General features: G+C 59.1%; 106 protein-coding genes, 4 tRNA genes and 2 pseudogenes (2 of these 112 running past the window's edge). 54 read left to right on the top strand and 58 right to left on the bottom strand.

Going from position 1 to position 115343, the window contains the following annotated elements; all coding sequences use genetic code 11:
• From msrQ to AK821_RS25095, 6 genes are all read right to left on the bottom strand, one after another.
• On the bottom strand, positions 1–319 hold the 5' portion of the coding sequence (gene msrQ / locus AK821_RS25120) for a protein-methionine-sulfoxide reductase heme-binding subunit MsrQ (protein WP_064392519.1). The gene continues 305 nt to the left of window position 1, outside the view; 319 of the gene's 624 nt are visible here — the first part of the coding sequence; it begins with the start codon at positions 317–319; its stop codon lies off the left edge, out of view.
• A complete protein-coding gene (gene msrP / locus AK821_RS25115) occupies positions 319–1332 on the bottom strand; it encodes a protein-methionine-sulfoxide reductase catalytic subunit MsrP (protein ID WP_064392516.1) in 1014 nt (337 codons plus the stop codon). The genes msrQ and msrP overlap by 1 nt, the downstream gene beginning before the upstream one ends.
• Before the next feature lie 63 nt (positions 1333–1395).
• Positions 1396–2253: a CDP-diacylglycerol--serine O-phosphatidyltransferase gene (gene pssA, locus AK821_RS25110; RefSeq protein ID WP_016983477.1), complete on the bottom strand. Its 858-nt coding sequence runs from the start codon at positions 2251–2253 to the stop codon at positions 1396–1398.
• 147 nt (positions 2254–2400) lie between these two features.
• The gene (gene ilvC, locus AK821_RS25105; protein ID WP_007909969.1) at positions 2401–3417 is read right to left on the bottom strand and encodes a ketol-acid reductoisomerase; all 1017 of its coding nucleotides are present in this window, start codon (positions 3415–3417) and stop codon (positions 2401–2403) included.
• Positions 3418–3465: 48 nt separating this feature from the next.
• The gene (gene ilvN, locus AK821_RS25100) at positions 3466–3957 is read right to left on the bottom strand and encodes an acetolactate synthase small subunit (RefSeq protein WP_003176102.1); all 492 of its coding nucleotides are present in this window, start codon (positions 3955–3957) and stop codon (positions 3466–3468) included.
• Between the two features lie 2 nt (positions 3958–3959).
• On the bottom strand, positions 3960–5684 hold the full coding sequence (locus tag AK821_RS25095) for an acetolactate synthase 3 large subunit (protein WP_064392524.1): 1725 nt from the start codon (positions 5682–5684) through the stop codon (positions 3960–3962).
• Positions 5685–6082: 398 nt separating this feature from the next.
• Here AK821_RS25095 and AK821_RS25090 point away from each other — a divergent pair, with 398 nt between their 5' ends.
• Positions 6083–6499, top strand: a complete 417-nt coding sequence (locus tag AK821_RS25090) for a DUF4124 domain-containing protein (protein ID WP_064392515.1) — start codon at positions 6083–6085, stop codon at positions 6497–6499.
• A 146-nt stretch (positions 6500–6645) separates the two neighbouring features.
• On the opposite strand, the gene AK821_RS25085 is transcribed toward AK821_RS25090, so the two are convergent.
• The 3 genes from AK821_RS25085 to mrcB are packed head-to-tail and all read right to left on the bottom strand — an operon-like array spanning position 6646 to position 10071.
• Entirely contained in the window at positions 6646–6981 is a 336-nt protein-coding gene (locus tag AK821_RS25085; protein ID WP_064392513.1) for a YqcC family protein, read from the bottom strand.
• Complete coding sequence (locus tag AK821_RS25080) at positions 6981–7730, bottom strand: tetratricopeptide repeat protein (RefSeq protein WP_064392511.1); 750 nt, start codon at positions 7728–7730, stop codon at positions 6981–6983. Before AK821_RS25080 ends, AK821_RS25085 begins: the two co-directional genes overlap by 1 nt.
• A gap of 16 nt (positions 7731–7746) precedes the next feature.
• On the bottom strand, positions 7747–10071 hold the full coding sequence (mrcB, locus tag AK821_RS25075; RefSeq protein ID WP_064392509.1) for a penicillin-binding protein 1B: 2325 nt from the start codon (positions 10069–10071) through the stop codon (positions 7747–7749).
• A 119-nt stretch (positions 10072–10190) separates the two neighbouring features.
• On the opposite strand from mrcB, the gene AK821_RS25070 reads away from it, so the two are divergent.
• The 4 genes from AK821_RS25070 to AK821_RS25055 all read left to right on the top strand — a co-directional run bounded on the left by AK821_RS25070 (position 10191) and on the right by AK821_RS25055 (position 13543).
• Positions 10191–11747 (top strand): bifunctional aminoglycoside phosphotransferase/ATP-binding protein, encoded by a 1557-nt coding sequence (locus AK821_RS25070; RefSeq protein WP_064392507.1) that lies wholly within the window; start codon positions 10191–10193, stop codon positions 11745–11747.
• A gap of 90 nt (positions 11748–11837) precedes the next feature.
• Positions 11838–12182, top strand: coding sequence for a pentapeptide repeat-containing protein (locus AK821_RS25065; RefSeq protein WP_007909940.1), 345 nt, complete (start codon positions 11838–11840; stop codon positions 12180–12182).
• A 277-nt stretch (positions 12183–12459) separates the two neighbouring features.
• Complete coding sequence (locus tag AK821_RS25060; RefSeq protein WP_064392505.1) at positions 12460–12732, top strand: TfoX/Sxy family protein; 273 nt, start codon at positions 12460–12462, stop codon at positions 12730–12732.
• Between the two features lie 16 nt (positions 12733–12748).
• Positions 12749–13543 carry a Crp/Fnr family transcriptional regulator gene (locus AK821_RS25055; protein ID WP_064392503.1) on the top strand — a complete coding sequence of 265 codons (795 nt, stop codon included), beginning with the start codon at positions 12749–12751 and terminating at the stop codon, positions 13541–13543.
• Between the two features lie 231 nt (positions 13544–13774).
• Here AK821_RS25055 and AK821_RS25050 read toward each other — a convergent pair whose 3' ends face one another.
• From AK821_RS25050 to AK821_RS25035, 4 genes are read right to left on the bottom strand one after another with little or no spacing between them, the layout of a single operon-like run.
• Complete coding sequence (locus AK821_RS25050) at positions 13775–14626, bottom strand: ChaN family lipoprotein (protein WP_064392502.1); 852 nt, start codon at positions 14624–14626, stop codon at positions 13775–13777.
• Between the two features lie 21 nt (positions 14627–14647).
• Positions 14648–15415, bottom strand: coding sequence for a heme ABC transporter ATP-binding protein (locus AK821_RS25045; protein ID WP_064392499.1), 768 nt, complete (start codon positions 15413–15415; stop codon positions 14648–14650).
• Positions 15415–16398, bottom strand: coding sequence for a FecCD family ABC transporter permease (locus tag AK821_RS25040; RefSeq protein ID WP_163024085.1), 984 nt, complete (start codon positions 16396–16398; stop codon positions 15415–15417). Before AK821_RS25040 ends, AK821_RS25045 begins: the two co-directional genes overlap by 1 nt.
• 50 nt (positions 16399–16448) lie before the next feature.
• Entirely contained in the window at positions 16449–17321 is an 873-nt protein-coding gene (locus AK821_RS25035; RefSeq protein WP_064392495.1) for a heme/hemin ABC transporter substrate-binding protein, read from the bottom strand.
• A 165-nt stretch (positions 17322–17486) separates the two neighbouring features.
• Between AK821_RS25035 and AK821_RS25030 the strand changes: the two genes are divergently transcribed.
• Positions 17487–17804 carry a Rieske (2Fe-2S) protein gene (locus tag AK821_RS25030; RefSeq protein ID WP_064392493.1) on the top strand — a complete coding sequence of 106 codons (318 nt, stop codon included), beginning with the start codon at positions 17487–17489 and terminating at the stop codon, positions 17802–17804.
• Here AK821_RS25030 and sfsA read toward each other — a convergent pair.
• Together sfsA and AK821_RS25020 are read right to left on the bottom strand one after the other, a co-directional pair.
• Positions 17801–18514 carry a DNA/RNA nuclease SfsA gene (gene sfsA, locus AK821_RS25025; RefSeq protein ID WP_064392491.1) on the bottom strand — a complete coding sequence of 238 codons (714 nt, stop codon included), beginning with the start codon at positions 18512–18514 and terminating at the stop codon, positions 17801–17803. The two genes, AK821_RS25030 and sfsA, sit on opposite strands and share 4 nt — an antisense overlap.
• Entirely contained in the window at positions 18514–19686 is a 1173-nt protein-coding gene (locus AK821_RS25020; protein ID WP_064392490.1) for a pyridoxal phosphate-dependent aminotransferase, read from the bottom strand. Before AK821_RS25020 ends, sfsA begins: the two co-directional genes overlap by 1 nt.
• A 334-nt stretch (positions 19687–20020) precedes the next feature.
• Here AK821_RS25020 and dksA point away from each other — a divergent pair, with 334 nt between their 5' ends.
• From dksA to AK821_RS24940, 16 genes are all read left to right on the top strand, one after another.
• Positions 20021–20464 carry an RNA polymerase-binding protein DksA gene (dksA, locus tag AK821_RS25015; RefSeq protein ID WP_007909922.1) on the top strand — a complete coding sequence of 148 codons (444 nt, stop codon included), beginning with the start codon at positions 20021–20023 and terminating at the stop codon, positions 20462–20464.
• A 204-nt stretch (positions 20465–20668) separates the two neighbouring features.
• Positions 20669–21565 (top strand): tRNA glutamyl-Q(34) synthetase GluQRS, encoded by an 897-nt coding sequence (gene gluQRS, locus AK821_RS25010; protein ID WP_064392487.1) that lies wholly within the window; start codon positions 20669–20671, stop codon positions 21563–21565.
• Between the two features lie 77 nt (positions 21566–21642).
• A complete protein-coding gene (locus AK821_RS30630; RefSeq protein WP_003176118.1) occupies positions 21643–21819 on the top strand; it encodes a hypothetical protein in 177 nt (58 codons plus the stop codon).
• Positions 21803–24757: a sensor histidine kinase gene (locus tag AK821_RS25000; RefSeq protein ID WP_161806676.1), complete on the top strand. Its 2955-nt coding sequence runs from the start codon at positions 21803–21805 to the stop codon at positions 24755–24757. Before AK821_RS30630 ends, AK821_RS25000 begins: the two co-directional genes overlap by 17 nt.
• A 22-nt stretch (positions 24758–24779) precedes the next feature.
• Entirely contained in the window at positions 24780–26216 is a 1437-nt protein-coding gene (locus AK821_RS24995) for a sigma-54-dependent transcriptional regulator (RefSeq protein WP_064392482.1), read from the top strand.
• Between the two features lie 734 nt (positions 26217–26950).
• Entirely contained in the window at positions 26951–28351 is a 1401-nt protein-coding gene (locus AK821_RS24990) for a polynucleotide adenylyltransferase PcnB (RefSeq protein WP_064392480.1), read from the top strand.
• Between the two features lie 3 nt (positions 28352–28354).
• Positions 28355–28840, top strand: a complete 486-nt coding sequence (gene folK / locus AK821_RS24985; protein WP_064392478.1) for a 2-amino-4-hydroxy-6-hydroxymethyldihydropteridine diphosphokinase — start codon at positions 28355–28357, stop codon at positions 28838–28840.
• Positions 28841–29232: 392 nt separating this feature from the next.
• Positions 29233–30033 (top strand): 3-methyl-2-oxobutanoate hydroxymethyltransferase, encoded by an 801-nt coding sequence (gene panB / locus AK821_RS24980; RefSeq protein WP_016983495.1) that lies wholly within the window; start codon positions 29233–29235, stop codon positions 30031–30033.
• Positions 30030–30890, top strand: coding sequence for a pantoate--beta-alanine ligase (panC, locus tag AK821_RS24975; protein ID WP_064392476.1), 861 nt, complete (start codon positions 30030–30032; stop codon positions 30888–30890). The genes panB and panC overlap by 4 nt, the downstream gene beginning before the upstream one ends.
• Positions 30891–31099: 209 nt before the next feature.
• A complete protein-coding gene (gene panD / locus AK821_RS24970) occupies positions 31100–31480 on the top strand; it encodes an aspartate 1-decarboxylase (RefSeq protein ID WP_064392475.1) in 381 nt (126 codons plus the stop codon).
• Between the two features lie 224 nt (positions 31481–31704).
• Positions 31705–33369 (top strand): glucose-6-phosphate isomerase, encoded by a 1665-nt coding sequence (pgi, locus tag AK821_RS24965; protein WP_064392473.1) that lies wholly within the window; start codon positions 31705–31707, stop codon positions 33367–33369.
• Positions 33370–33712: 343 nt separating this feature from the next.
• Positions 33713–35650, top strand: a complete 1938-nt coding sequence (acs, locus tag AK821_RS24960) for an acetate--CoA ligase (RefSeq protein ID WP_064392471.1) — start codon at positions 33713–33715, stop codon at positions 35648–35650.
• 51 nt (positions 35651–35701) lie between these two features.
• Entirely contained in the window at positions 35702–36574 is an 873-nt protein-coding gene (locus tag AK821_RS24955) for an oxygenase MpaB family protein (protein ID WP_064392470.1), read from the top strand.
• Positions 36575–36735: 161 nt separating this feature from the next.
• On the top strand, positions 36736–37752 hold the full coding sequence (locus tag AK821_RS24950) for a class I SAM-dependent rRNA methyltransferase (RefSeq protein ID WP_064392468.1): 1017 nt from the start codon (positions 36736–36738) through the stop codon (positions 37750–37752).
• Between the two features lie 220 nt (positions 37753–37972).
• Positions 37973–40924, top strand: a complete 2952-nt coding sequence (locus AK821_RS24945; RefSeq protein WP_064392467.1) for a DUF748 domain-containing protein — start codon at positions 37973–37975, stop codon at positions 40922–40924.
• Positions 40924–41220 (top strand): DUF2845 domain-containing protein, encoded by a 297-nt coding sequence (locus AK821_RS24940; protein WP_007909909.1) that lies wholly within the window; start codon positions 40924–40926, stop codon positions 41218–41220. The genes AK821_RS24945 and AK821_RS24940 overlap by 1 nt, the downstream gene beginning before the upstream one ends.
• Positions 41221–41489: 269 nt before the next feature.
• Here AK821_RS24940 and AK821_RS24935 read toward each other — a convergent pair whose 3' ends face one another.
• Both AK821_RS24935 and AK821_RS24930 read right to left on the bottom strand, forming a co-directional pair.
• Complete coding sequence (locus AK821_RS24935) at positions 41490–41843, bottom strand: BON domain-containing protein (protein ID WP_064392464.1); 354 nt, start codon at positions 41841–41843, stop codon at positions 41490–41492.
• 298 nt (positions 41844–42141) lie between these two features.
• Entirely contained in the window at positions 42142–42564 is a 423-nt protein-coding gene (locus AK821_RS24930; protein WP_064392462.1) for a pilin, read from the bottom strand.
• Between the two features lie 226 nt (positions 42565–42790).
• Between AK821_RS24930 and pilB the strand changes: the two genes are divergently transcribed.
• The 5 genes and pseudogenes from pilB (at position 42791) to yacG (ending at position 47402) form a co-directional block, all read left to right on the top strand.
• On the top strand, positions 42791–44491 hold the full coding sequence (gene pilB / locus AK821_RS24925; protein ID WP_064392461.1) for a type IV-A pilus assembly ATPase PilB: 1701 nt from the start codon (positions 42791–42793) through the stop codon (positions 44489–44491).
• A 2-nt stretch (positions 44492–44493) separates the two neighbouring features.
• Positions 44494–45711: pseudogene (locus AK821_RS24920) on the top strand (type II secretion system F family protein).
• Position 45712: 1 nt separating this feature from the next.
• Positions 45713–46585 carry a prepilin peptidase gene (locus AK821_RS24915; protein ID WP_064392459.1) on the top strand — a complete coding sequence of 291 codons (873 nt, stop codon included), beginning with the start codon at positions 45713–45715 and terminating at the stop codon, positions 46583–46585.
• Positions 46582–47205 carry a dephospho-CoA kinase gene (gene coaE, locus AK821_RS24910; protein ID WP_064392457.1) on the top strand — a complete coding sequence of 208 codons (624 nt, stop codon included), beginning with the start codon at positions 46582–46584 and terminating at the stop codon, positions 47203–47205. The genes AK821_RS24915 and coaE overlap by 4 nt, the downstream gene beginning before the upstream one ends.
• Entirely contained in the window at positions 47202–47402 is a 201-nt protein-coding gene (gene yacG, locus AK821_RS24905; RefSeq protein ID WP_064392456.1) for a DNA gyrase inhibitor YacG, read from the top strand. Before coaE ends, yacG begins: the two co-directional genes overlap by 4 nt.
• Positions 47403–47408: 6 nt before the next feature.
• Here yacG and AK821_RS24900 read toward each other — a convergent pair whose 3' ends face one another.
• Both AK821_RS24900 and AK821_RS24895 read right to left on the bottom strand, forming a co-directional pair.
• Complete coding sequence (locus AK821_RS24900; RefSeq protein WP_007959584.1) at positions 47409–47624, bottom strand: hypothetical protein; 216 nt, start codon at positions 47622–47624, stop codon at positions 47409–47411.
• A 65-nt stretch (positions 47625–47689) separates the two neighbouring features.
• Complete coding sequence (locus AK821_RS24895) at positions 47690–48379, bottom strand: energy-coupling factor ABC transporter permease (protein WP_064392454.1); 690 nt, start codon at positions 48377–48379, stop codon at positions 47690–47692.
• A 192-nt stretch (positions 48380–48571) separates the two neighbouring features.
• Between AK821_RS24895 and AK821_RS24890 the strand changes: the two genes are divergently transcribed.
• The 5 genes from AK821_RS24890 to AK821_RS24870 all read left to right on the top strand — a co-directional run bounded on the left by AK821_RS24890 (position 48572) and on the right by AK821_RS24870 (position 52000).
• On the top strand, positions 48572–49198 hold the full coding sequence (locus tag AK821_RS24890) for a DUF1780 domain-containing protein (protein ID WP_064392452.1): 627 nt from the start codon (positions 48572–48574) through the stop codon (positions 49196–49198).
• Positions 49195–49722 (top strand): MOSC domain-containing protein, encoded by a 528-nt coding sequence (locus AK821_RS24885; protein ID WP_064392450.1) that lies wholly within the window; start codon positions 49195–49197, stop codon positions 49720–49722. Before AK821_RS24890 ends, AK821_RS24885 begins: the two co-directional genes overlap by 4 nt.
• Before the next feature lie 51 nt (positions 49723–49773).
• Positions 49774–49947 (top strand): DUF3094 domain-containing protein, encoded by a 174-nt coding sequence (locus tag AK821_RS24880; RefSeq protein ID WP_007909875.1) that lies wholly within the window; start codon positions 49774–49776, stop codon positions 49945–49947.
• 63 nt (positions 49948–50010) lie between these two features.
• Positions 50011–51309, top strand: a complete 1299-nt coding sequence (locus tag AK821_RS24875) for an NAD(P)/FAD-dependent oxidoreductase (protein WP_064392448.1) — start codon at positions 50011–50013, stop codon at positions 51307–51309.
• Positions 51310–51592: 283 nt separating this feature from the next.
• Positions 51593–52000 carry an HvfA family oxazolone/thioamide-modified RiPP metallophore gene (locus AK821_RS24870; protein WP_064392445.1) on the top strand — a complete coding sequence of 136 codons (408 nt, stop codon included), beginning with the start codon at positions 51593–51595 and terminating at the stop codon, positions 51998–52000.
• Between the two features lie 62 nt (positions 52001–52062).
• Here AK821_RS24870 and AK821_RS31475 read toward each other — a convergent pair whose 3' ends face one another.
• The 9 genes and pseudogenes from AK821_RS31475 to rluD form a co-directional block, all read right to left on the bottom strand.
• Positions 52063–52926: a methyl-accepting chemotaxis protein gene (locus tag AK821_RS31475; RefSeq protein ID WP_371920188.1), complete on the bottom strand. Its 864-nt coding sequence runs from the start codon at positions 52924–52926 to the stop codon at positions 52063–52065.
• Positions 52918–53688: pseudogene (locus tag AK821_RS31470) on the bottom strand (MCP four helix bundle domain-containing protein); the annotation flags it as partial. The gene AK821_RS31475 and the pseudogene AK821_RS31470, both read right to left, overlap by 9 nt.
• Positions 53689–53851: 163 nt before the next feature.
• Positions 53852–53928: transfer RNA gene (locus AK821_RS24860), tRNA-Pro, on the bottom strand.
• Positions 53929–54022: 94 nt separating this feature from the next.
• Positions 54023–54098: transfer RNA gene (locus AK821_RS24855), tRNA-Lys, on the bottom strand.
• Positions 54099–54103: 5 nt separating this feature from the next.
• A tRNA-Pro gene (locus AK821_RS24850) sits at positions 54104–54180 on the bottom strand.
• Positions 54181–54189: 9 nt separating this feature from the next.
• Positions 54190–54265: transfer RNA gene (locus AK821_RS24845), tRNA-Asn, on the bottom strand.
• Between the two features lie 297 nt (positions 54266–54562).
• Positions 54563–57127, bottom strand: a complete 2565-nt coding sequence (gene clpB, locus AK821_RS24840; protein ID WP_064392441.1) for an ATP-dependent chaperone ClpB — start codon at positions 57125–57127, stop codon at positions 54563–54565.
• 129 nt (positions 57128–57256) lie between these two features.
• Positions 57257–57979 (bottom strand): peptidoglycan editing factor PgeF, encoded by a 723-nt coding sequence (gene pgeF, locus AK821_RS24835; protein WP_064392440.1) that lies wholly within the window; start codon positions 57977–57979, stop codon positions 57257–57259.
• Entirely contained in the window at positions 57976–58938 is a 963-nt protein-coding gene (gene rluD / locus AK821_RS24830; RefSeq protein ID WP_008078515.1) for a 23S rRNA pseudouridine(1911/1915/1917) synthase RluD, read from the bottom strand. Before rluD ends, pgeF begins: the two co-directional genes overlap by 4 nt.
• 151 nt (positions 58939–59089) lie before the next feature.
• On the opposite strand from rluD, the gene AK821_RS24825 reads away from it, so the two are divergent.
• The 4 genes from AK821_RS24825 (at position 59090) to AK821_RS24810 (ending at position 63397) form a co-directional block, all read left to right on the top strand.
• The gene (locus AK821_RS24825; RefSeq protein ID WP_064392438.1) at positions 59090–60106 is read left to right on the top strand and encodes an outer membrane protein assembly factor BamD; all 1017 of its coding nucleotides are present in this window, start codon (positions 59090–59092) and stop codon (positions 60104–60106) included.
• A 126-nt stretch (positions 60107–60232) separates the two neighbouring features.
• Positions 60233–60475: a PP0621 family protein gene (locus AK821_RS24820; protein ID WP_064392436.1), complete on the top strand. Its 243-nt coding sequence runs from the start codon at positions 60233–60235 to the stop codon at positions 60473–60475.
• Positions 60465–62054: an ATP-binding protein gene (locus AK821_RS24815; protein WP_064392523.1), complete on the top strand. Its 1590-nt coding sequence runs from the start codon at positions 60465–60467 to the stop codon at positions 62052–62054. The genes AK821_RS24820 and AK821_RS24815 overlap by 11 nt, the downstream gene beginning before the upstream one ends.
• Entirely contained in the window at positions 62051–63397 is a 1347-nt protein-coding gene (locus AK821_RS24810; protein WP_064392435.1) for a sigma-54-dependent transcriptional regulator, read from the top strand. The genes AK821_RS24815 and AK821_RS24810 overlap by 4 nt, the downstream gene beginning before the upstream one ends.
• An 89-nt stretch (positions 63398–63486) precedes the next feature.
• Here the strand turns inward: AK821_RS24810 and thiO are convergent, their stop codons facing one another.
• Genes thiO through AK821_RS24775 form a run of 7 tightly spaced genes read right to left on the bottom strand, consistent with a single transcriptional unit; the run spans position 63487 to position 70252 of the window.
• Positions 63487–64587, bottom strand: a complete 1101-nt coding sequence (thiO, locus tag AK821_RS24805) for a glycine oxidase ThiO (protein WP_064392433.1) — start codon at positions 64585–64587, stop codon at positions 63487–63489.
• Between the two features lie 57 nt (positions 64588–64644).
• A complete protein-coding gene (locus AK821_RS24800; protein ID WP_064392431.1) occupies positions 64645–65046 on the bottom strand; it encodes a type IV pilin protein in 402 nt (133 codons plus the stop codon).
• A 15-nt stretch (positions 65047–65061) separates the two neighbouring features.
• Positions 65062–68145: a pilus assembly protein gene (locus tag AK821_RS24795; protein WP_064392428.1), complete on the bottom strand. Its 3084-nt coding sequence runs from the start codon at positions 68143–68145 to the stop codon at positions 65062–65064.
• Complete coding sequence (locus AK821_RS24790; RefSeq protein ID WP_064392426.1) at positions 68132–68611, bottom strand: pilus assembly PilX family protein; 480 nt, start codon at positions 68609–68611, stop codon at positions 68132–68134. The genes AK821_RS24795 and AK821_RS24790 overlap by 14 nt, the downstream gene beginning before the upstream one ends.
• Before the next feature lie 11 nt (positions 68612–68622).
• Positions 68623–69336 (bottom strand): PilW family protein, encoded by a 714-nt coding sequence (locus AK821_RS24785; RefSeq protein ID WP_064392424.1) that lies wholly within the window; start codon positions 69334–69336, stop codon positions 68623–68625.
• Complete coding sequence (gene pilV / locus AK821_RS24780; protein WP_064392422.1) at positions 69333–69782, bottom strand: type IV pilus modification protein PilV; 450 nt, start codon at positions 69780–69782, stop codon at positions 69333–69335. Before pilV ends, AK821_RS24785 begins: the two co-directional genes overlap by 4 nt.
• Positions 69779–70252, bottom strand: a complete 474-nt coding sequence (locus AK821_RS24775) for a GspH/FimT family pseudopilin (protein WP_064392419.1) — start codon at positions 70250–70252, stop codon at positions 69779–69781. Before AK821_RS24775 ends, pilV begins: the two co-directional genes overlap by 4 nt.
• Positions 70253–70381: 129 nt before the next feature.
• Here AK821_RS24775 and AK821_RS24770 point away from each other — a divergent pair, with 129 nt between their 5' ends.
• Positions 70382–70936 carry a GspH/FimT family pseudopilin gene (locus AK821_RS24770; RefSeq protein WP_064392418.1) on the top strand — a complete coding sequence of 185 codons (555 nt, stop codon included), beginning with the start codon at positions 70382–70384 and terminating at the stop codon, positions 70934–70936.
• On the opposite strand, the gene ispH is transcribed toward AK821_RS24770, so the two are convergent.
• From ispH to murJ, 6 genes are all read right to left on the bottom strand, one after another.
• On the bottom strand, positions 70908–71852 hold the full coding sequence (gene ispH / locus AK821_RS24765; RefSeq protein ID WP_034153853.1) for a 4-hydroxy-3-methylbut-2-enyl diphosphate reductase: 945 nt from the start codon (positions 71850–71852) through the stop codon (positions 70908–70910). The genes AK821_RS24770 and ispH overlap by 29 nt on opposite strands.
• Before the next feature lie 160 nt (positions 71853–72012).
• Positions 72013–72450, bottom strand: a complete 438-nt coding sequence (fkpB, locus tag AK821_RS24760) for an FKBP-type peptidyl-prolyl cis-trans isomerase (protein WP_175555644.1) — start codon at positions 72448–72450, stop codon at positions 72013–72015.
• Between the two features lie 7 nt (positions 72451–72457).
• Entirely contained in the window at positions 72458–72970 is a 513-nt protein-coding gene (lspA, locus tag AK821_RS24755) for a signal peptidase II (protein WP_064392414.1), read from the bottom strand.
• Positions 72963–75794: an isoleucine--tRNA ligase gene (ileS, locus tag AK821_RS24750; RefSeq protein WP_064392412.1), complete on the bottom strand. Its 2832-nt coding sequence runs from the start codon at positions 75792–75794 to the stop codon at positions 72963–72965. The genes lspA and ileS overlap by 8 nt, the downstream gene beginning before the upstream one ends.
• Before the next feature lie 13 nt (positions 75795–75807).
• Positions 75808–76746 (bottom strand): bifunctional riboflavin kinase/FAD synthetase, encoded by a 939-nt coding sequence (ribF, locus tag AK821_RS24745; protein WP_064392410.1) that lies wholly within the window; start codon positions 76744–76746, stop codon positions 75808–75810.
• A gap of 129 nt (positions 76747–76875) precedes the next feature.
• The gene (gene murJ, locus AK821_RS24740; protein WP_064392408.1) at positions 76876–78414 is read right to left on the bottom strand and encodes a murein biosynthesis integral membrane protein MurJ; all 1539 of its coding nucleotides are present in this window, start codon (positions 78412–78414) and stop codon (positions 76876–76878) included.
• A gap of 252 nt (positions 78415–78666) precedes the next feature.
• Between murJ and rpsT the strand changes: the two genes are divergently transcribed.
• A complete protein-coding gene (rpsT, locus tag AK821_RS24735) occupies positions 78667–78939 on the top strand; it encodes a 30S ribosomal protein S20 (RefSeq protein ID WP_003228351.1) in 273 nt (90 codons plus the stop codon).
• 181 nt (positions 78940–79120) lie between these two features.
• On the opposite strand, the gene AK821_RS24730 is transcribed toward rpsT, so the two are convergent.
• From AK821_RS24730 to rplU, 5 genes are all read right to left on the bottom strand, one after another.
• Positions 79121–79588 (bottom strand): CreA family protein, encoded by a 468-nt coding sequence (locus tag AK821_RS24730; RefSeq protein WP_064392406.1) that lies wholly within the window; start codon positions 79586–79588, stop codon positions 79121–79123.
• Between the two features lie 10 nt (positions 79589–79598).
• Positions 79599–80717 (bottom strand): glutamate 5-kinase, encoded by a 1119-nt coding sequence (gene proB / locus AK821_RS24725; RefSeq protein WP_064392404.1) that lies wholly within the window; start codon positions 80715–80717, stop codon positions 79599–79601.
• A 137-nt stretch (positions 80718–80854) separates the two neighbouring features.
• Positions 80855–82078 (bottom strand): Obg family GTPase CgtA, encoded by a 1224-nt coding sequence (gene cgtA / locus AK821_RS24720; protein ID WP_064392401.1) that lies wholly within the window; start codon positions 82076–82078, stop codon positions 80855–80857.
• 192 nt (positions 82079–82270) lie between these two features.
• Entirely contained in the window at positions 82271–82528 is a 258-nt protein-coding gene (gene rpmA / locus AK821_RS24715) for a 50S ribosomal protein L27 (protein WP_003176049.1), read from the bottom strand.
• Between the two features lie 35 nt (positions 82529–82563).
• Positions 82564–82878 (bottom strand): 50S ribosomal protein L21, encoded by a 315-nt coding sequence (gene rplU / locus AK821_RS24710; RefSeq protein ID WP_003176051.1) that lies wholly within the window; start codon positions 82876–82878, stop codon positions 82564–82566.
• A 240-nt stretch (positions 82879–83118) separates the two neighbouring features.
• Between rplU and AK821_RS24705 the strand changes: the two genes are divergently transcribed.
• The 3 genes from AK821_RS24705 (at position 83119) to AK821_RS24695 (ending at position 85039) form a co-directional block, all read left to right on the top strand.
• A complete protein-coding gene (locus AK821_RS24705; RefSeq protein WP_064392399.1) occupies positions 83119–84087 on the top strand; it encodes a polyprenyl synthetase family protein in 969 nt (322 codons plus the stop codon).
• 146 nt (positions 84088–84233) lie between these two features.
• Positions 84234–84575 carry a zinc ribbon domain-containing protein YjdM gene (locus tag AK821_RS24700; RefSeq protein ID WP_064392397.1) on the top strand — a complete coding sequence of 114 codons (342 nt, stop codon included), beginning with the start codon at positions 84234–84236 and terminating at the stop codon, positions 84573–84575.
• Between the two features lie 206 nt (positions 84576–84781).
• Complete coding sequence (locus AK821_RS24695) at positions 84782–85039, top strand: PA4570 family protein (RefSeq protein WP_034153845.1); 258 nt, start codon at positions 84782–84784, stop codon at positions 85037–85039.
• Between the two features lie 146 nt (positions 85040–85185).
• Here the strand turns inward: AK821_RS24695 and AK821_RS24690 are convergent, their stop codons facing one another.
• From AK821_RS24690 to AK821_RS24680, 3 genes are all read right to left on the bottom strand, one after another.
• Entirely contained in the window at positions 85186–85803 is a 618-nt protein-coding gene (locus AK821_RS24690) for an FKBP-type peptidyl-prolyl cis-trans isomerase (protein WP_008078561.1), read from the bottom strand.
• Positions 85804–85925: 122 nt separating this feature from the next.
• Positions 85926–86231 (bottom strand): DUF6482 family protein, encoded by a 306-nt coding sequence (locus AK821_RS24685; protein WP_064392395.1) that lies wholly within the window; start codon positions 86229–86231, stop codon positions 85926–85928.
• Between the two features lie 135 nt (positions 86232–86366).
• The gene (locus tag AK821_RS24680) at positions 86367–86855 is read right to left on the bottom strand and encodes a TIGR00645 family protein (RefSeq protein ID WP_064392393.1); all 489 of its coding nucleotides are present in this window, start codon (positions 86853–86855) and stop codon (positions 86367–86369) included.
• Between the two features lie 160 nt (positions 86856–87015).
• Between AK821_RS24680 and AK821_RS24675 the strand changes: the two genes are divergently transcribed.
• Entirely contained in the window at positions 87016–88845 is a 1830-nt protein-coding gene (locus tag AK821_RS24675; protein WP_064392391.1) for a hypothetical protein, read from the top strand.
• 50 nt (positions 88846–88895) lie between these two features.
• Here the strand turns inward: AK821_RS24675 and AK821_RS24670 are convergent, their stop codons facing one another.
• Positions 88896–89213 carry a PA4575 family protein gene (locus AK821_RS24670; RefSeq protein WP_064392388.1) on the bottom strand — a complete coding sequence of 106 codons (318 nt, stop codon included), beginning with the start codon at positions 89211–89213 and terminating at the stop codon, positions 88896–88898.
• 309 nt (positions 89214–89522) lie between these two features.
• Entirely contained in the window at positions 89523–91961 is a 2439-nt protein-coding gene (locus AK821_RS24665) for a Lon protease family protein (protein ID WP_064392387.1), read from the bottom strand.
• Positions 91962–92262: 301 nt separating this feature from the next.
• Here AK821_RS24665 and AK821_RS24660 point away from each other — a divergent pair, with 301 nt between their 5' ends.
• The 4 genes from AK821_RS24660 to AK821_RS24645 all read left to right on the top strand — a co-directional run bounded on the left by AK821_RS24660 (position 92263) and on the right by AK821_RS24645 (position 95833).
• Entirely contained in the window at positions 92263–92751 is a 489-nt protein-coding gene (locus tag AK821_RS24660) for a DUF3015 domain-containing protein (protein WP_007909797.1), read from the top strand.
• Between the two features lie 94 nt (positions 92752–92845).
• Complete coding sequence (locus tag AK821_RS24655) at positions 92846–94699, top strand: Lnb N-terminal periplasmic domain-containing protein (RefSeq protein WP_064392385.1); 1854 nt, start codon at positions 92846–92848, stop codon at positions 94697–94699.
• Between the two features lie 212 nt (positions 94700–94911).
• Complete coding sequence (locus AK821_RS24650) at positions 94912–95268, top strand: hypothetical protein (RefSeq protein WP_064392383.1); 357 nt, start codon at positions 94912–94914, stop codon at positions 95266–95268.
• A gap of 70 nt (positions 95269–95338) precedes the next feature.
• Positions 95339–95833, top strand: a complete 495-nt coding sequence (locus AK821_RS24645) for a GreA/GreB family elongation factor (protein WP_064392381.1) — start codon at positions 95339–95341, stop codon at positions 95831–95833.
• On the opposite strand, the gene gdhA is transcribed toward AK821_RS24645, so the two are convergent.
• Positions 95830–97167: an NADP-specific glutamate dehydrogenase gene (gene gdhA / locus AK821_RS24640; RefSeq protein ID WP_064392380.1), complete on the bottom strand. Its 1338-nt coding sequence runs from the start codon at positions 97165–97167 to the stop codon at positions 95830–95832. The genes AK821_RS24645 and gdhA overlap by 4 nt on opposite strands.
• Before the next feature lie 375 nt (positions 97168–97542).
• Positions 97543–99207: an energy-dependent translational throttle protein EttA gene (gene ettA / locus AK821_RS24635; RefSeq protein ID WP_064118743.1), complete on the bottom strand. Its 1665-nt coding sequence runs from the start codon at positions 99205–99207 to the stop codon at positions 97543–97545.
• Positions 99208–99492: 285 nt separating this feature from the next.
• Here ettA and morA point away from each other — a divergent pair, with 285 nt between their 5' ends.
• From morA to AK821_RS24600, 7 genes are all read left to right on the top strand, one after another.
• Positions 99493–103341 (top strand): cyclic di-GMP receptor MorA, encoded by a 3849-nt coding sequence (gene morA, locus AK821_RS24630; protein ID WP_064392378.1) that lies wholly within the window; start codon positions 99493–99495, stop codon positions 103339–103341.
• 239 nt (positions 103342–103580) lie between these two features.
• Positions 103581–104834: a serine hydroxymethyltransferase gene (gene glyA, locus AK821_RS24625; protein WP_007909785.1), complete on the top strand. Its 1254-nt coding sequence runs from the start codon at positions 103581–103583 to the stop codon at positions 104832–104834.
• Between the two features lie 278 nt (positions 104835–105112).
• Positions 105113–105685 (top strand): hypothetical protein, encoded by a 573-nt coding sequence (locus AK821_RS24620; RefSeq protein WP_064392376.1) that lies wholly within the window; start codon positions 105113–105115, stop codon positions 105683–105685.
• Positions 105686–105761: 76 nt separating this feature from the next.
• Positions 105762–106316 (top strand): hypothetical protein, encoded by a 555-nt coding sequence (locus tag AK821_RS24615; protein WP_064392374.1) that lies wholly within the window; start codon positions 105762–105764, stop codon positions 106314–106316.
• A 248-nt stretch (positions 106317–106564) separates the two neighbouring features.
• A complete protein-coding gene (locus tag AK821_RS24610; RefSeq protein WP_064392372.1) occupies positions 106565–107878 on the top strand; it encodes a C4-dicarboxylate transporter DctA in 1314 nt (437 codons plus the stop codon).
• A gap of 76 nt (positions 107879–107954) precedes the next feature.
• Positions 107955–108659, top strand: coding sequence for a FadR/GntR family transcriptional regulator (locus AK821_RS24605; RefSeq protein WP_064392370.1), 705 nt, complete (start codon positions 107955–107957; stop codon positions 108657–108659).
• Between the two features lie 19 nt (positions 108660–108678).
• Positions 108679–109389 carry a GntR family transcriptional regulator gene (locus AK821_RS24600; protein WP_064392368.1) on the top strand — a complete coding sequence of 237 codons (711 nt, stop codon included), beginning with the start codon at positions 108679–108681 and terminating at the stop codon, positions 109387–109389.
• A gap of 98 nt (positions 109390–109487) precedes the next feature.
• Here the strand turns inward: AK821_RS24600 and yjiA are convergent, their stop codons facing one another.
• The 3 genes from yjiA to AK821_RS24585 form a co-directional block, all read right to left on the bottom strand.
• On the bottom strand, positions 109488–110459 hold the full coding sequence (yjiA, locus tag AK821_RS24595) for a GTPase (RefSeq protein ID WP_064392366.1): 972 nt from the start codon (positions 110457–110459) through the stop codon (positions 109488–109490).
• A gap of 154 nt (positions 110460–110613) precedes the next feature.
• A complete protein-coding gene (locus tag AK821_RS24590) occupies positions 110614–110811 on the bottom strand; it encodes a YbdD/YjiX family protein (protein WP_003228401.1) in 198 nt (65 codons plus the stop codon).
• 15 nt (positions 110812–110826) lie between these two features.
• Positions 110827–112893: a carbon starvation CstA family protein gene (locus AK821_RS24585; RefSeq protein WP_064392364.1), complete on the bottom strand. Its 2067-nt coding sequence runs from the start codon at positions 112891–112893 to the stop codon at positions 110827–110829.
• Positions 112894–113053: 160 nt separating this feature from the next.
• Between AK821_RS24585 and AK821_RS24580 the strand changes: the two genes are divergently transcribed.
• Complete coding sequence (locus AK821_RS24580; RefSeq protein ID WP_064392362.1) at positions 113054–113422, top strand: PilZ domain-containing protein; 369 nt, start codon at positions 113054–113056, stop codon at positions 113420–113422.
• Between the two features lie 100 nt (positions 113423–113522).
• Here the strand turns inward: AK821_RS24580 and radA are convergent, their stop codons facing one another.
• Together radA and AK821_RS24570 are read right to left on the bottom strand one after the other, a co-directional pair.
• Positions 113523–114890: a DNA repair protein RadA gene (radA, locus tag AK821_RS24575; protein ID WP_007909773.1), complete on the bottom strand. Its 1368-nt coding sequence runs from the start codon at positions 114888–114890 to the stop codon at positions 113523–113525.
• Between the two features lie 46 nt (positions 114891–114936).
• A protein-coding gene (locus AK821_RS24570) for an ankyrin repeat domain-containing protein (protein WP_064392361.1) crosses the window boundary here: on the bottom strand, positions 114937–115343 show its 3' portion. It continues 130 nt past the right edge of the window; only the last 407 of its 537 coding nucleotides appear in the window; its start codon lies off the right edge, out of view; the stop codon is at positions 114937–114939.

Genomic DNA, 115343 nt, shown 5'->3' with positions numbered 1-115343 from the left:
GCAACTCGACCGCCAGTTGCGACCAGTCGAAACCCAGAATAAATGCCATATAGCTGCACAGATGCAGAACCACGTAGGCAAAACACCAAAGCCCCAATTGCCGGCGCACAGCAATCCACCCTGCCCACCCGGTAAGTTTTTGCACAGGCGTCATGCTCAGGGTGATCAACAGCAGTACCAGCGTCCCCAACCCCAGTCGATCCACCAACACCTTGCCGGGATCTGGTCCAAGCAAATCTTCAAGCGCCTGATACAACCACAGCATCGGCCAGACAGCCGCCGCAATGAAAACGCCTATACGCCAGAACGGAAAGCGCATCAGTAGTTCTTCCGCAGATCGAGCCCTGTATATAAAGAAGCGACCTCATCCGAATAGCCGTTGAACATTTGCGTATCACGCACGTTTGGCTTGAACAGACTGTTCGGCAGACGCCGCTCGCGCGCCTGCGTCCAGCGTGGGTGATCAACCGTCGGGTTCACATTCGCATAGAAGCCGTATTCATCTGCCGCGATGCTTTGCCAGGTTGTCTTCGGCTGCTCGCTGACCAGACTGATACGCACAATGGATTTGACGCTCTTGAAGCCATACTTCCACGGTACGACCAAGCGCAGCGGCGCGCCATTCTGATTCGGCAGCTCGCGGCCATACATGCCTACCGCCAGAATCGCCAAGGGATTCATTGCCTCATCCAGTCGCAGACCTTCTACATAAGGCCAATCGATCAAGGCAAAGCCAGAACGCTGGCCAGGCATGCTCTTGGGATCCTGCAAGGTTTCAAACCGGATGTATTTTGCATTGGACGTTGGCTCGACCTGCTTTAGCAACGCCGAAATCGGAAAGCCGATCCAGGGAATAACCATCGACCACGCCTCGACACAACGCAGGCGATAGATACGCTCCTCCAACTGGTACGGTTTCATGAAATCTTCCAGCGCATAACGCCCCGGCTTACCCACCTCCCCGTCGATCACTACGCTCCATGGTTCGGTTTTCAGCGAGCCAGCATTCGCCGCCGGATCACCCTTGTCGGTTCCGAACTCATAGAAGTTGTTGTAATGGGTGGCGTCTTTATAAGGCGTGATAGCCTCATCCTTGACGTTGACCGCCCCCCATTTAGTAGAGGACATCTTGTCGTTAAACCAGGCAGGTGCCTTGCCCGGCTCGACATCGGCATACCGAGCGGCATCGTCGGCACTGGCCCAGCGCGGCAGGCTACTGACGGCGATACCGGCAGCAGTGGCCCCCAATAATTGGCGGCGAGAGAGATAAATGGCTTCAGGCGTGACATCCGACTCATGGCAGTCGGACGCTTTGGGGACTTTGATCAACATGGCAACTCCGCAGCTTTGGAGGACTGATGCACCCATAGACTGCGGAGTATGCGGGAAATTACATCACTCGGCTTTTTTGTGCCGACGAAGATGCAACAGGTACTGCACCGGGCCAGAAGCCGCGTAAGCGAGGAACACCAGCAGCAGAATGCGCGGCGGATCGCTGAACACCACAGCGAACACCAACACCACCGCAAGAATCGCCACAAACGGCACGCGCCCCTTCAGGTCCAGCTCCTTGAAGCTGTTGTACTTGATGTTGCTGACCATCAGCATGCCGGCCGCCGCAACCATCAGTGCGACCAGGAACGACATCTTCGAACCCTGAATGCCGTAATCGCTGAACGCCCAGACAATACCCGCAACCACACCGGCTGCTGCCGGACTGGCCAGACCGATGAAATAGCGCTTGTCAGCCGTCCCCACCTGAGTATTGAAGCGCGCCAGACGCAACGCCGCGCCCGCTACATAGATGAAGGCGACCATCCAGCCAACCTTGCCCATGTCGCCCAACGCCCAGCCGAACGCCAGCAGCGCTGGGGCAACACCGAACGCGACCATGTCCGACAGCGAGTCGTACTCGGCGCCGAAGGCACTTTGCGTGTTGGTCATGCGCGCCACGCGACCGTCGAGACCGTCGAGCACCATGGCGACGAAGATCGCGATCGCGGCGAACGCGAAATACTTGCTCGCATTGGCCGAGTCGCCAGCGCTTAGAGCAGCCTGGGCGCTCATCGAGTTGATGATGGAGTAAAACCCTGCGAACAGGTTCGCAGTGGTGAACAGATTCGGCAGCAGATAGATACCACGATGCCGGACTTTACGACCTTCTGCGTCGTGCCCTTCTTCGATGTGTTCATCGATGGGCAGCAGGCTTTCGGCGTCAGAAGCCTTGTTCGGCTCTTCGGGACGTTCGCTCATGGACATTACCTTGCAACGGTTTGGAGAAATTTCGACAGGTGCTTGAGGACGACAGTTCGGCCACAAACGCTGCAGCTTTATACCAGAACCACCGGCTCAAACGAAAAAACGCGGCCGAGGCCGCGTTTTCCGTACAAGAATGACGACTTAGTTTTTGGCTTTGTCGACGATCTTGTTGGCACCGATCCACGGCATCATGGAGCGCAGTTGCTCACCGATGACTTCGATGCCGTGAGCGGCGTTGTTACGACGCTTGGCGGTCATCGAAGGGTAGCCGGTTGCGCCTTCGCTGATGAACATTTTGGCGTATTCGCCGTCCTGAATACGTTTCAGAGCGTTGCGCATGGCCTGACGGGACTCGGCGTTGATCACTTCCGGGCCAGTCACGTACTCGCCGTATTCGGCGTTGTTGGAGATCGAATAGTTCATGTTGGCGATACCGCCTTCGTACATGAGGTCAACGATCAGTTTCAGTTCGTGCAGGCATTCGAAGTAGGCCATTTCCGGCGCGTAGCCAGCTTCAACCAGGGTTTCGAAACCGGCTTTGACCAGTTCAACGGTACCGCCGCACAGAACGGCTTGTTCGCCGAACAGGTCGGTTTCGGTCTCGTCCTTGAAGGTGGTTTCGATGATGCCGGTACGACCGCCACCAACGCCAGCAGCGTAGGACAGTGCAACGTTTTTGGCGTTGCCCGAGGCGTCCTGGTAGATCGCGATCAGGTCAGGGATACCACCGCCCTTCACGAACTCGGAACGCACGGTGTGGCCCGGAGCTTTCGGCGCGATCATGATCACGTCGAGGTCGGCACGCGGAACAACCTGGTTGTAGTGGATCGCGAAGCCGTGGGAGAAGGCCAGGGTGGCGCCTTTCTTGATGTTCGGCTCGATTTCGTTCTTGTACAGCGAGGACTGGAACTCGTCCGGGGTCAGGATCATGACCAGGTCGGCAGCCGCAACAGCGGAAGCAACGTCGGTCACTTTCAGGCCGTGAGCTTCAGCTTTGGCAACAGTGGCCGAACCTTTACGCAGACCAACGGTAACGTCGACACCGGAATCTTTCAGGTTGCACGCTTGGGCGTGGCCCTGGGAACCGTAACCGATGATGGCAACTTTCTTGCCCTGGATGATCGACAGGTCGCAGTCTTTATCGTAGAAAACTTTCATGAATTTCCCCTATATATCCAGGCCGTTCAGGCCATTCGCTAATTTGGTTTAGATGCTGAGTACTTTGTCGCCGCGGGCAATGCCGGTCACGCCGCTACGGACGGTTTCCAGAATCGATGCGGTGCCGATGGACTGAATGAAGCTGTCGAGCTTGTCGCTGGTACCGGTCAATTGAACGGTATACACGCTGGCACTGACGTCGACGATCTGTCCACGGTAAATATCGGTGGTGCGTTTGATCTCGGCGCGCTGGGCGCCAGTGGCCTTGACCTTGACCAACATCAGTTCGCGCTCGATGTGAGCACTTTCCGACAGGTCCACCAGCTTGACCACTTCGATCAGCTTGTTCAGGTTTTTGGTGATCTGCTCGATGACTTCATCGTGGCCCACGGTGGTCAGCGTCAGACGCGACAGGGTCGGGTCTTCGGTCGGGGCCACGGTCAGGCTTTCGATGTTGTAGTTGCGCTGCGAGAACAGGCCGACTACGCGAGACAAAGCGCCGGGTTCGTTTTCCAGAAGCAAGGAAATAATGTGCCGCATGATTAAGTACGCTCCGTCTTGCTCAGCCACATATCGCGCATCGAGCCGTCTTTGATTTGCATCGGATAGACGTGCTCGCTGGTGTCGACCGAAACGTCGATGATCACCAGGCGATCCTTCATGGCGAACGCTTCTGCCATCTTCGACTTCAAATCTTTCGATTCGGTGATGCGTACGCCGACGTGGCCGTAGGCTTCAGCCAACTTGACGAAGTCAGGCAGCGATTCCATGTAGGAGTGCGAGTGACGGCTGCCGTAGCTCATGTCCTGCCACTGACGAACCATCCCCAGAACACCGTTGTTCAGGATGACGATTTTCACCGGCAAGCCATATTGCAGGCAGGTCGACAGTTCCTGGATGTTCATCTGGATGCTGCCTTCGCCGGTCACGCAGGCAACGTCGTCATCCGGGAAGCTCAACTTGATGCCCATGGCCGCCGGGAAACCGAAGCCCATGGTGCCCAGACCGCCGGAGTTGATCCAGCGATTCGGCTTGTTGAACGTGTAGTACTGCGCCGCGAACATCTGGTGCTGGCCCACGTCGGAGGTGATAAAGGCATCGCCCTTGGTCACTTCGCAGAGGGTTTCGATCACGGTTTGCGGCTTGATCAGGCTGCCGTCGCCCTTTTCGTAAGGGAACAGGCCGCGATCACCACGCCATTCATCAACCTGCTTCCACCAACTGGCCACGGACTCCTTGTTCGGGGTCTCGCCGATTTCCTTGAGGATCGCGACCATTTCGGTCAGGACGCTCTCCACCGGACCCACGATTGGCACGTCGGCCTTGATGGTCTTGGAAATCGAAGCCGGATCGATGTCGATATGGATGATCTTGGCATTCGGGCAGAACTTCGCCGGGCCGTTGATCACGCGATCGTCGAAACGCGCGCCGACCGCCAGGATCACGTCAGCGTGATGCATCGCCAGGTTGGCGGTGTAACTGCCGTGCATGCCGAGCATGCCGATGAACTGACGATCAGTGCCTGGGAAACCACCCAGGCCCATCAAGGTGTTGGTCACGGGCAGGTTGAGCATTTTTGCCAGTTCGGTCAGCGGTGCGGAACCGTTGCCGAGGATGACGCCGCCACCCGAATAGAGCACTGGGCGTTTGGCCGCCAGGAGCATTTCTGCCGCCTTGCGGATTTGCCCGGAGTGACCGCGAACGGCCGGGCTGTAGGAGCGCAGCTTGGCTTTTTTCGGGAAGACGTATTCGAACTTCTCAGCCGGGTTGGTCATGTCTTTCGGGATGTCGACCACGACCGGACCCGGACGACCGGATTGCGCCAGGTAGAAGGCCTTCTTCATGACTTCCGGGATTTCCGAAGCGTGCTTGATCATGAAGCTGTGCTTCACGATCGGCCGGGAGATACCGATCATGTCGGTTTCCTGGAACGCGTCGGTGCCGACCATGGTGCTTGGCACCTGACCGGAAATGATCACCATTGGAATCGAATCCATATAGGCCGTGGCGATACCGGTGATGGCGTTTGTGGCGCCTGGACCGGACGTCACCAATACCACGCCGGCTTTACCGGTGGCACGGGCGTAGCCGTCAGCCATATGGGTCGCCGCTTGTTCGTGACGAACCAGGATGTGATTCACTTCCGGTTCTTTGAACAGGGCATCGTAAACATGCAGGAGAGCACCACCCGGGTACCCGTAGATATATTTGACGCCTTCGTCACGCAAAAAGCGGACAAGCATCTCACCGCCAGATAAAAGCTCCACGTTGTTCACCTCTAAAACGCCAGAATACCGTCCACAAAAAAGGGGCGGGTCTTAATAGGTTTACTTCTCGGCAGAGCATGAGCGACGGTGGTCGCCGACTACGTCAGCACTGACTGAGCAAGTATTGGGATCGTCCCAGTGTTGCGGGCCTTTCCCACCCAGCGCGAGGTAACGCGTTGCGGGTGTAACAGGTCGGCGCGGATGTGCGCCTCATGATCTACCGAGTGGGTCTGCTTCTGGCAGTCCCTCTACAGCGGACTTTGGATTCTTCTGTTTCGCCCTCTCCAAGTCAAGTCGTCTGTGTGGTTAATTGTGGGTAAGCACATGAGAACGCAAGAAAAAACCTGAAAACCGCTACTCTGTTAGTGTCAATTGCGCACTTTTGCCAAGGATTCAGCATGCGAACGCTCCTCCTTACTCTGCTGATCGGCCTCAGCCCGTGGTGTATGGCCGCTCAAATCTACAAATGGGTCGACGCTCAAGGGGTGACCCATTTTGATGCGCAGCCGCCACCGGGTCAGCCGTCGACGACCTTGCAGACGCCCTCTTCGCCTCCACCGAAACCGGCGGCAATGCCGGGCAGTGGTGCACTCGGCGATCAAAAGGCTATCGACGACAAGGTGAAGAAACAGGTCGCCGATCAGCAGACGCAGCTCAAGCAGTTTTGCGAGCAGGCACGCACGAACCTCGCGCAATTGCAGAACAATCCGCGGTTAAGGGAGGAAGTGGAGGGACAGTTGCGCCGGCTGGACGATGCGCAGCGGCAGGAGCGCATCGTGGAAGCGCAGAAACAAATCGCACAGAATTGCGAGTAGACACCTGTAGGAGCTGCCGCAGGCTGCGATCTGTTGATCTTGCTTTAAAAACAGGATCAAAAGATCGCAGCCTGCGGCAGCTCCTACAGTTATCCGGTGTCCGCCGTAAAAAGGATTGAGGCGGTGCCAGCCCGGAAAGGATCGGTTCAGCGCGAGGCAGTGATCAGCAGGTCAAACTCTTTGAGCAGCACCTGCAACTGACGATCCTTGCCACCCAGATTACGCTGGGCGAAGACCATTTCGGCCATTTCCTGAATGCCTGAGGCATTCGGCAATGACAGATCCTGCTCAAGAATCATCTTCATGCGCGGCAGGAAGATCCATTGCAGCCACTGTTCGAAGTCCAGCGTGTCGACCGAAAACGGCTCGACACTGCTCAGCGCTTCCGCTGACGGCTGAACTTCGTCCCACCAGCCTTGAGTGCGCAGCTCTCGCTCGATCAGTAGCAACTGGTCGGCGATTTTCGGGAAACGAGCATCCATCACAGCGAGACCTTGGCCTTCTGTCGGGCCAAAGTGGCACCGGCGGAATCGCCTTGCTTCTCGCGGGCTTGGGCGATGACTTCCCACAGATTGGCCTGCAGGTCCGGACGACCGTTGGCCATGGTCAGCGCACGGCGAGCGAATTGCTCGGCTTGCGGCGCGTCACCTTGAGCCATGCGCACCTGCGCCAGACGATAAAGCACTTGCGGCTCACGCGGAGCGACACGCTGTGCACGCTCCAGGCTGGAAGACGCTCCATTGAGATCGCCTCCGGCCTGTTGCTGCTGAGCGGTGGTCAGCAAGGCGAGTACCGGACCGTCCAACTGCTCGTCCGCCGCCAAGCCACCGCCGCTGCTGGCGGATGGAATACCGCTCGGCGTCGAAGGCATGCTGTAGCTGCCGGAATTGACCGGCGCCGACTCAACCGGCGAAGGCGTGTAAGGCCCCGACGGGATACCACCGGACGCGGGGCCCGGCACGATTGGCGAAGAGCTGATCGGTGTCGACACCGCAGCGCCGCCGCCCGGCCCCATCACCCCCACCCCAGTATCGCCTTGGGGAATAGCCTGAGCCTGGCCCTGCACAGGACGCTTGACCGTCGTCTGACGGAAACCGCCATTGGCCGACATACGCTCGCTGTTGGACACCGCAGTACCGGAATCAACCACCGGGATCGAACCACGCTGTACGGAAGAGCAGCCGCTGAGCAAAACCACGGCAGTCACCGCTGGAATCAACCACTTGTTCACTTGAAACCCTCTTTGCTTAATTCATCCAGCCCTTGACCCAATCCATCACCGACTCGCCGGATGCAGGCGTTTCGCTCGCACACGCGGCGCCGGGTGGCGGTTCGCTGCCGCGAATATACGGCATCTGCACCGCCCCCGGGCAGTTGGCATCGGAGCCCTGCCCGGTACGCGAATCGACCCACGCCTGCACGACGTTGTCCGGCTGCGGCATGTCCAGCGGCAGCGGATCGGCCTTGCGCATGAAACTGGTCCAGACCTGCAGCGCACCGGTCGCACCGGTGAACGGTGTCTTGCCGTTATCGTCGCGCCCCAGCCAGACCACCGCCAGCACATCCTGACTGAAGCCGGCGAACCAGCTGTCGCGGGAATCGTTACTGGTACCGGTCTTGCCCGCCAGCGTCAGGGTCTTGGGCAGCACGTTATAAACGGAGCTGCCGGTACCTTCACGCATCACGCGCTGCATGGCGTTCTGGATCAGATAAATGGACGCCGGATCGAAACGCTGTTCGATCTGGAACGGATAACGCTTGAGCGGTTCGCCCTCGGCGGTCAGTACGCTGCGAATCCCGCGCATCGGCGTGTTGAAACCACCATTGGCGAGGGTCTGATACATGGTGGCGACTTCGATCGGGGTCATGCCGCCAGCACCGAGCAACATCGACGGGAACGCAGGAAATTCGCGTGTCACACCAAGGCGACCCAAGGTCTTGAGCACATTCGGCACGCCCACTTCCAGACCCAGGCGCGAAGTCGAGAGGTTGTAGGAATGCGCCAGGCCCTGATAGAGGAACACGGTGCCGTGGGATCGGCGATCATAGTTCTGCGGCTTCCACACCTGACCGTTCGCACCTTTGACCGACAACGGATCATCCGACAGCCAACTGGTCAGCGTGTACTGGCTCGGCTTTTCCAGCGCAGTCAGATAAACCGCCGGCTTGATCAACGAACCGATTGGGCGCACCGCATCCAGTGCGCGGTTGAACCCGGCATAACTGGCTTGTCGGCTGCCGATCATCGCCTGGACTTCGCCGGTTTCCGGGTTGGTCACGACCATCGCCGCTTCGACATCGTCGGAGCCCTTGCGCCCGGCCAGACGTTTAAAGGTGTCGTTGACCGAAGCCTCGGCTTTCATCTGCAGGATCGGGTCGAAACTGGTGAAGATGCGCAGGCCTTCCTCGGTCAAGTCTTCGTCGCGATAGTCTTCACGCAGCTGACGCTTGACCAGATCGATGAAGCCCGGGAACGAGCTGTCGGCAAGCTTGCCGCGCGTAGTCACGCCCAGCGGCATTTTCTTCGCCGCTTCGACCTGCTCGGCAGTCGCCACGCCCTGCTGCTCAAGCACGTCGAGCACCAGGTTACGTCGTTCCAGCGCACGCTCGGGATTACGACGCGGGTTGTAGTAGGACGGGCCTTTGACCATGCCGACCAGCAATGCAACCTGATGCAGCTTCAACTCGGACAGTGGCTGACCGAAGAAGAACTGGCTGGCCAGACCGAAACCGTGCACTGCACGCTGACCGTCCTGCCCGACGAAGACTTCGTTGAGGTAGGCCTCAAGGATTTCCTTCTTGTCGTAATGCAGCTCCAGCAGCATCGCCATCATTGCTTCGGTGAGCTTGCGGGTCAGGCTGCGTTCACTGGTCAGGTAGAAGTTTTTTACCAACTGCTGGGTCAGCGTACTGCCGCCCTGGGTCATCTTGCCGCCAGAGGTGTTGACCCAGATAGCACGGGCAATCGACTTCGGCGACACGCCCCAGTGGCTGTAGTAATCGCGGTCTTCCACGGCGACCAGTGTTTCGAGCAGATACGGCGGCACCTGATCGAGCTTGATCAGAATGCGGTCTTCGAGATTTTTTGGATAAATGCCGCCGATCATCAGCGGTTCAAGGCGCACCACGGAGAGTTTCGAACCGTTGATTGCCGACAGTTCAGCGACATAGTCCCCGGAGAAACGCACGCGCACTGGCTGCGGTTTTTCCAGGCCTTCATAGAACTGGAAGCCACGGGTGTTCAGATCGACTGTATTGCCATTGACCGCTGCGGCACCGGGACCGTTGCTCACGGCTTCGCGGCGATAGCCGAGGGCATCGAGTTCGGTCAGGAAATCGTCCTTGCTGAGCTTTTGTCCGACGAACAGCTCGAGCGGGCGCGCGTACACCTTGGCCGGGATGGTCCAGCGCTTGCCGGAGAACTTCTCCTGAACCACGGCATCGAGGTAAACGGCGAAGCCAGCCAGCACCACAAGGCCGACCAGACTGAGTTTAATGGCCCAGCTCAACCACGGGTTCAGGCCCTTGGAGGGTGGTTTTTTCTTGGTACGGGGAGATCGGGTTCGAGTCATGGCGGCGGATTATACGCACTTTATTCATCCTCAACAGGAGCGCTCCGAGGTTTGCGTCAGGCTGGCGAGCGGCCATAATGGCCGCATCGAATTTCCCCCCAGTCTCTGAAGGATCGCCCGTGAGCCAGTCACTGATCGCTGCCCTGCAAAACCCGGCCCTCTACCCGCACCCCGTCGAAGGGTTCCAGGTCATCGAAACCCATATCTCTTGGGTGATCCTCACCGGTCCCTTTGCCTATAAAGTGAAGAAGCCGGTCAATTTCGGCTTCCTCGACTTCACCGGCCTCGATTCACGCGCACATTTCTGCGCTGAAGAGCTGCGCCTGAACCAGCGCCTGACCGACGATTTGTATCTGGAAGTGTTGCCAGTGACCGGTAGCGTCGAAGCACCGCAACTGGGCGGCGACGGCCCGGCCATCGAATATGTGCTGAAAATGCGCCAATTCCCGCAGACCGGCATGCTCAGCACCCTGCAAGCCAACGGCGAGCTGACCACCCAGCACATCGATGAGATGGCCGAGCAGATCGCGCGTTTCCACCTGAGTGCGCCGAAAGTCCCGGCTGAGCACGACGCAGGCACCCCGGACAGCGTAATGGCGCCGGTGTCGCAAAACTTCGAGCAGATCCTGCCGTTCCTCAGCGACAAGAACGATCTGCTGCAGCTCGAGGCTTTGAAAGCCTGGGCCGAAAGCAGCTTCGAACGTCTCAAGCCGTTGTTCGCTCAGCGCAAGACCGAAGGTTTCACCCGTGAATGCCACGGCGATATCCACTTGGGTAACGCCACGGTCATCGACGGCAAAGTAGTGATCTTCGACTGCATCGAGTTCAACGAACCGTTCCGCTTCACCGACGTTTGGGCCGACACCGGTTTCCTCGCGATGGACCTGGAAGACCGCGGCCTGAAATCCCTGGCCCGCCGTTTCATCAGCCAGTACCTGGAGCTGACCGGCGACTATCAAGGTCTGGAAGTGCTGAACTTTTACAAAGCCTACCGTGCCCTGGTTCGCGCCAAGGTTGCCCTGTTCAGCATGCCGGCGGACGCGACCCCGGTGCAGCGCGCCACCACTCTGCGCCAGTACCGCAACTACGCCAACCTGGCCGAAAGCTACAGCACCATTCCTTCGCGCTTCATGGCAATCACCCACGGCGTATCCGCTGTCGGCAAGAGCCATGTAGCCATGCGTCTGGTCGAAGCGCTGGGCGCGATTCGCCTGCGCTCCGATGTTGAACGCAAGCGTTTGTTCGGTGAGCAAACCGTCGACAACAATGTACAGGCCGGCATTTACAGCGCTGACGCCAGCGCCGCGACCTACGCACGCTTGCATGAAATCGCTGAAGTGATCCTGCACGCCGGTTTCCCGGTAGTGATTGACGCCACTTACTTGAAGCGTGAGCAGCGCGACAACGCGGCGAAAATCGCTGAAGCCACCGGTACGCCGTTCCTGATCCTCGACTGCAACGCGCCGCAAGCGGTCATCGAGAGCTGGCTGGCGATTCGTCAGGCCGACCAGAAGGATCCGTCCGACGCCACCCTCGCGGTGATCGAAGCACAGCAAGCCAACCGCGAAGCGCTGACACCAGAAGAAATCCTGCGCAGCAAACGCGTGCAGACCAATGAATCCGGCACGCTGGACACCGTGGTCGCGCAGATCCGTCAGCGCCTGCCAGGCTTGTAAGAAACTATTTCGGTCGTGAAGCCCTCGCTTGCTTCACGGCCGTCAAATAGTGGCACTATACTGGCGTCATAAAACCAACGGTGATATGACATGAGCCAGCCGAAACTTCTCGACACCCCGCTATACGCCTTGCTGCACAAAGACGACATCACAGGTTTCAACAAGGAACGGCCGCAAGACGGCCCGATCGACATGGTCGGCGGCGACTTCCGTGGTCTTGATCTGCGTGAACTGAACGCCGATGGCGTGGATTTCCGGGACGCGTACTTCCGTTCCGCCGATTTGCGTGGCATCGATTTCCGTAATGCATCGCTGGAAGGTGCGAGCCTGGCCCACGCGCAGATTTCCGGGGCGTACTTTCCCCCTGAGCTGAGCGCCGACGAGATTCTGATGTCGATGAATTTCGGTACGCGTTTGCGTTATCGCACTCGCTGAAATAACCATCCAGCGCCTTCCCTGTAGGAGTGAGCCTGCTCGCGATAGCGGTTTAACATTCAACACATGTGTGCCTGCCAGTCCGCTATCGCGAGCAGGCTCACTCCTACATTGATATGTGTGTTTTCTCCGTCCTTTCTGCGCTCGCAGGCCTTTCAAACTTCTTTTCTTAGAAGCATTTGCGTCGAATCCGACCAAAGAACCACGCTTTTCCTACTGATGGCTACACTCCTGAGAAGCTCGCCCACGCACCATTCGGCCGTCGCAAGGAGGCTTGATGAATGATGAACTGCAACACCTGAAGAATCTTGGCAAGACGTCGGCGCAATGGCTGCATGCCGTGGGCATCCACAGCGCCTCGGACTTGCGTCGCCTGGGCGCGGTGGACGCCTACCGGGCCGTGCGTACCCGCGGGTTTCGCGCATCGAAGGTGTTGTTGTATGCGATCGAAGGCGCGCTGATGGATGTGCACTGGAACGACATTCCCGCCGAGCGCAAGGACGCCCTGAACAAGCAGCTCGATGCCATTTCCTCGCGTCACAAGAACTGAACGGGCGCTGACCGCCATGTATTTACTGGGGGACCAATCGGCACACGCCGACGCACTGATCAATCGCTTGCAGAGTTTGCCTGGGCAATGGCTCGAAGGCCTCGCCCCCTGTGGCGCGATTGTCGAACTGCAGGCAACGGATGATTTGCTCGCGCAGTTGCCAGATGATCAGCTTTTTCTGCTCAGCGAAGGCGTGATCAACGGCTGCATCGGCGCGCGCCCACTGTTTTACTGGCAGGAAGGTGATTTGATCGGCCTTCAGCAAGGTGAAGAGTGGGGCGACTGCCGCTTTTGCAGTGACGGGCCATTGCGCTTGCAACCCTATCATCGCCACGCGCTTTTTCAGCATCTGTATGCCGATGCTTCCCGAGCAGATCAATTTCTCGCATACCTGCTGGGGCAAATGGCAATCCTCGCTCACGCAGTGGCAGAGTTGAAGCCGCGAGAGTTTCGCAGCACCAACGGCTTCAAACGGGTCGAGGCAGGTGAAGTCCTGATCCATCAGGGCGACGCCGCCGATCACGTCTTTGTGATCATCGACGGACATGCCGAGGCATTCGTCGATGGGCAAAAGGTGGGCGATGTGCCCAAGGACGAAATTTTTGGCGCCATGGCAGTGTTCACTGGCGAACCGCGCAATGCTACGGTGATCACTCGCGATCCGAGCACCGTGATGCTGATTCCCGGCGACCAGTTTTTAAGCATGACTCGATCCAATCCGAAGATCGCGCATAGCTTGATCGAAAGCATGGCGCGGCGCATTGGCCAACTGAACACCCAGCTCACTCAATTGACGAGAGCCGAAGGTTAGCGCGAAGCCTTTGTTTTCGGGGTGTTCCGGCCATTTCGTCGACTAAATCAAATAAATGCAGAATCAGTTGTTGACTCCGTAATGAGAATCGCTATGATTATCACAACTGGTCGCGAGATCAGTCGATATTCTGAAAAGCCCTTGGTTCGGACTCTCAGATTATCTCCTCATCAGGCTAATCACGGTTATTTGACCCGGTTTTTACCGGGTCTTTTTTTGCCTGTGGAAAAGTCATTTGCCGAATTGTTTGCGCATCTGTTCGCAATAGTCCTGCTTTGGCGTGGCGGCTGTGTACCAAACGTAATCGGCCATCGCGGCTGTTACCTCGCCGCCCTGCTCTGCCAATATCAAAACCGCAGGGGCTTCAGTGGCGCCCAAATCCACAATATGCAACGGCACACCGACGTCCTTGCGCGCATGCCACGCCCCGGCCAGTAACAAAGAAGGTTTCGCTGCAGCCAACAGGCGCTCGGCCATACGCCGATCACGTTGTTGCTGAACGGCGAGCATCGCCGGCATCTGTGATTCTGGCAGCAAGCCACAGTGGGAATCACTGATCTGTTCCAGCAGCGTTTTTTTCACCGACGCCGCATTAGTGCGCGCACCGCTCAGAGCTGAAGCATTGCGATAGAAAGCGCGGATTTCGCTGTTTTCAAGATTGGCCGCCAGCAGCGGATAAGGCTGCGCGAGGGCGAAGCGCACAATCGGGCCATAAAGATTCCAGTCCCAGCCATCCTGCCAGGCCAATGCAACAGGAAGATCAGCGGGTGGCGAAGCAGGCTGGCGCAGGGCATCGACTTTGGGCTGCTGATCCGGCGTGAGCATTTCCAATAATAGACTCCCTTGCGGCCGTCGCTCACCAAGGGACTGCAACAACCACAGCTGCGCGGCGTGATGATCGGCATTGTCATGCTGCTCACCGATGATCACTTGCTCAGGCGCAGCAAGCCGATTGACCAGTTGCTGCGCCGTCAGCACCTCGCCATTGCGCAAATCGCGAATCTCGCCACTGATCGGCGGTGGCGCAACCACATGCTGACACCCCGCGAGCCACACCACTGCTAATAGCCACAAGCCACGCATGCAATCACCTCGATGACAGGATCAGCGGGCGATGATCAGCGGATGCCCACGCTCCGGGTGCGGTTGCACCAAGACTTCAAGACCGAACACAGCTTTCAGCGTATCCGGCCGCAGCACTTGCTCCGGCGTATCCAGAGCCACCGGACGCCCGCCTTCAAGCAGCAGAATGCGATCACAATAGCGCGCCGCCAGATTCAGATCATGCAGGATCACCAATACCGCTGCGCCACGGTCGGCAAACTCACGCACCGCTTGCAAGGTGGTGTGCTGATGCAGCGGATCGAGCATTGACGTTGGCTCATCGAGCAACAATGTCTGCCCCGCCTGCCCCGGCCAGAGTTGTGCCAGCACTCGCGCCAGATGCCCCCGCTGACGTTCACCGCCGGACAACGCCAGATAACTGCGACCGCTCAGATGCCCGGCATCCGCTGCCGCCAGCGCCGCCGCAATAATTTCGTCATCGCGCACCTGGCCGCTTTGATAGGGCAAGCGACCCATACCGACCACTTCCTCAACGCGAAAGGCAAAATCCAGAGTCGAGACCTGCGGCAGCACCGCCAGACGCTGGGCGCGTTGCGTGCCCGTCCAACGCGCCAACGCCTCACCATCGAGAGAAACCCCGCCTTCAATGGCGGTCAGTTCACCGCAGAGAGCGCCCAGCAATGTACTTTTGCCGGCACCGTTGGGCCCCAACACACCGAGCACTTCGCCCGGTTCAAGTTGCAGGGTCAATCCGCTGAGTACCGTTTTGCGGCCGCGCAGGATCTGTAGATTGTGCGCACGCAGCATCAGGCACGCCCTCGCAGCAGCAGATAGAGAAAGAACGGCGCGCCGATAAACGCCGTAACGATACCGATCGGCAACTCCGCTGGCGCCAGGGCCAATCGCGCCACCAGATCAGCCAGCAACAACAGGCTCGCGCCCGCCAGTACCGACGCCGGCAGTAACACTTTGTGATCCGGCCCTGCGAGCAGACGCACCAGGTGCGGCACCACCAACCCGACGAAACCGATCATGCCCGCCGCTGCCACCGCTGCGCCAACACCCAGCGCCGTACAGAACACCAGTTCACGTTTGAGCCGCTCGACATCAATGCCCAAATGCCCTGCCTCGGATTCCCCGAGCAGCAGCGCATTCAGCGCCTTGGCCCGACGCGGCAACCATAACGCAACCCCGGCGCTGATGATCAGCAACGGCCAAAGCCGCGAGTAACTGGCGCCATTGAGGCTGCCGAGGTTCCAGAACGTCAGCGTACGCAGGGTCGCGTCGTCGGCCAGATAAGTGAACAGGCCAACCGCCGAACTGGCCAGCGCGGTCAGGGCGATGCCCGCCAGCAGCATGGTTGCAACGTTAGTCTGACCGTTGCGGCGACCGAGGCGATAAACCAGCGCCGTGACGCCAAGCCCGCCAAGAAACGCGCACACCGACAACAGATAAGGCCCGAACCACTCCGGCAAACCACCGAAAAAAGAGCCGCCGACAATCGCAATCGCCGCGCCCAACGCCGCGCCACTGGAAACCCCAACCAGCCCCGGATCCGCCAGCGGATTACGAAACAAGCCCTGCATCGCCACGCCGGACAAGGCCAGCACGCCGCCGACCGCCAATCCAAGCAAAGTACGCGGCAGACGAATCTGCCCCAGAATCAGTTCAGCCTGCTCCAGACCGTCCGGCGCCAGCGGCACGCCGAGCATGCGCAACGCCGCGCGCAAGGTATCGAACAGCGGCAGGCTCACCGGCCCCAGCGCCAATGACAGCCAGATCGCCAGCAAACACAGAAGCGTCAGGCCAATAAACAAGCCACGGGGTTTTACCAATGTGGTCATTGGCCGCTCTTGGCCGGGTAGAAACCGTCAGACAGGGTTTTCAGTGCGGCTGGCAGACGCGGTCCGAGCCCACCGACGAGCAGCGTCGGATCCAGCTCCAGCACGCGCCCGGCCTTGGCCGCACGGCTTGAATTGAGAATCGGGTTTTCCTTGAACAGCGCTGCTTTCGCCGCCTCACCGGTCAGCGCACGATCAGCGAACACCAGCACTTCAGGATCGGGGCTGGCGAGGGATTCCACGGAAAACGGCTTGTAACCGGTGTGCGTCGCCAGGTTATGCCCGCCCGCCTGCTGCAGCAGCCAGTCGGCGGCAGTGTCCTTGCCGGCGATCAACGGCTTGCCGCCCGCGTGGCCGAGCAGCAACAGTACGCCGGGCGCTTTCTGCTTGGATTGCGTGTCAGTGACTCGTGCTTTCTGCGCATCGAGTTGCTGTTGATAACTTTGCAGCAACTGCGTTGCCTGCGCTTCAGCGCCAAGCAACCGGCCCAGATGTGTGAGGTTGTTCTCCAGCGTCGGCAAATCCGGTTGAGCCGAAAACAATTCGACTTGAACCTTGGCCGCTTTCACCTGCGCAAGCACGGGTGGCGGGCCCATTTCTTCGGTGCCGATGAGGATGTCCGGACGCAGGCTGAGAATACCTTCTGCCGAAAGACTGCGCTGATAACCAATGCTCGGCAGCGCCTTCAAGGATTCAGGATGTTGGCTGGTGGTATCGACGCCGACCAGTTTTGACTCGCCCCCCAATGCCGCGACCCACTCCGACAACGCGCCGCCAGCGCTGACCCACCGTTGCGGCAAATCGGCCGCTGCAGCCTGATGGCTGACGAACAGTCCGGCACACAGCACGACAACGCGGGTACTCAGGCGCATACACAGCTTCCTTGAAAGACGTTTTTCCCGGGCATCCGGATAACAGGCCAAGTATCCTCGACCCTGCCAGCCGCCCTGCGGACGAAGGCCGCCATTTGATAATTGTTTGCATTTAAACGTCAAGCTCGGACATATCCAGACACGAGCGGACAGTAGAGGATAGTCATGAAGTTTCTCTGCGCGGGCGCCGAGCTCGCCGAAGCCGCCAGCCGTGGGTTTGAAGTCGACGGAAAAAAGCTCTTTGCCGTGCGCCGCAGCGGCCAGGCCTACGTTTATCTGAATCGCTGCCCGCACCGTGGCGTCGGGCTGGAATGGCACCCCGACCAGTTTCTCGACCCGAGCAACAGCCTGATCCAGTGCGCCACCCACGGCGCACTGTTTCTCATCGAGGACGGTGAATGCGTGGCCGGGCCCTGCGCCGGGCAAGCACTCACCGCCATCCCTTGCCGCGAAGACGCGCAAGGCCTGTGGATCGATGTTTAACCGTTGAGCAATACATCGAGACGGCGATCGATGACCATTTCTTCGTGGTTCAAGCGAACGCCGTACGCCAGCACTTCAACACCACATGCCACCGCTTCGCGCAGCGCCTGGGCATAAGCCGAATCAATTTCTTCGGCAGGACGCACCGCTTCGATCCCGGTCAGATTCACGCAGTACAACTGCACCGCGCGAATGCCGTCCCGCGCCAGATGCGCTAATTCGCGCAGGTGCTTGGCGCCACGCTGGGTCACGGCATCAGGAAACGCCGCCACCGCCGTGCCATCGAAGCCCAAGGTGACGCTTTTCACCTCGACGTAAGCCGGGCCGCTCGGGTATTCGAGGCGAAAATCGATGCGGCTTTTTTCCTGGCCGTACGCCACTTCGCGTTTCAACGCAGTGAAACCGTTCAACTCGGTGATCGCGCCCGCCTGCAAGGCTTCTTCGACCAGCCCGTTGGCGCGCCCGGTGTTTACGCAAAACAAGCGGCCCTGCGGGGTTTCGCCGATTTCCCAAGTGCCGGGCAATTTGCGTTTCGGGTCATTGGAGCGGCTGAACCAGACCTGCCCGCCCTCGACCTGACAATTGAGCATCGAACCGGTGTTCGGGCAGTGAATGGTCAGCAACTCGCCGCTAACGGTTTCGATATCGGCGAGAAAACGCTTGTAGCGACGGATCAGCCGCGCTTCTTCAAGTTCCGGATAAAAGCGCATCAGCCTTGCCAACTCTTCAAGCCACGCGCGATGCGTTCCACCGCTTCCTGTAAGCGAGGGAGATTTTGCGTGTAGGCAAAACGCACATGGTGACTGGCCTGATAGCGACCGAAGTCCAGTCCCGGCGTGAACGCGACATGTTCGGTTTCGAGGAAATGACGGCAGAACGCGAAGGCATCACCGCCGAACTGGCTGATATCGGCGTACAAATAGAACGCGCCCTCAGGCTCCACGGCAATGTTGAATCCCAACTCGCGCAACGCCGGCAGGAGGAAATCGCGACGACGACCGAATTCGGCGCGGCGCTCTTCCAGAATGGCGATGGTATCGGGTTCAAAACAGGCCAGCGCCGCGTGTTGCGCCATGCTCGGCGCACTGATGTAGAGATTCTGCGCCAGCTTTTCCAGCTCACTGACCGCCGCCTCCGGCGCCACCAGCCAGCCGAGGCGCCAACCGGTCATGCCGAAATACTTGGAAAAGCTGTTCAACACAAACGCACTGTCATCGACTTCCAGCACGCTGGCAGCATCGGTGCCGTACGTCAGACCGTGATAGATCTCGTCCACCACCAGATGGCCGTGTCTGGCCTTGATGGCTGTAGATAACCCGGCCAGCTCATCGCGAGTCAGAATCGTGCCGGTCGGGTTGGCCGGCGAGGCGACCAGTGCACCGACGCTATCGTGATCCCAATGACGCTCGACCAGATCCGGGGTCAGTTGATAACGCACGTCCGGCCCTACAGGGACAAGCTGCGCTGCGCCTTCGACCAAACGCAGGAAATGGCGGTTGCACGGATAACCGGGATCCGCCAAGAGCCAGTGTTTCCCGGGATCGACCAGCAACGCACTGGCCAGCAACAGCGCACCGGAACCGCCCGGAGTGATCAGAATCCGTCGTGGATCAATGTCTAGGCCGTAACGCGATTGATAAAACCCGGCAATCGCCTCACGCAGTTCAGGAATGCCGCGCGCAGCGGTGTAACGGGTCTTGCCTGCCGTCAGCGCCGCTTGCCCGGCACGGATGATCGGCTCGGCCGTAGTGAAGTCCGGCTCGCCGATTTCCAGATGGATCACGTCGTGGCCTTCAGCCTGTAATTCATTGGCTCGCGCCAGCAGCGCCATCACATGGAACGGTTCGATCGCACGACTGCGCGCACTGTAAGGCTGAGCCATTGGTTTTCCTTCGGCAGGGAAAAAGAGACGATTCTACCCATCTGCCGGAACGAGCGAGAACCCGTAGCGGTCACAGCCTCGAGAACGCTGGACTGTAACGATATGAGCGTACGCTCCAGGATTGACTAAAATCAGTGATTGAACAGGTCTTCAACACCACCAGACACGGCTTGCCAAACATTTGCAAGCGCCACCCGCCGGGGCCTCGACATCCGGGAGTAGCGCAGGCCGATTTGATCTGGTAAGTTCGCCCGCTTGCAGCCGCAGGGCCGGCAGGTGTCGGTGATGGAGCAATCCTGCGCAATGGATTACAAGAGTAGAGGCGGTCCATTTCATGCCCACCCAAGCAAAGCAACAGCAGCAAACGGCGATCAGTGGCTTCGAACCTTACGTTCAGGCCAAAGACGAAGAGTACATGGGCAAACCCATGCGCGCGCACTTCACCAAGATCCTGACCAAGTGGAAACTGGACTTGATGCAGGAAGTCGACCGAACTGTTGATCACATGAAGGACGAAGCGGCCAACTTTCCCGACCCGGCCGACCGTGCCAGTCAGGAAGAAGAGTTCGCCCTTGAACTGCGTGCCCGTGATCGCGAGCGCAAGCTGATCAAGAAGATCGACAAGACACTGCAACTGATCGAAGACGGCGAATACGGCTGGTGCGATTCGTGCGGCATCGAGATCGGCGTCAAGCGCCTTGAAGCCCGTCCTACCGCCGACATGTGCGTCGACTGCAAGAACCTGGCTGAGATCAAGGAAAAGCAGGTCGGCAAGTAATCTCGACCTGAACGAAAAACGGAGCGTGCGAACGCTCCGTTTTTGTTTCTGCCTTTTGCCTTTGCCTTTGCCTTTTGTAGGAGTGAGCCTGCTCGCGATAGCGGTGGGTCAGTCAATATCGGTGTTGAATGTCACACCGTTATCGCGAGCTGGCTCACTCCTACAAGTTGACCTGCGTATAGCCTGAAAAGTAGTTTCGTCTTCATGACTGCCAAAACACCCCCCGCCTACATCGGCCGCTTCGCCCCAACCCCCAGTGGCCACCTGCACTTCGGTTCGCTGGTTGCCGCCCTCGCCTCCTACCTCGACGCGCGCTCGGTCGGCGGTCGCTGGCTGGTGCGCATGGAAGATCTCGATCCGCCCCGTGAAGAGCCCGGTGCGCAAGCGGCAATCCTCAAGGCGCTGGAAAGCTATGGCTTCGAATGGGACGGCGACATGGTGCGTCAGAGCGATCGGCACGACGCCTACGCCGACGTTCTCAACAGCCTGTTCAATCACGGTCTCGCGTACGCCTGCACCTGCTCGCGCAAACAGCTCGAAGCGTACAACGGCATTTATCCGGGCCTGTGCCGCAATCTCGGCCACGACCAGCAAGACGCCGCCATCCGCCTGCGCGTGCCGGAACTGGAATACCACTTCATCGACCGCGTGCAGGGTGAATACCGCCAGCATCTGGGGCGCGATGTCGGCGATTTCGTCATCCGCCGGCGCGACGGGCTCTACGCCTATCAACTGGCCGTGGTGCTCGATGATGCGTGGCAAGGCATCACCGACATTGTGCGCGGCGCCGATCTGCTCGACTCGACTCCGCGTCAGCTGTATCTGCAAGAACTGCTCGGCCTGCGCCAACCGCGTTATCTGCACCTACCGCTGATTACCCAACCGGACGGTAACAAGCTCGGCAAGACCTACCGTTCGCCACCGCTGCAGGCTGATCAAGCCACGCCGTTGTTGCTGCGAGCCCTGCGCGCCCTGGGGCAAAACCCCGGTGCCGAACTGGCGCACGCCTCGCCGCAAGAACTGCTCAGTTGGGGCAGCAAGCATTGGGATGCGACGAAGATACCGCGCACACTGACCCTGCCCGAGGCGCAACTGCTATGACGACACTTGCAGTCGCGCGCCCATCCGTTACCATCGCCGCACGTTTTCGGGCACGCGCATAAAAAAGAGAGGCCGGGATGTACATCTATCGCTTGGTCCTGCTTTTAGTCGTGGGGATCTATCTGTTTTCCCCCGCCATCATGGATTGGTGGATCGACGCTACGGGCGCCTGGTATCGCCCCTATCTGCTTTGGCTGATCCTGATTGTCGTGACCTTCATCCTGCAGAGCCAAAAAGATGCCGATGAGCTTTAGCCTGACCCAGATGATCCTGATCAGCGCCGCGTACCTGGCGGTGCTGTTCGGCGTTGCCTGGATCAGCGAACGGGGCATGATCCCGCGGGCAATCATTCGCCACCCGTTGACCTACACCTTGTCGCTGGGGGTTTACGCCAGTGCCTGGGCGTTCTACGGCACGGTCGGCCTCGCGTATCAGTACGGTTATGGCTTTCTGTCCAGCTACCTCGGCGTGTCCGGCGCGTTTCTGCTGGCGCCGGTGTTGCTCTATCCGATCCTGAAAATTACCCGCACCTATCAACTGTCGTCGCTGGCCGATCTGTTCGCGTTCCGTTTTCGCAGTACCTGGGCCGGTGCACTGACAACGATTTTCATGCTGATCGGTGTACTGCCCTTGCTGGCGTTGCAGATTCAGGCGGTGGCCGACTCCATTGGCATTCTGACTGGCGAGCCGATTCAGAGCCGCGTGGCATTGGCGTTCTGCGCGCTGATCATTCTGTTCACGATTTTTTTCGGCTCACGCCACATCGCTACCCGCGAGAAACACGAAGGCCTGGTGTTCGCGATTGCCTTCGAATCGGTGATCAAACTGATCGCCCTCGGCGGCGTCGGCCTGTATGCGCTGTACGGTGTGTTCGACGGCCCGCAACAGCTTGAACTGTGGCTGCTGCAAAACCAGACCGCCCTCGCCGCCCTGCACACACCATTGCAGGAAGGCCCTTGGCGGACACTGCTGCTGGTGTTCTTCGCCTCGGCGATCGTGATGCCGCACATGTATCACATGACCTTTACCGAAAACCTAAATCCGCGCTCGCTGGTCAGTGCGAGCTGGGGCTTACCGCTGTTCCTGCTGCTGATGAGTCTGGCAGTGCCGCTGATTCTCTGGGCCGGCCTGAAGCTCGGTGCCACGACCAATCCGGAATATTTCACCCTTGGTATCGGTATCGCCGCCAACAGCAAACCGCTGGCGTTGCTCGCCTATGTCGGCGGTCTGTCGGCGGCCAGCGGCCTGATCATAGTCACCACCCTGGCGCTGTCAGGGATGGCACTGAACCACTTGGTTCTGCCGCTCTATCAGCCGCCGGCTGAAGGCAATATCTACCGCTGGCTGAAATGGACCCGCCGGGCGCTGATCGTCGCGATCATCATGGCCGGCTTCGGCTTCTACCTGATGCTCGGCGCCGAGCAGGATCTGGCCAACCTCGGCATCGTCGCGTTTGTCGCGACCCTGCAATTCCTGCCGGGCGTGTTGTCGGTATTGTATTGGCCGACTGCTAACCGTCGTGGCTTCATTGCCGGTCTGCTGGCGGGGATTCTGGTCTGGGTGGTGACCATGCTGCTGCCGCTGGTCGGCAATCTGCAGGGTTTCTACATTCCGCTGTTGAACATGATTTACGTGCTCGACGACACCAGTTGGCACATGGCGGCCATCGCCTCGCTCGCCGCCAACGTGCTGATGTTCACCCTGATCTCGCTGTTCACCAATGCCAGTCCGGAAGAAGCCAGCGCCGCCGAGGCCTGCGCGGTGGACAACGTCCGTCGCCCGCAACGCCGCGAACTGCACGCCGCCTCCCCGCAGGAATTCGCCACACAGTTGGCGAAACCGCTGGGCGCCAAGGCTGCGCAAAAAGAAGTCGAACAAGCGCTGCGTGACCTTTACCTGCCCTTCGACGAACGCCGCCCTTACGCCTTGCGCCGTTTGCGTGACCGCATCGAAGCCAACCTCTCCGGCCTGATGGGCCCGAGCGTCGCGCAGGACATGGTTGAAACCTTCCTGCCGTACAAGGCTGGCGGCGAAAACTATGTGACCGAAGACATTCACTTCATCGAAAGCCGCCTCGAGGATTATCACTCGCGCCTCACCGGTCTGGCCGCCGAACTCGATGCCCTGCGCCGCTACCACCGCCAGACCCTGCAGGAACTGCCGATGGGCGTCTGCTCGCTGGCCAAGGATCAAGAGATCCTGATGTGGAACAAGGCCATGGAAGAACTCACCGGGATCGCCGCGCAGCGCGTGGTCGGTTCGCGCCTGAGCACCATTGGCGAGCCGTGGAAAGAATTGCTCCAGGGTTTCATCAACCTGCCCGACGAACATTTGCACAAACAGCATCTGGCCCTCGACGGTCAGACCCGCTGGCTGAACCTGCACAAAGCCGCTATCGATGAGCCGTTGGCGCCGGGCAACAGCGGTTTGGTGTTGCTGGTCGAGGATCTGACCGAAACGCAGATGCTCGAAGACAAACTGGTGCACTCCGAACGTCTGGCCAGCATCGGTCGCCTCGCGGCGGGTGTGGCCCACGAAATCGGCAACCCGGTCACCGGCATCGCCTGTCTGGCGCAGAACCTGCGCGAGGAACGCGAAGAAGACGACGAGCTGACGGAAATCAGCGGGCAGATTCTCGAACAGACCAAACGCATATCGCGCATCGTCCAGTCGTTGATGAGTTTCGCCCACGCCGGCAGCCATCAGCACAGCGACGAGCCCGTTTGTCTGGCGGAAGTGGCACAGGACGCCATCGGGCTGCTGGCGCTGAACCGACGCAATTTCGAAGTGCAGTTCTACAACCTGTGCGACCCCGATCACTGGGTCGAAGGCGACCCGCAGCGACTCGCCCAGGTCTTGATCAATCTGCTCTCCAACGCCCGCGACGCCTCGCCGCCGCACAGTGCGGTACGGGTCAAGAGCGAAGCCGGCGAACACACGGTCGATCTGATCGTCGAAGACGAAGGCAGCGGTATTCCGAAGAACATCATGGATAGATTGTTCGAACCCTTCTTCACCACCAAGGATCCTGGCGAAGGCACCGGTCTGGGCCTTGCACTGGTCTATTCCATCGTTGAAGAGCATTATGGACAAATCACCATCGACAGCCCGGCTGATGTACAAAGCCAACGCGGCACCCGTATCCGGGTGACCTTACCGCGTCATGTCGAAGCGACGTCCGCTGTGAACTGAGACCGTCGAGAGTATCGAATCAATGCCGCACATTTTGATCGTCGAAGACGAAACAATTATCCGCTCCGCCTTGCGCCGCCTGCTGGAACGCAACCAGTACCAGGTCAGCGAAGCCGGTTCAGTGCAGGAAGCACAAGAACGCTTCACCATTCCTACGTTCGATCTGATCGTCAGCGATCTGCGTTTGCCGGGCGCGCCGGGCACCGAGCTGATCAAGCTCGGCCAGGGCACGCCAGTGCTGATCATGACCAGTTACGCCAGCCTGCGTTCTGCAGTCGACTCGATGAAGATGGGCGCGGTGGACTACATCGCCAAGCCTTTCGACCACGATGAAATGCTTCAGGCTGTCGCGCGGATCCTGCGTGACCGCCAATCGGCCCCTGCTGCCGGCGAGCCCGTTGCCGTGAAAACGACCAACGGCAGCGGCAAATCCGCGGTCGACAACAGCAACGGAGAGATCGGCATCATAGGTTCCTGCCCGCCGATGCAGGATCTGTACAGCAAGATCCGCAAAGTTGCGCCGACCGACTCCAATGTGTTGATCCAGGGCGAGTCCGGCACCGGTAAAGAGCTGGTAGCCCGCGCCCTGCACAACCTGTCGAAACGCGCCAAGGCACCGATGATCTCGGTGAACTGCGCGGCCATCCCGGAAAGCCTGATCGAGTCCGAACTGTTCGGCCACGAAAAAGGCGCGTTCACTGGCGCCAGCGCCGGGCGCGCCGGTCTGGTCGAAGCGGCGGACGGCGGCACGTTGTTCCTCGACGAAATCGGTGAGCTGCCACTGGAAGCCCAGGCCCGCCTGCTGCGCGTGTTGCAGGAAGGCGAGATTCGCCGGGTCGGTTCGGTGCAGTCGCAGAAGGTCGATGTACGACTGATCGCGGCGACTCACCGGGATTTGAAAAGCCTGGCGAAAATCGGCCAGTTCCGTGAAGACCTTTATTACCGCCTGCACGTGATCGCGCTGAAACTGCCTGCGCTGCGCGAGCGCGGTGCCGATGTCAACGAAATCGCCACGGCCTTCCTCGCGCGCCAGAGCGCACGCATCAACCGTACCGACCTGAAATTTGCCGCGGATGCCGAACAGGCGATTCGTCACTATTCCTGGCCGGGTAACGTGCGTGAGCTGGAGAACGCAGTCGAGCGCGCGGTGATTCTCAGCGAAAGCCCGGAGATCTCTGCCGACCTGCTGGGCATCGACATCGAGCTGAGCGACCTGGAAGACGACGAGTTCATCGGCCTGCCGCCACAAACGGCGGGTAACGCCAGCAACAGCAGCCATGAGCCGACCGAAGACCTGTCGCTGGAAGACTACTTCCAGCACTTCGTTCTTGAGCATCAGGACCACATGACCGAGACCGAACTGGCGCGCAAACTGGGCGTCAGCCGCAAATGCCTGTGGGAACGCCGTCAGCGTCTGGGCATCCCGCGGCGCAAGACCGGGGTCGCCAGCGAGAGCTGAACGTTACCTGTCGAGTGTGCGGGTAACGCTTGAAGATGTGAAAAAACTGTTACCTCAGTCGATTCACGTAACAGAAGCCGGGGTTATCGGTAACGAAACCCCGGCTTTTTTTCGTCCCGAGAAAACGGTTATATCGACCTAACCCTTTGTTTTACTGGGCTTCGCAAAAGTTGGCACGACCCCTGCTATATGTTTGGTACAAGAACAATAACAAGCAATGCACAAGACAATAAAAATAAGACGAATCGACTCACGCACAATAAAAACAAGACGGCGAGAGGCGCAGCTAACTGATTCTTTTGGAGAGGCGTTGTATTTGGGGCTTGCCCCACGACCAGGCCGAGAACAACAAAAACTGTCCTAAGACAGAGCCTGTACTGGTTGGATCGTAAGATCACTGCAATTCAGCGACCAAAGCAATCCGTTTGCTCTTGGCTCCCGATTGGGAGGGTCACGAAGGAAACACTTCGTGGCGAGGGCACTCAACAAAAACAAGAAGCCCGAATCAATAATAAAAAGAGCACGCAACTACTTCTTGGGGAGCTTCGGCTCCCCTTGTAGTTTCTCCTCCGCTGCAAAATCCCCCATTTTTATCGCGCGCGATGCCTGTAGCCTGCGGCTTGCAGCTCAAATCGGCCGTGTCCTACACCATCCCCCGACTAAATGCTAGAATCTGCGCCCATCATGCGGTCATTCTTTGGTATGGCCGAACATTCCTTCAAACAGTGCATCCCATGCTGAAGAAGTTGTTCCAGTCATTCCGAGCTCCCGTGCGTCGTACGCAACACATCCGCAGCACCCCTGAAGTGCTCAACAGCGGCCAACATTCGCTGCAGAAAACGCAATTCAGCCGCTATGCGGTGAATATCGTTGAACGCCTGCAAGGTGCCGGTTACCAGGCTTATCTGGTCGGCGGTTGCGTGCGTGACATGCTGCTGGGCATCACGCCCAAGGATTTCGACGTCGCCACCAGCGCCACCCCCGAGCAAGTCCGTGCCGAATTCCGCAATGCGCGAATCATCGGCCGTCGCTTCAAACTGGTGCATATCCATTTCGGTCGCGAAATCATTGAAGTCGCGACCTTCCGCGCCAATCACCCGGTCAACGAAGACGACGAAGACAGCAACCAGTCTTCGCGTAACGAGAGCGGGCGGATTCTGCGCGACAACGTTTACGGCACCCTGGAAGAAGACGCGCAACGCCGCGACTTCACCATCAACGCCCTGTATTACGATCCGGTCAGCGAGCGCATCCTCGATTACGCCAACGGCGTACACGACATCCGCAACCACCTGATCCGCCTGATCGGCGACCCGAAGCAGCGCTATCAGGAAGACCCGGTGCGCATGCTGCGGGCCGTGCGTTTCGCCGCCAAGCTCAACTTCGGCATCGAAAAGCACACCGTACAGCCGATCCGTGAACTGGCGCCGATGCTGCGCGAGATCCCGTCGGCGCGTCTGTTCGAAGAAGTGCTCAAGCTGTTCCTCTCGGGCCACGCCGCGATCACCTTCGAAATGCTCGTCGATCTGCAACTGTTCGCCCCGCTGTTCCCGGCCAGTGCCGATGCGCTGGAACACAACCCGGAATACACCCACACGCTGATCAGCGAAGCGTTGACCAACACCGACCTGCGCATCAAGCAGAACAAACCGGTGACCCCGGCGTTCCTGTTTGCCGCGCTGCTGTGGCCTGCCCTGCCGGCCCGCGTGTTGCGCCTGCAGGAACGTGGCATGCCGCCGATTCCGGCGATGCAGGAAGGTGCGCACGAGCTGATCGCCGAGCAGTGCCAGCGCATCGCGATTCCAAAGCGCTTCACCATGCCGATCCGCGAGATCTGGGACATGCAGGAACGCCTGCCACGCCGCAGCGGCAAACGCGCCGACCTGTTGCTGGACAACCCGCGTTTCCGTGCCGGTTACGACTTCCTCCTGCTGCGTGAAAGTGCGGGCGAGGAAACTGATGGCCTCGGCGAATGGTGGACGGACTATCAGGACGCCAACGACAGCGAGCGTCGCGACATGATCCGCGACCTCAGTGGCAAAGGTGATGACGCCAGTGGCGCGCCACGCAAACGTCGCCGCAGCGGTGGCTCCAAGCGCAAACGCGCCGGCGCCCCGAGCGCCACGGGCGAATAAGCGATGGAACGCATCTATATCGGCATGGGCAGCAACCTCGCTGACCCTGCCGAACAATTGCGCAGCGCCGTCGAGGCGCTGGGGCAATTGCCGCAGACCACGCTTGCTGGCGTTTCCGCCTTCTATCAAAGTGATTCCCTGTTGCCGGGCCAGCCGCGTTACACCAACGCGGTGGCGGCACTCGACAGCTCGCTTGCACCGCTGGAATTGCTCGATGCCTTGCAAGCGATCGAGAACGATCAAGGGCGTGAACGCCTGGAGCGTTGGGGCCCGCGTACGCTGGATCTGGACATTCTGCTGTTCGGCGATCGACTGATCGACGAGCCGCGCCTGCAAGTCCCGCATTACCAGATTCAGGAACGTGCGTTCGTGCTCTATCCCCTCGCCGAACTGGCGCCGCAGGATCTGCGCCTTGCCGACGGCCGAAACCTCCCCGAACTGCTGGCAGCCTGCCCGTTCGTCGGCCTGGAACGCTTCCCCCACGCCTGACGCAAATCCGCCCTTTGTAGGAGCTGCGGAACGCTGCGATCTTTTGATCTTCAAAACCAAGATCAAAAGATCGCAGCGTTCCGCAGCTCCTACAGGGAATAGCGTTTACCCTCAGGATTTTGTCAGACAAAAACCCCGCGAATCAGCCCTGCCGCGCCGCTGAATCGCATCAGTAACGCCGGTAACACTCCCCTCGTAACAATGCGGTAACACACGCAATTGACTTCCTGTTGGCTCATCACGACTATAGGCGTCCCGCTGCCGCCAACCCGGCACATACGGGCGCAATCCAGGCCTTATAAGCACGACAAAAGAGCGTGCGCCTGAGTAGATGACGAATCACGCGCGTTACTCGCAGCAGTTTCCAGAGCGCCTGAACGAGGATTTTTTACATGCCAGCCATCACCCTGACCACGCTCCAGAGCCTCAAGCAGAAAGGTGAAAAGATCACCATGCTGACCTGCTATGACGCGACCTTCGCTCACGCCTGCAACGAGGCCGGTGTCGAAGTGCTGCTGGTGGGCGACTCCCTCGGCATGGTCCTGCAAGGTCACGACAGCACCTTGCCGGTGACCACCGCAGAAATGGCCTACCACACCGCTTGCGTCAAACGCGGCAATACCGATGCCCTGATCCTCGCCGACCTGCCATTCATGGCCAACGCCACCCTCGAACAAACCATGAGCAACAGCGCGATGCTGATGCAGGCCGGCGCGCACATGATCAAAGTCGAAGGTCAGTTGTGGCTGGCCGAGTCGATCCGTTTGCTCGCCGAGCGCGGTGTACCGGTTTGCGCGCACATGGGCCTGACCCCGCAAGCGGTGAACATTCTCGGTGGCTATAAAGTGCAGGGCCGTAACGAGAACCAGGCGCGGCAGATGCGCGCCGACGCGATCTCGCTGGAACAAGCCGGTGCGGCGATGCTGCTGCTGGAATGCGTACCGAGTGAACTGGCCGCTGAAATCAGCCAGGCCGTGAAGATTCCGGTGATCGGTATCGGTGCCGGTAACGCCACCGACGGCCAGGTGCTGGTACTGCACGACATGCTCGGCCTGTCGATCACTGGCCGCGTGCCGAAGTTCGTGAAGAACTTCATGCACGGTCAGGACAGCATCCAGTCCGCACTGAAGGCTTACGTCAACGAAGTCAAAGCCACCACGTTCCCTGGCATCGAACACGGATTCTCTGCATGAACACCGTTAAAACCGTACGCGAACTGCGCGCCGCTGTGGCCCGTGCCCGCAGTGAAGGCAAGCGCATCGGCTTTGTGCCGACCATGGGCAACCTGCACAGCGGCCACGTCGCGCTGATCACCAAAGCCACGCAACGCGTGGATTTTGTGGTCGCAAGCATTTTCGTCAACCCACTGCAGTTCGGCGCCGGCGAAGACCTCGACAAGTACCCGCGCACCTTGGCGGCGGATCAGGAAAAACTCCTCGAAGCCGGTTGCTCCCTGCTGTTCGCGCCGACTGTCGAGGAAATGTATCCCGACGGCATGGCCGGGCAGACCCGGGTCAGCGTGCCGCAACTCTCCGAAGGCCTGTGCGGCGCCAGCCGTCCGGGGCACTTCGAAGGTGTCGCGACCGTGGTCAGCAAACTGTTCAACATGGTCCAGCCGGATCTGGCGATTTTCGGCCAGAAGGATTACCAGCAACTGGCGGTGATCCGCGCGCTGGTGCATGACCTGAACATGCCGATCCAGATCATCGGCGAGCCGACCGTGCGTGCCGCCGACGGACTGGCGCTGTCGTCGCGCAATGGCTTCCTCAGCGAAGAACAACGTGCGGCGGCCCCGGTGGTTTATCGCAGCCTGAGCAACATCGCCGAGTCGATCAAGCAAGGCGAACGCGACTTTCCGGCGCTGATCAGCGCTCAGCTGCAACAGCTCGAAGCCGCGGGTCTGCGTCCGGATTACCTGGAAATCCGTCATGCCCTGACCTTGCGTCCGGCGACGGCGGAGGATCGCGATCTGGTGATTCTGGTGGCGGCGTTCCTCGGCACCACGCGGTTGATCGATAACCTGCACCTGAATCTCGATACCCCGGTTTAAAGACACCGCAATACCCCCTGTAGGAGTGAGCCTGCTCGCGATAGCGGTGTGTCAGTCAGCATGAGTGTTGAATGACACACCGCCATCGCGAGCAGGCTCACTCCTACAGTGTTTTTCAGCGTCATGAAGATTGCATTCCAGCTGTATTGCCGCCTTAAAAGCCTTCGGGCACACTGCCCGCCGTTTGATTCCAACCCGGGAAAATGCACATGCACGCGATCATGCTCAAGGCCAAACTGCACCGCGCCGAAGTCACTCATGCAGTGCTCGACTACGAAGGCTCGTGCGCCATTGATGGCGAGTGGCTGGACTTGTCCGGCATCCGTGAATACGAGCAGATCCAGATTTACAACGTCGACAACGGCGAGCGTTTCACCACCTATGCAATCCGTGGCGAAGAGGGTTCGCGGATGATCTCGGTCAACGGCGCCGCCGCACACAAGGCCAAGGTCGGCGATCGGGTGATCATCTGCGCCTACGCCCATTACAGCGAAGCGGATCTGGTCAATTTCAAGCCGCGCATGCTCTACATGGGACCGGGCAATGAGCTGAGCCATACCAGCAACGCCATCCCGGTTCAGGTTGCCTGATCGCGTATCACCTCGTTCCGTTTGTCGGCCAGTTCCCGCTCTCGATGTTAAAAAAGTACAGGGATCTGGTCAGACAAAGTCAAGACAGAACGCAGCGCGAGGTTTACTGTATTCGCCCTGTGTCCAGAAATCGTGGCGACACAGTTGGCCCCACGCCCAAACATGGCGTGTCGTGGCTGTTCAGTGTTTAAAAGGCCGTTCAAGTAAAAAGGAAAACCGCAGCGATGGCGTACTACCGCACTCCTCACGACGTTACCGCTCTGCCCGCCTGGCAAGCGTTGAAAGATCACCGCCAAGCCATGCAGGATTTCAGCATGCGCGAAGCCTTCAACGCCGATCCGCAGCGCTTCAATCAGTTCACTCTCAGCAGCTGCGGACTGTTTCTCGACTATTCGAAGAATTTGATCAACGCCGAGACCCGCAATCTGCTGGTGGGTCTGGCCAACGAAGTCGATCTCAAGGGCGCAATCAAGGCGCTGTTCGACGGCGAAATCGTCAACTCGTCCGAAGGCCGCCCGGCGCTGCATACCGCCCTGCGCCGCCCGGTAGGCGACAAGTTATCGGTCAACGGCGTCAACGTGATGCCGGAAGTCCACAAAGTGTTGAACCAGATCACCGATCTGGTTGGCCGCATCCACGACGGTCTGTGGCGCGGTTACACCGAAAAGCCGATCACTGATGTGGTCAACATCGGCATCGGTGGCTCGTTCCTCGGCCCGGAGCTGGTGTCCGAAGCACTGCTGTCCTACGCGCAGAAAGGCGTGCGTTGCCACTATCTGGCGAACATCGACGGCAGTGAGTTCCACGAGCTGACGCAGAAACTGCGCGCCGAGACCACGCTGTTCATCGTTTCGTCGAAGTCGTTCAACACCCTCGAAACCCTGAAGAACGCCCAGGCTGCTCGTGCCTGGTACCTGGCGCAGGGCGGTTCGGAAGCCGAGCTGTATCGTCACTTCATCGCCGTCTCGAGCAACAACGCGGCAGCCGTGGCGTTCGGTATCCGCGAAGAAAACATCTTCCCGATGTGGGACTGGGTTGGCGGTCGTTACTCGCTGTGGTCGGCCATCGGTTTGCCGATTGCCCTGGCCATCGGCATGTCCAACTTCAAGGAACTGCTGTCCGGTGCCTACACCATGGACCAGCATTTCCAGACCGCGCCGTTCGAACAGAACATGCCGGTTCTGCTGGCGCTGCTCGGTGTCTGGTACGGTAACTTCTGGGGCGCGCAGAGCCACGCGATCCTGCCGTACGACCACTACCTGCGTAACATCACCAAGCACTTGCAACAACTGGACATGGAATCCAACGGCAAGAGCGTGCGTCAGGACGGCACGCCGGTGTCGACCGATACCGGTCCGGTGATCTGGGGCGGCGTCGGCTGCAACGGTCAGCACGCCTACCATCAGTTGCTGCATCAAGGGTCGCAGCTGATCCCGGCCGACTTCATTGTGCCGATCGTCAGCTTCAACCCGGTTTCCGACCACCATCAGTGGCTGTACGCCAACTGCCTGTCGCAGAGCCAGGCGCTGATGCTCGGCAAGACCTTGCCGGAAGCCGAACAAGAGTTGCGCGACAAGGGCATGAGCGAAGAGCAGGTGCACAAACTCGCACCGCACAAGGTGATCCCGGGCAACCGTCCGAGCAACACCCTTGTGGTCGAGCGCATCAGCCCGCGTCGTCTCGGCGCACTGGTGGCGATGTATGAACACAAAGTGTTCGTGCAAAGCGTGGTCTGGGGCATCAACGCCTTTGACCAGTGGGGCGTGGAACTGGGCAAGGAACTGGGCAAAGGCGTTTACAACCGCCTGGTGGGCAGCGATGAAACCGTTGCCGATGACCCTTCCACCCAAGGCCTGATCAACTACTTCCGCGGTCGTCACCGCGGGTGATCAGTCGCTTGATAGAGAGCCCCTGAAGTTCAGGGGCTTTTTTTCGTCTGGCGTTTGGCGTGGATTTCGCGCTGACAGCCAGATCGTTTCCCCCTCACCCCAGCCCTCTCCCCCAAGGGCGAGGGGGAAAGGGAGCCGATTTTCGCGCTTTTCATTACTTGAGTTGGACTCAGGAATTTCAGGTCGATGTATCAAGCCCAAACACCTCGGTCAGTCCCCTCTCCCTTTGGGAGAGGGTTAGGGTGAGGGGCTCTTCGCGGTGGGGAGCCGTCTGCCGCCCTTGAACCCTTGCCCCCATCGGCGCATCTTTATCCTTGTCGCACAACAAGAATAAGGAACCGTCATGTTCGATATCAGCACGTTCCCCAAAGCCGATGCCGTCCGCCGGGCTGCGCAATTGACTCAGGAAGACTATCGGCGCCTGTACCGCGAATCCATTGAACACCCCAGCACCTTTTGGGCCGAACAGGCCACGCGCTTCCTCGACTGGAGTACGCCGTGGCAGACCGTTCAGCGCTATGACCTGAAAACCGGAGAGGCCGCCTGGTTTGCCGGGGGCAAACTGAATGTCAGCTACAACTGCATCGACCGCCATCTCGAACAACGCGGCGATCAAACCGCCCTGCTCTGGGAAGGCGACGACCCCGCCGAATCGGCACAAATCACTTACAAAAAACTTCACCACCATGTCTGCCGACTGGCCAATGTGCTGAAAAGCCGTGGCGTGAAGAAAGGCGACCGGGTGTGCATCTACATGCCGATGATCCCCGAAGCCGCCTACGCCATGCTCGCCTGCGCGCGGATCGGCGCGATCCATTCGGTGGTGTTCGGCGGATTCTCTCCCGATTCCCTGCGTGACCGCATTCTCGATGCCGACTGCCGCACGGTGATCACGGCAGATGAAGGCGTACGCGGCGGCAAGTTCGTGCCGCTGAAACAGAACGTCGACAAAGCCCTGCTGAGTTGCCCGGACGTCAGCACCGTCGTGGTGGTCGAACGCAGCCAAGGCCAAGTCGACTGGGTTGAGGGCCGCGATCTCTGGTATCACCAGGCCGTGCGCGATGTCAGCGACGATTGCCCGCCAGAAGCGATGGACGCCGAAGACCCGCTGTTCATCCTCTACACCTCCGGCAGCACCGGCAAACCCAAAGGCGTGCTGCACACCACCGGCGGCTATCTGCTGCAAGCGGCGATGACTTTCAAATACGTACTCGATTATCGCGACGGCGAAGTGTTCTGGTGCACCGCCGACGTCGGCTGGGTCACCGGCCACAGCTACATCGTCTACGGCCCGCTGGCCAATGGCGCGACCACGCTGATGTTCGAAGGCGTGCCGAGCTACCCGAGCAGCTCACGCTTCTGGCAGGTGATCGATAAACACAAGGTCAACATCTTCTACACCGCCCCCACCGCCCTGCGCGCATTGATGCGCGAAGGCGCCGAGCCGTTGAAGGAAACGTCGCGCGCCAGCCTCAGATTACTCGGCAGCGTCGGTGAGCCGATCAACCCGGAAGCGTGGGAATGGTATTTCAACGTCGTAGGAGAACAACGCTGCCCCATCGTCGATACCTGGTGGCAGACCGAAACCGGCGGCATCATGCTCAGCCCGCTGGTCAGCGCACAACGGATCAAGCCGGGCTGCGCCACGCAGCCGCTGTTCGGCGTGCAACCGGTGCTGCTCGATGAACACGGCAAGGAAATCAAAGGCGCCGGCAGCGGCGTGCTGGCGATCAAATCCAGTTGGCCGGCGCAGATCCGCAGTGTCTATGGCGACCCGCAGCGAATGGTCGATACCTATTTCAAACCCTACCCTGGCTACTACTTTACTGGCGACGGCGCGCGCCGCGATGAGGACGGCGATTACTGGATCACCGGGCGCATCGACGACGTGATCAACGTCTCCGGCCACCGCATCGGTACGGCCGAAGTGGAAAGCGCACTGGTCCTGCACGACAGCATCGCCGAGGCCGCCGTGGTCGGTTACCCCCACGACGTCAAAGGCCAGGGCATCTATGCCTTCGTCACGCCCATGAACGGCGCCGAACCGAATGACGAGTTGAAGAAACAATTGCTCGACCACGTCAGCAAGGAAATCGGCAGCTTCGCCAAACCGGACCTGATTCAGTGGGCGCCAGCCTTGCCGAAAACCCGCTCAGGCAAGATCATGCGGCGCATCCTGCGCAAGATCGCCTGTAACGAACTCGACAGCCTCGGCGACACCTCGACCCTGGCCGATCCGAGCGTGGTACAGGGCCTGATCGACAAGCGCCTCAATCAGTAACATCCCGGGCGCGGTCAACTGGTCGCGCCCGCTCTTCTTCACTGAGTGGTCATGGAATTCATCCGCAGCCGTATCGAACAGCAACTCATGAGCCTGACCGGGCTGTCCCTCGGCCAACTCGACCTGGAAAACCCCAAGGGCGATCCCGGCCTGTTCGGCCCCGACTCGGTCAGTTGGCAAGTGCACGGCGACTTCAGCAGCATGTTGATCGGCGGCATCAGCGCGTTGCTGCTGCAAGCGCTGCATCCGCTGGCGTTGGCCGGGGTTTGGGATCATTCGAATTTTCGTCAAGACATGCTCGGGCGCTTGCGCCGTACCAGCCAGTTTGTTTCCGGTACCACATTTGGATCGCGACGAGACGCCGACTGGTTGATCGAGAAAGTCCGAACCATTCACTTGCAGGTGGTGGGCACCGCACCGGATGGCCGGCCCTACGCGGCGAGCGATCCGGATTTGCTGACGTGGGTGCATGTGGCCGAGGTCAGCAACTTTCTCGCGGCACATTTGCGCTATCGCAATCCGCACTTGTCGGCGGCCGATCAAGATCGTTATTACGCGGAAATCGCCGTGATTGCCGAACGCCTGGGCGCACGGGATGTGCCGAAATCGCGGCAGGCCGTGGCTGATTATCTGCAAAGGATGCGCCCGCAGCTGCTGTGCGACGAGCGCAGCCGTGAGGTGTTGCGCCTGTTGCTCGCCGCGCCGGCACCGAGTGTTCTCGCGCGGCCGTTTGGCGATTTGATGATGAAGGCCGGTATTGATCTGCTGCCGGACTGGGCCAGTGCCATGCTCGATGTGCGGCAGAGTTCGCTGCAACGCCAGCTGATTCGCGCCAGCGTCAGACGCAGCGCGCCGATGCTGCGCTGGGCGATGCGCAATGGCTCGGTGCAACGGGCCAAACGGCGGATGGGCTTGCTGAGCTGAAAGCTTCGTCAGGCCCTTCGCGAGCAGGCTCGCTCCCACAGGAGATTTGATTTGCAGCACAGATCCCATGTGGGAGCGAGCCTGCTCGCGAAGGGCGCAACTCGATTGCCCACCAAGCTGCTAAACTCCCGCGCCCCAATTCTCTCCAGCAAGGCGCCCGCATGTCTTCCTTGAATCAGGCGCTGCGCGCCGCCCTCGATCAACGCCAGGATCTGCTAGCCGAGTTGCACCGCCAGGGCACCGATTGCTATCGCTTGTTCCATGGCAGCCAGGAAGGCGCCGGCGGTCTGACCATCGACCGCTATGGCCCGCAATTGCTGGTGCAAAGCTTCCACCAGACGCTGGAACGCGACGACCTGCTGCAACTGCACGCCATGGTCAATCAGACATTGGGCCTGGAAACGTTGCTGGTTTACAACGACCGCTCCCGTGGCAACTCGCGTATCGACCGTGAAGACAGCGTCTACAAGGCCGACGACGCTGCGCTGGTCGATCTGATCGGTCACGAATGGGGCCTCAATTACCGCGTGCGCGGGCGTCATGCCGGGCAGGATCCGCTGCTGTTCCTCGACCTGCGCAACACCCGCGGCTGGGTCAAGGCTCACGCCAAAGGCAAATCCGTGCTCAACCTGTTCGCTTACACCTGCGGTGTCGGCCTCAGCGCAGCCGCCGGTGGCGCGAGTGAAGTGTGCAATCTGGACTTCGCTGAAGGCAATCTGGCGGTCGGTCGCGAGAACGGTCAGCTCAACCCGCAATTGCCGGAAATGCAATTTATCCAGTCCGATTACTTCCCGGCCATCCGCCAACTCGCCGGCTTGCCGATCAGTCAGCGCCGTGGACAAAAGCTGCCGAGCTATCAGCGCCTCGATCAGCGTCAATACGATCTGGTGCTACTCGATCCACCGGCATGGGCCAAGAGCGCGTTCGGCACCGTCGACCTGCTGCGCGACTATCAGAGCCTGCTCAAACCGGCCCTGCTGACCACTGCCGACAACGGCGTGCTGATCTGCTGCAACAATCTGGCGAAAGTCAGCATGGGCGACTGGCGCGAACAGGTACTGCGCTGCGCCGAGAAGGCGGGCCGGCCAGTCCGCGAGTGGAGCGTAATGACCCCGGGCGCCGACTTCCCGTCGATGGATCAGCAACCGCCGCTGAAAACCCTGATCTTGCAGCTCTGAAGCGCTCGCGCGGCGGACAACTATCCAATGTGGGAGCGAGCCTGCTCGCGAAAGCGGTGTATCAGCCACCAGATAGAGCGACTGATATGACGCCTTCGCGAGCAGGCTCGCTCCCACATGGAAAGCGTTCCTACAGAACAATCTGAACAATCCTGCCCCATGCGAGGTACTTCGGAACCAGAATCGCGTGCCATACTCCAAGGCACTCCGATTCAGACAGATGAAGCCGCACATGCCCAAAGGATTGATTCGCGCGATTGGCGCCTTGTTGACTGCTCTGGCTCTCTACAGCCTGCTGGGGTTTCTGATTTTGCCGGGCATCGCCCTGCGGGTGGCCAACCAGCAGTTGGCCAATTACGCGACGGTGCCTGCGCATATCCAGCGCATCGAGCTCAACCCGTTCAGCCTTGAAGTCACCCTGTGGGGGCTGGTCATCGGCGAACCGGGCAAGGAACAGGTCGGTTTCGAACGCCTGTACGCCGACCTGCAAATCGACAGCCTGTGGACAAAAGCGCTGCACCTGTCCGACATCGAACTCGACAAGCCGAAGAGTGAAATCCTCTTTGCCAAAGACGGCAAGCTCAACCTGCTCGGCCTGTTCAACGTGCCGGCCAGCGAGCCGACACCGGCCGACCCGAACGCCAAACCGTTTCCGCTGCGCATCGACAACATCAAACTGGCCGGGGGCGTCGTGCATTTTCAGGATGTACGCCCAAGCGAACCCATCGAGTTCCTCTACGACGATCTGAATTTCGAGCTGAAGAATCTCAGCACCCTGCCCGAAGACAGCGCCGACATGACTTTGGTCGCCATCGGCCCGCAAGGTGGGCGAATCGACTGGGCCGGTAATTTCAGCCTGATCCCGTTCACCTCCGAAGGCACCCTGAAAGTCACCGACGGCAAGATGAAAGCCTTTTGGCCCTACGTGCGTGACTCCGTGCCGCTGGTACTCGAAGACGGCGTGATCAGCCTCAGCACTGAATACAAACTCAATCTGTCGAAAGAAACCGAACTGCTGCTCAATAACGTCGCCGTGAGCATCGCCCCCTTCGCCATCAAGGCCCCAGACGGGCGCCCGCTGGCGAAACTCGAACGTCTGGACGTCAGCGAAACGTCGGTGGATCTGGCCAAGCAACAAGTCGTGGTCGGCAAGATCCGCAGCCAGAAACTGGAAACCTGGGCCGCCCTTGAGGCCGACGGCCAGTTGGACTGGCAGAAACTGTTCGCCAGCCAACCATCGAAACCGGCCGCCAAAGCCGCTGCCGAACCGGCAACGACACCGGCGGCTGCAGACTCGCCGAAAGCTGAACCGAACGCCCCGAGCAAACCGTGGCAAGTGCTGCTCAAGGATGTGCAACTGCGCAATTACACCGTGCACCTGGCAGACCGTTCGGCGAATCCGCCGGTGGCTTTGGATATCACCCCGCTGAACGTTGACCTGGAAGGTTTCGACAGCCTCAACGGCTCGCCCTTCAAGCTCAAGCTCGACAGCGGGCTGGGCAAACAAGGCAAGATCAGCGCTGATGGCACGGTCAATCTGGCCCCGGTCAATGCTCAGCTCGATGTGAAAACCCAGGACATCGACCTGCGTGTCGCGCAGTCCTACATCAATCCGTTCATTCGCCTCGAACTGCGCAGCGGCATGCTCGGCAGTGACCTGAAGGTCAACCTCAAAAGCACTGAACCGCTGGCGCTCAGCGTGACCGGACGGGCGCAGATCGATCAATTGCACACCCTCGACACCCTGAAAACCCGCGACTTCCTCAAGTGGCAGCAGGTGGTGGTCGAAGGCCTCAACTATCAGCACGGCGACAGTCTGTCGATCGACAAGGTCAACCTGTTCCAGCCTTATGTGCGGTTCATGATCAACGACGATCGCACCACCAACATCGACGACCTGCTGATCCCTCAGCCCGCCGACAGTGGCGCAAAAACCGCAGCGGCAAAACCGGCCAGCAAAGACAAACCGCTGGGCATTCACATCGGTGGTATCGCCATTAACGACGGCTCGGCGAACTTCGCCGACTTCAGCCTGACACCGAACTTCGCCACCGCCGTGCAGCAGCTCAACGGTCAGATCGGCACCATCGACAGTCGCCAGGCGAAACCGGCGAGTGTCGACATCAAAGGCAAGGTCGACCGTTATGCGCCAGTGACCATCAAGGGCGCGGTAAATCCCTTCGATCCGATGGCCAGTCTCGACATCGCTACCAGTTTCAAACGCGTCGAGCTGACCACGCTGACCCCCTACTCCGGCAAGTTCGCCGGTTACCGGATCCGCAAGGGTCGGCTCAATCTCGACCTGCATTACCTGATCACCAAAGGTCAGCTCAAAGCTGAAAACAAAGTGGTGGTCGAACAACTGCAACTCGGCGAAAAAGTCGACAGCCCGGATGCCGTGAGCCTGCCGCTGAAACTGGCGATTGCCCTGCTCAAGGACGTCGACGGCAAGATCTCCATCGAATTGCCGGTGACCGGCGACTTGAACAACCCGCAGTTCAGCGTGATGCCGATCGTCTGGCAGACCCTGCGCAACCTGATCGTCAAAGCCGCTGCCGCCCCGTTCAAATTGATCGGGGGACTGGTCAGTGGTGGCGGTTCGCAAGACCTCGGCACCGTGTCGTTCGCGCCGGGCTCCAGTGAGCTGAACAAGGACGCCGAAGCCGCGTTGGTCAAGCTGTCTCAAGCGCTGAAGGAACGTCCGGCATTGCGCCTGGAAATCGAAGGCACCGCCGCCAAAAGCAGTGACGGGCCGTTGCTCGCCGAACAGCGTCTGGAGCGTGAGTACCAGTACAACTACTACAAGATGCTCCAGCGTCGTGGCGACAAAGTACCGGCTCAGGCGTCGCTGATCGAAGTGCCGGACAGCGAGAAAGGTCCGCTGCTCGAAGGCATCTATCGCACGCGTCTGAAAACCCAGCCACCGGCCGAATGGAAGGACTTGGGCAAGGAAGAACGCACAGCGAAGATGCGCGACGGCGTGATCCAGTTCTGGAGTGGCAGCGATGTGCTGCTGCGTCAGTTGGGTCAGGACCGTGCCAGCAGCATCAAGGATTATCTGGTCGATAAAGGCCAACTGGCAGACGACCGCGTTTACTTTATCGATGCCAATCTTGGTGAGGCCGAGAGCGACGGCCGCGTTGTGACGCAAATGCATCTGGACGCCGAATGATGAAACTACAGTGGCTGGCCTTGCTCGCAATGACGCTCGCGGCCAGTCACGCCTCGGCGTCCGATACGCTGCGCTGCGGCAGTCAATTGATCAGCCTTGGCGACCGCTCCAGCGAGGTCCTGCAAAAGTGCGGTGAGCCGGTCAGCCGCGACGTGTTGGGCTACAAGCGCAGCGCCAATCGCCGCGAGGAGTTTCAGGTCGAGGAATGGACCTACGGCCCGAGCAACGGCATGTACCAATACCTGCGCTTCGAAGGCAATCGCCTGCGCCAGATCAACAGCAAACGCGGTAATTGACCCGCAGCGATCCCCTTGTAGGAGTGAGCCTGCTCGCGATAGCGGTGTGTCAGTCAGCAATTCAATTAGCTGACACACCGCTATCGCGAGCAGGCTCACTCCTACATTTGTTTTGTATTGCCCCGCAAATAGAACAGGCCCCGCCACAAGTGGCGGGGCCTGTAATGGTCACATCCGTGTGACCGTTCGCATGAACTCTAAAGTTGCGGCAGACGTATGGCTCGGCCCGTCTGTCGCGCCTTCTCCCGGTCCAGGCGAGAAGTCATGCCTTACTCGGCTTTGAGGCCGTCAGCGGAGACCGCTTTGACGCCTTTGATTTTCTTGGTGATGTTCACTGCGGTGGTTTTCTGAGCCTCGGTCACGGCTACAGTCGACGACAGCGAAACAACGCCTTTGTTGGTTTCTACTTTGATGTCGGTGCCTGGAATGCCTTTTTCGGTCACCAGGTCACTTTTGACTTTGGTGGTGATCCAGGTATCGGAAGTAGCTTCTTTAGCCTGGGTGACTTCACCGGCGGCCAGAGTCATTGGAGCCTGGGTGGCCTGGGTGGTTTGTGCGAAAGCGCCGGTCATGGTCAGGGTCAGCGCGGTAGCAGCAGCGGCAGTGATAGCGAACTTCTTCATACGAGTAACTCCTGTTTTTCTGGAAAGTCTGCTGGATTACTGGTCAGCAGGGTTACCGAGGTAGTTGCGAACGCTGTGCCAACTTTTTCAAAGACATAAATCCCTTATAAATCAATAGCTTATGAATAATTAAAAAATCCGGATTCATGCAAAATGCATGACTCGGGGAATATTCACATGCAAGTTGCGGTTTTTTGAAAAGTTCCTAAGACGCTGAAATTATTGAAGCTTTTGTGAAGCGACAGGCAATGAAAAATGCCCCGCAAGTGCGGGGCATTGATTCGTTTGCAAGCGAGGATCATGTACCGCTGGCAGTACAACCTTTAGGCGAGTAGTCCGCTGACACAGTCGTTGCACATGACCATCCGTTGGCGGCGGTACGACTCAACGTAATCGTTTTGCCCAGCACCGGGGCCGGCGCATTGGCAATCGTGCACACGATAGATCCCGCCCCATCAGCCGCAGTCCCCGAAGCCGACAACGAGCAGTTGGAAGTCGTGGTTACCGCGTCGCCTTTGACAATGGCGAGCGTAGGATTGGTCCCTTGATTGATGGTGTCTTCAAACGGCACCTTGAGTGCGCTGATTTCAGCCAGGCCCGCCGTTACCTTCGAGCGCGCCTGATATTTCGAATACTGCGGCAAGGCGATTGTCGCCAGAATCCCGATGATCGCCACAACGATCAGCAGCTCGATCAGAGTGAAACCTTGTTGTTTTTTCATAGACACGCTCCATGCATGAGTCGAAATCTCATGATCTGAAAAGGACGCAGCATAGGCCATGCCAATGCACGCGAGACCCCGTGCATTGGATATGAAACGCGAGCAGCGCCGTTTCCTACAACCTGCAACCGCACTATCTGACACTTTTTGTCACCTGCACCTGGCGTGTTTGGCGCTGTCACTTGACTAGGCTATAAGTCATGAACTGCAAGCGTGCGGAATCCCCATGAATGACATCGCTCTGAGCGGTCTGGCCAAGCAATTGGTGCAGGCCGAACTGCTGACCGAAAAAAGCGCCCAGCAGGCCTGGCAGCAGGCCCAGCGCAACCGGCTGTCGCTGGTCAGTTATCTGGTACAGAACAAACTGGTGAAGAGCTCCCAGGTGGCCGAAATCGCCTCGGAGCATTTCGGCATGGCGTTCCTTGATCTCAATTGTCTGGACAAGGAAACCCAGCCCAAGGGACTGGTCAGCGAAAAACTCGTGCGCCAGCACCATGCCCTGCCCTTGTGGCGACGCGGCAACAAGCTGTTCGTGGGCATTTCCGACCCGAGCAATCATCAGGCGATCAACGATATCCAGTTCAGCACCGGGCTGAGTACCGAGGCCATTCTGGTCGAGGACGACAAACTCACCGATGCCATCGAAAAATTCTTCGACACCCACGCCAGCGGCCTGGAAGACATGGCCGACGTTGATCTCGACGGTCTCGATGTCGAAGCCATCGATGACAGCAAACAGGAGGCTATCGGTGGACTCGACGCCGATGATGCGCCGGTGGTGCGTTTCGTTCACAAGATGCTGCTCGATGCGATCAAGAGCGGCTCGTCCGACCTGCATTTTGAACCCTACGAGAAAAACTACCGGGTGCGCGTGCGTACCGACGGCATGCTGCGCGAGGTGGCAAAGCCGCCGATCCAGTTGGCCGGGAGGATTGCCGCACGCCTGAAAGTCATGGCCAGCCTCGATATTTCGGAGCGGCGCAAACCGCAGGATGGGCGAATCAAGATGCGCTTGTCGAAAAGCAAGTCAATTGATTTTCGGGTCAATACGCTACCGACCTTGTGGGGCGAAAAAGTGGTGATCCGGATTCTCGACCCGTCCAGCGCACAGATCGGCATCGACGCGCTCGGCTATGAACCGGCGCAGAAAGACCTGTACATGGCGGCACTCAAGCAGCCGCAAGGGATGATTCTGGTCACCGGCCCCACCGGGTCAGGCAAGACCGTGTCGCTGTATACCGGCCTGAATATCCTCAACACCGTCGATATCAATATTTCCACCGCCGAAGATCCGGTGGAGATCAACATGGAAGGCATCAACCAGGTCAACGTCAATCCTAAACAGGGGCTGGACTTTGCCCAGGCCCTGCGCTCGTTTCTACGGCAGGACCCGGACGTGATCATGGTCGGCGAGATTCGCGACCTGGAAACCGCCGAGATCGCCATCAAGGCGGCTCAGACCGGCCACCTGGTGCTGTCGACCCTGCACACCAACAGCGCGGCGGAAACCCTCACACGCCTGCACAACATGGGCATCCCCGGTTTCAACATCGCCACGTCAGTGAGCCTGATCATCGCCCAGCGCCTGGCACGCAAGTTGTGCAGCCACTGCAAGAAGCCCATCGAGATTCCGCGCGAAACCCTAATCAAAGAAGGTTTCCCCGAGGAACGCATCGGTCATTTCACGATCTACGAGCCGGTCGGTTGCGATCACTGCAACGGCGGCTATAAGGGACGCGTGGGGATTTATGAAGTGGTGAAAAACACTGCGCAGCTGCAACGGCTGATCATGGCCGAGGGCAACTCGCTGGAAATCGACAGCCAGATGCGCCGCGACGGCTTCGACGACCTGCGCACCTCAGGGTTGCACAAGGCCATGCAAGGCATCACCAGCCTTGAAGAAATCAACCGGGTCACCAAGGACTGAACATGGCGGTCAAGGCAGCGAAAATCAGCGTCTACACCTGGGAAGGCATGGATCGCAAAGGCAGCAAGGTCACGGGAGAACTGAGCGGGCAAAACCCCGCACTGATCAAGGCACAGCTGCGCAAACAGGGGATCAACCCCGGCAAGGTGCGCAAGAAGTCCGCCTCCTTGCTGAGCTTCGGCAAACGCATCAAGGCTCAGGACATCGCCCTGTTCACCCGGCAGATGGCGACCATGATGAAGGCCGGCGTGCCGCTGTTGCAGTCGTTCGACATCATTGGCGAAGGCTTTGAGAACCCGGCCATGCGCAAACTGGTGGACGAAGTGAAACAGGAAGTCGCGGCCGGTAACAGCTTCGCCACGGCCCTGCGCAAGAAGCCGCAATATTTCGACGAGCTGTATTGCAACCTGGTCGATGCCGGCGAGCAGTCCGGTGCCCTCGACACACTGCTCGAACGGGTCGCGACCTATAAGGAAAAAAGCGAACGCCTGAAAGCCAAGATCAAGAAAGCCATGACCTACCCGACTGCCGTGGTATTGGTCGCGGCCGTGGTGACCGGGATTCTGCTGGTGAAAGTGGTGCCGCAATTCCAATCGGTTTTCTCGGGTTTCGGCGCCGAACGGCCGGCCTCCGCCCTGAGGGTGATCAGCCTTTCCGAATTCAAGCAGCAATGGGGGTGGGCGATCCGCGGAGTATCGGCGGTCGCCTTTTGCGGCCCCCGCCACGCTCTGTAAAAATCTCAGGAGCTGCGGGACCGTCGCGACACCTGGCTGCTGAAACTGCCCCTGGTCGGCACGCTGATGTACAAATCCGCCGTCGCCCGTTTCGCGCGAACCCTGTCGACGACGTTTGCCGCCGGTGTACCGCTGGTGGAAGCACTCGACTCGGTGGCCGGCGCCACTGGCAATGTAGTGTTCAAGCGCGCGGTGCTGCGTATCCGCGAGGACGTCTCCACGGGTATGCAGTTGAATTTTTCGATGCGCAGCACCGGGGTCTTTCCCACCATGGCCGTGCAGATGACCGCGATTGGCGAAGAGTCCGGCGCACTGGACGAAATGCTCGACAAGGTCGCAGGGTTTTACGAAGAGGAAGTGGATAACATGGTCGACAACCTCACCAGCCTCATGGAGCCATTCATCATGGTCGTGCTGGGGGTGATCGTCGGTGGGCTGGTGGTGGCCATGTACCTGCCGATTTTCCAACTCGGCTCTGCGATCTGACATGCCTATCGACGAACTGTTTGCCCTGTATCCGCTGGCCTTCGTTTGCACCGCACTGCTGCTGGGCCTGGTGGTGGGCAGCTTCCTCAACGTGTTGATCTGGCGTCTGCCGAAGATGCTCGAGCGCGATTGGCGCCAGCAGGCCCACGACGTACTGGGCTTGCCTGCGGAACGACCGCTGCCCACCTACAACCTGATGCTGCCCCACTCCGAATGTCCGCATTGCGCGCATCGAATTCGCGCCTGGGAAAACATTCCGCTGTTCAGTTATCTGGCGCTGCGGGGGCGTTGCTCAGCCTGTGCGTCACCGATCAGCAAACGGTACCCATTGACCGAACTGGCCTGCGGCCTGCTCTCGGCATTCATCGCCTGGCATTTCGGTTTTGGCTGGCAGGCTGGTCTGTTGATCTTTCTCAGTTGGGCTTTGCTGGCGATGAGCCTGATCGACATCGAGCATCAATTGCTGCCCGATGTGCTGGTACTGCCGTTGCTGTGGCTGGGTCTGATCGTCAACAGTTTCGGGCTGTTCGTACCGCTGCATGACGCGCTGTGGGGCGCAGTCGCCGGTTACATGGCGCTGTGGTCGGTGTTCTGGCTGTTCAAGCTGTTGACCGGCAAGGACGGCATGGGTCATGGCGATTTCAAGCTGCTCGCGTTGTTCGGCGCCTGGGGTGGCTGGCAGATTTTACCGCTGACGATACTGCTGTCCTCGCTGGTGGGTGCGATTATCGGGGTGATTGTGTTGCGTTTGCGCGCTCAGGAAACCTCAACGCCAATCCCTTTCGGTCCCTATCTGGCAATTGCCGGCTGGATTGCCTTGCTCTGGGGTGGTCAAATAACCGACTTCTATTGGCAGTTTGTCGGTTTGAAATGAATACCCCTGTGGAAAAACCCTGGATTCTCGGCCTGACCGGCGGCATTGGCAGCGGCAAAAGCGCGGCGGCACAGCACTTTATCGACCTCGGCATCCATGTGGTCGACGCAGATCATGCGGCGCGCTGGGTGGTCGAGCCGGGTCGCCCGGCACTGGCAAAAATAGCCGAACACTTCGGCCCCGGCGTTTTGCAGGCCGACGGTACGCTGGATCGCGCCGCCCTGCGCAAACTGATCTTCGAGGTGCCGGAACAACGCCGCTGGCTCGAAGCCCTGCTGCATCCGCTGATCGCCGAGGAAATCGCTCATCATCTGGCGCAGGCACAATCGCCCTACGCGATTCTGGTTTCGCCGCTGTTGATCGAGTCCGGGCAATACGCGATGACCCAGCGCATCCTGGTGATCGACGCCCCGCAACAATTGCAGATCGAGCGTACCCTGCAGCGTGACCAGACCAGCGAACAGCAGGTTCAGGCGATCCTCAAGGCCCAGTCGAGCCGTGAAGACCGCGTGAGCCGCGCCGACGACGTGGTGGTCAACGACCGCGACCTCGCCTGGCTGCACAGCGAAGTCGAGCGTCTGCATCACTTTTACCTGACTTTATCCGGAGGCCAAGCATGAGCCAGACCCCAACCGTTGAATGCCCAACCTGCGGCGCGCCCGTTGAATTCACCCCTGAAAACAAGTTTCGGCCGTTCTGCTCTGATCGCTGCAAGCTGATCGACCTCGGCGCCTGGGCGTCGGAAGAACACAAGATTCCCGTTGCACCTGATGCCGAGGATGAACTGTTTTCCGGCGATTTCGATCCGCGCCACTGATCCCGATCAGGGCCGCATAAAGCCGTAGTCCTGATCGTCGTCGAGGTTTTCCGCCAAAAAGCGCAACTCGTCGGCCAGGTCTTCGGCGTTGCGCACCGCCTTGCTCTGTTGCACCACGGCACTGAGTAAGGCGCGTAAACTCAACCCCGGGTCAAAGCCCACCTCCTGCGCCATTTCCAGACTTTGCCGGGTCTCCTGCCTTGCCCACTCGTACACACTCATGTCGCCGCTCCTGAAGGGATTTGCGCGAGCATGAAATTTCGCGCGCATGGCGGGTTTGATATGGATCAAGACTTGGGATCGTCATCCTTCCACGGCGCCGAAAGGTAGCGCGTGCGATTGAACGTCTCCAGCCATTCCGGGCAGAACACCACCAGCGCACTGACGACCATGCCGTTGATGAACGCCTCGGGAAACAGCAGCAGCCACAAATAACCGATGAAGTCTTCCAGCCACTCCGGCATGGCGAAGAGACCGTCGTACCACAGCAGCGTCAGACTCAGGATTAGACATAACAGCGCGGACAAAGCCGCAGCGAAGAATCCGGAGCAGAAGATGTACACGAACGGATTACGTGGCTGTGCGCGCTCGACGAGGATCGCCACACATTCAGTGATCAACACCGGTAACAGGATCAGCAGCGAGCCATTGACCCCGACCGCCAGCAGATCCTGACGACCCAATAGCACCAGGCCGATCTGTGCAATCAGGCCTGCGACAATTGCCAGCGGCCAATCCAGCAGCAAGGTCACAGCGGTCATGCCGATAAAGTGATACGACACGCCGGTGTCGAAATCCCTGCGCACCAGCCACAACAGAAACAAGGCGAACACCGTGCCGAACAGCAGATGCTGACGGCGGCTGTCGCTGAACAACTCGACCCACGGCGCACGCGCGATCGCCCACAGCAGCACAGGCAGGTAAATCAGCCAGCCGAGCGTCAGGCTCGCTATCGAAAGCAGTTCAGCTCCAATCATGACCCTCACCTTTCCAACGACACATCCCCTGTAGGAGCTGCCGCAGGCTGCGATCTTTTGACTTTAAAAAGAACAGGATCAAAAGATCGCAGCCTTCGGCAGCTCCTACAAGTGCACGATGACGCGGGGATCTGTAAACATCAGCCAAGCAAAGCTTTCTGCTTGTCGCATTTGAACGCTAAGCTTGGGCTTATGGATGACTCAGATTACTTACGCCTGCTGACCATCGCGGCCGAGCAGGCCAACGCGTTCCTGTCCAATGCCCGCAAATGGGAGCGTGAGCGTTGGGTTTGCCAGCGCCTGCTGCAAGGCTTGAACATTCCTTACCGTGTCGACGAATTCGCGCCGGCTGGTGAGCCGCCGGACGTGCTGTTTCGCGAGGCCAATTTCGAAGTGTTCTTCGTCCTCGATGAAGGGCGCCGGCTCAATGACGAATGGCGCGATGAACTGCAGCGTCGTCGCAGTGCATTTTCTCTCAGCCAACTGGTGCGCCGAGAAGCCAAGCCCAAGCGCATCCCGGCCAATGAGTTCCTCATGCGACTGGCACCGACCTTGCGCAAAAAAGCCCACAACTACAAAGAACGCGGCATGGATCTCGGCGAGCTGGACATCATTGCCTTCGCCAGCCTCAAGCGCGAAGTGCTGGATCTGAACAGTCACTTCCCGCCGCCCACCGAATATTTGCGTCAGGGTTGGCGCTCACTGTCCCTGGTCGGCCCGACCTTCGCCCGCGTGCTGTTCGCCCATCCGGATGCGCCGGATTTCTTGCGCAGCAACCTCGGACGCAGCATCGTCTTTGACGTCGGGATCAGCCTGTGACGCCGCTTCAGCAGTTGATTGCCGACGTACCGCAGTCCGGCCGTGTGCGCTGGATTGGCGTGCGTCCGGAATCCCGTGGGCCGATGATCGAGCTGGATGCCGTCGAGGCGCGGCTCGAAGCCGGGCTGACCGGCGATCATGCGCGCCCCGGTGTGCGCAATGCGCGGCAAGTGACGCTGATTCAGTGGGAACATCTGGCCGTCATCAACGCCTTGATGGGGCGTCCGGACGATCAACCGGTCAGGCCTGAAGATCTGCGGCGCAATCTCGTTATCAGCGGTATCAATTTGTTTAGCCTGAAGGGTCGGCGCTTTCGCATCGGTCAGGCAATATTCGAAACCACCGGTTGGTGTCAGCCTTGCGCGCGCTTGCAGAACAACCTTGGCCCCGGCACCTTTCAAGCCGTGCGCGGGCATGGCGGAATTACCGCGCGGGTGTTACAAAGCGGGATCATCCGCCTTGAAGATAGCGTGAGCGTCGAACCGGTTCCGGACAGCGGCTATGCTGCGTTCAACCCCGGATAAAAACCGCTGTAGCTTCTGCCCATTCAGCAACGTCTACCTGACGAGGCAAATATGACCAGCCGCCTGAACCCTGAAGACCAGAAACATGTCGAAGAGTACCTGCAACTGTCCCAACACCGAGTCGAGCGCCGACCTTTCCGGCCGTGGATGCTCCTCGTGCTGGTGCTGGCAGTGACCATTGGTCTGGGCCTGTTGAGCCGATTTATCAGTTACCTGACGCTATGAGCTGCCTCGCGCTCGCTTGGGTAACCGCACCGATTTCCTTTAAAAACCTTGCGAGTTATCCCTATGTCCCATCGTATTGTTATTGTCGGCGGCGGCGCCGGCGGTCTGGAGTTGGCTACCCGTCTGGGTAAGACTCTGGGCAAGCGTGGCACCGCCAGTGTGATGCTGGTCGACGCCAACCTGACGCACATCTGGAAACCACTGCTGCACGAAGTGGCCGCCGGATCGCTGAACTCCTCCGAAGACGAACTCAACTATGTTGCCCAGGCTAAATGGAACCACTTCGAGTTCCAGCTGGGGCGCATGAGCGGGCTCGATCGCGCACAGAAGAAAATCCAGCTGGCAGCGACCTACGACGAAAACGGCGTAGAACTGGTGCCGGCGCGTGAAGTGCAGTACGACTCGCTGGTCATCAGCGTCGGCAGCACCACCAATGATTTCGGCACTCAGGGCGCGGCGCAGCACTGCCTGTTCCTCGACACCCGCAAACAGGCCGAGCGTTTCCACCAGCAACTGCTCAACCACTATCTGCGTGCGCACGCCGGGCAAACCGATGTCGTCGAGCAGATCAGCGTAGCGATCGTCGGTGCTGGCGCGACGGGCGTCGAGCTGGCGGCAGAACTGCACAATGCCGCCCATGAGCTGGCGGCGTATGGCCTGGACCGGATCAAACCGGAAAACATGCACATCACCCTGATCGAAGCCGGGCCTCGGGTGTTGCCTGCCCTGCCGGAACGCATCAGCGGGCCAGTGCACAAGACGCTGGAGAAACTCGGGGTCAATGTCATGACCAACGCCTCGGTCAGCGAAGTGACGGCGGACAGCCTGATCACTGCCGACGGCACCGAGATCAAGGCGAGCCTCAAAGTCCGGGCTGCCGGTATCCGCGCGCCAGGTTTCCTCAAAGACATCGACGGCCTGGAAACCAACCGCATCAATCAACTGCAAGTGCTGCCGACGCTGCAAACCACCCGCGATGAAAACACCGTCGCCTTCGGCGAGTGCGCGGCCTGCCCGCAACCGGGCACCGATCGCAACGTACCGCCGCGTGCACAAGCAGCGCACCAACAGGCATCGCTGCTGGCCAAGTCGCTAAAGCTGCGCATCGAAGGCAAGACCCTGCCGGAGTACAAATACACCGACTACGGCTCGCTGATCTCACTGTCGCGTTTTTCCGCCGTGGGTAACTTGATGGGTAATCTGACGGGCAGTGTGATGCTCGAAGGCTGGCTGGCGCGAATGTTTTACGTGTCGCTGTATCGTATGCACCAGATGGCGCTGTACGGGCCGTTCCGCACGGCGATGCTGATGCTGGGCAGCAAGATTGGCCGTGGCACCGAGCCGCGCTTGAAACTGCACTGATGTAAGACCTGTAGGAGTGAGCCTGCTCGCGATAGCGTTGTGTCAAACGACAACGATGTTGCCTGATACACCGCTATCGCGAGCAGGCGAAGGCCTACATTTGATTTGTGATTCTGTCTCGTAATGTATCTGCGTCCGTAATATCTAACCTTCGCTTACAAACTCCCCGCCTGGCGACACAGTCGCGATACACCGCCACCGCTAAATGGCCACACCCGAGCAGCAACTGCTCAGGCTTTCGCCCTTAACGTGTGGTTGCACAGCGCAGCCCAGGAGATTCCAGATGTCCCGTACTTCGACCCTCGGTAAAAATTCCATTGGCCTGATCGGCGCAGCCTTGGCTGGTGGCCTGATGCTGTCCGGTTCGGTATTTGCCGCTCAACCACTGGCGCAGGGCTACATGGTCGCTTCGGCGGAAACCTCGGTGAAAGCGCCGGAAGGCAAATGCGGTGAAGGCAAATGTGGCGATGCCTCGATGGCCAAGACTGACAGCGACGGTGACGGCAAGGTCTCGCGCGCCGAATTCCTCAAAGTCGCGCCGAAGTCCGACTTCGACACGATCGACACCAACCATGACGGTTTTATCGACGAACAAGAGGCCTACAACAACGTGAAGGCCAACTTTGAATCCAACGGCAAGAAAATGCCCAAAGGACTGTTCGAGCACCTCAAAGATCAAGACGGCGCCTGATCAGCAGAAAAAACCAAGCCGCGCTTCTCCTGAGAGAAACGCGGCTTTTTCACGTCTGGCGCTTACAGCTGGAAGCGCCGCACCATGCCCTGCAAGGCATTGGCCAGTTGCGACAATTCATGGCTGGATGCACTGGTCTGGTCGGCACCGGCGGCAGAACGTACTGACAAATCACGAATGTTCACCAGGTTGCGATCCACTTCCCGGGCTACTTGCGCCTGCTCTTCGGCGGCACTGGCGATCACCAGATTGCGCTCATGGATCTGATGCACTGACGCGGTAATGGTTTGCAGCGCTTCACCGGCGCGCTCGGCGAGCGCCAGCGTGGTCGTGGCACGCGCGGTACTGGCCTGCATCGAATCCAGCGCCAGGCTCGAACCGCTGCGCATGCCCTGGACCATCTGCTCGATCTCCTGCGTCGATTGCTGCGTGCGATAAGCCAACGCCCGCACTTCATCGGCAACCACGGCAAAACCTCGTCCGCTCTCACCCGCACGCGCCGCTTCAATCGCTGCGTTGAGTGCCAGCAGGTTGGTCTGCTCGGCAATCGCCCGAATCACGTCCAATACTTTGCCAATGTTCTGCGACTGGTTAGCCAGTGATTGCACCAACTCACCGGTCTGTTGGACGTCACTGGCCAGCGCGTTGATGGCCGTGGCGGTCTCACTGACGCGCACCTGGCCCAGATGCGCCGACTCGCTGGACTGACGAGTCGCGTCAGAGGTCGACACGGCATTGCGTGCGACCTCCTCCACCGCTGCCGTCATCTGGTTGACCGCAGTGGCGGCTTGTTCGATTTCATTGTTCTGCTGTTGCAGCCCCTGCGTGCTGTCGAGCGTCACCGCATTGAGCTCATCGGCAGCCGTTGCCAATTGCGTCGCCGAACCGCTGATGCCTTGCAGCGTCTCACGCAGGTTCTGCTGCATGGTCGCCAAGGCTTTGAGCAAGCGACTGACTTCATCATTGCCATGGGTTTCGATTGGCCGGGTCAGATCACCCTGCGCCACACTTTCTGCTGCGCTCACGGCACTGCTCAGCGGCCGGACGATACTGCGCGTGAGCATCATCGCCAGCGCCACCGTGGCCAGCGCGGCTAAAGCAATAAACAAACTGACAATGGTGCGCGAGTTTTCGTAGTGCGCAGCGGACTTCTGGCTCTCGGCGGCGACCTGTTTGGCGAACAGATCCGCCAGGTCGTTGAGTTGTTTGCCGGAACCATCGACGACGGTTTTCATGTCGACCAGCAATAACCTGGTCAGCTCATCACGCTTGCCTTGCTCGGCGAGGGTGAAAGATTGAGCGATGCCACTGCGATAGGCGGCGAAGGTCTTTTTGAATTGGTCGTATAGCTGCTGGCCTTCCGGGGTGTTGACCAGTTTGTCGTAAGCGGCGATTTTCTCGCTCAGCTCCTTGTCTCGGGTGTCCATCTGGCTGCGGTAAGTCGCAATGTTGGCCGGATCCTGATCCAGCGCCATGCGCAGCGAGATGGTGCGGATGCGCAGCATGATTTCGCGAATCTCGTCGCCGCCACGAATACTCGGCAGCCACTGGTTTTCTACCGCGACTTCACTGTCGCGAATACTCGACATCTGCCCGAGCGCAAACACACCGAGCAAAGCCACCAACACCGCGATCAGGGCGAATCCCAGGGCAGCCCGGGGAGCAATATTCAACTGACGAAGCAACATGACGCACGCCCTTATTCTTGTATTGGCCAGATTCAAGGGGCGAAGCCATGGCAGTCCCCTCGTGTTAGCGGGCTATCGGCCAGTTGTACGATGACTTGAAGGGAATTGTCTTTTCGAAGGACAAAAAAAATCCCCGTATCTTTCGATACGAGGATTTTTAATATGGTCGGGGTAAGGGGATTCGAACTCCTGACATCCTGCTCCCAAAGCAGGCGCGCTACCGGACTGCGCTATACCCCGGTAAAAAAAAGGCGACCTTTCAGTCGCCTTCTTCGATCAGCGCTTTTGGCCTCTGATCTTAAGATTCGATTCCAGCGTTAACTGGTTTCAAAAATGGTGGGTCGTGTGGGATTCGAACCTACGACCAATTGGTTAAAAGCCAACTGCTCTACCAACTGAGCTAACGACCCAAAAATGGTCGGGGTAAGGGGATTCGAACTCCTGACATCCTGCTCCCAAAGCAGGCGCGCTACCGGACTGCGCTATACCCCGGCTTGAAATTGGCTCCGTGACCAGGACTCGAACCTGGGACCCAATGATTAACAGTCATTTGCTCTACCGACTGAGCTATCACGGAACTACATATTTCAATTTACAACGGTGAAACTTGTTGCTTCCAGTCACTCGTTCGCATCGCTGCGTTCGTGTGTCTGAGGCGCGCTATTCTACAACCTAGAACACCTCTGTCAACCCCCTAAATTGCTTTCAAGTTAATGATTTGCAACTTATTTCAGATTTCAACTCAGTGAGCTGAGACCGTCTTGGCGACTGACTGCGGGGCGCACTTTACAAGCCTTTTCCTTTGAGTTCAACAGCCTAACGAAAAAAAAGGCCCCACAAGGTGGGGCCTGCCAATTTTCATTGGTGTTCGGGCTTAGTTGAAAACGATTTCGTCGTTCTCGACAGTCCCGGTCGCCGTGTCGCCTGGCATGAAATGACCCGAGAGGATCAATTGCGCCAGCGGGTTTTCGATCCAGCGCTGGATCGCCCGTTTCAAAGGACGCGCGCCATACACCGGGTCGTAACCAACCGCGATCAGCTTGTCCATCGCTTCCGGGCTCAGTTCCAGCTTCAGCTCACGCTCAGCCAGACGCGTACGCAGACGGCCCAACTGAATCTCGGTAATGCCTGCGATCTGATCCCGTGCCAGAGGCTCGAAGATCACCACTTCGTCGACCCGGTTGATGAACTCCGGACGGAAGTGCGACGTCAGTGCATCCATTACCGCTGCGCGTTGCGCCTCACGATCACCGACCAGCTCCTGAATCTGCACAGAGCCGAGGTTCGAGGTCATGACGATCACGGTATTGCGGAAGTCCACCGTGCGGCCATGGCTGTCGGTCAGACGACCATCCTCAAGCACTTGCAGCAAGATGTTGAACACATCCGGGTGCGCCTTCTCGACTTCGTCCAGCAGGATCACCGAGTAAGGCTTGCGACGCACAGCCTCGGTCAGGTAACCACCCTCTTCGTAACCGACGTATCCCGGTGGCGCACCGATCAGCCGCGCCACGGAATGTTTCTCCATGAACTCGGACATGTCGATCCGCACCATTGCCTCTTCAGTATCAAAGAGAAATTCGGCCAGCGCCTTGCACAGCTCGGTTTTACCGACGCCGGTCGGGCCGAGGAACATGAACGAGCCGCTCGGACGATTCGGGTCGGACAACCCGGCGCGGGAACGGCGTACCGCATTGGCCACAGCGACCACGGCCTCTTCCTGACCGATGACCCGTTTGTGCAACAGGCTTTCCATCTTCATCAGTTTGTCGCGCTCGCCTTCGAGCATTTTCGACACGGGGATACCGGTCCACTTCGACACGACTTCGGCGATCTCTTCTTCAGTCACCTTGCTGCGCAGCAACTGGTTCTCGCTCTTGCCGTGCTGATCGACCATTTGCAGGCTGCGCTCCAGATCCGGGATCACCCCGTACTGCAACTCGGCCATGCGGTTCAGGTCGCCTTTACGGCGTGCGGCTTCCAGTTCTTGACGCGACTGTTCGATCTTCTGCTGAATCTGTGCAGAACCCTGCACCTCGGCTTTCTCCGAGTTCCAGATTTCTTCCAGATCGGAATACTCGCGCTCGAGACGGACGATTTCTTCCTGGAGTTTCTCCAGACGTTTCATCGCCGCTTCGTCACTTTCTTTCTTCAGTGCCTGAGATTCCACCTTCAACTGAATCAGGCGACGTTCCAGACGATCGAGCACTTCCGGCTTGGAATCGATTTCCATGCGGATGCGGCTCGCGGCCTCGTCGATCAGGTCGATGGCCTTGTCCGGCAACTGCCGGTCAGTGATGTAGCGATGGCTGAGCTTGGCCGCGGCGATGATCGCGCCGTCGGTGATCGCCACCTTGTGGTGAACCTCGTAACGCTCTTTAAGGCCACGCAGGATGGCAATGGTGTCTTCTTCGCTCGGCTCATCCACCAGGACTTTCTGGAAGCGTCGTTCGAGTGCCGCGTCCTTCTCTATATATTGGCGATACTCGTTGAGCGTGGTCGCGCCGACGCAGTGCAACTCGCCACGCGCCAGTGCTGGCTTGAGCATGTTGCCGGCGTCCATCGAGCCTTCGCCCTTACCGGCGCCGACCATGGTGTGCAGCTCGTCGATGAACAGAATGATCTGCCCTTCCTGCTTCGACAGCTCGTTGAGCAGCGATTTCAGGCGTTCTTCGAACTCACCGCGATACTTGGCACCAGCAATCAGCGCGCCCATGTCCAGCGAGAGCAGACGCTTGCCTTTAAGGCCGTCCGGCACTTCACCGTTGATGATGCGCTGAGCCAGACCTTCGGCGATCGCGGTTTTACCCACGCCGGGTTCACCGATCAGCACCGGGTTGTTCTTGGTGCGGCGTTGCAGAACCTGAATGGTGCGACGGATTTCATCGTCACGACCGATCACCGGATCGAGCTTGCCGTCTTCGGCGCGCTTGGTCAGGTCGACGGTGTATTTATCCAGCGCCTGCCGCGACTCTTCGTGGTTGGCGTCATTCACCGCTTCGCCGCCACGCAGGTTGGTAATCGCGTTCTCCAGGGCTTTTTTGCTGACGCCCTGGCCGAGCAACAACTTGCCGAGCTTGCTGTTCTCGTCCATTGCAGCGAGCAGCACCAGTTCACTGGAAATGAACTGATCGCCCTTCTGCTGAGCCAGACGGTCAGCCTGATTGAGCAGGCGTGCCAGATCCTGCGACATGTTGACGTCGCCAGTCGGATTCTGGATTTTCGGTAATTGGTCTAGCTCTTTGGTCAGCTCTTTGCGCAAGCTGTTGACGTCGAAGCCCACCTGCATCAGCAGAGGTTTGATCGAACCACCCTGCTGTTCAAGCATGGCTTGCATCAAGTGCGCCGGCTCAATCGCCGGATGATCGTGGCCGACAGCCAACGACTGGGCGTCGGACAAGGCCAACTGTAATTTGCTGGTTAAACGGTCTATTCGCATAAGTCACCTTCCTTTTGAGCAGGCCGGACCTAAAAACCATCCTGAATAAAGAAACCTGCCAGATACCACTGTAGATGCGGTCGATTCTGGGAGATTCAAGCGTCAGAGGGTTGATGCAGATCAGAGAGTTTAGCGGGTGAGCCAGATAAGGGAGGCAAAGCGACCGGTGCGTGACGCACGGCGATAAGAGAAGAAGCGTGGATCGGTCACGGTGCAGAAACCGCCGCCATAAACAGCGGTAACACCACGTTCAGCCAGACGCAGGCGCGCCAGCTTATAAATGTCAGCCATGAACTTGCCGGCGTTGTCGCTCGGCACGAAGGCTTCTGCCGCTGCGTGCAATTGATTGATGAAGACTTCCCGCACTTCCGGGCCGACTTCAAAGGCTTGCGAGCCAATCGCCGGGCCGAGCCAGACCAGCACGTCCTTGGGCGGAATATCGAGGCTATCGAGCGTCGCTTCAAGTACACCCGCCGCCAGACCACGCCAACCGGCATGAGCCGCCGCCACGCGAGTGCCAGCACGATCGCAGAACAAGGCCGGCAAGCAGTCCGCCGTCATCGCCGCGCAGGCAATCCCCGGCGTTGCCGTCCAGCTGGCATCTGCGGTCGCAACAACGCCCGGATCAGCATGCGCCACGGCAATCCCGTGCACTTGCTGCAACCAGGCAGGCTGTATAGAGAAATGATCGGTCAGGCGCCGTCGGTTCTCGGCAACAGCCTCAGGACGATCATCGACATGATCGCCCAGATTGAGGCTGTCGAACGGCGCCTCGCTGACACCGCCCTCGCGGGTGGTGACGCAGGCTTTGACGCTGGCCGGCGCGGGCCAGTCCGGCGTCAGCCAGTTCATCCGATGAAGGCCTCGCGATCCTGCTTGAGCAAGGTCAGCAGCCAGACGAAATCTTCTGGCAGCGGCGATTCCCAGCTCATGCGTATACCGGTCGTCGGATGATCCAGTTCAAGGAAGCGCGCGTGCAGGGCCTGACGCGGGAAATGCTTGAGCGATTCCACCATCGTCGGGTTGGCGGCTGGCGGAATGCGGAAACGACCGCCGTACGCCGGATCGCCGACCAACGGAAAGTTGATGTGCGACATGTGCACGCGAATCTGGTGCGTACGGCCGGTTTCCAGTTTCACCCGCACGTGGGTGTGGGAACGGAAACGCTCCAGCACGCGATAGTGGCTGACGGCAGGCTTGCCGCCCTCCATCACCGCCATGCGCTGGCGCTGCTGGCCGTGACGACCGATCGGGGCGTTGATCTTGCCCCCGGCGGTCACGACACCAATCACGATGCACTCATAGATGCGGCTGACACTGCGACTCTGCAACTGAGTAACGAGCTTGGTCTGCGCCTGAATGGTCTTGGCCACCACCATCAGACCGGTGGTGTCCTTGTCCAGACGATGCACGATACCGGCGCGCGGGACATTGATGATGTCCGGCACGTGGTGCAGCAAAGCGTTGAGCAAGGTGCCATCGGCGTGACCGGCAGCCGGGTGCACCACCAGGCCCGCAGGCTTGTTGATCACCAGAATGTCGTCGTCTTCATAGACGATGTCGAGTTCGATGTCCTGGGCGATCCATTCGCCCTGGGCTTCCTGCTCGGCAGTCAGCTCAAGGATGGCACCGCCATGCACGATGTCGCGAGGGCGGATGACCGCCCCGTCCACAGTCAGGCGACCTTCTTTGATCCAGGCGGAAAGGCGCGAGCGAGAGTGCTCAGCGAAGAGTTGGGCAGCGACTTGATCGAGGCGTTGGCCGCCCAATTCGGACGGCACCTCTGCGCGAAGTTCAATTTTATCGGACATGCTCTGACTGTGCGTCGGCACAGCTTTTGGTTTCGGCTGCGCGCTTGTGGTTAAATACGGCGTCTTTTGCCCCGAGGCTTTTCAACGGGGCGCTCATCATAACAGGACGGCCCCGCCCAAGACAGCGGCCGTCATAGGGACGCAAGCCGCCATGCAAGTGAAACACCTGCTGCTGATCGCCATCCTCGCATTGACCGCTGCTTGCTCATCGAAGGAAGTCGTAGACGAAAACCTCAGCGAAGCCGAGCTGTATCAGCAGGCTCAGACTGACCTGGACAATAATAGCTACACCAGCGCCACAGCCAAGCTGAAGGCTCTGGAGTCGCGTTATCCGTTCGGTCGCTACGCCGATCAGGCACAGCTGGAGCTGATCTACGCCAACTATAAGAACGCCGAGCCGGAAGCTGCAAAATCCGCCGCCGAGCGTTTCATTCGTTTGCATCCGCAGCACCCGAACGTGGATTACGCGTACTACCTCAAAGGTCTGACCTCGTTCGACCAGGACGTCGGCCTGCTGGCGCGCTTCCTGCCGCTGGACATGACCAAGCGTGACCCGGGCGCCGCGCGCGACTCGTACAACGAGTTCGCCCAGTTGACCAGCCGCTACCCGAACAGCCGCTACGCGCCAGACGCCAAGCAGCGCATGATCTACCTGCGCAACCTGCTGGCCGCCTACGAAATCCACGTGGCCGACTACTACCTGACCCGTCAGGCCTATGTAGCCGCCGCCAACCGTGGCCGCTATGTAGTGGAAAACTTCCAGGAAACCCCATCGGTCGGCGACGGCCTGGCGGTGATGACCGAGGCTTACCAGCGTCTGCACCTGGACGAACTGGCCAACACCAGCCTGGAAACCCTGAAGCTCAACTACCCGAATCACCCGAGCCTGCAAGACGGCCAGTTCGTGCCACGGGTTGCCGAAGCCGACAACCGTTCGTTCCTGAGCAAGGCGACATTGGGTCTGATCGAGTCGCGTCCTCCGCTGCCGCCGGGCGAAACCCGCGCCAACCAGGACGTGCAGAAGCAGTTCCAGGACGCGAAAGACGCGATCCCGAACGAGCTCAAGCCTAAAGACGAGAACGGTGACGTGATCGAAGAGCCGGAGCCAGAGTCGAGCGACACTGACCGTTCGTGGTTCAGCTACATGACCTTCGGCGTGTTCGACTGATCACACCGGATGTACAAGAAAGGGAGATCTGCGGATCTCCCTTTTTCGTTTCTGCGCTTTAATCCGCTGTGCGCTTGTCAGGTCCTTGGCTAAACTGCCGGATCATCAGTCGAAAAGCCGCTCATCATGCTTCGTTTATTGTTCTGGATCGTCGTGATTTTCGCCGCCATCTGGCTGTGGCGGAAATTCAAGGCCCCTGCCGCGTCCTCTCAATCCAATCGCACATCACGCGAGCAGGACGCCGCGCCGATGGTGCGTTGTGCCCATTGCGGCGTGCACCTGCCGCGCGACCGCGCGCTGAGCGTGCAACAACAGTGGTATTGCAGCCAGGCTCACCTTGAGCAAGGCCCGGGTGCCAGTGATCGCTGAGGCCAACCACGCCGACAGCAAACAGGCGCAGCGCCTGCTGCGCCTTTACCATCTCTACCGTTTAAGCGTCGGCATCACCCTGGTGTTGCTGATCTCCAGCAACATGGACAACCGCCTGCTGACGTCGGCCAACGACGGGTTGCTGCGCGGCGGCAGTTGGCTGTACCTGATTCTCAATATTCTGTTGGTGGTATTCCTCGAGAACACACGACGGCCGGCGCAACTGTTCAGTCTGGCCCTCGTCGATGTCCTGCTTTTATGCGGTTTGTTCTTTGCTGCCGGCGGCGTTGGCAGCGCGCTGGGCAATTTGCTGATTGTCTCGGTGGCAATCAGCAACACCTTGCTACGACGGCGCATCGGCCTGTTGATCGCCGCGATCGGCGCGCTGGGTATCATCGGCTCGAGTGTCCTGCTGAGCTTCGATCATCCCCTGAGCGCGAATGAATACCTGCAAGCCGGCACGCTCGGCGCCCTGTGCTTTGCCGCCTCGTTGCTGGTGCAGGGACTGATTCGGCGGCTGGAGGTCAGTGAAACGCTGGCCGAACAACGCGCCAGCGAAGTCGTCGGCCTCGAAGCGCTCAATGCGCTGATCCTGCAACGCATGCGCACCGGCATTCTGGTGCTCGACGAGGAGCGCCGGGTGCAACTGGCCAATCACAGCGCCCAGACCTTGCTCGCGCAGTCACACTTGCAGGGCCATCTGATCGACGATTATTCGCCAGCCCTGGTCGACCGCCTGCAACTGTGGATGAACAACCCGACCTTACGCCCACAGAGCCTGAAAGTCCCCGGTAACGGTCTGGAACTGCAACCGAGCTTCATCGCTCTGGAACAAAGCCCGAACCAGCAAACACTGGTGTTTCTCGAAGACCTCGCGCAAATCGCCCAGCAGGCTCAGCAACTGAAGCTCGCCGCGCTCGGTCGCCTGACCGCCGGCATCTCCCATGAAATCCGCAATCCACTCGGTGCCATCAGTCATGCTGCGCAGCTATTGGGTGAGTCCGAGGAACTCGACGGCGCCGATCGGCGTCTGACACAGATCATTCAAGACCACTCCCAGCGCATGAACCGAGTCATCGAAAACGTCCTGCAACTGTCCCGCCGCCAGCAGAGCGCGCCGCAACGGCTGGACCTCAAGCCGTGGCTGGAAAACTTCGTCGCCGAAAGCCGCGAACAAGCCAGCGAGCACCAGCAGATTCATCTGCGGATCAACTCCGGGGAGTTCATCACGCTGATGGACCCCGATCAGCTCACGCAGATTCTCGATAATCTGTTACGCAACGGTTGGCGCCACAGCGCCCTGCTGCACGATCAGGCGCAAGTCTGGCTGGCCCTGTTTATCGATCCCGACAGCCAATTGGCGATCCTCGAAGTACAGGACAACGGCCCCGGCGTCCCCGCCGATGAACAGACACATCTGTTCGAACCTTTTTTCACCACCAGCAGCCAGGGCACCGGCCTTGGGCTTTATCTGTCCCGTGAGCTGTGCGAAAGCAACCAAGCGCGCCTAGACTTTCAATCACGCCAAGGCGGCGGCTGCTTTCGCATCACCTTTGCTCACGGACGGAAACAAAGTTGAACACGAGCCCACGGCAAAAAATTCTTATCGTCGACGACGAACCGGATATCCGCGAACTCCTGGAAATCACCCTGGGACGGATGAAACTCGACACCTACAGCGCGCGCAATCTGGCTGAAGCCCAAGCGCTACTGAACCGCGAGAGTTTCGACTTGTGCCTGACCGACATGCGCCTGCCCGACGGCACGGGGCTGGAACTGGTGCAGCATATTCAGCAACGTTATCCGCAACTGCCAGTAGCGATGATCACCGCATATGGCAGCCTTGAAACGGCGATCAACGCCTTGAAAGCCGGCGCTTTCGACTTTCTCACCAAACCGGTGGATCTCACCCGCTTGCGCGAGCTGGTCGCCACGGCCCTGCGCATGCCGGCGGCTGGAAGCAGTTTTACCTCCATTGATCGACGCTTGCTCGGCGATTCCCCGCCGATGCGCAATCTGCGCAAGCAAATCGACAAACTCGCCCGCAGTCAGGCGCCGGTATATATCAGTGGCGAGTCGGGCAGCGGCAAGGAACTGGTGGCACGGCTGATCCACGAACAGGGGCCGCGCGCCACTCAGCCGTTTGTGCCGGTGAACTGCGGGGCGATTCCGTCGGAGCTGATGGAAAGCGAGTTTTTCGGCCATCGCAAAGGCAGTTTTACCGGCGCGGTCGAGGATAAACCCGGACTGTTTCAGGCGGCCAATGGCGGCACCTTGTTCCTCGATGAAGTGGCGGACTTGCCGCTGTCGATGCAGGTAAAACTGCTGCGCGCGATCCAGGAAAAAGCCGTGCGCAGTATCGGTGGCCAGCAGGAAAGCGTGGTCGATGTGCGGATTCTTTGCGCCACGCACAAGGATCTTGATGCCGAAGTCGCGGCCGAACGCTTTCGTCAGGACCTTTATTACCGCTTGAACGTGATCGAACTGCGCGTGCCGTCGCTGCGTGAGCGCCGTGATGACATTGAAGTGCTCGCGGCCAATATGCTCAAGCGTTTGGCCAGGGACAGTGCTCAGCCCGTTGCGCGCCTTCATCCACAGGCGCTGGAAGCGTTGAAGAATTACCGGTTTCCGGGGAATGTGCGGGAGCTGGAGAACGTGCTCGAGCGCGCACACACCTTATGTGAAAACCGCACGATCGAGGCTGAAGATTTACGTCTGAGCGAAGGCAACTGCGCGGCGGATGGCGGGATTGCCGATCTGACCCAGATCGATAATCTTGAGGATTATCTGGAGAACGTTGAGCGAAAGCTGATTTTGCAGGCGCTGGAGGAGACGCGCTGGAATCGTACGGCGGCGGCGCAGCGGTTGAGTCTTTCGTTCAGGTCGATGCGCTACAGACTGAAAAAACTCGGTCTGGATTAAATCCTAAAAGATCGCAGCCTTCGGCAGCTCCTACAGGAAACGCATTCCAATGTAGGAGCTACCGAAGGCTGCGATCTTTTGATCTTGCTTTAAATGCGACCCTCAGGCGCATACGGCGCCGGATCAATGATCGGCGTGCGGCCGAGCATCACATCGGCAAACAACTGACACGACGCCGGCGCCAGCACCAGCCCGTTGCGGTAATGCCCGCAGTTCAGCCACAACCCCGCAAACCCCGGCACCCGGCCAATGTACGGAATTCCTTCCGGCGAACCCGGACGCAACCCCGCCCAGTGCCCGACCACCTCGGCATTCGCCAGCGCCGGCAGCAGATCCACCGCTGAAGCCTTGAGACTTTCCAGCGCGACATCGGTCGGCGTCTTGTCGTAACCTTCGTGCTCCAGCGTGCTGCCGATCAGAATATGCCCGTCGCGGCGGGGAATCGCATAACGGCCCTTGGCCAATACCATGCTCGGCAAAAAATCCGCCGCACACTTGTAGAGAATCATCTGGCCTTTGACCGGTTCGACCGGCAGTGTCAGGTCCAGCGTTTTGAGCAGGTCCCCGCTCCATGCACCGGCCGTCAGCACGACCTGATCACCCTTGATCACGCCGTTGGAGGTGTCGACGCCAACAACCTGCTCACCCTCGCGGACAAACCCGCTGACCTCGCACTGCTCGTGAATCGTCACGTTCGGCAGTGCCTGCAACGCTGCTTTCAACGATTTGACCAGACGCGGATTGCGTACGTTGGCGACATCCGCCATGTAGATCGCTCGGGAGAACCCGCCGCCGAGCACTGGCACCGCATCATGCGCCGCCGAGATATCCACAGCCCGTAGCGGGCGATTTTCTCGCTCGGCCCAAGCCAGTGCCTCGCCTTCGTCGTCCAGATCCAGCCAGTACAGGCCAGTGGTGTGCACTTCCGGATCGACCCCGGTGTCGGTAAACAGACGCTCGCCGAGCTGTGGATAAAAGTCCTGCGACCAATGCGCCAGCGCGGTAACCGCCGGGCTATAGCGCCACGGATACAACGGCGAAACGATACCGCCACCCGCCCAGGACGATTCCTGACCGAGGTTCGAACGATCCAGCAGCACCACGCTGCGCACTTCGGAGGCGAGGTTGTAGGCGGTCAGCAGGCCAATTACCCCGCCACCGACAATCACCACTTGCTGTTGCCTGGTCATGTTTGATCCAACCGTAAAGAAGACAGTGGGCGCAAAAGGCACCCGAAAGAAAGCGCCTCAGCGGCCCCAGCAATCCTTGGTGGTCAGCCCGGTAGTCGCATTGTTCATGTTACGGACGCCGGTGTTGGTCAGGGTGAAATCCCCACACTTGTCGGTGGCCATGGACGTGCCCGTCTTGCGGGTCGCGGTCAGCAGGAAGGTCTGGTCAGCAATGGTCGGGGTGATGGTGTAGAAATCATTGCCCGTGCTGAGTCCGGTGATGCCGGTATAGACATTGTTCTTGGTGTAGAAGCGCTCGAGGGTTTGCGCCTGTTCCGAGAGCAGCGACACCACTTCGGCGCGACGGCCTTTTTTCAGGTACTCGGTATAGCTCGGTGCGGCGATGGTGATGACGATCCCGATGATCGCAATCACGATCATGATTTCGATCAGGGTGAAACCACGGTTGGATCTACGCATGCCTCAAACTCTCGCTTACTGGATTTGTCGCCACATGATACGACGGCTACCGCCGCCGCCCTTTTCCACAATGATCGTGATGGTGCCACTGGTGTCGGTCGTACCCTTGCGCTTGCCATCGCTGGAGATGAAGTTCAGGGTCGGAATGCCACCGGTGAATATCACGCCGCTGGAGATCGTGTCATTGCTGTCGACCAAACCGTCAGAATTGGTGTCCAGCACGGCGTAATTGAGCATCTTACCGCTGAACGCATCCAGTTCGACCAGTTTGCCAGTACCAAAACTCGCACAGGGATCAGTGGTATCAACACTCGCCGTGGTAAAGACAACACGGCCCAGCACGATACTCGCCTGATTGATCACCCGCTCGCCGGTCAGCACGTTGTTGTACACCAGCGGAAGATACCAACCCTTCTGCGCCGGATACGTCGTGTCATTCTGTGTTGTGGTCAAAAACTGCCCGGAGCTGCCGGAGAATGATCCCGTGATCGCCTGCGGCTGCAAGCTGCTGACGGTCAACTGACCAGAACCACCATCGGCGTCCCACACGGAATAAAACGCCTGCAAATCCTTGTTGGTCTTGTCCGCCGTTTCGTTGAACTTGCCGGTACCGACGAAGACCTGTTTGCCGCCCAGCGCATTATCCGCCAGTAACGGCTGCGCGGTGATCGGTTGCGCCGCGCCGCCCGCCGTGGTGAACAACGGTTTGCCGGAAAACGCCACGCCCCAACTGTCGGGAGAAGTGGCACTCAGGTCGAACTTCCATAACCGCCCTTTCAAGTCGCCGCCGTAAGCGGCCTGCACCACATTCGAAGAGTTGACCTTGAGTTTCACCGACGACAAACCGTTGCTGGTTTCGGTGCTGTCGATAACGATTTTTTTGATCAGCGAACCGTCCAGCGCATCCAGTACATACAAAGCTGCAACGCCCGAATTGCTGCCGTAACCATTGGCGATGAAAGTCGCCCAGCGACCATTGGCCAAGCGTGCCACTTCCGGACGGGCATAGGCGTAACCCAGATCATTGAATGCGTTCGCCGTACTGGCGGTGGCCGGCGCACTGACCTCCCACAAGGCCTTGATCACATTGCCCGCAGACGCATCAAACAGTTGCAGCCCGTAGAAGGTTTTGCCGCCGGCACCGGTGCCGCCAATGGCCAGGGTTTTCCACGCCGCGCCGGACTGGGCGTCGAACACCCCGACCTGACCGTCGACCAAAAACTTGTGGCTCACGCCGTTGACGTAGTTGGTGTCGGCAATCAGCCGCAACGACGGCAGCACACTGGACGGCATGTAGGCGTAGCGGCGAGTGCCGGTCGCCGAATTGGTCACGTTGACGAAACCGTCGTTGGCGTTGACCAGCAGACTGGCGCTCATGTTTGCAGCCTTGGTGGCCCGGTAAGTGCTGTAGCTGGTGTCCCCGGAAAGATCGGCGGCGGTTTTGTCTGCTGGCGACGCCAGCACCAGCGGCGAATTGATGATGTCGCCGAGCAGCACACTGCGCACTTTCAGCCCGGCCTTGTTGGTTCCCTTGCTCCACTCCACCAGATCAACGCCGCTGATGCCGGTGGGCAAACCCTGACTCAGCGTGGTCTGCTGGGCCGGGGAAAAGTTGCCGTAGGCCAGGGTTACCGCTGCGTTGCTCAGAGTGTTCCACGACTGAAAGCTCGCGGCGGTGGCGGCTGGCACGATGGTGGTATCGGTCGTCCACTGCGCCGCCGAGGTATTGACCGTCCCGGCCGAGGTGAAGCCGAACGACTTGATCGTGCCGCGCCAATCTCTGGGGTCATAAGTGGTTTGATAAAAACTGCTGCTGGAGGTCAGTGTGGTGCCGCTGGTGACCCCCGCGCCGCCGGAGCCGGCCTTGGACGTGATGTCGCTCAGCGCCGAGGACAAGGCGGCGTTGAGCCCGGTACTGTCGGTCGCCTGGTAATACCTGCCTTGTCCGTAACTGGCCGCGTCCGACAGCATGTCATTGTCGGCGGTGAAGCCCACGGTGTAGGTGTTCATGTTCTGCTTGGGAAAATCCACCGCGTTCCAGCTCTTGCCCGCGGCGTCGGTGCCGGTCGAACGCATATCGATGTCAAAGGCAAACTTGGCGATGTCATCCAGATACAGCGTGTCCCCTTCACCGTCACCGTTGAGGTTGTTGCCGTCATTGTTGACGCCATCCCAGTTCGGCAAACGGCTGCCGCCCAGTGGGTCATTGGTGGGGAAAGTACGGTCGAAGGTCGGCAAGCCGTCGGTGATCACCACACCATAGTTTTTCTGGCAGCGGTACTGAATCGGGCTGGTGTAGGTGGTCGGTGTGCTGTTGTAGTACGGCGTCATGCCGCGCATATAACGAGTGATTTCGTAATAGGTTTCCGCCAACGGCGTATTGGCCACGGCGCTCAAGCCGTTGATGGAAGAGATCAGTGCGTTGTAATTGGTGTCGGCCTGGGCTTGAGTCACGCTGCCGGACACCGGCGACAAATCGCTGATCGCACGGGCAATGAAACCGCCATTGCCGGAATTGTTGCTGGTGGCCGGATTGAATGTCGACAGGCCAATACGCAACGTGCGGTTGCTGCTGACCAAAGCTGTGGAGACGTTGCGCGCTACGTTGATGCGGTAGTCGCCGGGAATCGCCCCAGTGGTGAAATCGCGTGTGCCATTGTTGATGGCCAGCCCGACTACATAGGCAATGTAGTCCCCGGAATAACGCGTGTTGCCGCTGCCCACCGGATCCGGCAGTTTCAGGCACAACGGCGCCAGGCTGTTGTTATAGAACGCATAGGCACCGCCGGAGCAACCTGATGTCGGCAGGCTCGACAGAAAGATCGTGTCACCGCTGATCGTCGTCGAACTCAGGCACAAGCCCAGCAAGGCGTTACATTGCCGGGCCGGCGTGCGATCAGCCGTCGGATCGAAGCCGGCCGCATAAATGATGCTGTTCATACTCCCCGAATCGTCGATCAGCAGCATGACGTTGGGTGGCACCGCCGCTGCACTCAACAGCGGCGAATCGGAAGGTGTGAACGCATACGCCGGCGCGGCCAGATAAAAGCTCAGCAGCATGCCGATCAACAGTGACATGCAGCGCTCAATACTTCGCATAAACACTCTCCACCACGCTACGCGAAGTGCCGGCGATGCCGACCGCTGTAACCCGATACAACGTCGCCGAGGTGTTGCTCGGTACGTTCACGGCCGTGAGAGTCGTACCGATGTTCTGTACTCCATAGAATCCATTGCCGGCCGCAATCCAGGTCACCCCGGAAGTCGAGTTGAGCCCCGCCGCGCTGACCACCGACGACTCCGCCGGCGGCGCGCATTGCGTGGTACCGCTGCACACAGCCAGCGAATAACTGTCCAGTTGCACCGCACTTTCGCCAATGCGCAACGCCGCCTCGGCAGTCTGAAACGACTGATTACGCAGACTCACGCTGCCGGCCATTTTTTCCTGCAGGTTGGCGCTCTGCATCGACGACAGACCAATCAGGGTCAGCAACAACAGGAATACCAGACTGACCAGCAAGACCATGCCGCGCTGCGCCTGACGGGTGTGGAGAGTCATCCTCATCGCCGCGCCCCTCACTGCAAGCGGTTGCGCAAAGCGGCAACCACGTTGAAGGTTTGATTGCGCACCCGATTGCTCGGATCGTTGAGGGTCAGGCTCAGCCGCACGCTGCGAATGCGTGCCGGATCGGCGGGGTTGGCGCTGTAGGTCGAGGCCGCCACATCCGTCGCCGAACTGGCCAGACCGAACGTGACGTTGAAAGCACTGACGTTGTTCACCAGCACCTGCTGGGTCGGTGTGCCGCTGCCGGTGCCCATGAGAATCTGATTGTTGCTGAAGCTGTAGATCAGACGCCGGATCGGGAACGCGATCTGCCCGCTCGCCGCCGCTCGTAAACCCGTGTACGCCGTGGCGCTGTTGCGGCAATCGGAAACCACTGTCCAGGTTGGCGTGCCGCCGCCGCTGCCAATATCGGCAGTGACCAGCGTCAGTTTGAGGTTGGCATTGTCCCAACTGATCGGTGTGACCTGCGAGGCGTTGAAATCACCTGCGCTGCTCGAATCGGTGATGGTGCCAAGACAGCCGAACATCCCGACCATGCGAATTTCCTGAATCATTTTGCTCAACACAAACCGGGCGTCTTCCTGCATCGCCGCGGCAGTGTTCTGGCTGACATAGGTGTTTTTTGCCGCGATGAATATCTGCACCACGCCCAGCACCACGATCAGCCCCAATGCCAAAGCGATGAGTAATTCGATCAGACCGAATCCACGGTTTCGCCGCTTCATGGCGTAGCCACCGGATCAACTGCTGCACGGCTAGTCAGCACAAAACTGCGTTGAGCACTGGCGGTGTTGGCTGCCCGTGCGTCACTCCAGTTGATGGTGATGGTGTAGACCCGCTGATTGAGCGCGATGCTGCCGGTCGCCGTCGGCCCGCCGAAATTGATGATATTGGTGGTGAAATCGTAGAGATCCTGATCCCGCGCAACGCTGAGATTGCCCGAGGTCGGAGGCGTAATGGTGTAGTCGGCGCCGGAGTTGGCGCGGATGCGGTCCATCATGTCGTAGGCGATGAAACTGGCCTGGCTGGTCATCCGCGAACTGTCGGTGTACTTCAGCGCATTCAGTTGCACCGCCGCCGCGCCCAGCAGCCCGACCGTCAGAATCAGCAACGCGACCAGCACCTCGATCAGCGTCATACCCTGCTGTATATGTTGACTCCCTGCCCTCATCCGCAACTTCCACCCAATTGTATTCGTCCGTTCAAACACACGTTCAGCGTCCTGCTTTGCGTTCCCAGCGTGTAACTGATGACCACCGCTGTGGACGGCACCGCCAGACCGCCGAGGTTGTTGAAATCCAGCGCGGTCACTCCAGAGGTTAGCGTCAGAGTGGCGCCGCTGCTCATCGCTGGAACAACCCGCAATACATTGGCCGAAGTGCCAGTACTGTCATAGACCGCCAATTCGCCGGTCCACACGCTGCCGCCGGCGCTTGGCCGCAGGCGCAGGGTGGTGCCGCGATCAATGGCTTCGAGCCTGGCGTAATTGATCGCACGTCGCAGGTCGCCCATTTCGGTATCGGCCCTGCTGCTTTGTATGGTTCGAGTAAACGACGGTATTGCCAAAGTAATCAGGATGACAAATATCGCCAATGCGACCAGCAACTCGATCAGCGTGAAACCTTTTGTACGAAGATCCATCGATGCCCTCCGTTGCCGTCGGCTATACCTGCTTTACACGCTAGAACATTCAACCGGCCCATGTCGGTTGATTTGCCTTGCGCGGCGTAAGGATCGCGCCGCTCATCACACTCCACGGAGGGAGTTTGCATGCCGCAACAAGGTTTCAGCCTGGTAGAACTGCTTATGGGACTGGCGATCGGCGCAATTGTTCTGCTGCTGGTCAGTCCGTCATTTGCGGCACTGCGCGAATCGAACCTGCGTGATCAGGCCGCGCAGTCGCTGCTCGACGGTATCCGCAACGCGCGAACACTGGCCATTACCCGTAATCAGAGCGTGGTGATTCATGGCATCGATGGCGACTGGAGCCAAGGCTGGCGGATCATTCTGGATATCAGCGGCAACGGGCCGAAAGACAGCAGCAATCCGCTGCTGGTGGAGCACGCGAGCGAGGCGAAGGTGCCGGTTGTCGGCAACTGGCTGGTCAGTCGTTACATCAGATTCAGCAGTCTGGGACAACCACTGATGCCCGGTCGGGCCTTTCAGGCAGGGACATTACATATCTGTTCGGCTGACGAACCGGTCAGCCGGCAGCAGATAGTGCTGGCAGCGACCGGTCGCGTGCGCCTGAGCAGCAAAAGCGCTGAACAGGCGTTGTGTCAGAAAGCCAAAAGCGTCAGATCGAACGCACGCGCAGCTCTTTAGGCATCGAGAAGGTAATGTTCTCTTCACGCCCGGCCAGTTCGTCGGCACCGGTGGCGCCCCAAGCCTGCAATTGCTGGATCACGCCACGCACCAACACTTCCGGTGCCGAAGCACCAGCGGTAATGCCGATACGCTCGACACCGTCGAACCAGCTCTTTTGCAGGTCTTCGGCGCCGTCGATCAGGTAGGCCGGCGTGGCCATGCGTTCAGCCAGCTCACGCAAGCGGTTGGAGTTGGAGCTGTTCGGGCTGCCGACGACCAGCACGACGTCACACTCGTCGGCCAATTGCTTGACCGCGTCCTGACGGTTTTGCGTGGCATAGCAAATGTCGTCCTTGCGCGGACCGCCGATGGCCGGGAAGCGCGTGCGCAAGGCATCGATGACGCGACTGGTGTCGTCCATCGACAGCGTGGTCTGAGTAACGAAAGCCAGTTTTTCCGGATTGTGCACCTGCAACTCGGCAACGTCTTTCTCGTCTTCAACGAGGTAAATCGCGCCGCCATTGCTGCCGTCGTACTGGCCCATGGTGCCTTCGACTTCCGGGTGACCGGCGTGGCCGATCAGGATGCACTCACGACCGTCGCGGCTGTATTTCGCCACTTCGATGTGCACCTTGGTAACCAGTGGGCAGGTGGCATCGAATACTTTCAGGCCTCGGCCAGCGGCTTCAGTACGCACAGCCTGGGAAACGCCGTGAGCACTGAAAATGACGATGACGTCATCCGGCACCTGATCCAGTTCTTCGACGAAGATCGCGCCACGACTGCGCAGGTCTTCGACGACGAACTTGTTGTGCACCACTTCATGACGCACGTAGATCGGCGGCCCGAAGACTTCCAGGGCACGGTTGACGATTTCGATCGCCCGGTCCACGCCGGCGCAGAAGCCACGGGGGTTGGCGAGTTTGATTTGCATGCTGTGCCTCGTGTCTTGCGCGCAAGAAATAGCGAAAACGGTGGAAAACATTGTGGGAGCGAGCCTGCTCGCGAAAGCGGTGTGTCAGACAACATCTATGTTGAATGTCAGTCAGCATTCGCGAGCAGGCTCGCTCCCACATTTGACTCTATAGAGTCAGTTAGATCGCTTTAACGTTGATGATCTCGACGTCAAAGGTCAGCGTCTTGCCCGACAGCGGGTGGTTGAAGTCGATGGTCACTTGCGTGTCGTCGAACTCTTTCACCACGCCCGGCAGCTCAGTATTGGCCGCATCGTTGAAGATCACCAGCAAACCCGGCGACAACTCCATATCGACGAACTGCGAACGTGGAATGATCTGCACGTTCTGCGGGTTCGGCTGGCCGAAGGCGTTTTCCGGCTCGACGGTCAGCGTGCGCTTGTCGCCGGCCTTGAAGCCGAACAGCGCCGCTTCGAAACCCGGCAGCAGGTTGCCGTCGCCGACCTTGAAGGTCGCCGGGGCTTTGTCGAACGTACTGTCGACGGTGTCGCCGTTCTCCAGGCGCAATGCAAAGTGCAAAGTGACTTCCGTGTTCTGGCCAATGCGTTGCTCAGCCAATACCTGATCAGTCATGAACGGCCTCTTCGGTTTTCTTGGTTTTGAACATATCCAGTGCCAGCATTATCGCGCCAACGGTAATCGCGCTGTCGGCGAAGTTGAACGCCGGGAAATGATGGCGGTTCTGCCAGTGCACCAGAATGAAATCGATCACATGGCCGAGGGCAATGCGGTCATACAGATTGCCCAGCGCGCCGCCCAGCACCAACGCCAAAGCGACGGCCAGCCAGGTTTCGTTGCGGCCCAGGCGCTTGAGCCAGACCACCAGCACGGCGCTGACCACAATTGCGATCAGGGCAAACAGCCAGCGCTGCCAGCCGGAGCTGTCAGCGAGGAAGCTGAAGGCAGCGCCGGTGTTGTAGGCCAAGGTCCAGCTGAAGTAATCAGGGATCACCACAATCTGTTGATACATTTCGAGCTTGCCTTCGAAGTAGAACTTGCTGGCCTGGTCGATGACCAGAACCAGCAAACTCAACCAGAGCCAGCTCAACCGTCCGAAACGGCCAACGGCATTAGGCATAGTGACGAACCTCGCCAGCGCCGCTGATGTTGTCGACGCAACGACCACAGATTTCCGGATGTTCCGGGTTTACGCCGACGTCTTCACGGCAGTGCCAGCAACGGGCGCATTTCGGGAAGACCGATTTGACGATCTTCAGCTTCAGGCCGCTGACTTCAGTCACTACCGCATCGGCCGGAGCCTGAACGAACGGCGCAACGCTTGCGGTCGAAGTGATCAGGACAAAGCGCAGTTCGTTGCTCAGCTTGGCCAGATCGGCGCTCAGCGCGTCTTCGGCGTACAGCGTCACTTCGGCTTGCAGGTTGCCACCGACGGCCTTGGCCGCGCGCTGGATTTCCATTTCCTTGTTGACCGCTACTTTGACCGCCATTACGCGTTCCCAGTAGTCGCGGCCCAGTTCAACGTCGGCCGGCAGTTCGGTCAGACCTTCGTACCAGGTGTTGAGCATGACCGATTCGTTGCGCTCGCCCGGCAGGTATTCCCACAGTTCATCGGCAGTGAAAGCGAGGATCGGCGCGATCCAGCGCACCAGCGCTTCGGAGATGTGGAACAGCGCGGTTTGCGCCGAACGGCGGGCCTTGCTGTTGGCGCCAGTTGTGTACTGACGGTCCTTGATGATGTCGAGGTAGAAACCGCCCAGCTCCTGCACGCAGAAGTTGTGGATCTTCGAGTAGACGTTCCAGAAACGGTATTCGCCGTAGTGCTCTTGCAGTTCGCGTTGCAGCAGCAAGGTGCGGTCGACCGCCCAACGATCCAGCGCGAGCATTTCTTCAGCCGGCAGGATGTCGGTGGCCGGGTTGAAACCGGTCAGGTTCGAGAGCAGGAAGCGCGCGGTGTTACGGATACGACGATAGGCGTCCGCACTGCGCTGCAGAATCTGGTCGGAAACCGCCATCTCACCGGAGTAGTCGGTCGAAGCGACCCACAGACGCATGATGTCAGCGCCCAGGGTGTCGTTGACTTTCTGCGGCGCGATTACGTTGCCCAAAGACTTGGACATCTTGCGGCCGGCTTCGTCGACGGTGAAACCGTGGGTCAGCAGTTCGCGGTACGGCGCGTGATTGTCGATGGCGCAACCGGTCAGCAACGACGAGTGGAACCAGCCACGGTGTTGGTCGGAACCTTCCAGGTACAGGTCGGCACGCGGGCCGCTTTCGTGACCCATCGGGTGCGAACCGCGCAGGACGTGCCAGTGCGTGGTACCCGAATCGAACCAGACGTCGAGGGTGTCGCTGATCTTGTCGTACAGCGGCGCTTCGTCGCCGAGCAGTTCGGCAGCGTCCATCTTGAACCAGGCTTCGATGCCTTCGACTTCAACGCGCTTGGCGACTTCTTCCATCAGTTCAACGGTGCGTGGGTGCAGCTCGCCGCTTTCCTTGTTGAGGAAGAACGGGATCGGCACGCCCCAGTTGCGCTGACGCGAGATGCACCAGTCCGGACGGTTGGCGATCATCGAATGCAGACGCGCCTGGCCCCAGGCCGGCACGAACTGGGTGTCTTCGATGGCTTTGAGCGAGCGCACACGCAGGGTGTCGCCGCTGGTTGGCTCTTTGTCCATGCCGATGAACCACTGCGCGGTGGCGCGGTAGATCAGCGGGGTCTTGTGGCGCCAGCAGTGCATGTAGCTGTGTTCGATGACGGTGGTGTGCATCAGCGCACCGACTTCGGTCAGTTTGTCGACGATGGCCGGGTTGGCCTTCCAGATGAACTGGCCGCCGAAGAATTCCAGCGACGGCACGTATACGCCGTTGCTCTGCACCGGATTGAGGATGTCGTCGTTGACCATGCCGTATTTCTTGCAGGTCACGAAGTCGTCCACGCCGTAGGCCGGAGCGGAGTGAACCACGCCAGTGCCAGCGCCCAGTTCGACGTAGTCAGCCAGGTACACCGGCGACAGACGGTCGTAGAACGGGTGACGGAAGTTGATCAGCTCAAGTTCTTTACCGGTGGTGGTGGCGATGACCGAACCTTCCACGCTGTAACGAGCCAGGCACGCTTCGACCAGCTCTTCGGCCAGTACCAGCAGCTTGTCACCGACATCAACCAGCGCGTAGTTGAATTCCGGGTGCACGTTCAGCGCCTGGTTGGCCGGGATGGTCCACGGGGTGGTGGTCCAGATCACGATCGAGGCAGGCTTGCTCAGCGACGGCAGACCGAACGCGGCAGCCAGTTTGGCTTCGTCAGCGATCGGGAATGCTACGTCGATGGTCGAGGACTTTTTGTTCTCGTACTCGACTTCCGCTTCAGCCAAGGCCGAACCGCAGTCGAAGCACCAGTTCACCGGCTTGAGGCCCTTGAACACGAAACCGCCCTTGACGATTTCAGCGAGGGCGCGGATTTCACCGGCCTCGTTCTTGAAATCCATGGTCTTGTACGGGTTGGCCCAATCGCCCAGCACGCCGAGACGGATGAACTCGGACTTCTGCCCTTCGATCTGCTCGGTGGCGTAGGCACGGCACAGTTCGCGGGTTTTATCCGCGCCCAGGTTTTTGCCATGGGTCACTTCAACCTTGTGCTCGATCGGCAGGCCGTGGCAGTCCCAACCCGGAACATACGGCGCGTCGAAGCCCGACAGGGTCTTCGAGCGGATGATCATGTCCTTGAGAATCTTGTTCAGTGCGTGACCGATGTGGATCGTGCCGTTGGCATACGGAGGGCCGTCATGCAGAACGAACTTCGGACGATCCTTGCCAATCTCGCGCAACTTTCCGTACAGGCCAATACTGTCCCAGCGCTGCAGAATCTGCGGTTCGCGCTGTGGCAGGCCGGCCTTCATTGGGAAGGCGGTGTCCGGAAGGTTAAGCGTGGCTTTATAGTCGGTCATTTAAGGCTCTTCATTAGCGATGGGCGCTAGGTGCGGCTAGTGCACGGGCGGTGGCGACATCCGCATTGATCGCCGTTTTCAATGCCTCCAGGGAGGCGAAGCGCTGCTCTTCACGCAGCTTTTGGTGGAAAACCACCGTCAAACGCCGGTCATACAGATCGCCGGCAAAATCTAGAAGATGAACTTCAAGGTGGGCCTTGCCATCACCTTGCACCGTGGGCCGTACGCCGATATTGGCGACGCCGGGCCAGGTCTTGCCGTCGATATCGACATCCACCAGATAGACTCCGGTGAACGGCACGCGACGACGCTTGAGTTGAATATTGGCAGTGGGCGTACCCAGTTGCCGGGCCAGCTTCTGGCCGTGCAGCACGCGACCGGCGATCCGGTACGGGCGGCCGAGCAAACGTTCGGCCAAGGCAAAGTCGGCAGCGGCCAAGGCGTTACGCACTTGTGTGCTGCTGACGCGAATGCCGTCCAGCTCGACGGTTTGTGCCGCTTCAACGGTAAAACCGCGCATCTGCCCGGCCTGCAACAGGAAGTCGAAATCGCCGAGGCGGTCGCAGCCAAAACGGAAATCGTCACCAACCTCAAGATGCTGCACGCCAAGACCATCAACGAGAATGGTATCGACGAATTCACTGGCGCTGAGCTTGCTCAGGCGCTGGTTGAAGGCCAGGCACAACACCCGGTCAACGCCTTCGGCGGCCAGCAGTTGCAGTTTGTCGCGCAACCGTGCCAGACGCGCCGGCGCAGTCTCGGGGGCAAAGAATTCCCGTGGCTGCGGCTCGAAAATCACCACGCAGCTGGGTACGCCCAACTCGAGCGCACGCTCACGCAGTCGGGCCAGGATAGCCTGGTGACCACGGTGAACACCGTCAAAGTTGCCAATAGTGGCGACGCAGCCCCGATGCTGGGGGCGCAAGTTGTGGAGGCCTCGAACCAGCTGCATAACGCGCTTCTTGCTCATAAAGTGGTCGATTATAACCACACCCGACGGTCGACGACAGGCAACACCGTAACGCAAAGTGATCGAGCCGACAAAACTGCCGGCCCGCGCCCGTTTATAAAGGCAAAAACCTTAGCTCAAGGCCTTGCGATTGAAGTCGCGCAGGCGGAAACCAAGCAGCAGCAACATACCGAAATAAGCCACCACGCCCGCCGCGACCAGTGCGCCCAGACGCAGGAAGCGCTCAAGCATGTGCCCTTGATCCCACGCGGGCATGAAATGCATGCCGATCAGCAGCACTGCCGACATCACCGCCACTGCGACCACCAGTTTGAAGCCGAATTTGGCCCAGCCCGGCTGCGGCTGATACATCTGCTGCTTGCGCAGTTGATAGAACAGCAATCCGGCGTTCAGGCAGGCACCGGCACTGATTGCCAGGGCCAGACCGGCGTGAGCCAGCGGACCGATCAGCACCAGGTTGAACAACTGAGTAACCACCAGCGTGAAGATTGCGATTTTCACCGGGGTTCGGATGTTCTGTTGCGCATAAAAGCCCGGCGCCAACACTTTGATCACGATAATGCCGAGTAGCCCGACAGAATAAGCAATCAGCGCGCGCTGAGTCATTTCGGCATCGAAGCCACTGAACTGACCGTACTGAAACAGCGAAACGGTCAGCGGCTCGGCGAGAATCCCCAGCGCCAGCGCACACGGCAGCACCAGCACAAAGCACAGACGCAGGCCCCAATCGAGAATCCGCGAATACTCGTGACGATCCTTGCTCGCATAGGTTTTCGCCAGCGTAGGCAGCAGAATCGTGCCCAACGCCACGCCCAACACCCCGGAAGGCAATTCCATCAAACGGTCGGCGTAATACATCCACGATACCGAGCCTGCGACCAGAAACGAGGCGAAGATGGTGTTGATGATCAGGGAAATCTGGCTGACCGACACACCAAGAATCGCCGGCAGCATTTGCTTCATCACGCGCCATACGCCGGTATCACGCAGGTTAAGACGTGGCAGCACCAGCATGCCGATCTTTTTCAGGTGCGGCAGTTGATAGAGCAATTGCGCCAGGCCACCGACCAACACCGCCCAGCCGAGGGCCATGACCGGTGGATCGAAGTACGGCGTGAGGAACAGCGCAAATACGATCATGCTGACGTTGAGCAGGGTCGGCACGAAGGCCGGCACCGAGAAACGGTTCCAGGTATTGAGAATCGCGCCCGCTAGCGAGGACAGCGAGATGAGCAATATATAGGGGAAGGTCACCCGCAGCAGGTCCGAGGTGAGCTGGAATTTTTCCGGCGTATCGGTAAAGCCCGGAGCCGTTGCCCAGATCACCCAGGGTGCGGCGATCATGCCCAGCGCGGTCACCACCGCCAATACCAGCGTCAGCAAACCTGACACGTAAGCAATGAACGTACGCGTCGCTTCCTCACCCTGCTGACTTTTGTATTCCGCAAGAATCGGCACAAATGCTTGGGAGAAAGCGCCCTCGGCAAAGATTCTTCGCAGCAGATTGGGCAACTTGAAGGCGATAAAGAAGGCGTCCGTCGCCATCCCGGCACCGAATGTACGAGCAATCAGCGTGTCACGAACAAACCCCAGAACCCGGGAAAGCATCGTGATAGAGCTGACGGCGGCCAACGATTTGAGCAGATTCATTGAGGGAATTTGTGCCTGTCGATAAACAGCAGGCGAACAAAGCGCCTACTTGTGCGATACTCCGCGCCGCAGCAGCACAGAGCCAAAGCTCGCGAGTTTACAGGTCAAGCGCCGGAAATAAATATCCCGCCTCTTTATACCTACCACTTAGCGGAACGTTTCAAGTGCCCTTGACAAGACTTCTCTTCATCGGCATGATTCGCGGCCTATTTTGTTTGCTATTTCCTAAAAAGTCTTTCGAGGAGCTCGACGGTGGCCAACTCACCTTCCGCCAAAAAACGTGCAAAACAGGCTGAGAAGCGTCGCAGCCACAACGCCAGCCTGCGTTCCATGGTTCGCACCTACATCAAGAATGTAGTTAAAGCCATCGACGCAAAAGACGCTGAAAAAGCTCAAGCTGCATACGTTCTGGCTGTGCCAGTTATCGACCGTATGGCCGATAAAGGCATCATCCACAAGAACAAGGCTGCTCGTCATAAGAGCCGTCTGAATGGCCACGTTAAAGCGCTGAAAGAAGCTGCTTAATCGACGTAGTCATTAAAAAACCGACCTTAGGGTCGGTTTTTTATTGCCTGTGATTTAACAAATCCAGCGCAAAAAAATGTAGGAGTGAGCCTGCTCGCGATGGCGGCGTGTCAGTCGATGCAATATTGACTGACATACCGCCATCGCGAGCAGGCTCACTCCTACAGTTGGTTTTGCGGCGTTATTGCTGGACCGGAACCCACGGCAGGATCGGGATGGCGGTCACGGCATTCTGCGGACTGCCTTCAATCAAGCGGTCGCTATAGACCAGATACACCAGCGTGTTGCGCTTCTTGTCGAGGAAACGCACCACCTGCATGGTTTTGAATACCAGCGAAGTGCGCTCCTTGAACACCTCATCACCATCCTTCAGCTCGCCCTTGAACTTGATCGGGCCGACCTGACGGCAAGCGATCGAGGCTTCGGCACGATCCTCGGCCAGGCCCAGACCGCCCTTCACTCCGCCAGTCTTGGCGCGCGACAGGTAGCAGGTCACGCCCTCGACTTTAGGATCATCGAAAGCCTCAACGACAATACGGTCATTCGGCCCGACAAACTTGAACACCGTCGACACCTGACCGATCTCTTCGGCCGAAGCCAGCAATGGCATCGCCATCAGCAAGCCCAACAATCCTTTCGCTAAACGCATCGAGTTTTCCTTAAACGAGAATCAGGTTGTCACGGTGAACCAGTTCCGGCTCCGCCATGTAACCGAGCACACCGACAATCGCATCCGACGACTGACCGATAATTTTCTGCGCTTCCAGCGCGCTGTAGTTGGCCAGGCCACGCGCGATCTCACGACCATCCGGCGCCACGCAGACCACCATTTCGCCGCGACGGAAGCTGCCTTGAACCAGTTTGACGCCTACAGGCAGCAGACTTTTGTTGCCCTTGGACAATGCCGAAACAGCACCCTCATCCAACACCAGCGTGCCACGGGTTTGCAGATGCCCGGCCAGCCATTGCTTGCGCGCCGCGAGCATGCCGCGCTCAGGCGACAACAATGTGCCAATGCGCTCACCCGCCTTCAGGCGATCAAGCACACGCTCCAGACGCCCACCGACAATAATCGTGTGCGCACCGGAACGCGCCGCCAACCGCGCCGCGCGCAATTTGGTCTGCATGCCGCCACGCCCCAGCGCACCACCCGTACCGCCCGCCACCGCGTCGAGCGCAGGATCATCGGCGCGCGCTTCGTAAATCATCTGCGCATCGGGGTTATTACGCGGATCAGCGTCGAACATGCCGTCGCGATCAGTAAGGATCACCAGCAGATCAGCCTCGACCAGGTTGGCCACCAGCGCCGCCAGCGTATCGTTGTCGCCGAATCGGATTTCGTCGGTGACCACGGTGTCGTTTTCGTTGATCACCGGGATGACTTTCAGCTCGACCAGTGCGCGCAGAGTGCTGCGAGCATTCAGGTAGCGCTTGCGGTCGGACAAGTCGTCGTGGGTCAGGAGAATCTGTGCAGTGTGCCGGCCATGCTCGGCGAAGCTCGATTCCCACGCCTGCACCAAGCCCATCTGACCAATTGCCGCAGCCGCCTGGAGCTCATGCATCGCACTGGGTCGTGCGGTCCAACCCAAACGGCTCATGCCGGCCGCCACTGCCCCCGAGGACACCAGCACCAACTCGACGCCCGCCTCATGCAGAGCCACCATCTGCTCGACCCAGACACTCATTGCCGCACGATCCAGCCCTTTGCCGTCAGCCGTCAGCAAAGCGCTGCCGATCTTCACGACCCAACGCTGCGCACCTGTCACCTTGCTCCGCATCATCTTCAACCTTAGCTTGAGGGCTGCGCGACCCAGCGCCGCCCGTGACGTTATTCTTGACTATTGCCGACCAACGATCGATTTCCAGATACTAAAACGCCGCTCGATTGAGCGGCGTTCAAGTTTATCGCAACAGATCAGTCACGCACGTAAATGATTTCCGGACCGTCTTCGTCATCCACATCTTCTTCGTCCCAGTCATCGTCACCGATGTCATGGACCGACTTCACGCCACTGCGACGCAGGGCACGCTTGTCATCCAGCGCCTGCAGCTGCGCGCGAGCTTCGTCTTCGATGCGCTGATCGAGGTCAGCCAGCTCTTCCTTGTACGCAGGATCTGCGGCCAGGCGATCGGCACGATCCTCCATATAACGCATGATGTCGTGGCACAGACGCTCGGTACCAATCTTGGCGATGGCCGAGATCACGTAGACCGGACCCGTCCACTCCAGGCGATCAACGATTTCCTTGACGCGCTCTTCGTGGTCCTCTTCGAGGATCTGGTCGCACTTGTTCAGCACCAGCCAGCGATCGCGCTCCGCCAGGGACGGGCTGAACTTGATCAGCTCGTTGACGATCACTTCGGCAGCATCCGGCGCACTGGAATCATCCAGCGGCGCCATGTCGACGAGGTGCAGCAGCAGACGCGTACGCGCCAAGTGCTTGAGGAAGCGAATGCCAAGGCCGGCACCGTCGGAAGCACCTTCGATCAGACCCGGGATATCCGCGACGACGAAGCTCTTCCAGCGATCGACGCTGACCACACCGAGGTTCGGCACCAGCGTGGTGAACGGGTAGTCAGCGACTTTCGGCTTGGCGGCCGATACCGAACGGATAAAGGTACTTTTACCAGCGTTCGGCAAGCCCAGCAGACCGACGTCAGCCAGCACTTTCATTTCCAGTTTCAGATCGCGCTGCTCACCCGGCTTACCCGGAGTGGTCTGACGCGGCGCACGGTTGGTACTGGATTTGAATCGGGTGTTACCCAGACCGTGCCAGCCACCCTGTACAACCATCAGTTTCTGACCAGCCTTGGTCAGGTCGCCGATGACTTCCTGGGTAGCGGAGTCGATCACCGTGGTGCCGACCGGCACACGCAGGATCAGGTCTTCACCTTTCTTGCCAGTGCAGTCGGTGCTGCCACCGTTGGAGCCACGCTCGGCATCGAAGTGCCGGGTGTAACGGTAGTCGACCAGGGTGTTGAGGTTTTCGTCAGCCATCATGTAGATGGAACCGCCGTCACCGCCATCACCACCGTTCGGGCCACCGTTTTCGATGAATTTTTCCCGACGGAAACTCATGGCGCCATTGCCGCCATCACCAGCCTTTACGCGAATCGATACTTCATCAACAAACTTCATAACCAACGCCTCTCGCCGTACGGACGAGCCGAAAAACAATCAAGACATAAGACTCTTGCAAAAATGAGCGCAGCGACCCCATCCACGACCTACATCGTACGCCGACAGCCCATACAAACAGTTTTGCAAGAGACTCACCCCACAAACGAAAAAGCCCCGTCGCGAGACAGGGCTTTTCCAGCGATTGCGCAATTAAGCTGCGACAACGCTCACGTAACGGCGGTTGAACGCGCCTTTTACTTCAAACTTGATCACGCCTTCGATTTTAGCGAAGAGGGTGTGATCTTTACCCATGCCAACACCGTAACCGGCGTGGAATTGGGTGCCGCGCTGACGCACGATGATGTTGCCCGGAATGATTTTCTGGCCGCCATACATCTTGACGCCAAGGCGTTTGGCTTCTGAGTCGCGACCGTTACGGGTACTACCACCAGCTTTTTTGTGTGCCATGAGTTCAATTCTCCTAGTGAGGAATTAGGCTGAAATTAAGCCTGAATACCGGTGATTTTGATCTCGGTGTACCACTGGCGGTGGCCCATACGCTTCATGTGGTGCTTACGACGACGGAACTTGATGATGCGGACTTTATCGTGACGACCTTGGGAGATCACTTCAGCCACAACAGTAGCGCCAGCAACAACTGGAGCGCCGATGTTCACGTCGTCGCCATTGGCAACCAACAGAACGCGATCAAAGGTAACGGATTCGCCGGTAGCGATTTCCAGTTTTTCGATCTTCAGGTATTCACCTGGGGCGACTTTGTACTGCTTGCCGCCAGTAACGATTACTGCATAAGACATGGTATTTCTCCGATAATCCTGCTCACCCAGCTCTTTATAAGAAGAGGTATTGGCTGGCATGGCTGCATGGGGCTGGAAGGCCCGCTTGCAATTGCGTAAGGCAGGTGCTGCCCAGGAAGTTCAGGGTGCGCGATTGTACGCAAGCCACGACAGTCACGCAAGTAGCCGTCCATCGCGCCTTGACAGGTCTGGATGTGGGTCCTAGCATGCCGCGCAACCCTTCTGGAGCGACTCTCGCTGATGCAACCCCAAGCTTTCTACCGCGCGGTGGCGGACGATTTTAGCGCCGTCGACGGCATCATCAAGAAGCAGCTGACTTCCCGAGTGCCGCTGGTATCGAAAATCGGCGATTACATCACGTCGGCCGGCGGCAAACGCCTGCGTCCTTTATTAGTGTTGCTGTGTGGCAAGGCTCTGGGTCGTGAAGGCGACGATCTGCGTCTGCTCGCCGCGACCATCGAATTCCTGCACACCGCAACCTTGCTGCATGACGATGTGGTCGACATGTCCGGCATGCGCCGAGGCCGCTCGACCGCCAACGCCATGTGGGGCAATGCTCCAAGCGTGCTGGTCGGCGACTTCCTGTACTCGCGCTCGTTCGAAATGATGGTCGAACTGGGCTCGATGCCGGTGATGAAGATTCTGTCCCAGGCCACGCGTATCATCGCCGAAGGCGAAGTGTTGCAGCTGTCCAAGGTACGTGACGCCAGCACCACCGAAGAAACCTACATGGAAGTCATCCGCGGCAAGACCGCGATGCTCTTCGAGGCTTCGACCCACAGCGCCGCAGCCCTGTGCCAGGCAACGCCGGAACAGGCTGAAGCCCTGCGCACCTTTGGCGATCACCTGGGCGTGGCGTTCCAACTGGTCGACGACTTGCTCGACTACAAGGGCGATGCGGAAACCCTGGGCAAGAACGTCGGCGACGATCTGGCCGAAGGCAAGCCGACCCTGCCGTTGATCTACACCATGCGCGAAGGTACGGCCGAACAGGCTGCACTGGTGCGTCAGGCGATTCAGAAAGGCGGCATCGAAGATCTCGAGAGCATCCGTATTGCCGTGGAAGCGTCCGGTTCGCTGGAGTACACCGCGCAACTGGCCCGTGATTACGTGGCCCGTGCGATCAAGTGCCTTGAGGCACTGCCGGCTAGTGAATATCGGGATGCGCTGGTTGAACTGAGTGAGTTTGCGGTCGCCCGTACGCACTGATATCGCTATAGCAAGATCGAAAGATCGCAGCCTTCGGCATCTCCTACAGGGGTTGTCGGGGCTGCGATTTTTGCTTTTGACTGCCTGAAAAGCTAAAACCCTATACAATGTGCGACTTTTAGCGATCCACATCCCAAGGAGCCTTAGTGAGCACGTTGCCACCCTGCCCGAAATGCAATTCCGAATTCACTTACGAAGACGGTAGCCAACTGGTGTGCCCGGAGTGCGCCCACGAGTGGTCCGCCAGTGGCGAAGCCGAAGTGGCGTCCGATGATGCCGTGAAGAAAGATTCGGTCGGCAACGTCCTGCAGGACGGCGACACCATCACCGTGATCAAGGACCTCAAGGTCAAGGGCACCTCGCTGGTGGTCAAGGTCGGCACCAAGGTCAAGAACATCCGCCTGTGCGATGGCGACCACGACATCGACTGCAAGATCGACGGCATCGGCCCGATGAAGCTCAAATCCGAGTTCGTCAGAAAGGTCTGAATCTGTTGTCATCCATCCCGCGCCAGCCGTGGGATGGTGCTTCACCCTCTCCGCTCTGCCCCAATAAAACCGCGCAATAGCCAAACGCCAGCCGTCTTGACCTTACGCAATCTTTACCCGGAAAAATTCAGTATCTGCCAATAGGCACTTGCTATTTAGATAATAAGAATTATTCTCATCAAACACATTCAATGGAGATGAGAACCATGACTTATCTGATCGACGCCTGGCTGGATCGCCCACACCCTTACCTCAGAATCCTCCATCGGGAAACCGGTGAAGTCTGTGCGGTGCTTGAAGAAGAAGCCCTGCATGAGCTGCAGGATCAAGGGGATCTGGACGTCAGCAGCCTGAATTCCAGCGAGCCATTGGTGCTCAAGGAGCTGGTGCGCAATCTGTTCCTGTTCTGCTATGCCCGGGCCTTGCGCCCGACCAGTGAACTGCATCACAAGATAGAACTATGAAACTCGGTAAAAACTGTAGGAGTGAGCCTGCTCGCGAAGACTGATTAACATCCAACACATTGGTTGTCTGTTACACCGCCATCGTCGGATCGCCGCCCGGAGCAGGCTCACTCCTACATTAGCCCGCCATCAAGGCAGGCCCGGTCTTACAGAACGTCCAGCAGCTCGACGTCGAATACCAGAACGCTGTGCGGCGGGATGCTGCCAACGCCTTGAGCGCCGTAAGCCAGTTCGCTCGGCACGTACAGGCGCCATTTGCTGCCGGCATTCATCAGTTGCAGGGCTTCGGTCCAGCCAGCGATCACGCCGCCAACCGGGAATTCTGCAGGCTGACCACGCTCGTAGGAGCTGTCGAACACAGTGCCGTCGATCAGGGTGCCGTGGTAGTGAGTACGTACTTGATCTTCACGGGTCGGCTTGGCGCCTTCGCCCTGAGTCAGCACTTCGAATTGCAGGCCGGAAGCCAAGGTGGTGATGCCGTCACGCTTGGCGTTTTCAGCCAGGAAGGCCAGGCCTTCGCCAGCAGCGGCTTCAGCTTTGGCAGCGGCTTCGGCTTGCATGATTTCGCGGATAACCTTGAAGCTGGCGGACATTTCTTCCTGGCCAACACGGCTTTCCTTACCGGCGAACGCGTCGGTCAGGCCAGCCAGGATCGCGTCCAGGCTAACGCCAGGTGGCGGGTTGTCGCGCAGCTGATCACCCAGCTGACGGCCGATACCGTAGCTGACGCGGGTTTCGTCGGTGGACAGATTTACTTCGGACATGACACTGCTCCGCTGTGCGGACGGCCACAAGACTTGCCGTGCGTGCACAGCGCGTCCCGGCGCGCCCGGAACCAAAAGGGCGAGCAGACTAGCACAGATGCCCAGGCGATGGAGCGCAAGGACTACAGGGCCGAACGCCAGGCCAGCGGCACTTTCAGGCTTTCCTCGCTGCTCGGGCCCAGGCCACACATTTCATCGTGTACCGAGGTGTGTACGAGGTTGAATGGCAGCACCGGAAAGTTATGCAGCAAATCCCGCGCATGCTCCACCGAACGCAGCGTGAGCATATTGCCCTTGAGATCACTCAACGGATACGCCGCCCCGTGCATCCGCGCTTCGAGCAGATAGATCCCGCCTTCCATGGAAATCAGATTCAACTCATCGACCTTCCTGGCGATGGCAAACACATTCAGCTCTTGCAGGTTCATGAACGCACCTCGTGCAGTGACGAGTCAGGACGTCTACAGGGATATGCCCGCGCGCGTTAAAGCACAAGCCACAAACGACACCGCCCGTCTGTTTCACAACAGACGGGCGGTGTTTTTGCGACGATCAACGGTTGATCAGTGCTTGGTGACCTTGTCCAGGTAACCCATGGCGAACGCCGAAACGACGAAGGTCATGTGGATGATCACGTACCACATCAAATGCTCGGGATCGACGTTTTTGGCATCCATGAAGATGCGCAGCAAGTGGATCGAGGAGATCGCCACGATCGAGGCGGCTACTTTCATCTTCAGTGACGAAGAGTCCATGGTGCCGAGCCAGCTGAGCTTTTCCTTGCCTTCATCGATGTTCAGTTCAGAGACGAAGTTCTCGTAGCCGGAAATCATCACCATTACCAGCAGGCCGCCGACCAGCGCCATATCGATCAACGACAGCAGCACCAGAATCAGTTCCGACTCGGCCATCGCGAATACGTTGGGCAGAATATGAATGATTTCCTGGAAAAATTTCAGTGCCAGCGCCAGCAGCCCGAGGGACAGCCCGATATAGATCGGCGCCAGCAGCCAGCGCGAGGCGTACATTGCGTTTTCGATAAAGCGTTCCATTGATTCTCACACAGGGGGCTGGAAATGGCGGCGAGTATACCAGCCACCGATGACAGCCAGAAACCGCCCGCAAATCCGTCACCTGCGTGTGTGTGTCATTTTTTTTCTGCTAGTGTCCAAACCATTGACAGCCCAGCGACAGTGGACAGGACGTGTGGAAATGGATGTGCGATTGCCGTTAACGACTATCGGAATTTGCTTGGCCATGCTGCTCGGCGGTTGCTCTCCGGGTGAAGAGAAGCACGCGCTGAATCTCGAAGAAAAGACTGCAAAGTTTGAACAGTCGCTCGACACCATCAGCGATCCAAAGCTCAAGGACGCCGTCAGCGAACTCGGTGGCTCGCTGCTGTTGCTCGAACGTGCACAACAGAAACTCGACGGCATTGCGATGCGTATCGAGTACGGCGAAGACGCCCTTGGCGTACTCAAGCACTACCCTACCCCGCAGGCGCTGGTCGACACGTTTATCAACGGCCTGTTTGTCCTGCACAAGGATGCCAGCTCTGATTACCTCACCGACTTGCAACCGGTATTTCCGTTCATTCTCAATACACCCGGCGGCTTCCTGTTCCCGCATGGCGTGGAATGGCGATCAGTGACGCTGAGCAACAAACGCGTGATTGCCTGGCAGCCGGAATGGTCGGAAACCGATCCCGGCATTCAGCTCAGTCCGTCCAGCTCCAACGTCACCAACCCCGATGACCTGACCGTGACATACCCGTTCATCGAGGGCCTGGATGTCGACAAGAAGACCCAGCCGCAACCGGTCAGCCTGCAAGGTCAAGTCGAAGTCATCGCACCGCGGCGCCTGTACAGTTTCGACCTGACGAAAAAGGATCTCGGTCAGACCCGCACCAACGACAATCTCAGCGTCAAACTGCTCAAGCTTGAAAAGAATTACGCCGAAGTCGAGGTCAGCAACAGCCTGCCCCTGGCTGCGGAAGTGGCCAGCACTCCACTCAATCCGCTGATCGTGCAGGCCCGCGACAACACCGGGCAATACCTGGTGCGCGCCGGCTCGATCAACGAGAGCCCGGAGCAAGTGGCCTTCTACGAAAAACAACTGGCGCACCTGCAACAGCAGAAGAGCTGGAGCGAAGCGCTGGAAACACAGCTGACCAACGATCAGCAGACCTTCGAACAACAACATCCGCGACGCTACAACAAGGTCTACTTCAACGGCCCGATCGAGACCCTGGAAGTCAGTGTCCTCGACTTCTCGTCGGCTACGGTGACCCTTAAGACACTGGATCTGCCGATCCGCGCCTTCAACCAGCACACCACCGAAAAAGCCATACAGCCGCTGGATCTGCCGGTGGTGGTCTACGACGATCAGGCCGCGAACTGGCTCAAAGGCGCGAGCCTGACGGAAGAACAGCTGAAAGCCGGTATTCGTATTCATCAGTCGGTAGAAGACCCGAGCGCTGCACGTATCGAGTTTTCCCATCGCCGCACGTTCAACGATGAGTTGCTCGGCAACGACTTCAGCCCCGGTGCAAGCCCGGTGACATTCTTTACTGAAAAACACAACGGCAAACTCGATGAGCCGATCGAATTGCCGCCCGAGGCTTATCAGGTCGATCCGCTACAAGCGACGATTACCTACGACTTGAATCTGTTCCCGGAAACTCCGGCAATCGCGGTCGGCTCGATGCCGCTGTTCCTCGCTACGGTGGCCAGACAAACGTATGACTCCAAGTCCCTGCCCAAAGGCCTGGAGATCAAGAACAACACACTGGTGGTGGATCTGAAATTGTTTCCAGCCAACGAATGGCGCTTCTTCGTCAAGGACGACAGCGGCAACTATTTGAAGCAGATTCTTTCGGTCAGCCACGACGCGAAGGCCGACGGCCCGCCATTGTTTGGCGTGCACTACTTTTACGGCCATCCGACACACGTGGAAACCTATCAACGAACCGACCTCGCCACCGTGCAATACGGCTTTGAGGTCAAACTCGACAAGACGCAGGCGGCCAACTCTGCGCCCTGAAAAGCAAGATCAAAAGATGCAGCCTACTGCAGCTCCTGCATGAGCAGGGGTCAATTGAGGCTGCGGCTGCGGCCACCGTTGATCTGCCGAAGCTGGGCTTGCAGGTGCAGGCTCCATATCTGCGGATCATCGGCCAGCTCGTAGCCGTGCAGCGTCAGACTCTCAACGATGGTATCGAGAATCGACTCGGCGGCGATCGGCCCGTGAAACGGCCCCTGGGCTTTGATGGCGGAAGGTTGTTCGCCGGCCATACCGGCGGCGAAGAGCAGCGTCCACATGCCGTTATCGCCGGCCAACGGCTTGATGGCGCATTCGATTCGGGTCACAAGACCCAGGCATTGACGGGTGAGGCAGAGGTTGCGCGACATGGCGGCGACCCTCGGTGAAGCCGGTATTCAGCCCCCACGGGAGGACTGGCTCGATCCAGTGATACTGTCGATATCCTTGAGCTGAGAATAGAAGAAAAGTCCGCTGCGCAAGCCGGATAGAACCAGCAGGCGCCGAATGGTCATTGTGTGAATATTGGCGCCAGAGTTGTGGCGAATTTCCGGAAGATCCCCGCGAAACAAATGTAGGAGTGAGCCTGCTCGCGATAGCGGTGAGCCAGGCAACTTATTCGCCGACTGACACTCCGCTATCGCGAGCAGGCTCACTCCTACAGTTTGACCGCGCCAGGCTTAAGCCGGTTTGGCTTCGGCCAGCGCCTCTTGTGCCAACTCCTTCTCGGCTTCCTTGAGGTCTTCTTCGCTGATCATCTCAGCGATGTCGCGCAAGCGCTCCACTACCCGTGCGTTGATGCTGCCTTCCGGGAATTCGCCGTCGGCGTTCGGCTCACCCGCCGGTTCGCCGACCAGCAGGCTCAACGCTTCATCCGCCTGACGCACCGCGTAAACGTGGAACTGCCCGGCACGCACCGCCGCCAGCACTTTCTCATCGAGCATCAGCGTGGCGACGTTGGCCTGCGGAATGATTGCGCCCTGCTCGCCGGTCAGCCCGCGCGCTTCGCACAGACGGAAGAAGCCTTCGATCTTCTCGTTGACCCCGCCCACTGCCTGCACTTCACCGAACTGGTTGATCGAACCGGTAATCGCGAAGCACTGCTTGAGCGGGGTTTTCGACAGCGCCGAAATCAGCGTGCACGCCTCGCCCAGCGATGCACTGTCGCCATCAACGTAACCGTAGGATTGCTCCAGCGCGATGCTCGCGGAAATCGCCAACGGGAATTCCTGCGCGTAACGGCTGCCCAGATACCCGGTGAGGATCATCACGCCTTTGGAGTGAATCGGCTGACCGAGATTAACCTCACGCTCGATGTCGACGATGCCGCTACCGCCCGGGTACACCGTGGCGGAAATCCGCGCCGGCACACCGAACGCCGAGTCGCCGACTTCGAGCACGGTCAGCCCGTTGCACTTGCCGACCGCGGCACCATCGGTGTCGATGAGAATGATCCCGGCGAGCATGTCGTCGAGAATCCGCGCCGACACTCGACCGGTGCGGGTGGCCTTGGCTTTCAGCGCACGCTCGATGTGCCCGGCATCAGTCATTTCATCGCCGGCCAGATGACGAATAAAATCCGCCTCACTGACCAGTTGAAACAGATCACCGATACGCGCCGACAAACGCCCCTGATGCTCGGCCAGTCGTGCGCTGTAAGTCGCCAGACGCGCCACCGCATCGGCAGTCAGCGGCGCCATGCCTTCTTCCGAGGTACGGGTTTTCAACAGCTGGGCGAACTGCTCGAGGCTCTCGTCGACCATCGGGATGTCTTCGTCGAAATCCACCAGAACGCGGAACATCTCCTGGAAGTCCGGATCGAGGTCTTGCAGCGTGTAGTACAGCGACCGCGCACCGATGATGATGACTTTGACCTGCAGCGGAATGTGCTGCGGGTTGAGGGTCACGGTGGCGAAACGACCCATCTCGCCCAGCGGCGATTCCATCTTCAGTTTGCGCGATTGCAGGGCGCGTTTCAGCGCATCCCACACGAATGGCTCGCTGAGCATTTTTTCCGCTTCAAGGATCAGGAAGCCGCCGTTGGCGCGGTGCAGAGCACCCGGGCGCAACTGACGATAGGTGGTGTAGAGCGCGCCCTGATCGGTGGTGTATTCGATACGACCGAACAGGTTTTCATACGTCGGGTGCGGCTCGAATACTACCGGCGCACCGCCGCTGGCCGGATGGCCGACCACCAGGCTAGGCGCGTATTGCTCCTCCAGCAATTTGCGCGCGACGGCGTCGGTCTTGCTGTCATCGACCAGTTGCTCGACCACGGTTTTCAGCAGATAGACCTGCATCGCTTGCAGGTAACCGCAGACCGCAGCGTTCTCGGCGTACTTTTCCGACAACGGCGAGAGCAGCGGCTGCAAGGCCAGGGTGATGGTTTCTTCGTTGAGCGAACGCAGTTGATTGTTCGATTCGCGCTTCCACTGCGGCAGGCTGGCGAGTTCTTCGTTCAGGCGTTCTTCGAGGCCGGAAATGTCTTCGTGGAAACGTTCGCGATCGGCTTCCGGCAATTGGGCGAATTCGGCTTCGTCCAGCGCTTTGCCGTCGAGCATCGGCGTGAAGGCGATATTGCTGCTGTCGCGGTACAGGGCGACGTCTTTTTCCAGGGCCAGCCGCTCGATGATGTCGAGGGCCTTGTCGTAGCGCTGGTTGAAGGCGCGGTCGATGGCGCTTTTCTTTTGCTGGTAGGACGGATGCTCGAACACCGCCGGAAACGTCGCCAGCAGATTGTCGATCAAGCCGTTGATGTCACCGATGAACGCGCCGGCAGTGCCCGAAGGCAGTTCCAGTGCACGCGGTTCACGCGGTTCATCGAAATTATTCACGTAGACCCAGTCCGCCGGGGTCTGCAGGCGTTTGCCTTCGGCCTTCAGGTAGCGTTTGACGAACGAGAAACGGCCGGTGCCGGGCTCGCCCATGACAAAGACGTTGTAACCGGGGCGTGGCATCGCCACACCGAACTGCAAGGCTTCGACCGCGCGTTCCTGGCCGAGCACACCGCGAAAGGGCTCCAGATCATTGGTGGTAGTGAAGCTGAACTGTTCAGCGGAAAACGGACGGGTCAGCGCTTCGGGCGCAAGACGCAAGCTGGCAGCAACAGGATCAGGCATCGGGCTTCCTTAACAATCAGGCGGGGCAGATAGCGGCATTCTGGCGCTGCCCGTGCCCCACTGGCAAGGCGCGCCATGTGACAAAGCATAGACAACCGGCCAACCCTGCGGCGCGCCCCCGGAAACCGGGGTTTATTCCAAATATTTTGCAAAAAACCACGGAACCCCTGGAACGTGCCTAAACTCCAAACTGCGCGGCTGGAACTAATACCGGCCCACTGGCTTCGTTTTGATCTGTCTCGTACAGAGCTTGGGGGGCCAGAACCCTGTCCATTGGTATGCACACAAAGAGAACAAAGCTATGAAACGGATTCTTCTCGGTACTCTCTTCACCGCTGTATCCATCAACGCAATGGCGCAAGCTCCAGGCGGCCCGGATTGCGGTTGGGGCAACATGCTGTTCGAAGGTCAGCGTGGCACCCCTGCTCACTTCCTCGCTTCCACCACCAACGGTACTTCCGGTAACGCCACCTTCGGGATGACGTCCGGCACCAACGGTTGCTCGACCAATGCATCGCTGACCTACGGCGGCAAATCCTGGTTTGCCATGAATGGCATGATGAACGAGCTGTCCGAAGACATGGCCAAAGGCAACGGCGAAGCGCTGACGACTTATGCCGTGGTACTGGGCGTGGCGCCGGAAGACCGTGCGCACTTCGCTGCTGTGACTCACGAGCACTTCCAGCAGATCTTCAGCAAAGCTGACGTGACCGCTGAAGATGTGCATACCAACACCCTGGCCGTACTGAAATCGGATCCTCGTCTGGCCAAGTACGCGACTCAAGCTTAAGCTCGACTCCACCCGCTTCCTTCGGGAAGCGGGTTTTGTTTTTTCGGCCCGCCCTCCTTGGGTCTTTATTTCTTTCCTGTTCAAGTTGCCGACTATGCTCAAACGCCTTGCCTGGCTGGCGCTCTGTGTCTGCGCCCCGCTGTCCGCCGCGCCCCACATCGACCCTCAACGTTTGCAGCAACTGGCCAACGACCGCTTCTGGATTTCCCTCGGTCATTACGAAACCGCCAAGCTTGGTGGCTGGCGCAGCTATGTCAGCGACAAGAAATTCTTTCTCGCACCCGATGGCAATGAACATCCCGATCATGAACTGGCGGCCACCGTGCAAGCGCTGTATGCCCCGGCCAGTCTCGGCGAGCAACATGCGCAATGCGTTTATCCGGCGCGCACTCGCTGGTTGAAAGCGCAGCTCAACCTGACCGATCTGCCGACGCCCGCGTGCGCCGAGTACAAAAAATGGTTCAAGGATGTCTCGCCGCACAGTGCGGTGATGATCTTCCCGGCGGCGTACTTGAACAGTCCATCGTCGATGTTCGGCCATACCCTGCTGCGTATCGATCAGGCTGACGTGCAGGCGGACAAAACGTCGCTGCTCAGTTACGCGATCAACTTCGGCGCCTACATCGAAGGCTCGGACAACAGCATTCTTTACGCCTGGAAAGGTTTGATGGGCGGCTATCCGGGACTGTTCGCACTGGTGCCGTACCAGGAAAAACTCTCCGAATACCGCAGCCTGGAAAACCGCGATCTGTGGGAATACCGGCTCAATCTGACCCAGGAAGAAACCGCACGCATGGTTGAACATGTGTGGGAGTTGAAGCAGATTCAGTTCGACTATTTCTTCTTCGATGAAAACTGCTCGTATCGTTTACTGGAGCTGCTGCAAGTCGCACGGCCGAGCCTGCGCCTGACCGAGCAATTCCCGCTGACCGCGATTCCCACTGACACGGTGAAAGCGGTGAAAGAAGCCGGACTGGTGGAAAGCATCGAATATCGCCCGTCCCGCGAACGTGAGTTGCTCAGCCGAGCCGAGCCGCTCAACAGTGAAGAACAGCAATGGGTACTGAAAGTCAGCGCCGATCAACAAGTGCTGCAAGATCCGACCTTCAAAGCCCTGTCCCGCGACCGTCAAGCGTTGATCATCGACGCGGCGTATCGCCTGGAGCGCTACCGCGCCAACGGTCAGGAGCGTGATCCGCAACGGGCGCAGCGCAGTTTCGAACTGCTGCGGGCGATCAACAAGAACCCCGCACCCGAGCTGGAAATTCCGCAACCGGGCTTGCCGGAAGACGGCCACGAATCGCGCACCTGGCAGGCCGGTCTCGGCACCCGTGGCGACCGTGCGTTCGGTGAGTACGGCTTGCGCATGGCCTATCACGATCTCAACGACAACGCCGAAAGCTTCCCGCTCGGCGCGCAGATCGAGATCCTGCAGATGAAGTTGCGTCAGTACGAAGGCAATCACTGGCAATTCCAGCAACTGGATCTGGCGACAATTCGTTCGCTGACGCCGCGCAATGAGCTGCTACAGCCACTGTCGTGGCAGGTCACTGGCGGTCTTGAGCGTGTCCCGGGCAAGCATGATGACGAGACGCTGGTCAGCCACGTCAACGGTGGTGGTGGCGGCACGTGGGCGCTGGGTGATGATGTGCTGGGTTTTGCCCTCGGCACCGTGCGCGTTGAGCACAACAATGATTTCGCCGAGTTTGTCTCCCCGGCCGGCGGTTTCAATACCGGCGTGTTGTGGAAAAACCCGTTGGGGAATATGAGCCTGGAGGCCAAGGGCGATTACTTCTTCAATGGCGAAGTGCGCCGCAGCCTGAGTTTGAATCAGCAGTGGGAGTTGTCGCGCAACCTCGGTTTGCGCCTGAGTGCGCAGCGTGAGTTCAGCCATCTCGCCACGCCGGAAACCGAGGTCATGCTTGAAGTGAAGTGGTATCACTACTGATCCCGAGCCTGGCCCCCTGTAGGAGTGAGCCTGCTCGCGATAGCAATTCCTCAGTCACTGTTGCGGTGACTGACACACCGCTATCGCGAGCAGGCTCACTCCTACAAGAGACCCGTGGTGCTCAACGAATTGCTCACATGCCTTTCACCAACGCCCGACGAATCCCCTTCTAGACTTTCCCCATAAGCCGAGAACCGGCGCGGGAGAATGCAATGTGGCGGTGTGCGGGTTTGCTGGGTGTTGTACTGTTGCTGGGCGGTTGCCAGACCACCCATGAAGATTTGATCGCCAAAGGTTATCCACCGGCCTTCGCCGACGGCTTCGATGACGGTTGTGTCAGCGGTCGGCAAGCCGCCGGCTCGATCAGCGGCGAATTCCGCAAGAACGTGCCGCGCTATCTCAAGGACAAGCAATACGCCGACGGCTGGACCGACGGTTTCCGCCAATGTCAGGCCATGCTGGAAAACAAGGGTCGCGAAGAGTATCGCAACGAACACTGGGACGAACGCGAACGCGCCTGGCAGCAGCAGAAGGATCAAGACGCCGGGCGGGCTTATCGTTCGCCATAGGTCGCTCCCAGACATCCAGTGAAACCAAATGCCTGCGAGCATGGCCCAAACCTCATACGAGGAGGACACCATGAGTCGCGCATTCGTCAACGAAGACAACGCCGCCGCCCAAGCCGATCAGCCGGTCGAACGGCAGGTCAGCGCGCAGCCCAATTACGTCACCGCGCAGGGCCTGGCGCAGTTGCAGGCAAAAGTCGCCGAGCTGCAAACCTTGCATGCTGAACAATCGGCCAAAGGTGAGCAGGCCGACAAGCAGCGGCTGGCGGATCTGCAAAGGGACTTGCGTTACTTCAATCAGCGCCTGAGCAGCGCACAAGTCGCCGTCGCGGCAACGTCCAGAGACAAAGTACAGATCGGCAGTTGGGTGACCTACGCCGATGAGCACGACACCGAAAGCCGCGTGCAACTGGTCGGCGAAGATCAGGCCGATGCGAGCAAGGGCCTGATCAATTGGGGCTCACCGCTGGGCCGCGCCCTGCTCGGTGCCCGACTCAACGACGAGGTGCTGTGGCAGCGCCCCGCCGGCGATCAAATCATCGAAGTGATCCGCATCGAACCGGCTTAAACCACGCCTTGCGCCAACATCGCGTCGGCGACTTTGACGAAGCCGGCGATGTTCGCGCCTTTGACGTAGTTGATCCGCCCGTTCTCTTCGCCGTAATGCACGCAAGCGTGGTGGATCGACTGCATGATCGCGTGCAGCTTGCTGTCCACCTCACCCGCCGTCCACAGCAGGCGCATGGCGTTCTGCGACATCTCCAGACCACTCACCGCGACGCCGCCGGCATTGGATGCCTTGCCCGGGGCGAAGAGAATGCCGGCCTCGATAAAGATATCCACAGCCGCAAGCGTCGTCGGCATGTTCGCGCCTTCGGCCACGCACACGCAGCCATTGCGCAGCAGCGTGCGTGCAGCCTCAGCGTCGAGTTCGTTCTGCGTAGCGCACGGCAGCGCAATGTCGCACGGCAGCGACCACGGCAACTGGCCGGCGCGGAATTCCAGACCGAAGTCTGCCGCCAGTTCACTGATGCGTCCACGCTTGACGTTTTTCAGCTCCAGCAGCGCCAGCCACTGCTCTTCGCTCAAGCCAGCTTCGCAATACAGCGTGCCTTCGGAGTCGGACAAGGAAATCACTTTGCCGCCCAGATCCATGACCTTGCGCGCCGCGTATTGCGCCACGTTGCCGGAACCGGAGATCGCCACGCGTTTGCCTTCCACGGTCTGTTCGCGGCGCTTGAGCATTTCTTCGGCGAAATACACGCAGCCGAAACCGGTGGCTTCCGGACGAATCAGGCTGCCGCCGTAGGTCATGCCTTTGCCGGTCAGGACGCTGGTGAACTGGTTGCTCAGGCGTTTGTACTGGCCGAAAAGGAAACCGATCTCGCGTGCACCGACGCCGATGTCACCCGCCGGTACGTCAACGTCGGCGCCAATGTGGCGATACAACTCGCTCATGAACGCCTGGCAGAAACGCATGACTTCGGCGTCGCTCTTGCCCTTCGGATCGAAGTCGGAACCGCCCTTGCCGCCGCCCATGGGCAACGAGGTCAGGGAATTCTTGAAGGTCTGTTCGAAGGCGAGGAATTTCAGCACGCCCATGTTCACTGACGGATGGAAACGCAAGCCGCCCTTGTACGGGCCGATGGCGCTGTTCATCTGGATGCGGAAACCGCGATTGACCTGCACTTTGCCCTGATCGTCGACCCATGACACGCGGAACACCACGGCACGCTCCGGCTCGCAGATGCGTTCCAGAATCCCCGAGCTCAGGTAATGCGGATTGGCTTCGAGAAACGGCCACAGACTGCGCAGCACTTCTTCGACAGCCTGATGAAATTCGGGTTGATCCGGGTCGCGCTTTTTCAGACGGGCAAGGAAGGATTCGACGGATTCGATCATGGCAAAAGTCTCGGCAAATTTATTGTCGTTGGAAGAGATTGGGCCGGACTGTAACAAACGAAATGCGCACAGGAACAGAGCAAAATGTCGCAGTTATGAAATTAAATGGTGCACAGGATATAAATCCGGCCGGTTTTTGGCGCTGATTTGCACCTGAATGGGGAGATCAAATCTGATTGATGCACCAACAGTTATACCGCTATCGCTGGCAAGCCAGCTCCCACAGTTTTAGCGGCGCTCACACAATCCGGACATAACACAATTCCTGTGGGAGCTGGCTTGCCAGCGATGAATCCACCTCGGTTCCCCTGAAAAAAACCGGGCAAAAAAAAACGGAGCCCGAAGGCTCCGTTCTTTTATGCAACCAACCCGATATCAGGCCAGTTTCTTGTGACGTACCCGGTGTGGCTGGGCAGCCGCTTCGCCGAGGCGTTTCTTGCGATCCGCTTCGTACTCGGTGTAGTTGCCTTCGAAGAAGATCGCTTGCGAATCGTCTTCGTACGCGAGGATGTGGGTCGCCACGCGGTCAAGGAACCACCGATCGTGAGAGATCACAATCGCAGCGCCCGGGAAGTCCAGCAGGGCTTCTTCCAGCGAACGCAGGGTTTCAACGTCGAGGTCGTTGGACGGTTCGTCGAGCAGCAGGACGTTACCGCCCTCCTTCAGGGTCAGCGCCAGATGCAGACGACCGCGCTCACCACCGGACAGATCCTTGACGAACTTCTGCTGATCGCCGCCCTTGAAGTTGAAGCGACCGACGTAGGTGCGCGACGGGATCTCGTAGTTGCCGATGCGGATCTGGTCGGAACCGTCGGAGATTTGCTGGAACACAGTCTTGCTGCCATCCAGGTCGTCGCGGCTCTGATCGACACACGCCAGTTGCACGGTTTCACCGACTTCGATGCTGCCCGAATCCGGTGTTTCCTTGCCCATCAGCATGCGGAACAGGGTCGACTTACCGGCACCGTTACCGCCGATCACGCCAACAATGGCGCCCTTCGGCATCGAGAACGACAGGTTGTCGATCAGCACGCGATCGCCGTAGCCCTTGGTGACGTTCTTGAATTCGATGACCTTGTCGCCCAGGCGCGGACCGGCCGGGATGTAGATCTCGTTGGTTTCGCTGCGCTTCTGGAATTCCTGCGATTGCATTTCTTCGAAGCGTTGCAGACGTGCCTTGGATTTCGACTGGCGGGCCTTGGCGCCTTTGCGCACCCACTCCAGTTCTTCCTTCATGGCTTTTTCGTGCGCCGACTGCTGCTTGGATTCAGCGGCCAGACGATCGGACTTGGCTTCGAGCCAACCCGAGTAGTTGCCTTCGTACGGAATGCCCGCGCCGCGGTCGAGTTCCAGAATCCAGCCGGCGACATTGTCGAGGAAGTAACGGTCGTGCGTGATCGCTACCACGGTACCCGGGAAGTCGTGCAGGAAGTGCTCCAGCCACGCCACCGAATCGGCGTCCAAGTGGTTGGTTGGTTCGTCGAGCAGCAGCATGTCCGGGGCGGACAGCAGCAGGCGGCACAGGGCCACACGACGTTTTTCACCACCGGAAAGGAATTCGACTTTGGCATCCCACGCCGGCAGACGCAGTGCGTCGGCGGCGACTTCCAGTTGGCGATCAAGGTTGTGACCGTCGCTGGCTTGCAGGATCGCTTCGAGCTTGGCCTGTTCGGCAGCCAGTTTGTCGAAGTCGGCATCTTCTTCAGCGTAAGCCGCGTAGACCTCGTCCAGGCGGGCCTGGGCGTTCTTGATCACGCTGACCGCTTCCTCGACCACTTCACGCACGGTCTTGGTTGGGTCAAGTTGCGGCTCTTGCGGCAGATAACCGATATTCAGTTCCGGCATCGGACGGGCTTCGCCCTCGAACTCGGTGTCGACGCCGGCCATGATTTTCAGCAGCGTGGACTTACCCGAACCGTTGAGGCCGAGTACGCCGATCTTGGCGCCGGGGAAGAACGACAGCGAAATGTTTTTGAGAATTTCCCGCTTCGGCGGAACAACTTTGCCCAGCCGATGCATGGTGAAGACGTATTGAGCCATGGAGAACCTTGGGTCAGTGACAGATGAATGATTGCAGCGCAGGCGATGCCCGGCCAGACCATGCGCGTCGTTCACTTGATGGTTATCAATGCGTGCGCGCTGAAAAAGTCTGAGTCTAGGAGCTGGAACGCTCCCGCGTAACCGGCAAAGCTACCTTAATGACCGGTGGCAGTCCAGCCGAGCGGGGCTGGCACTTCGCCACAACTCAAGGCATGCTAGCCGCCCTCTGGGCGTCCGGCATATAGTGCACGTCGCGCCAGTCCAGCCAGACCGCAGGATTACAGCTTGTCCAATGTCACTCCGCCAGCTTCTGTGAGCGCGTCCAATCCGGCGACCGGCTCGCCCCTGCGCGGAACATTAAAGGGCGCGCTGGCGACACTGGTGCTGTTGCTGTTGGCATTGCTGTTCTGGCAACTGCTCGATCAATTGCGCGAAACCCAGAAGAACCAGCGCCAGTACACCATCGATTACACCGCCGACCTCGCTTCGCAGGTCAGTCTGAACATGGCGCTGAACGCGCAAATCGCCCTCAACCTGCTACCGATCGTCGAGCAACCGCAAACCGCCGACGAACAGCAGGTCCTGCTGCGCAAACTTCAACAGTCGTTGCCCGATCTGCGCAGCATGGCGTTGCTCAGCCCGTCCGGGCGGATCATCAGCGACAGCGCGGCCGATAATTCGGACGCCGACTACCTGACCGAACTGGTCCGGCGCAGCCGTGCCCAGGCGCACTATTTCAGCAATGCCGACGACGGCTCAGTGGTGCATTTGCTACTGCATCAGGCCAGCGGCAGCACACGCGGTTACTGGGCCTTGCGCCTGACGCCTACGTTTTTCAATTCGCTGACCAAGCAGGGCGAGACTGGCGCACGCCCGCTGTGGCTGGTGGAGAACCGCATCAACCATCAGATCATCAGCCGCGACGAAGCGCTGCCGTCGGCCAATCCCGGCGTGCTGACCCCTGACGATCTGGCCAACACCGTGCTGACCGTGCCGCTGAGCAGCAGCGACTGGCAATTGCGCGGCCTGTTCGACCGCCAGCGGGTGCTCGAAGAATTGCTGCCGGCGTTCATCGGCAAATGCCTGTTGGGCCTGGCGTTCTCGATGCTGCCGGTGATCGCGCTGTTGAACATGCGCCGCCGCCAGCGCCAGTTGCATGAAGGTCGTCGACGTTATCAGGATATTTTCGAAGGCACTGGCGTCGCCCTGTGCGTACTGGATCTTTCCGGTCTCAAGCAGGTTTTCGACAAGGCCCGGATCCAGACCAGCGATCAGCTCAAGGCCTGGCTCGACCAGCCGCAGCAGCGCCAGCAATTGCTCCAGGAACTGCGTGTCACCGAGGTCAATCAGGTGGCGTTGCAACTGCTCAACGTCAATTCCTGCGAGCACGCCTGGCAGCTGTTGATCGACGGCCATCCACACCGCCAGTGCGCCATTGGCAATCAGATACTCGATGCCGTATTGCAGCAACAGGATCAGCTGGAGCTGGAAATCAAGCTGCCGGACATCAATGGCCGCGACCAGCACCTGTGGATGGTGCTGCGCCTGCCGACCGAGCAGCACGACTACAAAGCGGTGATCCTGAGCATCAACGACATCACCAGCCGCAAGCTGATCGAACTGTCGTTGCTCGAACGCGAAGGTTTCTGGTCGGACGTGGTGCGCACCGTGCCGGATCATCTGTATGTGCAGGACGTCATCAGCCAGCGGATGATTTTCAGCAACCACCACCTCGGCCAGACGCTCGGTTACAACCGTACCGAACTGCACCAGATGGGCGAGTATTTCTGGGAAATCCTGCTGCACCCCGAAGACGCCGACTATTACCATCGCTCGCGGCAGATGCAGCGTCACGCCGGTTACAGCCAGTTGCTGCAGTGCCAGTTGCGCTTCCGCCATCGCGACGGCAAATGGCGGCGCTTCGATATTCGCGAGCAGGCGCTGGCACGCGACAAGCACGATCAAGTCACGCGGATCATCGGCGTGGCCAAGGACATCACCGAGCAGATCGAAGCCAGCGAATCGCTGCGTGACAGCGAACAGCGCTACCGCATGCTCGCCGAAAGCATCAGCGACGTGATCTTCTCCACCGACAGCAAGCTCTCGCTGAACTACGTCAGCCCGTCGGTACAGGCGGTGCTGGGGTATGACGCCGAGTGGATTTTCCAGAACGGCTGGCAATCGACCATTGCCAACCCGCAGCAACTGAGCGGCATCTACACGCTGATGGACCGGGTCAGCAAAGCCCTCGATAAACCCGAACAACTGGCGCTGTTGCGCAGCCAGGTGCAGACGCAAATGTTCCTGTTCGACTGCCTGCGCGCCGATGGCCGCAAGATCCCGATCGAGCTGCGTCTGGTGCTGGTGTGGGACGAGCACGGCGCGTTCGAAGGTGTGCTCGGTGTCGGTCGCGACATCAGCCAGCAGCGCCGTGCGGAAAAAGACCTGCGCATGGCCGCGACGGTTTTCGAACACTCGACCTCGGCGATTCTGATCACCGACCCGGCCGGCTACATCGTTCAGGCCAACGAAGCGTTCAGCCGTGTCAGTGGCTACGCGGTGAGCGAAGTGCTCGACCAGTTACCGAACATGCTCACCGTCGACGAGCAGCAGGACGCACACTTGCGCTACGTGCTCAAGCAACTGCACGAACACAGCACGTGGGAAGGCGAAGTCTGGATGAAGCGCCGTAACGGCGAGCACTATCCGGCGTGGGTCGGCATCACCGCCGTACTCGACGACGAGGGTGATCTGGCCAGTTACGTGTGTTTCTTCAGCGACATCAGCGAGCGCAAGGCCAGCGAGCAACGCATTCACCGCCTCGCCTATTACGACGCCCTGACCCATTTGCCGAACCGCACGCTGTTCCAGGATCGCCTGCACACCGCGCTGCAATCGGCCGAACGGCAGAAGTCGTGGGTGGTGCTGATGTTCCTCGACCTCGACCGTTTCAAACCGATCAACGACTCCCTCGGTCACGCTGCCGGCGACCGCATGCTGAAAGACATGGCCACGCGCCTGCTGGCCTGCGTCGACGATGACGACACCGTGGCGCGCATGGGCGGCGACGAATTCACCTTGCTGCTGCAACATCGTTCCAGCCGCGAAATGGCGCTGAACCGGGCGATTCATGTCGCCGAACAGATTCTCGGCAGCCTGGTGCGGCCATTCGTGCTCGAGGGCCGCGAGTTCTTCGTCACCGCCAGTATCGGCATCGCTCTGAGTCCGCAGGACGGCAACGAACTCAGCCAGTTGATGAAGAACGCGGACACCGCGATGTACCACGCCAAGGAACGTGGCAAGAACAACTTCCAGTTCTATCAGGCCGACATGAACGCCAGTGCGCTGGAGCGACTGGAACTGGAAAGCGACTTGCGCCACGCCCTGGAGCAGAACGAATTCGTCCTGTATTACCAACCGCAGTTCAGCGGCGATGGCAAGCGTCTGACCGGTGCCGAAGCACTGTTGCGCTGGCGCCATCCACGTCGTGGACTGGTGCCGCCGGGGGATTTCATTCCAGTGCTGGAAGAACTCGGTCTGGTGGTGGACGTTGGCGACTGGGTGATCAGCGAGGCTTGCCGCCAACTGAAGACCTGGCACCAGAATCGTGTACGCGTGCCGAAGGTTTCGGTGAACATCTCGGCGCGGCAGTTCTCCGACGGCCAGCTCGGCACGCGGATCGCCACGATCCTGCGCGAAACCGGCCTGCCGCCGGCGTGTCTGGAGCTGGAGCTGACCGAAAGTATCCTGATGCGCGAAGTCAGCGAGGCGATGCAGATTCTCGCCGGGCTGAAAAACCTCGGCCTGAGCATTGCGGTCGACGACTTCGGCACCGGGTATTCATCGCTGAACTACCTCAAGCAATTCCCGATCGACGTGCTGAAGATCGACCGTACGTTTGTTGACGGCTTACCGTCGGGCGAGCAGGACGCGCAGATTGCCCGGGCGATCATCGCGATGGCGCACAGCCTGAATCTGGCGGTGATCGCCGAGGGCGTGGAGACCCATGAACAACTGGACTTCCTGCGTGAGCATGGTTGCGATGAGGTTCAGGGGTATCTGTTCGGGCGACCGATGCCGGCGAGCCGCTTTGAAGCGCAGTTCAGCAATGACGCGTTGTTCATGTTCGACTGAGATTTGTGGTGCAGCCATCACGAGCAGGCTCACTCCTACAAGGGATTGATGTCGATCACAAGTTTTAAGCTCACCTCGGATACTGTAGGAGTGAGCCTGCTCGCGATTGGGTCGGCAGAAACACCACTGATCTGCGCATGAACGCCACTTGTCTGCGACATGATGTCGTTTCATATGCCATCCAAAACCCATTGGGTTAGAATGCCCCCCTTTTCTGCCCCCGATCCTTGAGGACCGCCATGTTCAGCCGTGATTTGACTATTGCCAAGTACGACGCCGACCTTTTTGCCGCCATGGAGCAAGAAGCTCAGCGCCAGGAAGAACACATTGAGCTGATCGCTTCGGAAAACTACACCAGCCCAGCGGTGATGGAAGCTCAAGGCTCGGTCCTGACCAACAAGTACGCTGAAGGCTACCCAGGCAAGCGCTACTACGGTGGTTGCGAGTACGTCGACATCGTTGAGCAACTGGCCATCGACCGCGCCAAAGAGCTGTTCGGCGCCGATTACGCCAACGTTCAGCCACACGCCGGTTCGCAAGCCAACGCGGCTGTTTACCTGGCCCTGCTGCAAGGTGGCGACACCATTCTGGGCATGAGCCTGGCCCACGGTGGTCACCTGACCCACGGCGCCAGCGTTTCCTCCTCCGGCAAGCTGTACAACGCCGTGCAGTACGGCATCGACGCCAATGGCCTGATCGACTACGACGAAGTCGAGCGCCTGGCCGTTGAGCACAAGCCGAAAATGATCGTCGCCGGTTTCTCTGCCTACTCGCAGATCCTCGACTTCCCACGCTTCCGCGCCATCGCGGACAAGGTTGGTGCTTACCTGTTCGTCGACATGGCTCACGTGGCCGGTCTGGTTGCCGCTGGTGTTTACCCGAACCCGGTGCCATTCGCTGACGTCGTGACCACCACCACGCACAAGACCCTGCGCGGTCCACGTGGCGGCCTGATCCTGGCGCGCGCCAACGCCGACATCGAGAAGAAGCTGAACTCCGCGGTATTCCCGGGCGCCCAGGGTGGCCCGCTGGAGCACGTGATTGCTGCCAAGGCGATCTGCTTCAAGGAAGCACTGCAGCCTGAGTTCAAGGCCTACCAGGAACAAGTGGTACTGAACGCCCAGGCCATGGCCGAAGTGTTCATCGAGCGCGGTTTCGACGTGGTTTCGGGCGGTACCAAGAACCACCTGTTCCTGCTGTCGCTGATCAAGCAGGACATCTCCGGTAAAGACGCCGACGCCGCTCTGGGCAAAGCGTTCATCACCGTGAACAAGAACTCGGTGCCAAACGATCCACGCTCGCCGTTCGTCACTTCCGGCCTGCGCTTCGGTACCCCGGCTGTGACCACTCGCGGCTTCAAGCAAGCCGAGTGCAAAGAACTGGCCGGCTGGATCTGCGACATCCTGGCTGACCTGAACAACGAAGCGGTGATCGACGCCGTTCGTGAGAAAGTCAAAGCCATTTGCAAGAAACTGCCGGTATACGGCGCGTAATCGCGACGTCAAACCCGCAGCATGAAAAACCGGCCAAGTGATTGGCCGGTTTTTTTTCGTCTGCAGGAAAGCAGATATCGTCCCCCTCCTTTGGGCTCATTACTTTCGGCGCTTGAACACTGAAACAACAACTTAAGTAAAAACACACCCACCAATAAAACTTAGCTGATAGTGTTTAGCCGAGGTAAACCAATAACCCAATAACAACTGAAAAAGTCGTGGAAAAGGTTTTTAACAATCGCTAAAAATCACAGTATCAACAACTCAAGGAAGAGTTCATGAGCACCAACAGGCAGAAATCCTTTATAGCAATACTGGAACTTGACCACCATCACCTCGATATCCTAGGGGCATTATATGAAGCACCGACCCTGCGCATTGATAAATCCTTTTCGGGTGGCTTTTATACCGGTGCCTCCATCAAACTCAATGATGCTCATCTACTGGGCCGCCGTCCGCACGGGGAAGTAAAAAATGCGTCGCCCATGAACATTTACTTTCGCTGCACCGATGACTATTACCACCTCTACATCCGTTCCCACGCCACTCATACCGGCCATTGCATCAGCAAGGATGTCGCCGGCGTGCTGGGTGCCTTCCTGCCGGCAGGCGGTGACACCACCTCGTTCAACCTACTGAGTCTGGATAATCGAACCATCACCCTTGAGGACATGGGACGTGATACTCAGCGGGTTCGGCTCAAGGCCCGCAACTCCGGACACATCAGCGCCGTTCGCCGCCGAGGCGCCCCCTACAGCTACCTGGCCGGGACTGATAACGACGGCATCCCGTTCACATTGCGAATCATTGAGCGCAATGCCTCGTTCATCAGTGATCCAGACGAAATCTGACAACACAAACATTTGCATGCTTGCGCCCACTTGCGGCCAAGTGACTTATCTATTCGCATTAAAAAAGAAGACACTTATGAGTACCGACCAAGAAAAATCGTTTACTGCAACCATTAGCACTCGCTTTGGTCAACCTCACTTTCCGAAGTTGACTTATGGCAGGGCAATCAGCACTCCGCGTCCGGATTACGAGGCCTTTACCTTCTCCTACCAGATAGATGTTTCAAACTATCTTTTTCTCAAGCCCGATGTAGCCCCCGACGCCTTGACCTTTTATTTCCGGTGCCTCGACGACTACTACACAATCTACATTTTCACGCCGGGCGAGTATTACTACAGAACCATCAGTCGAGAAGAAAAAGACTTCTTGAATGCCTATGCAACCGAAGATGGCGATCAGACCACCTTCAACTTGCTGAACGCCAAAGGCAACATCATCACCCTCGATGAAATCGACACGGACACTCCCACCGTCAGAATACGGACCCGAGGCGGTGCTCTGCTCTGCGCAGGGCAAAGTCGCAGTAAATACGATCCGAAAGTGGGTACTTTCGTGCGCACCAACCACAATCGCAGTGCAGGTGTTATCGACTTCAAGTTGAACATCCTCCAGCGTAACGTGCCTTACTGAGCAGGATCCCAACACCGCGCCCGGCCAGTCATGACCGGGCATCGCCTCTCGAACGCCGCCCGCCACAACAGCATTGCGCACCACTGGTCAGACCGGTCATGCCAATTTTGTGCTTCCCCCTTGTATTACTGAAAAAACCGAGCGTAGACTGCGCCTGCACTGGACATACCGGTAAGACCACAATAATTAAGTCCTGAATCTGATGTGCTCCGCACACGGCAGCCAGGACACCGACCAGGATTCCTCCCATGCTCAGATGGTGCTCGCGTTCAATCTTTCTCCAAGTGGTTCTCGGACTGATGCTCGGCATCGTCTGCGGGCTGACCCTCCCCGAATACTCGGCCCAGCTCAAACCGCTCGGCGACGGTTTCATCAAACTGATCAAGATGCTCATTGGCCTGATCGTGTTCTGCGTGGTGGTCAGCGGTATCAGCGGCGCGGGCGATCTGAAGAAGGTCGGGCGCATCGGCCTCAAGTCGGTGATCTACTTTGAAGTGCTGACCACCATCGCTTTGGTGATCGGCCTGGTCTTCGCCTTCAGCACTGGCATCGGCAGCGGCGCGAATATTCATCTGGAGCAGCTGTCCACCACCGACATGGGCGATCTCGCCGAACGCGGCCAGCACATGCACACCACCACGCAGTTCCTGATGGACCTGATCCCGACGTCGGTGATCGGTGCCTTCGCTGACAACAACATTCTGCAGGTTCTACTGTTCTCGGTGCTGTTCGGCAGTGCGTTGAATCTGGTCGGTGAAGCCGCTTCCGGGATCTCGCGACTGATCAACGAACTGAGCCATGTGATCTTCCGGATCATGGGCATGATCGTGCGTCTGGCACCGATCGGCGTGTTCGGCGCCATCGCTTTCACCACCAGCAAATATGGCCTCGACTCCCTGCAACATCTGGGTAGCCTGGTCGGTTTGTTCTACCTGACCTGCATCGCGTTCGTCAGCGTGATTCTCGGTCTGGTGATGCGTGCCTCTGGCCTGCGCATGTGGCCGCTGTTGAAGTATCTGCGTGAAGAACTGCTGATCGTCATGGGCACCGCCTCGTCCGACGCCGTGTTGCCACAGATCATGCGCAAACTCGAACACCTCGGCATCGGCAGTTCGACCGTGGGTCTGGTGATTCCGACCGGGTACTCGTTCAATCTCGACGGTTTTTCGATCTACCTCACCCTGGCCATTGTCTTCATCGCCAATGCCACCGGCACACCACTGGCGATGACCGACTTGCTGACCATTCTGCTGGTGTCGCTGATTACCTCCAAAGGTGCCCACGGCATTCCCGGTTCGGCACTGGTGATTCTGGCGGCAACGTTGACGGCGATTCCGGCGATCCCGGTGGTCGGTCTGGTATTGGTGCTGGCCGTGGACTGGTTCATGGGCATCGGTCGGGCGCTGACCAACCTGATCGGCAACTGCGTTGCCACGGTAGCGATCGCCCGTTGGGAAAAGGACATCGACGTACAACGCGCCAACAAAGTACTCAGCGGTCAGCAGGGCTACACCTTTCAACCGCGTAAAGCAGCAACTCCGGCGCACCAGCAGGAGTTCTGATTTAACCCTGCCGGGGTGGCCGCAGGCTGCGATCTTTTGGTTTGCGGCGCCCCTTTAGGCACATGGAGCAAGACAAGTGATCACCACATCAACCGTCGTCAACTCAGTCGTAGAAAAACTGCGGGCCGCATTGGCCCGTGGCCAGTGGCGCTCCGGCGACATGCTGCCGGGCCAGCGCGAACTCGCCGAACAGCTGGGCATCAGTCGTCCGAGCCTGCGCGAAGCAGTGATCGTCCTGGAAACCCTCGGCCTCGTCCGCTCGATGCCGGGCAAAGGCGTGATCGTACTCGACGCGCAATTCAGCGACGGTCAAAGCCACGACAGTGCAGTCGCCGGTGCCAGCCTCGAAGATGTGCTGCAACTGCGCTACACCCTTGAGCCGTTCATTGTTGGCCTGGTCGCGCAGTCAATCAGCAGCAAGGAAGTCGGCCAGTTGCGCCTGACCCTGATGGACATGCGCGAAGCCCTTGAGGCCGGTGACAGTGAGGCCGGGGTCAGCGCCTACATCGCCTTCCACGAAGAACTGTTCACCCTGACCTCGAACCCGATTTTCCAGAGCGTGGTGCAGCAAACCAGCAATGCGCTCAAGCAGAGTGCCGAAGTGCTGCGTAACTCCCCGGAACATTTGGCCGAACGCCTGGAAGAAAACGAAGCCGTGGTGCGCGCAATCCGCAGCAAGAACAGCGCCCAGGCCAGTGCCGAAATGCGCCGGCACATCCTGCGCGAAGGTCAACGCATGGGCATCGAGCTGAATATTCCGGATGACAACCTGAGTCGCTGATTCCTATTGGAGACAGGCTATGAACAGTTTCGCCTCACCGTCGCACACCCACCCGACTACTGCGCCCCTGCCCTTTTCCCGCGTAAGGGCGCCGACGGACGATCTGTATCCGCGACTGTTCGATGCGATTCTGGAACAGCGCCTTGATCCGGACAGCCGATTCACCGAGGACAGTTTGAAAGAGATGTTCAGTGTCAGTCGTGCGGATGTGCGCCGGGTGCTGACGCAGTTGTCGCTTGAGCAAGTCATTGTCCTGCGCGCCAACCATCGCCCGCGTGTGGCGGCGCCTGATCGCGAGCAGACACGGCAGACTTTGCACGCACGACGGCTGACTGAAAGTACGTTGGTACGTTTGGCCTGCCAGTGCCCAAAGGCTGACGGCTTGAAACGCTTGCGCGGGTTGATCGAGCGCGAGCGTCAGGCTGTCGAGCAGGATCGGCGCGGGACGGCGATTCGCTTGTCGGGGGAGTTTCATCTGCACTTGGCGCAGATGGCGGGGAATGCGCCGTTGGCGCATTTTCTCGGCAGCCTGGTGCCGCTGACATCATTGGCGATTGCGCGAAGTTCGTCTCTGACGCACAGCTGTTGCGCCTGGCGGGAACATTTGGCGCTGGTTGAGGCCGTCGAGCGAGGCGATATTTCCAAGGCCGCGATGTTGATGAATCGGCATCTGGATCATCTTGAGCAGACGCTGCTGGGTTCAGATCTTGAGCATTGTGTTGCAGGTTAGATTGCTATCGCGAGCAGGCTCACTCCTACAGGGGAACGCATTGCAACTGTAGGAGTGAGCCTGCTCGCGAAGAGGCCATCACTGACAACCAAGATCCATCAGGCAGAAACCACCCTGGCAAACCCCGCCCGAATCTTCTCTTCCGGCAAATCATCAGCAATAAACACAATCACGCTATCCCGCGCCTCTCCCTCGGCCCATTCGGTGTCCCAGTCGAAACCATAGAGTTTCAGCACACCCTGAAAAACCAGGCGGCGATCTTCGCCAGCAATGCTCAGCACGCCTTTGTAACGCAGCAATTGTTTGCCGTGCTCTTCCAGCAATTCATTCATGAACTCGCTGAGCTGATCAATATCCAGCGGTTGATCGGTGCGCAGCACCAGACTGGAAATGCGATCAATCGACGGTGCCTTGGTGACCGGACGCAGGCTCAATCCGCCGCCGAGGTCGGCGTTGAGATTAAAGCCGCGCACATCGAGCAGTTCAGCCAGATCAATATTGCCGTGCTCAACCACACGAACCGGCGCACGCCGGTTGATCCGTGTCAGGCGTTCGCTCAACGCGTTGAACGTGGCTTCGTCGACCAGATCGGTCTTGCTCACCAGCAAGCGGTCGGCGAAACCGATCTGCGCCTGGGCGATGGTCTGAGTCAGGTGCACGTCGGCATGCGCGGCATCGACCAGGGTAATGATGCCGTCGAGCAGGTATCGCTCACGCAGCTCTTCATCGATGAAAAAGGTCTGCGCGACCGGTGCGGGATCGGCCAGACCGGTGCATTCGATCACTAGGCGATCGAAGGCGATCTCGCCGCTGTCCAGCCGTTCGAGCAGCAGGTACAGGGCTTTGGTCAGGTCGGTGTGGATGGTGCAGCAGACGCAGCCGTTGGCCAGGGTCATGACCTGGACGGGTTCATCACCGAGCAATTGGCTATCGATGCCGGCGTCGCTGAATTCGTTTTCGATCACGGCGATTTTCAGGCCGTGCTCGGCTTTCAAAATATGGCGCAGCAAAGTGGTCTTGCCGGCACCGAGGAAACCGCTGAGTACCGTGACCGGGATGGGAGAGGACAAAACTCGATCTCCTGAAAAGAAACACAAAACAAATGTGGGAGCCAGCCTGCTGGCGATGAGGGTGTATCAGTCGACATGACTGTCGAATGACACTCCGCAATCGCCAGCAGTGCTAGCTCCCACAGGGGATTACCTCAACCTCTGCGCTGTCAGCTCAACAGCACTTCGGCCCACCCTTGCCACCGTAACGGGCCTCCTGACGTTCGCGGAAGAACATCTCGTAGCTCATCACCGGTTTGTCCGGGTGCTTGGTTTGCATATGCTCGACGTAGGTGTCGTAGTCGGGCATGCCGACCATCAGGCGCGCGGCCTGACCGAGGTATTTACCGAGGCGACTCAGGTCATTGAACATGGTGCAATCCTCTGGTTACGCGTCCGGCAGAGCCTGGAATGGCGATTCTTTATCCGTGCGCTCTTTTTTGCCCCAGGCGGCGATGCCGACCTTGAGCGCATAGAACAGGATGCTGAAGACCACGAACAGGAACAGCGCGGTGAGCGTTGCGTTGGTGTAGGCGTTGAAGATCACGTGCTGCATCTGCTCGACGCTTTTTGCCGGGGCCAGCACCTGACCGTTGGCCAGCGCATCGCTGTACTTCTTGGCCAGCGACAGGAAGCCGATCGCCGGGTTGGCGTCGAACAACTTGATGAAGCCTGCAGTCGTGGTGCAGATCAGCAGCCAGGTGGCTGGCAGCAGGGTGACCCAAATGTAACGCTGACGCTTCATTTTGATCAGAACCACGGTGCCGAGCATCAGCGCGATACCCGCCAGCATCTGGTTGGAGATACCGAACAGTGGCCACAAGGTGTTGATGCCGCCCAGTGGATCGATCACGCCCTGATACAGCAACCAGCCCCACATTGCCACACAACCGGCGGTGGCGATCAGGTTGGCAGTCCACGATTCGGTACGCTTCAGCGCCGGAACGAAGGAGCCCAGCAGATCCTGCAGCATGAAGCGCCCGGCACGAGTACCGGCGTCAACCGCGGTCAGGATGAACAGTGCCTCGAACAGGATCGCGAAGTGGTACCAGAACGCCATGGTGTTTTCACCCGGCAGAACACTGTGCAGGATCTGTGCGATACCGACCGCCAGGGTTGGCGCACCACCGGCACGGGCCAGGATGGTGGTTTCGCCAATGTCATGCGCCACGGCTTGCAGCGCTTCCGGCGTGATCGCAAAGCCCCAACTGGAAACCACTTGCGCAACCGATGCGACATCACTGCCAACCACGGCGGCCGGGCTGTTCATCGCGAAGTACACGCCAGGCTCGATCACCGACGCGGCGACCATGGCCATGATGGCGACGAACGACTCCATCAGCATGCCGCCGTAACCGATGTAACGGGCGTTGGTTTCGTTATCCAGCAACTTCGGCGTGGTGCCCGAAGAAATCAGCGCGTGGAAACCGGAAACCGCACCGCAGGCAATGGTGATGAACAGGAACGGGAACAGACCGCCCTTCCACACAGGGCCAGTGCCGTCGACGAACTGGGTCAGCGCCGGCATTTTCAGCTCGGGCATGGTGATCAGAATGCCGATCGCCAGGGCGACGATGGTGCCGATCTTGAGGAACGTGGAGAGGTAGTCGCGCGGTGCCAGAATCAGCCAGACCGGTAGCGATGCCGCGACGAAACCGTAACCGACCAGCATCCAGGTGATCTGCACGCCGGTGAAGGTGAACGCCTTGGCCCACACCGGATCAGCAGCAATCTGCCCGCCGAGCCAGATCGAACCGAGCAACAGCAATACGCCGACCACGGAGATTTCGCCGATGCGGCCCGGACGGATGTAGCGCATGTAAATGCCCATGAACATCGCAATCGGGATGGTCGCCATCACGGTGAAGATACCCCACGGGCTCTCCGCCAGTGCTTTCACCACGATCAACGCCAGCACCGCGAGGATGATGATCATGATCAGGAAGCAGCCGAACAGGGCGATGGTGCCGGGCACGCGGCCCATTTCTTCACGCACCATGTCGCCCAGGGAACGGCCGTTGCGCCGGGTCGACATGAACAGAACCATGAAGTCCTGCACCGCGCCCGCCAGCACCACACCGGCAATCAGCCAGAGCGTGCCGGGCAAGTAGCCCATCTGCGCCGCCAATACCGGGCCGACCAGAGGCCCCGCGCCAGCGATGGCAGCGAAGTGGTGACCGAAAAGAATGTGTTTGTTGGTCGGCACATAATCCAGACCGTCGTTGTTGAGCACGGCGGGGGTGGCCCGACGCGGGTCCAGTTGCATCACATTGTTAGCGATGAACAGACTGTAGTAACGGTACGCAACCAGATAAATGGCCACGGCAGCGACCACGATCCACAAGGCGTTGATCGCCTCGCCGCGGCGCAATGCCACCACGCCCAGGGCGCACGCTCCTACGATTGCCAGCACTAGCCGGGGTAAGTGGCGTAGCAGGCTATTATTATTTTTCATTTTATTATTCCAGCCAGGGTGGACAAGAAAGACAGCCACCCCGAGTTTAGCGCTAACGGCGCCAAAGGCCATACCCCGACATTGGTCTATCTGGCCCGTTTGCGCTGGCACGCGCGAACAATGCGGGTCTATAGTCAGCGAACCTTCGGAGGATTGCGCCATGAGCGAGCACCCAGCCAACCGTCGTCGCTTCAAACGTATTGCGTTCGATGCCAGAACCGAGCTGAGTCAGGCCGAGTACATCTGGCCCGTCAAGTTGATCGACCTCTCGCTCAAAGGGCTGTTGATCGAGCGACCGGAGCCGTGGCTGGGGGACGCGCAGAAGGATTTCTTCGTCGATATTCATCTGAGCGATGACGTCGATATCGAGATGGATGTGCACTTGGCCCATGAAGAGAACGGCCAGTTGGGGTTTGTCTGCCGGCACATCAGTCTGGAGTCGATCCAGCGCTTGCGGCGATTGATCGAGCTGAATCTGGCTGACGAAGCCGAACTGGAACGCGAACTGGGCGCGCTGATCGAAATCTGAAGCTTGCCCCTGTAGGAGCTGCCGCAGGCTGCGATCTTTTGACTTTGTTTTGAAGATCAAAAGATCGCAGCCTGCGGCAGCTCCTACAGGGTATCTCTGGTTATTCGAAAAGTGCGTCGAGGGCCTGTTCGAGGCGGGTCACGGCGATGATCTGCAAACCTGGAGGCGACTCCTTCGGCGCATTGCCCTTCGGCACGATCGCCCGTTTGAAGCCATGCTTCGCCGCTTCCTTCAAGCGCTCTTGACCGCTCGGCACTGGGCGCACTTCGCCGGACAGGCCGACCTCACCGAACACCAACAGATCATGCGGCAACGGTCGGTTGCGCAAACTCGACATCACCGCGGCCATCAACGCCAGGTCAGACGCCGTTTCCAGCACCTTCACCCCGCCCACCACGTTGAGGAACACATCCTGGTCGTGCGTCGGAATCCCGCCATGGCGATGCAAAACCGCGAGCAACATCGCCAAACGGTTTTGATCCAGCCCCAGTGTCACCCGGCGCGGGTTGGCCAGATGACTGTCATCGACCAAGGCCTGCACTTCAACCAGCATCGGCCGCGTGCCTTCCCACGTCGCCATGACCACACTGCCTGGAACTTCTTCCTGCGCGCGGGTGAGAAAAATCGCCGACGGGTTGGAGACTTCTTTCAAGCCCTTGTCGGTCATGCCGAACACGCCCAACTCGTTGACCGCGCCGAAACGGTTTTTCACCGCGCGCAGCAAACGCAGACGACCATCGGACTCACCTTCGAAGTACAGCACGGTGTCGACCATATGCTCGAGCACACGCGGACCGGCCAGCGCGCCTTCCTTGGTCACGTGGCCGACGAGGAAAATCGCCGTGCCGCTCTGCTTGGCGTAACGCACCAGCAGCGCCGCGCTCTCGCGCACCTGGGATACGCCGCCGGGCGCCGATTGCAGTTGTTCGGTGAAGATCGTCTGAATCGAGTCGATCACCATCACCTTGGGCTTTTCCTGGCGAGCTGTGGCAATTATGGTTTCGATGCAGGTTTCGGTCATGACTCGCAGTTGATCCTGCGGCAAGCCGAGACGGCGGGCGCGCATGGCCACTTGTTGCTGAGATTCTTCGCCAGTGACGTAAAGGGCCGGCATGCTCTTGGCGAGGTTGCACAGGGTCTGCAACAGAATGGTTGACTTGCCGATCCCGGGATCGCCGCCGATCAACACCACAGAACCGTCGACCAGACCGCCGCCGAGCACGCGATCCAGTTCGCCGGAAGCGGTGGAGAAGCGCGGAATCTCTTCAATGCTGACTTCGGCCAGGGTCTTGATCTGTGCCTGCTGCCCGGCCCAGCCGGTGCGACCGGTGGGTGCTGTGGCGCCGCCACTTTCGATCATGGTTTCGGTCAGGGTGTTCCAGGCACCACACTCCCCACACTGCCCGGCCCACTTGGGAAAGGTTGCGCCGCACTCGGTGCAGCCGTACATGCGCTTGGCCTTGGCCATCTCGATCCCCCGGCAAAAACGGCGATGATAACGCAGCTGTCGTCGATCAGCGCGGCGCGCTGGTACGGATTTCCCCGTTGGCCAGACGTGTGGCGCTATTGCCCAACGGATCCTCGGCATTCAGATCGGCGCCCCTGGTTTTCAGTGCATCGAGCAATTCCAGGCGTTTGAACAACCCGGCGTACATGGCAGCCGTCTGCCCGGCGCCATTGCGTTGGTCAGGGCTGCAATGGGTAGCCATCAGGCGTCGGGCGATCTGCAACTCGCCTTTGAAGATCGCCCCCATCAGCGCGGTATTGCCGCGTTGATCCTGCGCACAGGCGTCGGCCCCGGCCGCGAGCAAACGCTCCACCGCCGGCGCCTGACCGTGATAGGCCGCCAGAATCAATGCGGTGTAACCCTTGCCGTCACGGGTATCGAGGGAATAGCCGGACTCGATGAAGGTCTCGAGCA

It is taken from the genome of Pseudomonas sp. RIT-PI-r, from assembly GCF_001297015.1.
In the GTDB taxonomy this organism is placed as follows: domain Bacteria; phylum Pseudomonadota; class Gammaproteobacteria; order Pseudomonadales; family Pseudomonadaceae; genus Aquipseudomonas.
This window is presented reverse-complemented; position numbering and strand designations above follow the sequence as displayed.

Excerpts from the sequence above, each read along its gene's own strand:
- msrP (WP_064392516.1), bottom strand. The coding sequence starts at position 1,332 with ATGTTGATCAAAGTCCCCAAAGCGTCCGACTGCCATGAGTCGGATGTC.
- pssA (WP_016983477.1), bottom strand. The coding sequence starts at position 2,253 with ATGAGCGAACGTCCCGAAGAGCCGAACAAGGCTTCTGACGCCGAAAGC.
- ilvC (WP_007909969.1), bottom strand. The coding sequence starts at position 3,417 with ATGAAAGTTTTCTACGATAAAGACTGCGACCTGTCGATCATCCAGGGC.
- ilvN (WP_003176102.1), bottom strand. The coding sequence starts at position 3,957 with ATGCGGCACATTATTTCCTTGCTTCTGGAAAACGAACCCGGCGCTTTG.
- AK821_RS25090 (WP_064392515.1), top strand. The coding sequence starts at position 6,083 with ATGCGAACGCTCCTCCTTACTCTGCTGATCGGCCTCAGCCCGTGGTGT.
- AK821_RS25085 (WP_064392513.1), bottom strand. The coding sequence starts at position 6,981 with ATGGATGCTCGTTTCCCGAAAATCGCCGACCAGTTGCTACTGATCGAG.
- mrcB (WP_064392509.1), bottom strand. The coding sequence starts at position 10,071 with ATGACTCGAACCCGATCTCCCCGTACCAAGAAAAAACCACCCTCCAAG.
- AK821_RS25065 (WP_007909940.1), top strand. The coding sequence starts at position 11,838 with ATGAGCCAGCCGAAACTTCTCGACACCCCGCTATACGCCTTGCTGCAC.
- AK821_RS25060 (WP_064392505.1), top strand. The coding sequence starts at position 12,460 with ATGAATGATGAACTGCAACACCTGAAGAATCTTGGCAAGACGTCGGCG.
- AK821_RS25055 (WP_064392503.1), top strand. The coding sequence starts at position 12,749 with ATGTATTTACTGGGGGACCAATCGGCACACGCCGACGCACTGATCAAT.
- AK821_RS25050 (WP_064392502.1), bottom strand. The coding sequence starts at position 14,626 with ATGCGTGGCTTGTGGCTATTAGCAGTGGTGTGGCTCGCGGGGTGTCAG.
- AK821_RS25045 (WP_064392499.1), bottom strand. The coding sequence starts at position 15,415 with ATGCTGCGTGCGCACAATCTACAGATCCTGCGCGGCCGCAAAACGGTA.
- AK821_RS25035 (WP_064392495.1), bottom strand. The coding sequence starts at position 17,321 with ATGCGCCTGAGTACCCGCGTTGTCGTGCTGTGTGCCGGACTGTTCGTC.
- AK821_RS25030 (WP_064392493.1), top strand. The coding sequence starts at position 17,487 with ATGAAGTTTCTCTGCGCGGGCGCCGAGCTCGCCGAAGCCGCCAGCCGT.
- sfsA (WP_064392491.1), bottom strand. The coding sequence starts at position 18,514 with ATGCGCTTTTATCCGGAACTTGAAGAAGCGCGGCTGATCCGTCGCTAC.
- AK821_RS25020 (WP_064392490.1), bottom strand. The coding sequence starts at position 19,686 with ATGGCTCAGCCTTACAGTGCGCGCAGTCGTGCGATCGAACCGTTCCAT.
- dksA (WP_007909922.1), top strand. The coding sequence starts at position 20,021 with ATGCCCACCCAAGCAAAGCAACAGCAGCAAACGGCGATCAGTGGCTTC.
- gluQRS (WP_064392487.1), top strand. The coding sequence starts at position 20,669 with ATGACTGCCAAAACACCCCCCGCCTACATCGGCCGCTTCGCCCCAACC.
- AK821_RS30630 (WP_003176118.1), top strand. The coding sequence starts at position 21,643 with ATGTACATCTATCGCTTGGTCCTGCTTTTAGTCGTGGGGATCTATCTG.
- AK821_RS25000 (WP_161806676.1), top strand. The coding sequence starts at position 21,803 with ATGCCGATGAGCTTTAGCCTGACCCAGATGATCCTGATCAGCGCCGCG.
- AK821_RS24995 (WP_064392482.1), top strand. The coding sequence starts at position 24,780 with ATGCCGCACATTTTGATCGTCGAAGACGAAACAATTATCCGCTCCGCC.
- AK821_RS24990 (WP_064392480.1), top strand. The coding sequence starts at position 26,951 with ATGCTGAAGAAGTTGTTCCAGTCATTCCGAGCTCCCGTGCGTCGTACG.
- folK (WP_064392478.1), top strand. The coding sequence starts at position 28,355 with ATGGAACGCATCTATATCGGCATGGGCAGCAACCTCGCTGACCCTGCC.
- panB (WP_016983495.1), top strand. The coding sequence starts at position 29,233 with ATGCCAGCCATCACCCTGACCACGCTCCAGAGCCTCAAGCAGAAAGGT.
- panC (WP_064392476.1), top strand. The coding sequence starts at position 30,030 with ATGAACACCGTTAAAACCGTACGCGAACTGCGCGCCGCTGTGGCCCGT.
- panD (WP_064392475.1), top strand. The coding sequence starts at position 31,100 with ATGCACGCGATCATGCTCAAGGCCAAACTGCACCGCGCCGAAGTCACT.
- pgi (WP_064392473.1), top strand. The coding sequence starts at position 31,705 with ATGGCGTACTACCGCACTCCTCACGACGTTACCGCTCTGCCCGCCTGG.
- acs (WP_064392471.1), top strand. The coding sequence starts at position 33,713 with ATGTTCGATATCAGCACGTTCCCCAAAGCCGATGCCGTCCGCCGGGCT.
- AK821_RS24955 (WP_064392470.1), top strand. The coding sequence starts at position 35,702 with ATGGAATTCATCCGCAGCCGTATCGAACAGCAACTCATGAGCCTGACC.
- AK821_RS24950 (WP_064392468.1), top strand. The coding sequence starts at position 36,736 with ATGTCTTCCTTGAATCAGGCGCTGCGCGCCGCCCTCGATCAACGCCAG.
- AK821_RS24945 (WP_064392467.1), top strand. The coding sequence starts at position 37,973 with ATGAAGCCGCACATGCCCAAAGGATTGATTCGCGCGATTGGCGCCTTG.
- AK821_RS24940 (WP_007909909.1), top strand. The coding sequence starts at position 40,924 with ATGAAACTACAGTGGCTGGCCTTGCTCGCAATGACGCTCGCGGCCAGT.
- AK821_RS24935 (WP_064392464.1), bottom strand. The coding sequence starts at position 41,843 with ATGAAGAAGTTCGCTATCACTGCCGCTGCTGCTACCGCGCTGACCCTG.
- AK821_RS24930 (WP_064392462.1), bottom strand. The coding sequence starts at position 42,564 with ATGAAAAAACAACAAGGTTTCACTCTGATCGAGCTGCTGATCGTTGTG.
- pilB (WP_064392461.1), top strand. The coding sequence starts at position 42,791 with ATGAATGACATCGCTCTGAGCGGTCTGGCCAAGCAATTGGTGCAGGCC.
- AK821_RS24915 (WP_064392459.1), top strand. The coding sequence starts at position 45,713 with ATGCCTATCGACGAACTGTTTGCCCTGTATCCGCTGGCCTTCGTTTGC.
- coaE (WP_064392457.1), top strand. The coding sequence starts at position 46,582 with ATGAATACCCCTGTGGAAAAACCCTGGATTCTCGGCCTGACCGGCGGC.
- yacG (WP_064392456.1), top strand. The coding sequence starts at position 47,202 with ATGAGCCAGACCCCAACCGTTGAATGCCCAACCTGCGGCGCGCCCGTT.
- AK821_RS24900 (WP_007959584.1), bottom strand. The coding sequence starts at position 47,624 with ATGAGTGTGTACGAGTGGGCAAGGCAGGAGACCCGGCAAAGTCTGGAA.
- AK821_RS24895 (WP_064392454.1), bottom strand. The coding sequence starts at position 48,379 with ATGATTGGAGCTGAACTGCTTTCGATAGCGAGCCTGACGCTCGGCTGG.
- AK821_RS24890 (WP_064392452.1), top strand. The coding sequence starts at position 48,572 with ATGGATGACTCAGATTACTTACGCCTGCTGACCATCGCGGCCGAGCAG.
- AK821_RS24880 (WP_007909875.1), top strand. The coding sequence starts at position 49,774 with ATGACCAGCCGCCTGAACCCTGAAGACCAGAAACATGTCGAAGAGTAC.
- AK821_RS24875 (WP_064392448.1), top strand. The coding sequence starts at position 50,011 with ATGTCCCATCGTATTGTTATTGTCGGCGGCGGCGCCGGCGGTCTGGAG.
- AK821_RS24870 (WP_064392445.1), top strand. The coding sequence starts at position 51,593 with ATGTCCCGTACTTCGACCCTCGGTAAAAATTCCATTGGCCTGATCGGC.
- AK821_RS31475 (WP_371920188.1), bottom strand. The coding sequence starts at position 52,926 with ATGCAGCAGAACCTGCGTGAGACGCTGCAAGGCATCAGCGGTTCGGCG.
- clpB (WP_064392441.1), bottom strand. The coding sequence starts at position 57,127 with ATGCGAATAGACCGTTTAACCAGCAAATTACAGTTGGCCTTGTCCGAC.
- pgeF (WP_064392440.1), bottom strand. The coding sequence starts at position 57,979 with ATGAACTGGCTGACGCCGGACTGGCCCGCGCCGGCCAGCGTCAAAGCC.
- rluD (WP_008078515.1), bottom strand. The coding sequence starts at position 58,938 with ATGTCCGATAAAATTGAACTTCGCGCAGAGGTGCCGTCCGAATTGGGC.
- AK821_RS24825 (WP_064392438.1), top strand. The coding sequence starts at position 59,090 with ATGCAAGTGAAACACCTGCTGCTGATCGCCATCCTCGCATTGACCGCT.
- AK821_RS24820 (WP_064392436.1), top strand. The coding sequence starts at position 60,233 with ATGCTTCGTTTATTGTTCTGGATCGTCGTGATTTTCGCCGCCATCTGG.
- thiO (WP_064392433.1), bottom strand. The coding sequence starts at position 64,587 with ATGACCAGGCAACAGCAAGTGGTGATTGTCGGTGGCGGGGTAATTGGC.
- AK821_RS24800 (WP_064392431.1), bottom strand. The coding sequence starts at position 65,046 with ATGCGTAGATCCAACCGTGGTTTCACCCTGATCGAAATCATGATCGTG.
- AK821_RS24795 (WP_064392428.1), bottom strand. The coding sequence starts at position 68,145 with ATGCGAAGTATTGAGCGCTGCATGTCACTGTTGATCGGCATGCTGCTG.
- AK821_RS24790 (WP_064392426.1), bottom strand. The coding sequence starts at position 68,611 with ATGAGGATGACTCTCCACACCCGTCAGGCGCAGCGCGGCATGGTCTTG.
- AK821_RS24785 (WP_064392424.1), bottom strand. The coding sequence starts at position 69,336 with ATGAAGCGGCGAAACCGTGGATTCGGTCTGATCGAATTACTCATCGCT.
- pilV (WP_064392422.1), bottom strand. The coding sequence starts at position 69,782 with ATGAGGGCAGGGAGTCAACATATACAGCAGGGTATGACGCTGATCGAG.
- AK821_RS24775 (WP_064392419.1), bottom strand. The coding sequence starts at position 70,252 with ATGGATCTTCGTACAAAAGGTTTCACGCTGATCGAGTTGCTGGTCGCA.
- AK821_RS24770 (WP_064392418.1), top strand. The coding sequence starts at position 70,382 with ATGCCGCAACAAGGTTTCAGCCTGGTAGAACTGCTTATGGGACTGGCG.
- ispH (WP_034153853.1), bottom strand. The coding sequence starts at position 71,852 with ATGCAAATCAAACTCGCCAACCCCCGTGGCTTCTGCGCCGGCGTGGAC.
- lspA (WP_064392414.1), bottom strand. The coding sequence starts at position 72,970 with ATGCCTAATGCCGTTGGCCGTTTCGGACGGTTGAGCTGGCTCTGGTTG.
- ileS (WP_064392412.1), bottom strand. The coding sequence starts at position 75,794 with ATGACCGACTATAAAGCCACGCTTAACCTTCCGGACACCGCCTTCCCA.
- ribF (WP_064392410.1), bottom strand. The coding sequence starts at position 76,746 with ATGCAGCTGGTTCGAGGCCTCCACAACTTGCGCCCCCAGCATCGGGGC.
- murJ (WP_064392408.1), bottom strand. The coding sequence starts at position 78,414 with ATGAATCTGCTCAAATCGTTGGCCGCCGTCAGCTCTATCACGATGCTT.
- AK821_RS24730 (WP_064392406.1), bottom strand. The coding sequence starts at position 79,588 with ATGCGTTTAGCGAAAGGATTGTTGGGCTTGCTGATGGCGATGCCATTG.
- proB (WP_064392404.1), bottom strand. The coding sequence starts at position 80,717 with ATGCGGAGCAAGGTGACAGGTGCGCAGCGTTGGGTCGTGAAGATCGGC.
- cgtA (WP_064392401.1), bottom strand. The coding sequence starts at position 82,078 with ATGAAGTTTGTTGATGAAGTATCGATTCGCGTAAAGGCTGGTGATGGC.
- rpmA (WP_003176049.1), bottom strand. The coding sequence starts at position 82,528 with ATGGCACACAAAAAAGCTGGTGGTAGTACCCGTAACGGTCGCGACTCA.
- rplU (WP_003176051.1), bottom strand. The coding sequence starts at position 82,878 with ATGTCTTATGCAGTAATCGTTACTGGCGGCAAGCAGTACAAAGTCGCC.
- AK821_RS24705 (WP_064392399.1), top strand. The coding sequence starts at position 83,119 with ATGCAACCCCAAGCTTTCTACCGCGCGGTGGCGGACGATTTTAGCGCC.
- AK821_RS24695 (WP_034153845.1), top strand. The coding sequence starts at position 84,782 with ATGACTTATCTGATCGACGCCTGGCTGGATCGCCCACACCCTTACCTC.
- AK821_RS24690 (WP_008078561.1), bottom strand. The coding sequence starts at position 85,803 with ATGTCCGAAGTAAATCTGTCCACCGACGAAACCCGCGTCAGCTACGGT.
- AK821_RS24685 (WP_064392395.1), bottom strand. The coding sequence starts at position 86,231 with ATGAACCTGCAAGAGCTGAATGTGTTTGCCATCGCCAGGAAGGTCGAT.
- AK821_RS24680 (WP_064392393.1), bottom strand. The coding sequence starts at position 86,855 with ATGGAACGCTTTATCGAAAACGCAATGTACGCCTCGCGCTGGCTGCTG.
- AK821_RS24675 (WP_064392391.1), top strand. The coding sequence starts at position 87,016 with ATGGATGTGCGATTGCCGTTAACGACTATCGGAATTTGCTTGGCCATG.
- AK821_RS24670 (WP_064392388.1), bottom strand. The coding sequence starts at position 89,213 with ATGTCGCGCAACCTCTGCCTCACCCGTCAATGCCTGGGTCTTGTGACC.
- AK821_RS24665 (WP_064392387.1), bottom strand. The coding sequence starts at position 91,961 with ATGCCTGATCCTGTTGCTGCCAGCTTGCGTCTTGCGCCCGAAGCGCTG.
- AK821_RS24660 (WP_007909797.1), top strand. The coding sequence starts at position 92,263 with ATGAAACGGATTCTTCTCGGTACTCTCTTCACCGCTGTATCCATCAAC.
- AK821_RS24655 (WP_064392385.1), top strand. The coding sequence starts at position 92,846 with ATGCTCAAACGCCTTGCCTGGCTGGCGCTCTGTGTCTGCGCCCCGCTG.
- AK821_RS24650 (WP_064392383.1), top strand. The coding sequence starts at position 94,912 with ATGTGGCGGTGTGCGGGTTTGCTGGGTGTTGTACTGTTGCTGGGCGGT.
- AK821_RS24645 (WP_064392381.1), top strand. The coding sequence starts at position 95,339 with ATGAGTCGCGCATTCGTCAACGAAGACAACGCCGCCGCCCAAGCCGAT.
- gdhA (WP_064392380.1), bottom strand. The coding sequence starts at position 97,167 with ATGATCGAATCCGTCGAATCCTTCCTTGCCCGTCTGAAAAAGCGCGAC.
- ettA (WP_064118743.1), bottom strand. The coding sequence starts at position 99,207 with ATGGCTCAATACGTCTTCACCATGCATCGGCTGGGCAAAGTTGTTCCG.
- glyA (WP_007909785.1), top strand. The coding sequence starts at position 103,581 with ATGTTCAGCCGTGATTTGACTATTGCCAAGTACGACGCCGACCTTTTT.
- AK821_RS24620 (WP_064392376.1), top strand. The coding sequence starts at position 105,113 with ATGAGCACCAACAGGCAGAAATCCTTTATAGCAATACTGGAACTTGAC.
- AK821_RS24615 (WP_064392374.1), top strand. The coding sequence starts at position 105,762 with ATGAGTACCGACCAAGAAAAATCGTTTACTGCAACCATTAGCACTCGC.
- AK821_RS24610 (WP_064392372.1), top strand. The coding sequence starts at position 106,565 with ATGCTCAGATGGTGCTCGCGTTCAATCTTTCTCCAAGTGGTTCTCGGA.
- AK821_RS24600 (WP_064392368.1), top strand. The coding sequence starts at position 108,679 with ATGAACAGTTTCGCCTCACCGTCGCACACCCACCCGACTACTGCGCCC.
- AK821_RS24590 (WP_003228401.1), bottom strand. The coding sequence starts at position 110,811 with ATGTTCAATGACCTGAGTCGCCTCGGTAAATACCTCGGTCAGGCCGCG.
- AK821_RS24585 (WP_064392364.1), bottom strand. The coding sequence starts at position 112,893 with ATGAAAAATAATAATAGCCTGCTACGCCACTTACCCCGGCTAGTGCTG.
- AK821_RS24580 (WP_064392362.1), top strand. The coding sequence starts at position 113,054 with ATGAGCGAGCACCCAGCCAACCGTCGTCGCTTCAAACGTATTGCGTTC.
- radA (WP_007909773.1), bottom strand. The coding sequence starts at position 114,890 with ATGGCCAAGGCCAAGCGCATGTACGGCTGCACCGAGTGCGGCGCAACC.